Genomic DNA, 111,336 nt, shown 5'->3' with positions numbered 1-111,336 from the left:
ACGCGGTCCCCCGAGAAGCCCGCGCCATTGCCGACGAGAAAGCGGTCCATTGTCATCTCCCTGTGCCGCCAGTCTTCGCCGTGCCGCGTCACCCGGCAAGGGCCGCGCGCAGCAATTCGCCGAGACGCGGCGCATCCCGCTCATGCAGGCTGATGGGGTTGATGGTGAGGATGCCCTCGGCCAGGCGCGACGGGTTCACATGCACGGCGGGGCGGCCCGCGCGCAGCCGCGCCTCGACCGCGCGCGCATCGGGCAGGCGCAAGAGCAGCAGCGGCACCTCGCCGGCCGCGCCCGCCTCGAAATCCAAGCCCGAGGCGGCCCGCACGGCGTCGAGCCGCGCCTGCCAGCCCGCCCGCCGCGTGGCCGCATCCTCATTCACGAAGCGGCGCAGCGCCACCAGCAGCCCCATCACCTCTTCCCGCGCCACCTTGCAGGAGCGGCCGATGCCGGTGCGCGGGAAGAAGGCGAGCTGCGAGAGGGCCGGAAACTCGGCCGGCGCGCGGAATTGCGCGGCCGGCAGGTCGAGGTCCAGCATCTGCGCCAGCGCCGAGGCCACCAGCACCCCCTGCCCCGCCAGGATCCCCGAAGCCTGCGGCCCGCCGATCGCCTTGCCGCCCGAGAAGGCGACGAGGTCCGCGCCCTCCGCGATGAAGCGCCGTAGATTCCCGGCCGGCGGCAATTGCGCCGCCGCATCCACGATCACCGGAATCCCCGCCGCCCGCGCCACGGCCACGATCTCGGGCAGCGGCGGCTCGGCCTGCGGCTGCGCCACGAAGACGATCCCGGCCGTGCGCGGCGTGATGGCATCGGCGAACTCCGCCGCACTCGCATCGCGCACGCCCGCCCCCGAGACGCGGTCCGGAATGCCGACATCCACGAGCCGCCCGCCCGCCGTCTCGATCGCGCGGTCATACATGTTGCGCTGGCTGCGGGAGATCAGGAATTCGCAGCGCCCCTCGCGCACCGCCGGCAGCCGGTTCATGGCACCCGCATCGAGCCGCGCGAGGCAGGCCGCGGCCGCGAGCAGCAGCGCCGCCGAGGCGCCGGAGGTCACGAAGCCCGCCTCCGCCCCCGTCGCCCGCGTGATCTCCCGGCAGGCGGCGGCCTGGAGGTCGAGGATATCCACGCTCGCCGTCGCGGCCTCCCGCATGGCGTCGGCCACCTCATCGGCCAGCGGCCCGGCCGAGAGGCGCGTATTCGTGCCATAGGCGTTGATGATGGGCGTGATGCCGAAGCGCTCGAAGATCATGCGCTGCGGGTCCGCCGCACCGCATCCTGCCAGGCGGCCCGGCGCTCGGCCGCCTCGGCCCGGCTCATATTCGGCTGGAAGCGGCGCTCCAGCCGCCAATGCGTCGGCGCCTCGCTGGGCGAAGGCAGCAGCCCGGCCTGCAACCCCGCAAGATAAGCCGCCCCCAGCGCCGTGGTCTCGGTCACCATCGGGCGGTCCACCGGCGCGCCCAGCAGATCGGCCAGGAACTGCATGGTCCAGTCGCTCTTCGCCATGCCGCCATCCACACGCAGCACGGTCTGCTTCATGCCGGGCCAGTCGCGGCGCATCGCCTCCAGCAGGTCGCCCGTCTGCAGCGCCACCGCCTCCAGCGCCGCGCGGCAGATCTCCGCGCGGCCCGAGGCGCGGGTCAGGCCCAGGATGGCGCCGCGCGCCGCCGCATCCCACCAGGGCGCGCCGAGGCCCGTGAAGGCCGGCACCAGGTGCACGCGCTCGGCCGGGTTGGCGCGGGCGGCCCAGCCATCGGCCTCGCTCGCCTGCTGGATGATGCCGAGCCCGTCGCGCAGCCACTGCACCGTGGCACCGGCCATGAAGATCGAGCCCTCCAGCGCGTAGGCGCGCTTGCCGCCAAGCTGCCACGCCACCGTCGTCAGCAGCCGGTTGGAGGAGGACACCGCCTCCTCCCCCGTCACCAGCAGCGCAAAGCAGCCAGTGCCGTAGGTCGATTTCATCATGCCCGGCGCGAAGCAGGCCTGGCCGATGGTCGCCGCCTGCTGGTCCCCCGCCGCGCCGAGAATGGGGATGGCGCCCCCCAGCAGCCGCGTCTCGCCCAGCGGCGCCGCGCAATCCCGCACCTGCGGCAGGATGGCCATGGGCACGCGCAACAGGTCACAAAGCTCGGCATCCCAGGCGCCGCGGTGAATGTCGAAGAGCATGGTGCGGGAGGCGTTGGTCGCATCCGTCGCATGGACGCGGCCTTCCGTCAGGCGGAAGAGGAGAAAGCTCTCCACCGTGCCAAAGCAGAGCTCACCGCGCTCCGCCGCCGCGCGCGCGCCCGGCGTATGGTCCAGCAGCCAGGCGAGCTTGGTGGCCGAGAAATAGGGGTCGAGCAGCAGGCCGGTCCGCGCGCTGACCAGCGCCTCGTGCCCCGCCTCCCGCAGCGCCTCGCAGGTGGCGGCCGTGCGGCGGTCCTGCCAGACGATGGCACGGCCCACGGCGCGGCCCGTGGCGCGCTCCCACAATACGGTCGTCTCGCGCTGGTTGGTGATGCCGATGCCGGCCACATCCCGCGCCTCGCCGCCCGCCTTGGCCAGCGCGTCGCGCAGCACGGCGAGGCTGTGCGCCGCGATGTCCTCGGGCTCATGCTCCACCCAGCCCGGCGCGGGGAAATGCTGCGGCAGCTCCACCTGGGCGGTGGCCAGCGGCGTCAGCGTCGCGTCGAAGGCGATGGCGCGCGTCGAGGTCGTGCCTTGGTCGAGGGCTAGAAGGATCGGCCCGGGCATGGAATGTTTCTCCCTGCATGCTGGGATATGCGCCGTGGCGCTTCTTGGGTCCCGCATGGCAGCAGAAGAAGGATTGCATCATTGGTCAACAAGCTCATGGCCGGGTTCCTCGCACTCGGGGTCCTGGCGGGCCCGGTCGCGGCGCAGGATGTCAGCCTGCGCCCCACCTTCGGGACGCTGGACCTGCGCGAGAATTTCCAGCCCGATCCGCGCAGCATTGACGTGACCGCGGGCGGCACGCTGAACGCCGAGCGGCTGGGCAATGGCTGCACCGGTTCCATCGCGAATCCGCCCGATGTCCGGCTGAACTACGAGGCGGGCCGCCTGCCGCTCTACATCTCGGTCCAGTCGGGCTCGGACACCACGCTGGTCGTGAACCTCCCGGACGGGAGCTGGGTCTGCAATGACGACTTCATCGACCTGAACCCCGGGATCGTCCTGAACCGTCCCGCCTCGGGCCAGTACGACATCTGGATCGGCGTCTTCGGCGGCGGGGCCGGCCAGCCGGCCAAGCTGCTGATCTCCGAAGTGCCGCCGCGCCGTTGACCTGACGCGGTCCATTTGACCCGGGCGGGCGCGGCGGGGAGACTGCCGCGCCCGTCCCATCCAGGAGATCACCCATGCCGCTGAACAACCGTATCGCCGCCATGGCCCCCGAGATCGCCGAGTGGCGCCAGACCATCCATGCGAATCCGGAACTGGGCTTCGAGGAGCACGCGACCAGCGCCCTGGTGGCCGAGAAGCTCGCCTCCTGGGGGATCGAGGTGCATCGCGGCATTGCGGGCACCGGCATCGTGGGCGTGCTGCGGAACGGCAATTCCGGCCGCTCCATCGGCCTGCGCGCCGACATGGACTGCCTGCCGATGACGGAGGAAACCGGCCTGCCGCATGCCAGCAAGACGCCCGGCAAGATGCATGCCTGCGGCCATGACGGGCATACCGCCATGCTGCTGGGGGCGGCCAAGTATCTCGCCGAGACGCGCAATTTCGACGGCACGGTGAACTTCATCTTCCAGCCGGCCGAGGAAGGCCCGGGCGGCGGCCGCGTCATGGTCGAGGAAGGCCTCTTCGAGCGCTTCCCCTGCGACAGCGTCTACGGCATCCACAACGACCCCTCGCTGGCGCTGGGCGAGACGGCCATCGTCTCCGGCCCCATCCTCGCCTCGGCCGATACCGTCACCTTCAAGATCCGCGGCCTGGGTGGCCATGCGGCGCGGCCGCACATGGCGATCGACCCGGTGCTGATCGGTTCGCAGCTTGTCGTCGCGCTGCAGGGCATCGTCTCCCGCCGGGTGGACCCGCTGGACAGCGCGGTGCTCAGCCTCTGCATGTTCCACGCCGGGAGCGCGTCCAACGTCATCCCCGAGACGGCCGAGATCAAGGGCACGATCCGCACGCTGAAGAGGGAGACGCGGGCCGCGATGGAGCGCCACATCAAGCGCATCGCCGCCTCCGTCGCCGAGGCCTTCGAGGCGGAGATCGTGGTGGAGTGGAAGTCGGGCTACCCCGTGACCGTGAACCATGAGCGCGAGACGGACCTCGCCGCCCAGGCGGCGGCCAAGGTGTTTGCCCCCGAGGGCATCATCCGCAAGCGCCCGCCCATCATGGGCGCCGAGGATTTCTCCTACATGCTGGAGAAGCGGCCCGGCGCCTTCGTGAAGCTTGGCCAGAAGGCCCCCGACGGGAAGGGCGGCGTGCCCGTCCACCACCCGAAATACGACTTCAATGACGACGCCGCCCCCTATGGCGTGGGCTTCTTCAGCGCCCTCGTCGAGCAGGAATTGCCGCGCGGCTGAGGCGGCCCTGCCGGGGCCTCTCGCCTTGACGGCGCGGAGGCCCCGAAGCTACACGACCCCCTCTCATGACGACCCTGCCAGATCATGGCGCGCCTGGGCGCGACGGCGCGCCATGCGCGATGGCGGACGGTTGCGCGCGCGCCGCTCCGGCGCCCTGGCCATGTGACAGGAAGGCGTGCGCACGCCATGGCTGACCGCCTGCCCATCGTGGTGGACCTGGACCACACGCTGCTGCGCACCGATACGCTGGATGAGAGCTTCGTCCGCGCCTTGTTCCATCACCCCCGCGCCGCTGCGGCGGCGCTCCTGGCCCTGCCGCGCGGCCGGCTCGCCGTGAAATCCGCCCTGGCCGAGGGCGTGCCGCTGGAGCCGGCGGAGCTTCCCCTGCGCGAGGACCTGCTCGCCTGGCTGCGCGCCTGCGCCGAGGCCGGCCATGCGCTGCATCTCTGCACCGCCGCGCATCAATCCGTGGCCGATGCCGTGGCCGCAGAACTCGGCCTCTTCGAGAGCGTGATCGGCTCGCGCGACCACAATCTGAAGGGCGAGGCCAAGGCCGCCGCCCTGGTGGAACTCTTCCCCCAAGGCTTCATCTATGCCGGGGACAGCCGGGCCGACCTCGCTGTCTGGCGCCATGCGGCCGGGATCGTGCTGGCCGGGGCGGCGCCGGCCACCGCCGCCGCCGCACGCAGCCTCGGCCCGCCCGTGGTCGCCGAATTCGCGGGCGAGCGCGCCGGCTGGCGCGACTGGTTGCGCGCCGGACGGCTGCATCATGCCTCGAAGAACCTCGTGGTCTTCGTCCCCCTCATCCTCGGCCAGGGCTGGCGGGATTTCGGGCATGTGATGGAGGCGCTGCTGGCCTTCGCGCTGCTGCTGCTGCTCACCTCCTCCACCTACCTGCTGAACGACCTGGCCGACCTGCGGGCCGACCGCGCGCATTGGTCCAAGCGCCACCGCCCGATCCCGAGTGCGCGCATCCCCATCCGCGCGGCGCTGGCGGCGGGCGTTCTCGGCGTCATGGTGGCGCTGCTGGCGGGGCTGCTGGTCTCGGTGCCGCTCTTCGCGGGCCTCGCCGCCTATCTGGCGCTGACCCTGGCCTATTCCTTCGGCCTGAAGCGCGTGCCGCTGCTGGACACGCTGATCATCGCGCTGCTCTTCGGGCTGCGGATCCTGGTGGGCGTCGCGGCCCTCGGCCAGCCGGTCTCGGGCTACCTGATGACCTTCGCGCTGTTCTTCTTCTTCTCGCTCGCCACCGCCAAGCGCCACACCGAGATCCTGCGCGCCGGGCCCGAAGGCGCGGCATCGCTCGCCGCGCGCGGCTACCGCCCGGCCGATGCGGAGCTGACCCTGGTCGTGGGCGTCGCGGCGGCGCTGGGCTCGCTCATCGTCCTTGTGCTCTACCTGATGCAGGACGCCTTCCTGCGCGTGCCCTATGCCGATCCCTGGTGGCTCTGGGCGCCGCCGCTGCTGATCGCCATCTGGATGGGGCGGATCTGGCTGCTCTCCCATCGCGGCGAGATGCAGGATGACCCGGTGAGCTTCGCCATCCGCGACCGGACGAGCTGGGGCCTGGGGGCGGCCGTGGGTGTCGCCTACCTGCTGGCCCTATGAATGCCGCGCGCGGCATCGAGACCTCGGGCCTCGCCAGTTGGGGCCGGACCCTGCGCGCGCCTCAGCTCGCCTTCGCACCGAGCTGGCGGGATGAGCTGCCGGCCACGCTCCGCGCGGCGGTGGCGGCGCGGCCGGGCCATGGCGTGCTGGCGATGGGGCTTCGCCGTTCCTATGGCGATAGCGGGCTGAACCCGGGGGGCGCCGTGCTGCTGACGCCCGCGCTGGACCGCGCGATCAGCTTCGACCCCACGACGCGCCTGCTGCGGGCCGAGGCGGGCCTCAGCCTCGCCGCCATCCTCGCCTGGATGGTGCCGCAGGGCTTCTTCCTGCCCGTGACACCCGGCACGCGCCACGTCACGCTGGGCGGCGCCGTCGCCAATGACGTGCATGGCAAGAACCATCACGGGGCGGGCACCTTCGGGCGCTGGGTCCGCGCCATGGGCCTGCTGCGCTCGGACGGCGGCGAGCATGTGCTGCGCGCGGGTGATCCCCTCTTCGCGGCCACCATCGGCGGCCTCGGCCTGACCGGCCTGATCACCTGGGTCGAGCTGGAGCTGCTGCCCATCGCCAGCTCCGTCATGGAGGTCGAGGACGAGGTCTTCGAGGATCTGGACGGCTTCTTCCGCATCGCCGAGGCCTCCGCCGGCTGGGACTACACGGTGGCCTGGGTGGATTGCCTGGCCAAGGGCGCCGCTCTCGGGCGCGGCATCTTCTCCCGCGGGCGGCATGCGACGACGGGCGGCCTCAAGGCCGTCGAGCCGCCCAGGCTGCTGCGTATGCCGATGGATGCGCCGGGCTTCGCGCTGAACCGGCTGAGCATCGGCGCCTTCAACGCGCTCTACCTCGCCATGGGGCGGCGGCGTTCGGGCCGGCTGCGCCAGGTGCCCTATCTCCCCTTCTTCTACCCGCTGGACGGCATCGCCGACTGGAACCGCCTCTACGGCAAGCGCGGCTTCTTCCAGTACCAGAGCGTGGTGCCGCCCGCCGCCCAGCGCGAGGCGACGCGCGCCATGCTCACGGCGATCGCGGAAGCGGGCGAAGGCTCCTTCCTCGCCGTGCTCAAGACCTTCGGCGCCCTGCCCTCGCCGGGCCTGCTCTCCTTCCCGATGGAGGGCACGACGCTGGCGCTGGATTTCGCCAATCGCGGCGCGCCGACGCTGGCCCTTCTGGCGCGGCTCGACGCCATCCTGCGCGAGGCGGGCGGCCGTCTCTACCCCGCCAAGGATGGCCGCATGCCGGCCGCGATGTTCCAAGCCGGCTACCCCGCCTGGGAAGGATTCCGAGAGCATATGGACCCGCATTTCTCCTCCGCCTTCTGGCGCCGGGTGTCGCAGCCATGACGCGGCGCGTCCTGATCCTGGGCGGCACCTCCGGCATCGCGGTCGCGACCGCGCGGCTCTATGCGGCCGAGGGCGCCGTCATCGGCCTTGTCGGCCGAGACGCGGCGCGGCTCGCGGAGGTGGCGGCGGACCTGACGGCGCGCGGTGCCACCGCCGTGCCGGTCTTCACGCTCGACCTCGCTTCCGAGGCCGAGCCCGCCGCCCGCCTCGCCGAAATGCGCGACGCGATGGGCGGGCTGGACGATGTGCTGCTCGCCTATGGCCTGATGGTCCCGCAGGCCGAGGATGAGCGCGACCCCGCGACCGCGCGCCGCACGCTGGACGTGAACTTCACCTCCGCCGCCCTCTGGGCGCTGGCCGCCGCCGCGCTGATCGAGGCGCAGGGGCGCGGCAGCCTCATCGTGATCGGCTCCGTCGCCGGCGATCGCGGACGGCGCAAGAACTTCGTCTATGGCGCGGCCAAGGCCGGCATCGCCGCCCTGATGGAAGGCATCGCGCATCGCTTCGGCCGCCCGGGCGCGCCCCCCGGCATCCGCGCCGTGCTGGTGAAACCGGGCCCGACGCGCACCGCCATGACCGCCGGCATGGACCGCACGGGCGGCGGCTGGGCCGAGCCGGAGGAGGTGGCGCGCATCATCCGCCGCGCCGCCGACACCAATAGACGTTGGGGCGGCCCCATCGTCTACGCGCCCGGGCGCTGGCGGCTGATCATGCTCATCATCCGCCACCTGCCCGCCCGCATCTTCAACAGGCTCGACATCTGATGGCCAAGCGCATCGTCATCACCGGCGCGGCCGGCCTCGTCGGGCAGAACCTCGTGGCCCGGCTCGTCGAGACGCCGGGGCTCAGCCTTGTCGGCATCGACAAGCACCCGGCCAACACCGCCATCCTGCGCCGCCTGCATCCGGGGATCGAGGTGATCGAGGCCGATCTCTCGCGGCCCGGCCCCTGGGAGGCGGCCTTCGCCGGCGCCGATGCGGTGGTGGTGAACCAGGCGCAGATCGGCGGCCTCGACCGCGCCGAATACATCGCCAACAACGTGGCGGCGACCGAGCGCGTGCTGGAGGCGATGGTCCGCGCCGGCGTGCCCTATATGGTCGGCATCTCCTCCTCCGTCGTGAATTCCCGTGCGCAGGACCTCTATGTCGAGACCAAGACGCTGCAGGAGAAGCTCTATCTCGGCAGCGGCATTCCCTGTGCCATCCTGCGCCCGACCCTGATGTTCGGCTGGTTCGACCGCAAGCATCTGGGCTGGCTGCGCCGCTTCATGGACCGCACGCCGGTCTTCCCCATCCCGGGCCGCGGCGACTATCTGCGCCAGCCGCTCTACGCCGATGATTTCTGCGCGGTGATCGAAAGCTGCCTGATGCAGGGCCATGGCGGCACGCATGACATCTCGGGCCTCGAGACCATCACCTATGGCGACCTGATCCGCATGATCCACCGGATCGTGAAGCCGCGCGCGCGCATCGTGAACATCCCCTACTCCGCCTTCTGGGCGCTGCTCTGGCTCTACGCGAAGTTCGACCGCAACCCGCCCTTCACCGTGAAGCAGCTGGAAGCGCTGGTGATCCCCGAGACCTTCCCCGTCACCGACTGGCCGGCGCAGTTCCGCGTAACGCCGACGCGGCTCGAGGCCGCGCTGCGCCGCACCTTCACCGATCCGCGCTACCGCGACGTGGTCCTGGAGTTCTGAGCATGCCCCGCATCGTCATCCTCGGCGCCGGCGCCATGGGCCTTGCCGCGGCACAGCGCGCCGTGACCCTCGGCGCCGATGTCGAGCTGATCGAGGCCGATCGCGAGCCGGGGGGCATGGCGGCGCATCTCGACCTCGGCGGCGTCTCGATCGAGCGCTTCTACCACTTCGTCTGCAAGACCGACGAACCCACCTTCTCCCTGCTGCGGGAGCTCGGGCTCAGCGACGCCATGCGCTGGGTGCCCACCTCCATGGGCTATTTCATGAAGGGCGGGCTGCATCGCTGGGGCGATCCCTTCTCCCTGCTGCGCTTCCCGCATCTCTCCTGGGCGGCGAAGTTCCGCACCGGGCTGCAGATGTTCCTGACAACGAAGCAGAACGACTTCTCCGCCATCGAGCGGCTGACCGCGCGGCAATGGATCGAGGCCGGTTCGGGCCGTGAGGTCTATGACACGCTCTGGAAGCGCCTGATGGCGCTGAAATTCTATGAGCATGCCGATCACGTCTCCGCCTCCTGGATCGCGACGCGCGTGCGCCGCATCGGCCGCTCCCGCCGCTCCATCTTCCAGGAGGAGCTGGGCTATATCGAGGGCGGCTCGCAGAGGCTGGTGGATGCGCTGATGGCCGACATCACGGGCAAGGGCGGGCGCGTCGCGCTGGGCGAACCCGCCGCGCAGGTTCTCACCGAGGCGGGCCGCGTGATTGGCGTGCGCACCGCCGCGGGGCGCGAGGTGCCGGCGGACCACGTCATCTCCACCGTGCCCACGCCGCTCATCCCCCGCCTGGTGCCGGACCTGCCCGAGGCGCTCAGCGCGCAATATGCCGCGATCGAGAATATCGGCGTCTGCTGCGTGCTGCTGCGCCTGAAGCGCCGTGTCACCCCGCATTTCTGGGTGAACATCGTCGAGGACGACATCCCCATCCCCGGCATCATCGAGTTCAGCAACCTGCGGCCCGCCGCCGGCGAGGACGCCATCGTCTATGTCCCCTACTACATGCCGGTCACGCAGCCGCGCTGGGGCTGGAGCGACGAGCAACTCATCGCGGAATCGCTGGCCTGCATCAGCCGCGTGAACCCGGCCGTGACGCGCGCCGATCTGGTGGAGGCGCGCGTCGGCCGGCTGCGCCACGCGCAACCCGTCTGCGGCCCGAACTTCCTGGACACGCTGCCGCCCGTGCAGACGCCCATCGCCGGGCTGCAGATCGCCGATACCTGCTACTACTACCCCGAGGATCGCGGCATCGCCGAGAGCGTGCGCCTGGGCCGCCGCATGGCGGAAGACGCATGCGCCTGACGCCCGAGTTGCTGCGCTTCGTGCTTTCGGGCGGCGCGGCGGCGATGGCCAATGTGGTCTCGCGCATCGCCTTCAGCCAGGTGATGCCCTATTCGCCCGCCATCATCCTGGCCTACGGCGTGGGCATGCTGACCGCCTACCTTCTGATGCGCCGCTTCGTCTTCGAACGATCCGGCCGCAGCACACGGGACGAGGCCGGGCGCTTCGTCCTCGTGAACGCCGTCGCGGCGGCCCAGGTCTGGGCCGTGTCGATGCTGCTCGCGCGCTGGCTGCTGCCGGCCATCGGCTGGTCCTGGCAGGCCGAGACGCTGGCGCACATGGTGGGTGTGGGCAGCACGGTGCTGACCAGCTACGCGATGCACAAGGCCTTCACCTTCCGCCGGAGAACCGACGCATGACCCGGCCCCCCTGGCTGCAGGCCCGCCTTCTTCGCGACGGCTGGACGCTGCCGGCGCTGGCCCTCTCGGCCGTGGCACTCGCTGGCGCCCTGCTGATCATCGCCCATCTGCTGCGCGGGCTCTGGCTGTCGCACACCGCGATGCCCTTCATGGACCAGCTCGACTATGCGAGCGTGGAGGACATCTCCGGCATCCTGCTCGGCCGGCACAATGAGCACCTGATCCTGCTGCCCAAGCTCGGCTTCATGCTCGATCTGGTGCTGGGCGGCAGCAACGCGATCAACTTCGGCACGATCCTCGCGATCCAGCTGGCGCATGGGCTGCTGCTCGGCTGGTTGCTCACTGCGGGCAATGTCGAATGGCGGCGGCCGGATGTGGTGGCGCTCGGCGTGGCGCTCGCCATCACCTTCTCGGCGCTGCAATACGAGAACCTCTCCTGGGGATTTCAGACGCAGTTCGTGGGCGTCTATGCGCTCGCCACCGCCTGCTTCGCGGTGGTGTTCCTGGGCGGCACCGGCTGGCTTGCCACGCTCGGCGCCTGCCTGCTGGGCGCGGCCGCCGTGCTGACCATGGCCAATGGCGTGCTGGTCCTGCCGATCGCGGCCGTGATCGCGCTGCTGGCGGGCCGGCCCTGGCGGCAGGTGCTGGCCTATGCGGCGGCGGGCCTGCTGCTGTTGGCCGGCTTCATGGCGGGCCATGTCTCGCCAGAGGCGCACAGCTCGCCGCTCGATGCGCTGCGCATGCCGGGGAGCATCGCGGCCTATGTCGCCATCTTCTTCGGCCGCCCCATCGTCGAGATCCTGCGCCTGCCGGTCTCAGCCGATGGCACGGGCTGGCTCGCCTGCGTTCTCATCGGCGGCGCCGGGCTGGCGCTGGCCGCCGCATTCGGGCTGCGCGCCCTGCTGCGCCGCCGCATGCTGCGCCCGGTCGAGTGGGTGCTGCTGGCCGGGATCGCCTATATCGTCGCCTCCGCGCTCGTGACGGCCGCGGGGCGGCACAGCTTCGGCTGGATCCAGGCGACCAGCCCCCGCTACGGCACGCCCGCGCTGCTGCTCTGGTGCATGCTGCTGCTCTGGCTGCATCTGCTCGCCCATCGTGGTGGCCGGCTCCAGGCGGTGGGCGCCTCCACCATCGTCGTGCTGGCGGTGCTGGCCCTGCTGCAGCAGCAGCCGCGCTCGGTCGCCGTGCTCGAGCATTTCGTCGCCTCCCGCTACCCGGCGGAGACGGCGCTCATCGCCGGCGTCCGGGATGAGGCCGCCTTCCGCGAGGTCTTCCCCATCCCGGAGGTCGTCGAGTCCCGCGTGGCGGACCTGCGCGCCCATCGGCGCGGGATTTTCGCCGCCCCGCATGCCGAGTGGATGGGCCGGCCGCTCCAGGGCACGCTGCGCGTCCTGCCGGAGGGGCGCTGCCTCGGTTCGCTGGATGGCGCACGTCTGCTCGGCCCACCGCCGGGCCAGATCGCGGCGGCGACAGGCTGGGCTTGGGATCGACAGGAGCGCACGCGGATCAATCGCCTGCTTCTGGTCAACGAGGCGGGCGTGATCGTGGGCTATGCCCGCGGCCCGCTGCGCCGGGCGGATGTGCCGGCTGGCACCGGGCGCGCGGTGCCAGATACGCGCGTGGGCTGGGTCGGCCGCGCCGCCGCGGGCCCCGGGACGGTGCTGCGCGCCTACGGCATCCTGGGCGCGGATGCCGCCTGCGCCTTGGGCAGCGCCGTGACCGTCACGGAGTGACGCGCCGCCTCAATTCTACCCCGTCAGTTCTGAAGTGTGATGTTCTTGGCCCGCACCACCTCGCTCCAGCGCGCGAGGTCGCTTTCCATCACGCCGCGCAGCGCCGCACCGTCGCCCGCCACGGGCGTCGCACCCTGCTGCACGAAGCGGTCGCGCAGCTCCGGATGGTTCAGCACGCGGCCGACTTCCTCCTGGATGCGCGCGACCAGCCCAGCGTCCATCCCGCGTGGGCCCAGCAGGCCGTACCAGAAGGAATAGGTGAAGTTGATGCCAAGCTCGCGCGCCGTCGGCACATCGGGCAGCGCGGGAATGCGCCCGCCCTGCGTGCCGATGGCAATGGCCCGCGCCCGCCCGTCCCGGATCGCGCCCAGCACCGTCGGCGGGGCCGCGATGAGCAGGCCGATGCGCCCGGCCAGCAGGTCGGTGAAGGCCGGGCCCATGCCGCGATAGGGCACATGCGTCAGCCGGATGCCCGCGATGTCCTGCAGGTATTCCGTGTAGAGATGCGGCGAGGAACCAGCGCCCATCGAGCCGTAGAAATTCGCATCCGCCGGCTGGCCGCGCGCGGCCTCCACGAAATCGCGCAGGCTGCGCACGGGGGAATTGGCCGGCACGACGAAGACGGTCGGGTAGTCCACCAGCAGTGAGATCGGCGTGAAATCCGCCATGATGTCGAAGCCGAGATTGGCGTGCAGCGGCGGCGCGGTGGCCAGCGAATTGTCGGTCAGCAGCAGGGCCGTGCCGTCATTGGGCGAGCGCACCGCCGCCGTCCAGCCGACCACGCCGCCCCCGCCCGTGCGGTTCTCGACGACGATATTCGCTCCCGTCTGCTCGCCCAGGCGCTGCGCCACGACGCGCGCCACGAAGTCGGTCGTGCCGCCGGGCGGATAGGTGATGATGATGCGCACCTGCCGCCCGCCCGGCCAGGCGGAGGGCTGCGCAAGAGCGGGCGCGGCGAGGCCGGCGCCCGAGGCGATGAGCAGGTTGCGGCGCTTCATCTTGTGTCTCCTCCCGGTTGACGCCCCTGTTGCGGAGCAGATCCAGCACATGGGCTCACGCCCCGCCGAAGAGCCGGCCCGAGGCGATGCGCGCGCCCTCGGCCATGCTGCGGAGCTTCGCCCAGACCACATCGGTGGCGACGCGCCCGCGCCCCGCCGAGGTGTCGAAGCCGCAATCGGTCCCGGCCATCAGGCGCGAGGCGTCGCCGATGCTCTCGGCGATGCGCTCCAGGCGCTCGGCCACCACCTCCGGGTGCTCGACGAAATGGGTCAGCGTGTCGATCACGCCGGCGACCAGGATCTGGTCATCCGCCAGCGGCAGGCGGCGGAAGACGCGATGCTCATGCGCGTGGCGCGGATTGGCGAAGGGCAGCACGAACCCACCGACCTCAGCCTGACGAATGACGGGCCAGATGTCCTCGAAGGGCACGTCGCTGTCGTGCGGCGCCTCGTAATTGCCCCAGCACACATGCATGCGGATGCGCTCGCGCGGCAGGCCAGCGATGGCGCGGTTGATGGCGGCGACGACGCGTTCGGAGAAGTCGAGGAAGGCCGAGAGCGGCTTGTCCTGCCAGGCGCCATGGCGCTCCAGCGCGAGATCGGGGCAATCGATCTGCAGCGTGAAGCCGGCATCCAGGATGGCGCGGTACTCGGCGCCAAGGGCGGCTGCCAGCGCCGCCAGATAAGCGTCGTCGGTCGCGTAGTGCTGGTTCTGCACGATGGCGGCGAGGATGCCGGGCGAAGGGGCGGCCATGAAGCCTTCCCCCTCGCCGAGTGCTGCGCGGAACTGCGCGCATTCGGCCGCCATCGCGGCCTCTCCGATGTAGCTCACGGGGCCGATGGCGGCGGGCAGGTTGGTGGTGACGCTGGCCGTCTCCTTGCCCGCCATGCTGGCCTGCAGCTCCGCCTTGAATTCGGGATAGGCGTCGATGTCCTGGAAGCCGCCGCGCGTGCTGGAGCCGCCGAGGCCCGTCAGCCGATCGCGCAGGTAGAGGACGAAGGATTCCCGCCCCTGCTCGCCGTCATTGGGGATATCGATGCCGGCCTCGCGCTGCTTCGGCACGATGGCGGCGACGGCGGCGGCCGCGGCGGCCGCGACCTCGGCCGCATCCACCACCTCGCCGCGAGCGCGGCGCGCATGCAGCCGCGTCAGCGCACGCGGACGCGGCAGGCTGCCGGTGTGGGTCGTGCGGATGCGCGCGGTCTCAGGCGTGCGGATGCGCGCGGTCTCAGGCGTGCGGATGCGCGCGGTCTCAGGCGTGCGGATGCGCGCGGTCTCAGGCGTGCGGATGCTGCGCTCGCTGGGCGGCATGGGCGTCTCCCGGGATTGTTCTCATTGGGGCGGGGCCGAGACCCCGCCCGAAGCGTCAGTCAGTGAGAACCGGCGAAGGCCAGCATCATCGCATAGACCTCGCGCGTGACGCTGGAGAGGGTACGGCCCAGCTCCTCGAGATCGGCCACCTGGTCCACGCGCTTGGCGAACTTCTCCTGCTCGGGCGCGGTCAGGATGAAGGGGATGATGCCGGTGGAACGCGCGAGGCCGATCATCAGCGAATCATGCGGCTCGGGGATCTCGTTGCTCAGCAGCACGGCGCGCAGGCGGGCGCGCACCTCCATCACGTCCAGCTCACCCTCGGCGGCCTTGGGATAGCGGCGGTCGGGGAAGACCCAGAGGAAGCGCCCCTCCTCCTTGCGCAGCACGCCCTTGGCAACGAGGTTCTCCAGCAGCTGGCTGCGGAAGCGGTCCGTCTTGCGGCCGATCTCGACGATCCAGTGGCGGCTGTCGCGCTGGCCGGGCGTGGTCGCGATCATGGTCAGCGCCTCGTCCAGCACCGGGTCGCCCGAGGGCTTTGTGCTGGTGACCATCAGCTTCTCGAGGTCGGTATCGATGCTGCCGTTCAGCGAAAGCTGCATCAGGATCGAGGTGGCGATCGCATAGTCGCCGGCCGGGGCGGGCAGGCCGATCGGGCGGCCGGTCTTGTCGTCGAGGAGAAGGAGGATGATCTCCTCGGGCATGGTGAGCTGCATGGGCGGGGCCTCCAACGGGTTGGGCCGATGTTGTTCGCAGCGGCAGCGTCTGTCCAGGGCGGCGGCTGGCACATGAATTGCTGGCAATCTGGCAGGGCCGGGCATTCCGGCCCGCGGATTCCCCTGGCGAAAGGCATTCCCTGATGGATATCGGCGTCTTCATCCCCATCAACAACAATGGCTGGCTGATCTCGGAAAACGCGCCGCAATACATGCCGAGCTTCGAGCTCAACAAGACGGTGGTGCAGAAGGCCGAGGGCTACGGCCTCGATTTCGCGCTCTCGATGATCAAGCTGCACGGCTTCGGCGGCAAGACGCAGTTCTGGGATCACGGCCTCGAGAGCTTCACGCTCATGGCGGGCCTGGCCGCCGTGACCAGCAAGATCAAGCTTTTCGCCTCGACGGCCGTGCTGACCATCCCGCCCGCCATCGTGGCGCGCATGACGACGACGATCGACAGCATCTCGGGCGGCCGCTTCGGCATCAACATCGTCTCGGGCTGGCATAAGGTGGAATACAGCCAGATGGGGCTGTGGCCGGGCGATGCGCATTTCGGCAAGCGCTACGACTACAGCACCGAATATGTGCAGATCCTGAAGGAGCTCTGGGAGACCGGCGAGAGCGACTTCAAGGGCGAGTATTTCAAGATGGACAAGTGCAAGCTGAGCCCGCCGCCCAGCAAGCCCATCAAGATCGTCAGCGCCGGCCAGTCCGATCGCGGCATGGAGTTTGGCGCCACCTATTGCGACTATAATTTCTGCCTGGGCGAGGGCGTGAACGAGCCGACCAAATCCGCCTCCGTCCCCGCCCGCGTGCTGGAGCACGCGAAGAAGACGGGCCGCGACGTCGGCGCCTACATGCTCTTCATGGTGATCTCGGACGAGACGGACGAAGCCGCCATGGCCAAGTGGGACAGCTACGAGAAGGGCGCGGACCGTGCGGCCCTGGCCCATCTTCTGGGCCATGCGGCGCAGGACGTGAACACGCAGGACACCTCGATGGCGGCGGTGGTGCAGCGCAACCCCTCGCCCATCAACTTCAACATGGGCACGATCGTGGGCAGCCATGCCTCCTGCGCGCGCATGCTGGACGAGGTGGCGGCGATGCCGGGTGTCGCCGGCATCATGCTGTGCTTCGACGACTTCATCAAAGGCATGGATGACTTCGGGCAGAAGATCCAGCCGCTGATGAAGTGCCGCCAGGACCGGCTGCCGCTGGCGGCCTGAGGCGCGACGAAGAAGGGGCGGCCCCTCACAGGGCCGCCCCCTCAAGGCCTTCAAGGGCGGGGTGCCGAAGCGCCCCGCCCCTTTTCCTGTTCAGGCCGCGGCCTGGATGTTGTAGCGCTGCGCCACCTGGCGCGCCGCCGCCAGCTCGGTCGTGATGATGTTCACGAAATCCGAACCCGTGGGCAGCGTCGCGCGCGGCATGGTCTGCAGCTCCGTCGTGCGCGTCACGATGGCGGGCGAGCGCATGATGCCCGGCATCTCGCGGATGATCCGCTCGGCGATCGGCGCAGGCAGGTTCTTCGGGCCCGAAATGCCGACCCACTGGGTCTGCACCAGGGCGGGGAAGCCCAGTTCCACGAAGGTCGGCACGTTCGGGAAGGCCGTGAGGCGCTGCGGCGTCGAGATCGCGAGCGCGCGGAGCGTGCCGTTCTGCATCGCCTCCACATTGGTCGTGATCGGGTCGATCAGGCTCTCGATGTGGCCGCCCAGCAGGTCCCGCATGGCAGGGGCCGAGCCGGCATAGGGCGCGTGGTCGAGCTGCGTGAGGTTCGCCTGGCCGGCCAGCATGGCGCCCAGCATGTGCGGCGCCGAGCCGATGCCCGAGGAGCCATAGCGCGTGGGCCGCGTGCGGGCCGCCTGGAGGTAGTCCTGCATGGTGCGGATCGGGCTGTCGCCCTTCACCAGCAGCACGGAGGGCGCCTCGACCAGATGGGCCAGATGGGTGAAGTCGTTGATCGGATCGAAGGGCAGGCGCGGCAGGGTGGCGGCCGAATAGACCATCACCGAGGCATGCGTCATCAGGAAGGTGTAGCCATCGGCCGGCTGCTTCGCGACGTAATCCGTGCCGATGACGCCGCCCGCACCCGCGCGGTTCTCGACCAGCACGTTCTGGCCGATCGCGGCCGAGAGCTGCGGGGCGACGAGGCGCGTGATGGTGTCCACCAGGCCGCCCGGGGGGAACTGGGCGACCAGGCGCACCGGGGCGCGGGTCGGCCAGGCGCCGGACTGGGCGCTGGCGATGGCGGGGGCGGCCAGCAGGCCGGCCGTGGCGCCCAGGAGGTGGCGGCGATGCATCATGTGTAATCTCTCCGTCAGGCTCCCGCCGCGAGATTGCACAAAGAGCATGCAACCTGGCGGTGGCGAGCGGTTCCGCGGAGTGGTTACGCAAGCGCCATGCCGCGCCCCGGCGGCTCAGCCGACCTTCACGATCCCCGGCGGCTGCCAGGCCCCCTGGCCGATGGGAAGGAGCGAGGGCGCCTCGGTTTTCGGCCAGTAGAGGCGCATGACCATGTAGATCGGCCCGTCCGGCGCCGGCAGCCAGTTCGCCCGCAGCGCCTCGCCCGGATCATCCTTCTGGATGTGCAGCGTCACGCCCCCATCCGGGTTGCGCCGCATGCCCTGGAGCATGGGCGAATTGATCAGGTAGCGGTCGATCGGGTTCTGCACGAGCAGCTGGTTGCCGCCGTGATACATGGTGACGGACCAGAAGGCGTTGACCGGCGGGAGTTGGTTCGGCCCGAAGGTCAGCGTGTAGCGGCCCTTGCTGCCATCCAGCGTCTCGCCCGTGGCGGTGGTGCGCGTGAAGGGATAGGTCGCCTCCTCCGTGCTGTTGGCGTAGATGCCGGCCTTGGCGGCGACGGCGCGCAGCATCCAGTTGCCGTTATAGGCCTCCGGGCTGCCGGGGACGGCCGTGACATTCCAGCCGTTCATCTTCACGCCGGCGGCGGCAACCGCGGCCTCCACCTTGCGCTCGCCCGCGAAGGCGGCGCCGAGCAGCTCCATCCGGTCGAAGAAGGAATGCGGCAGGGCCGTGCCGCGGCCGTCAATGCCGATCGTCGCCATCTGGGCGCGGATCGCGGCCTCATTGGCCTGTGGCGCGCTGAATTGCAGCGCGAAGGCCAGGAAATCGAAGAAATGATGCTTCGCGAGGTCGGCATTTGCGCGCGGCCAGCGGATGTCGGGGGCGGGCGGCGGCGCCGCGGTACGGGTGAAGGTGGAGAGCGGCTCGGTCCGGTAGCCGCGCTGGACGGCCACCACATTGGGCATGTCGCTCACGCCGAAGAGCTGGGTGCGGAAGATGGTCAGCGCGAATTGGGTGGTGGAGCGGATCACGCCCTTGATGCCGGCCGGCATCGTGCCCTGCCAGCCCGGCCCCACCACCATCCAGGACCCCGCGCCCTGGCCGGTGGTGCGGCTGCCGATATAGCCGACATTGTAAGTGTTGCCGTCACAGACCTGGACCGAGAAATACCGGCCCGCGGGCACGTCGGGCACGCTGATCACCACCGGCTCCGCCCTGAGGTCGAGCCAGGACATGGAATAGGGCGTGTCGCTGTTCGGCGTCGGGATGGCGGTGTCGCGCCAGGTGAAGACCTGCGCGTCGTTCCACATGGTGTTGAACGGGGCCTTGAACTGGCCGCTGTTCCGGTTGATCGCGAACTCGTACATCACCGTGTAGTTCATCACGAGCGGCAGGCCGAAGATGAAGGCCTGCTCCGCCGCCTCGAAGCTGCCGATGATGCCCGGGCGCCCTTGCGCTGAGACAAGCGCAGGACGCGCGAGCAGGCCGGCGGCCGCGGTGGCCCCGAACAGGGTGCGCTTGGTGATCATGGTGATGCTTGCCTTTTTGCTTGCCTTCCCTGGCATCTTCCCCCCCGGGAAGGTCACGGTCAAGGCGAAGCTGAACGCAACCTGTACAGGTAGAGATCACCCACCGTCTCCGCGACCGAACGGTTCAGCGCCTCGATCCGGTTCAGAAGCTGGATCCGCTCCTGCCGCGCCGCGAGAAGCTCCGACGGCACCAGCAGGGGCAGCAGGGCGGTGGCGCGGGCGAGGCCGAGCAGCAGCGCCTCGCGCGGCTCAGGGATATCGTCCGTCTCGATGCTGCGCAGCAGGCGCGCGCGCACCTCGCGCGGCTCGGGCCGGTCCTCGGGCTTGAGGTAGCGCCGCTCGGGGAAGACCAGCAGCACCCGCCCCTCCACCTGCTTCAAGAGGCCGCGCGCCATCAGCGCCGAGAGCACCAGGGGGCGCAGCCCCGTCTCCTCCCGCGCCAGCAGCATCAGCGCGCCGCGCGAGTCCGGGGCGCCGCGCAGCAGCGGCAGGCCGGCATCGAGCACGGGATCCCCCGTCGGGCTGTCATCCAGCACCTCGAGGCGATGGCGATCCGTGTCCACGCGGCCGGCCAGCGCCAGCTCCATCATCACCGCCCCCGCCAGCGCGATGGAAGCGGCGATGCCCTGCCGCCCGATGGAACGGCCCGTCTCGTCATCAAAGGTGAGGAGGACGATCTCCTCGGGCAGCGAGAGCACCGTCATGCGCGGCCTACTCCGCGACCGCCGCCGACCAGGGGGACATGGTGTCGGTCACGCCCACGCGCATGCCGGCCTTCTGCTGGATCATGTTCGGGCAGGCGAAGTTCACCGGCATCACGGCATGTTCCACGACTTCGACCGGCGCATCGGCGCCGAGGGCCGCGATCACCGCCTCGCCCAGGCGGCGATCGGCGGTGACACCCTCGGGCCCGCTGACATCGAGGCGCGGGTGGTGCGAGGCGGCCTCGGGCTCCATCGCGAAATCGAGCGCATAGGAGAAGACCTGGAACACGGCCGCCATGATCCGCCGCCCGCCCGAGGCGCCGCCGGCGAATTCCGGCATGCCCTTCGCGTCCAGCGTGATGACCGGGCACATGTTGCAGAGCGGCCGCTTGCCCGGCGCGATGGCATTGGCACTCCCCGGCGTCGGGTCGAACCACATGACGCCGTTGTTCATCAGCACGCCCGTGCCCGGCAGGACCATCCGCGAGCCCATCGACGACAGAAGTGTCGTGGTCATCGCGATCATCATGCCGTCGCGGTCGGCGACGGTGAGATGCGTGGTGCAGCTGTCCGCGCCTTTCGGCTCGGCATCGCCCAGCCCCGCCAGCCGCTCGGCATAGGCAGCGCGGAGCGAGCGGGCGAGATGCGCATACCAGCCGGCATCGGGGATGGCGGCATAGGGCGCGCCCTCCATCAGCTCCATGAGGCGCGAGAGGGTGGGGGCGGCGGTCAGGCCATTGGCCAGCATCCAGGTGCGGCCACGGAACTTCCGCTCCAGCGCCGGGCGAACCACGGCGGCGCAGGCCGCAAGGTCCTCCGCCGTCACGAAGCCGCCCATGGCCTTCATGTCGGCCGCGATCGAGGCCGCGACGTCGCCATGGTAGAAATCCGCGAGGCCCGCATGCTGCAGCCGCTCCAGCGTGTCGGCCAGCTTGCCCTGGCGGAAGAAGCCCGGCGTGCCCTGGTAGGGCGGCACGGGCGGCAGGCCGTTCGGCAGGTAGATCCGCGCACTCTCGTCGTAGAGGCGCAGCACGGCGGCGCTGTTGGCCACCTTCAGCGTGGTGAACCAGTCCTGGCTCAGGCCGCGCTTGGCCAGCGCGACCGCGGGTGCCATCACATCCTTGATCGGCATGCGGCCATGCCGCTTGTGCAGCTCGGCATAGCCGGCGACGGCCGAGGGGATCAGCGCCGATTTGGGCCCATGGATGTTCACATCGCCCACCACCTCGGGCCAGGCGAAGAGGTCGTTCTTGAGCTTGCCGGTCAGCGGATAGGCGGAGGGGTCCAGGCCGCGCGGCGCGACGGGGCCGAAATCGAAGGTCTCGGCGGCGCCACCCGGCTTCATCACCTGGGTGAAGCCGATGCCGCCCAGGCCGCTGTTCCAGGGCTCCACCGTCGCCAGCGCGAAGGCCGCGCCCACCGCCGCATCCGCCGCCGTGCCGCCGGCGCGCAGGATCTCGGCCCCCGCCTCGGCCGCATCGCGCGACTGGCTGGCGACCATGCCGCCTTCGCCCCGGGCGGCAGGCTTGCGAACGATCCAATGCTGGGAGACATGCGGAGGGAGGGACATGGTCAATTCCTGCGGGTTTCCTGCCGCATGCTCCAATGCGGCGGGCTGCGCCGCAAGACGGCCCCCACTCCGGCCCACCCCTTCCGCATTGCACCATATCTGGCGTAAACCGCGCGCGACACTGTTCTACCTCGGAGCTTGGTGATGAGCCTTCATGTCGCGCCCGTCCTGAAAACCTTCATCGAGACCGAGGTGCTGCCCGGGACCGGCGTCGCTGCCGATGCCTTCTGGACCGGGCTTTCCGGCCTTCTGGCCGACCTCGCGCCGCGCAATGCGGCCCTCCTCGCCAAGCGCGACGCGCTGCAGGCCAAGATCGACGCCTGGCACCGCGACCACGCCCAGAAGCCGATCGATGCCGCGGCCTATGAGGCCTTCCTGCGCGAGATCGGCTACCTGCTGCCCGAGCCGGCCGATTTCGCCGTCACCACCCAGAATGTGGACCCCGAGATCGGCGCGGTCGCCGGCCCGCAGCTCGTCGTGCCCGTGAACAATGCCCGCTACGCGCTGAACGCCGCCAATGCGCGCTGGGGCAGCCTCTATGACGCGCTCTACGGCACGGATGCCATCCCCGAGACCGACGGGGCCGAGCGCGGCCGCGGCTACAACCCGACGCGCGGCGCCAAGGTCGTGGCTTTCGCCCGCAAGGTGCTGGACCAGGCCGTGCCGCTGATGGGGGCCGGCCATGCCGAGGCGCTGAAGTACCAGGTGAAGGACGGCGCGCTCTCCGTGGCGCTCCAGGGCGGCGGCGCCGTGCCGCTGCGCAACCCCGCGCAATTCGTGGGCTATACCGGCGAGGCCGCCTCCCCCACCGCGCTGCTCTTCGCGCATCACGGCCTGCATCTCGAGCTGCGCATCGACCGCACGACCGAGGTGGGCAAGGCCGATGCGGCCGGCGTCTCCGACCTCGTCATGGAAGCCGCCCTCTCCACCATCCAGGATTGCGAGGACAGCGTCGCCGCCGTGGACGCCGCGGACAAGGTGGATGTCTACCGCAACTGGCTCGGCCTGATGACGGGCAAGCTCTCGGCCGATCTCGAGAAGGGCGGCAAGGTGATCACCCGCCGCCTGAACGAGGACCGGACCTACACCGCGCCGAATGGCGGCACGCTGACCCTGCCCGGCCGCTCGGTCATGCTGGTGCGCAATGTCGGCCATCACATGATGACGGATTGCGTGACCTGGAACGGCGCGGAAGTGCCCGAGACCATCCTGGACGCGCTCATCACCTCGGCCATCGCGCTGCACGACCTGAACGGCAAGCGGCTGAACAGCCGCACCGGCAGCGTCTACATCGTGAAGCCCAAGATGCACGGGCCGGAGGAAGTGGCCTGGGCGGTCGAGCTCTTCGGCCGCGTCGAGAAGATCCTGGGCCTGCCGCATGCCACGCTGAAGATGGGCATCATGGACGAGGAGCGCCGCACCACGGTGAACCTCAAGGCCTGCATCAAGGAAGCGGCGGACCGCGTCGCCTTCATCAACACGGGCTTCCTGGACCGCACGGGCGACGAGATCCACACCTCGATGGAAGCCGGCGCCATGATCCGCAAGAACGACATGCGCGGCACGGCCTGGATCAAGGCCTATGAGGAGTGGAACGTGGATATCGGCCTGCTCTGCGGCCTGCGCGGCCGCGCGCAGATCGGCAAGGGCATGTGGGCCATGCCGGATGCCATGGCCGCGATGCTGGAGCAGAAGCTGGGCCACCCCAAGGCGGGTGCGAACACCGCCTGGGTCCCCTCGCCCACCGCCGCCACGCTGCACGCGCTGCACTACCATCAGGTGGATGTCGCCGCCCGCCAGGCCGAGATCGCCGCCGGCGGCCGCCGCGGCAAGCTCTCCGACCTGCTGGACATTCCCGTCGCCAGCAACACCAACTGGCCGGCCAATGATCTGCAGGCCGAGCTCGACAACAACGCCCAGGGCATCCTGGGCTATGTGGTGCGCTGGATTGATCAGGGCGTGGGCTGCTCCAAGGTGCCCGACATCCATGATGTGGGCCTGATGGAGGACCGCGCGACGCTGCGCATCTCCGCCCAGCACATCGCCAATTGGCTGCGCCACGGCATCGTGACCGAGGCGCAGGTGATGGAGACGATGAAGCGCATGGCCGCCATCGTGGACAAGCAGAATGCCGGCGATGCGGCCTATACGCCGATGGCGCCGGGCTTCGACGGCGTGGCCTTCAAGGCGGCCTGCGCGCTGGTCCTGGAAGGTGCGGCGCAGCCCAATGGCTACACCGAGTTCCTGCTGACCCAGTATCGCCGGATGGCCAAGGCGGCCTGACGGCTTCCTTCCCCGCGACGGGCCTTTCTTGTTAGCCTCCCCGACAAACGGGGAGGCTTTCATGATTTTCCGGCAGCTCTTCGACAGCACCTCCAGCACCTACACCTATCTGCTGGCCAGCCGGCCGGGGGGCGAGGCGCTGATCATCGACCCCGTGCTGGAGCGCGTGGAGCGCTACCTCAAGCTCATCGAGGAGCTGGACCTCAAGCTGGTGAAGGCGGTGGACACCCATGTCCATGCCGATCACATCACCGGCCTCGGCGCGCTGCGCGACCACACGAAATGCATCACGGTGATGGGCGAGCAGAGCGGCGTGGACGTGGTCTCCATGCGCGTCTCGGACGGCGACCGGCTTTCGATCGAGGGCATCAGCCTCGGCGTGATCTATACGCCCGGCCACACCGATGACAGCTACAGCTTCACCCTGCCCGACCGAGTCTTCACCGGCGACACGCTGCTGATCCGCGGCACCGGCCGCACCGATTTCCAGAACGGCGACGCGCGGGCGCAATATGACAGCATCTTCAACCGCCTGCTGAAGCTGCCGGATGAGACGCTGGTCTTCCCCGCGCATGACTACAAGGGCGACACGGTGAGCACGATCGGCGAGGAGCGGCGGCACAATCCGCGCCTGCAGGTGCGCTCAGTGGAGGAATATGCCCGGCTGATGAACGGGCTGAACCTGCCCAACCCGAAGATGATGGACGTGGCCGTTCCCGCGAACCTCCGCCAGGGCCTGCACCAGGAGGAGGTGGCCCGCCGCGGCTGGGCCGTGACGGCCGAAGAGGCGCGCGCCCTGGTCGGCCAGCCGGGCGCGGTGCTGATCGACCTCCGCGAGAAATCCGAGCGCGAGCGGCATGGCTGCATCCCCGGCGCGCTGCACGCCCCCTACCCCGACCTGGCCGAGAATATCGGCGCGGGCGGCGTGCTGCATGAGCTGGGCACGGCGACGGGCAAGCGCCTCGTCTTCTTCTGCGCCTTCGGCGAGCGCTCGGCCATGGCGGTGCAGGCGGCGCAGGATGCGGGGCTGGATCGCGCCATCCATATCGAGGGCGGCATGGCGGCCTGGAAGAAGGCGGGCAACCCTCTCGCCTGAGGCCCGGGTGCCTTTGCGCGCGCGGCGTGGCATAAGCCCGCCGCAACCAGCCAGGCCCCCGCATGATCCGCCTCGACAATATCAGCAAGCAGAACGGCAAGCAGCTCCTCTACATCGAGGCCTCGGCCAGCCTGCAGCGCGGCGAGAAGATCGGGCTCGTCGGCCCCAATGGCGCGGGCAAGTCCACGCTCTTCCGCATGATCACGGGCGAGGAGCCGCCCGATGAGGGGCTGGTGCTGGTGGATCGCGGTGTCACCATCGGCTTCTTCAGCCAGGATGTGGGCGAGATGGCCGGCCGCAGCGCCGTCGCCGAAGTCATGGACGGCGCGGGGGATGTCAGCACCGTCGCCGCCGAACTGGCCGAGTTGGAAGCGGCGCTGGCCGACCCCGACCAGGCCGATCGGATGGAGGAGATCCTGGAGCGCTTCGGCGAGGTCCAGGCCCGCTTCGAGGAGCTGGGCGGCTACGCGCTGGAGGGCAAGGCGCGGGAGGTGCTGGCCGGCCTCTCCTTCAGCCAGGAAATGATGGATGGCGATGTCGGCAAGCTCTCCGGCGGCTGGAAGATGCGCGTCGCACTCGCCCGCATCCTGCTGATGCGCCCCGATGTGATGCTGCTGGACGAGCCCTCCAACCACCTCGACCTCGAGAGCCTGATCTGGCTGGAGCAGTTCCTCCAGGGCTATGAGGGCGCGCTGCTGATGACCTCGCACGACCGCGAGTTCATGAACCGCATCATCAACAAGGTGATCGAAATCGATGGCGGCTCGCTCACCAGCTATTCCGGCGACTACGAATTCTACGAGCAGCAGCGCGCGCTGGCCGAGAAGCAGCAGCAGGCGCAGTTCGAGCGCCAGCAGGCGATGCTGGCCAAGGAGATCAAGTTCATCGAGCGCTTCAAGGCCCGCGCCTCGCACGCGGCGCAGGTGCAGAGCCGGGTGAAGAAGCTCGACAAGATCGAGCGCGTGGACCCGCCCAAGCGCCGCCAGGCGATGTCCTTCGAATTCCAGCCGGCGCCGCGTTCGGGCGAGGATGTGGTGAACCTCCGCGGCGTCTCCAAGCGCTATGGCAGCCGCGTGATCTATGACGGGCTGGACCTGCTGATCCGCCGGCGGGAGCGTTGCGCGGTGCTGGGCGTGAATGGCGCGGGCAAGTCCACCCTGCTGAAGCTCGTCACCGGCGCCACCGAGCCGGATGAGGGATCCGTTTCGCTCGGCGGCAGCGTGAAGATGGCCTATTTCGCGCAGCACGCGATGGAACTGCTGGATGGCGAGCACACGGTGCTGGAGGCGCTGGAGGCGGAGTTCCCGCGCGCGCCCCAGGCCTCGCTCCGCGCGCTGGCCGGCGGCTTCGGCTTCTCGGGCGACGATATCGACAAGCGCTGCCGCGTGCTCTCGGGCGGCGAGAAGGCGCGGCTGGTCATGGCGCGGATGCTCTATGACCCGCCCAACTTCCTGGTGCTGGACGAGCCGACCAACCATCTGGACATCGCCACCAAGGAGATGCTGATCGCGGCCCTGGCGCAATACGAAGGCACCATGCTCTTCGTCTCGCATGACCGGCATTTCCTGGCGGCCCTCTCCAACCGCGTGCTGGAGCTGACGCCCGAGGGCATCCACCAATATGGCGGCGGATATACGGAATATGTGGCGCGCAGCGGGCACGAGGCGCCGGGGCTGCGCGCGGCATGAAGCCAAGCATGCAAAGCTCCTGCCTGCGGCCCGCAGGGCCGAGCGCCCGAACGGGCGCCGCCGCTTGTGCGGCAAAGCCAAGGGCCGAGGAGGCGGCCCGCCCGGCGTCTGAGGGGCACGAAGGCGAAGCCTTCGTGCGATCAAATTGAGGTTCAACCACACGGCGCACCGGCTGGACGCGCGGCATTTCGAGACGGTGGTCGAGATGTTCACGGGGCAACTCGGCTTCGTGGTGCTTCGCCGGACGGAGCGCTCGATCTGGCTCCGCCAGCCGGGCGCCAATATCGACCTGCAGTTCAGCCGCAGCGAGACGGCGAACCGCGATGCCGACAAGCTGCGCTCGCAGGTCTCCTTCCTCAGCGACACGCCGGAAGCCGCGTTGCGCGCGCTGGCCGCCTGGGCAGAGGCGCGCGGCCTGGACGCCACGGTCGGCGCCTATTCTGACCGCGAATTCTACCTCGACCTGCCCGAGGCCTTCGTGGACTGGGTGCTGGAGGCGATGCGCCCCGAGCTCGCGGATTACGAGGTCAGGGCTTAGTTCACCGCCGCATTCCGGCCGTGCCACATGGAGAGGCTGAGCGGCGCGATCACATCGCCATCGCGGCCCGCATAGTCATGCTTCGCCGCATCCCGCAGCATCTTCGCCTGGGATTCAGCGAGGATGCCCGCCGCCTCCGTCACGTTCAGCCGCGTCGGCTTCCCATCCTTCCAGACCGTCTCGCCGGCCACGATGACGCGGCGCGTGGCGCGATCCGCCGCGTGGAAGACCAGGCTGCGCACCGGGTCCCGCGCCGGCTGCATCAGCGGGTGCGCCAGATCCACCAGCGTCACATCCGCCGTGGCGCCCGGCATGAGCCGCCCGAGATCCGGCCGCCCCACCGCATCCGCGCCGCCCGCCGTCGCCGCATGGAAGACGCTGCCCGCATCCGCCGCATGCAGGTTCCGCTCCGCATTGCGGGCCAGGATGATGGCGAGCCGCATCTCCTCGACCAGGTTGTGCGGCGCGCAATCCGTGCCGAAGCCCATATTGATCCCACGCGCCCGGTATTTCCCGAAATCCTGCAGATGCTCGCCGTACCGGGCGAAGGGCGAGGGACAATGCGCGACACTCGCCCCACTATCCGCGATCAGCCCGATATCGGTCCGCGTGTGCCAGCGGATGGAGGAGTGCTCATCCACGAAGATGGCATGCCCCAGGATGCTGCGCGGCGTGAGCAGCCCGATGCGCGACGCCCATTGGATGGGCGTCTCGCCATGGCGGCGGATCATCTCCTGGATCTCCACCACCGCCTGGGAGATATGCGTGGTGAAGGGCCGGCCGGTCTCGACGGCATAGGCGATGCTCTCGCGCAGCATCTCCTCCTCCACCGTGTCGATCTGCGCGGGGAAGACGATGCCGGTGAGGCGGCCGCATTCATGCGCCTCGGCCTCCTTCATCACCTGCTTGGCGGCGGCGAATTGCCTGACGGCATCCTCGCGGTTCCAGAGCCATGTCACGGTCTGCGGCGCCGTCATCCCCCAGCGCGCGGCGGCATAACCGGGGCCGGCCCAGACGCGCATGCCGCTCTCGGCCATGATGCCGAGCCATTCGGGAAAGGGGCGCGAAAGATCCACCACGCTGGTCACGCCGGCCGCCAGCATCTCGGCGTAAGCAAGCCGCATCGCCGCCGCCTGCCCCGCCTGGTCGAGCCGCATGCTCTGCGAGCGTTCGAAGAGGCCACTCATGAACTGCTCGGGCACGCCATGATCGTCGCGCACGCCGCGATAGGCGGGCTCCGTCGTCGGGTGGGTGTGGATGTTCATCAGGCCCGGCATGACCAGCATGCGCTGGGCTTCCACCACCTCCGCACCCTCGGGCGGCGGCGCATCGCCCGCATGGGGCGCGATGCGCGCGATCTTGCCGCCCTCGATCAGGATGTCGAGGTCACGGCCATAGGTCTGGCGCTTCTGGGCGGCATCCCACAGCGCCGCCCAGGCGACACCGCGGAGGAAGACAGGCTGGGCCATCAGACCTTCTCCAGGTTCCAGTAGAAGAGCGCGGGGCCGGGCAGCATGCCGCGGATGTTGCGGCGATGCGCGATCACGCCGCGATACTGGCCGAGCGGGATGTTCGTCACCGTCTCCACATGCAGCTTCTCCAGTTGCGTCAGGATCTCGCGCCGCTTCGCGGGGTCGGCCTCGAAGGTCCAGGCATCGTTCAGCGCGGGGATGCGCGCATCGCAGGGCCAGCCGAACCAGCCGCTGTCGCATTGGCCCACAAAGACGTTGAGCAACGGGTTCTGGATGCCGGTGATGGTCGCGTTGGTGCAGAAGATGTTCCAGCCGCCCTGGTTGGGCGGATTGCGCGAGGCGCGGCGCTGCACCACGCCGCTCCAGTCGCTCGCCACCACATCGGCATTCGCGCCGATGCGGCGCAAGGCTTCCGCCGTCATCAGCGCGAGCGGCGCGAGGGTCGCATTGTCGGCCGGGTTCATCACCACGATGGGCCGCCCGTCATAGCCCGCGGCACGGAAGGCGGCGGCAGCCTCGGCATCCGTCATGCGCGGCCAGCCCAAGGCTTCGAAGCCCGGGCCGTCGCCCGGCGCGCAGCCGAAATTGGCACCGCATTCGCGGGAGGGGATGTCCCGCCCGATGCTCGCCAACAGGAAATCGGGCTGGCGGATGATGGACATCAGCGCCCGCCGCGCCGCCACATTGTTGAAGGGCGGGTGCAGGTGGTTCAGCACCATGAAGAACTGGTAGCCCAGGGGATCATTGGGGGCGACCACCACATCCCGCGTGCGGGAGAGGCGCGGAACCAGATCCGGCGCGGGGCTTTCCAGCAGGTCGAACTCGCCGGTCGCGAGCCCGTTGGCAGCGGTCGCGACATCCGGCGTGTACAGGCTCTCCACGCGGTCGATCTTCGCGACCTTGCCGCCGGCGGCCTGGCTTGGCGGCTCGCTGCGGGGCACGTACTCCTGGAAGCGCTGATAGACCACGCGGGCGCCAGGATTCCATTGCTCGCGCAGGAAGCGGAAGGGACCGGAGCCGATGACCTCGGTGATGGCGGTGTTGGGATCGGTGCGGGCCAGTCGCTCCGGCATCATGAAGGGTACGTTGCTGTCGATCTTGCCCAGCGCCTCCAGCACGAAGCCCACGGGCCGCGAGAGCTTGAGGACGAAGACGCGGTCATCCCGCGCCTCCAGGCTCTCGGTCACGCGCATGAGCGCCCGGCCCATGCCGTCCCGCGCCCCCCAGCGGCGGATCGAGGCGACGCAATCGGCCGCGCGCACCGGCGCGCCATCATGCCAGAGCAGGCCCGGGCGCAGGCGGAAGGTCCATTCCTTCTGATCACCCGAGACGCCGAACTCCTCCACCATCTGCGGCTGTGGGCGGTTCTGCGCGTCCATCGCGAAGAGCGTGTCCCACACCAGATAGCCGTGGTTGCGCGTGAGGTAGGTGGTGGTCCAGATCGGGTCGAGCGCACGCAGATCGCCGATGGGGACGGAGCGGATGACGCGCCGCGGGTCCTGCGCCATGGCCTGGCGGCTCTCGAGCGAGAGGAGCGCGGGGGCGGCGACGAGCGGCAGATGGCGGCGGCGAACGGGCATGCGGGGGAACCCTTTCCAGCTTCGACGCCCCAGCGTGAATTCCCGCGGGCGCGGCATGCAAGAGGAATCGCACCCTTGCAGCCCAGCGCATCCGCCGCGATCCTGCGCCCGCATTTGCAAGGAGCCATGCCATGCCCCGCCGCGTCACCCTCGCCGCCGCCCAGTTGGGCCCGATCCAGAAGGCCGAAGGCCGCGACGTCGCGGTGGGCCGCATGGTGCGGCTGATGGAGCATGCGCATCGCCGCGGCGTCGAGGTCGTGGTCTTCCCCGAACTCGCGCTGACCACCTTCTTCCCGCGCTGGTACGAGGAGGACATCGCGAAGGCCGACCATTGGTATGAGCACGCGATGCCCTCCAACGAGACGGCGCCGCTCTTCGAGGCCGCGCGGAAATACGGCATCGGCTTCCACCTGGGCTATGCCGAGAAGACGCCGGACGGGCATCGCTACAACACCGCGATCTACGTGCACCCTTCGGGCGAGATTGTGCTGAAATACCGCAAGGTGCATCTGCCCGGGCACAAGGAATACGACCCGATCCGCAAGGTGCAGCACCTGGAGAAGCGCTATTTCGAGGTGGGCGATCTCGGCTTCCCCGTCATCCGCGCGCCCATCGGCGAACAGCAGGCCAATATCGGCATGATGATCTGCAATGACCGCCGCTGGCCCGAAGCCTGGCGCGTCATGGGGCTGCAGCAGGTCGAGATCGTCATGCTCGGCTACAACACGCCCTCGCTGAACATGGATAATCGCGGCTTCGAGGCGCACCATCTGCGCGTCGAGCACAGCCACCTCTCCATCCGCGCCGGCTGCTACCAGAATGCCTGCTTCGGCGTGGCGACAGCCAAGGGCGGCACGGAGGATGGGCATGAGCTCTTCGGCCATTCCATCATCGTGAACCCGCAGGGCGAGATCATGGCCCAGGCGACGAGCTGGGGCGACGAGCTGATCACCGCCGATTGCGACCTGGATGCCTGCACCCTCGGCCGCACCACCATCTTCAACTTCGCCGCCCATCGCCGGCCCGAGGCCTATGGCCGCATCACGGAGCAGGTGGGCTCGGTCGAGCCGCCGGTCTGGACGCCCGGCTGAGGCCGATGGTCCGCCGCGTGTCAGCTGCGGCGATAGGCGCGGCTGAACCGCACGATCGCATCCGGCGATTGGCGGCGCGGCGGCCGCGATGGCAGCCTGCATCCGACAGAGAAGGAACCCCTCCCATGCGCGCCATCCTCGCCACGACCTGCCTCGCCGCCGGGCTCGGCTTCGCGGCCCTCCCGGCCCAGGCCCAGGGCGTACACTGCGACGGGCGCCTGGCGGTGGAGCCGGTGGTGATGACGGAGGTCCCCGCCTCGCGCGAGTACAATGAGGCGCGGCGGACCTTCTCGGTGGGGCTGCGCAATCTCACGGGCCAGGCGATGCTGGTGTTCGTGCGGGTGGGCCAGCTGCCCGGCACGCCGCTCGCCGGCAGCCGCGAGATCGAGCTGGAAGGCAACGCATCGCGCCGCCAGACCGTGCTGAACCTGCCAGCGAACACCACCGTCACCGCGGCTCAGGTCCAGGGCGTGCTGCAATACATCTGCCGTTAAGCGCGAGCCCTCATTCGTAGGGATAGCCGCCGAGCCAGAGAACATCCCCGATCCGGCGCGCGCCGCTGGCCAGCATCGCCAATCGGTCGAAGCCGAGCGCGATGCCGCTTCCGGATGGCATGCCTTGGCGAAGTGCGGCCAGGAAATCCGCATCCACGGGCCAGGACGCGTCCGCGCCGTAGAGCCGCTCGCGCTCCGCCACGTCATGGGCGAAGCGGGTGGCCTGTTCCTCGGCGTCGGTCAGTTCGTCGAAGGCATTGGCGAGTTCGATGCCGCCAGCGAAAAGCTCGAAGCGAAGCGCGACGCGCGGATCCTTCGGATCGCGCCGTGCCAGCGCCGCCTGGGGGGTGGGCCAATGCGTCAGGAAGCTTGCGCGCGCTCGGCCCAGATGTGGTTCGACATGGTCCAGGAGAATGCGGAAGAAGGCCTCCTCCCAGCTTTCATCCGCGCGCGCACCGAGTGCCGCGCCATCGCCCGTGCCGTCGGGGCGGATGCTGGCCAGCAGGTCGAGCCCGGCATGGCGGGCGAAGGCCTCGGCGCAGGTGATCCGCTCGAAGGGCAGGCTGAGATCCGTCGTCACGCCCTCATGCGCGACGGTGGGGGGGCAGAGGGCGCGGACCAGCGCCTCGGTCTCGTCCATCAAGCCATCGAGCGTAAGGCCGGGGCGGTACCATTCCAGCATGGTGAATTCCGGCGCATGGCGCGTGCCGATCTCGCCATTGCGCCAGACGCGGGCGAGTTCAAACACGGCCCCCGCACCGCCCACCAGCAGGCGCTTCAGCGCCAGTTCCGGCGAGGTGCGCAGCCAGAGCGCGCGCCGCTCCCCCTGCCCCAGATGCGGTTCATACTGGCTCTGGAAGCCGCGCAGATGCACCTCCATGCCCGGCGCAGGCACGAGGCAGGGCGTCTCCACCTCGCGATAGCCGCGCTCGGTCAGCCAGGCGCGGGTGGCCGCGGTGATGCGCGCGCGGGCGTCGAGAAAGGGCAGGCGCGCGGCCAGGCTTTCGGGGTGCCAAACGGGATGGGGCATTGCGTGCCAGCCCTTACCAGGGCAGAGCCTCACCCGCCATGACCCGCACGCTGCGCACGCCCGAGGAACTCGCCGAAGCCGGCCTGATCGCGCCCGGCGCCGTGGCCACGCTGGAAGCGGTGGCCGAGCGCTATTCCATCGCGGTCACACCCGCCATGGCGGCGCTGATCCACGAGGCGGGCGCGCCCATCGCGGCGCAATACCTCCCCGAGCCGGAGGAGCTGGTCACCCTGCCGCATGAGCTGGAAGATCCGACGGCCGACGCGCCCTTCACCCCCATCAAGGGCGTGGTGCATCGCTACCCGGACCGCGCGCTGCTCAAGCCGCTGCTGGCCTGCCCGGTCTATTGCCGCTTCTGCTTCCGGCGCGAGGCGGTGGGCCCCGATGGCGGGCTGCTGACCGAGGCGGAGCTGGAGGCCGCGCTGGACTGGTTCGCCGCCACGCCGGCCGTGCGCGAGGTGATCCTGACCGGCGGCGACCCGCTCATGCTCTCGCCGCGACGGCTGGGGCGGATCCTGACGCGACTCTCGGCGATCCCCCACATCGAGACGCTGCGCATCCACAGCCGCGTGCCCGTGGCGGACCCTTCACGGATCACGCCCGGCATGCTGGCAGCCCTGAACCTGGAGCGGCCGCTCTACCTCTGCGTCCACGCGAATCACGCGGCGGAATTCACCGACGAGGCGGCGCGCGCGCTGCGCGGCCTGCACGCCACGGGCCTCGTTCTCCTCGGCCAATCGGTGCTGCTGCGCGGCGTGAATGACAGCGCAGCCGCGCTGGAGACCCTGTTCCGCGCCATGCTGCGCCACCGGGTGAAGCCTTACTATCTGCATCAGCTCGACCCCGCGCCCGGCACCGCGCGCTTCCATGTGCCGGTGGAGGAAGGGCTCGCCCTGCTGCGGGGTTTGCGCGGGCGCGTCACCGGCCTCGCCTGGCCCACCTATGTGCAGGAGCAGCCGGAGGGGGCGGGAAAAATCCCGCTCGGCATGGCCGGTATGCGCGGCGGGGCTGGACAAGCGCGCGAAGCTGTTTAGAAGGCCCCGCACGGCGGGCGATTAGCTCAGTTGGTAGAGCAGCTGACTCTTAATCAGCGGGTCGTAGGTTCGAGCCCTACATCGCCCACCACTCCCTCCGCCCCTCAGCATCGACAAAGCAGCGCCCGTGCCGCGGCAGCGGACGCCGCGATCTGTTCAGCGAGGCGTCGGTCCGGTTCGGCGGGCGCCAGGGAGCGGCTTCAGGGCTTTGCATATCTTGGAAATAATACGAAAGGCATTTAAAATGCCAGGTCGATCGTTACTTGCCGGCGCGTCATTTCCAGCCAAAAGGCGCCCCATGCGCGCGCCCTCGACACGCGACCAACATTCCAGGCATGAGACATCAGGGCCGCACTGGGCCAGTATCTTCGCCCATGGGCTGATGACCTCCCTTTTGCTGCTGGCGGTGACGCCCCTCGCTTCCATCCTGATCTGACCGCGCGCCCCCCCTTCACCGGCGGCTCCAGCCGCCGGATAGTCGCGCGCCGCACGCTGCCGCGGGCGGCACCCTCCCGTCCCGATCGGGCGGGGGCACAGCGCGAAGGAGCGGCCCGACAGCATGCAGCCCGGCTTTGAATGGATCGGCACGGCGGAGGTCGCGGTTGGCGCCCCCTTGGGCGTGGGCCGCGTGCCGGGCGGTGAGCGGCGCATCATCCCCATCCTGGGCGGCCGCATCGAAGGCCCGCGCCTGACCGGCGAGGTGCTGCCCGGCGGCGCCGATTTCCAGCTGATCCGCGATGACGGGGTGGCCGAGATCGAGGCGCGCTACACGCTGAAGCTCGCCGATGGCGCGCTGGTCTACATCGTCAATCGCGGGCTGCGCCACGCGGCGCCAGAGGATATGGCGCGCCTGCTGCGCGGCGAGCCGGTGCCGCCCGAGCGCGTCTATTTCCGCACCGCGCCGGTCTTCGAGACCGCCTCGCCCGCGCATCAATGGCTGCATCGCAGCCTCTTCCTCGGCCTGGGCGAGCGACGCCCGGATTCGGTGCGGGTCGCGATCCACGCGGTCTGAGCTACTCGATCGCGCGGAAGCCCGTGGCACGCACCACCTCGGCCCAGCGCGCTGTCTCGGTGCGGATCAGGGTCGCGAAGGGTGCGCGCTCGCCATCCCCGGGGCGGAAGCCCGCCTCCTGCAGCCGCGCGCGCAGGGCGGGGTTTGCCATGGCGCGGCGCAGCCCCGCCTCGAGCATGGCCTGCACCGGCTCGGGCGTCGCGGCCGGCGCCACCACGCCGAACCAGGAGACGAAGCCCAGCCCCTCGATCCCAGCCTGCGCCATGGTGGGCACGCCGGGCAGCGCCGCCACGGGCTCGGCCGTCGTCACCGCAAGCGCCTTCAGGCGGCCGCCCTGCACATGCGGCGCCACCAGCGCGACCGTGCCGAACATCCCCTGCACATTGCCGCCGAGGATCGCCGTCATCGCCTCGCCGGTGCTGCGGAAATGCACGGGCTCGCCCTTGCCACCCAGGCGCCCGGCCAGGATGGCCGCGCCGAAATGGCCCGGCGTGCCGGCGCCGAAAGTGCCCATGAACAGCTGCGACTGGCCGCGCGCCCAGGCGACGTAGCTCGCCATGTCGGTCACCGGCAGCGCGGCCGGCACCACGAAGGCGAAACCGATGGAGGCAACCTCGCCGATCGGCGCGAAATCCCGCGCCGGATCGAAACTCAGCCGCGCATAGGTCGAGGGCGCCATCGCCAGCGTGCCGAGTTCGCCGAGCAGCAGCGTGGTGCCGTCCGGCGCCGCGCGCGCCACCTCCTGCGCCGCGATATGGCCGCCCGCGCCGGCGCGGTTGTCCACCACCACACCGGCGGGCCAGACCTCGCGCAGCGCATCGGCCAGCAGGCGCGCCACCACATCGGGCGCGGTGCCGGGCGGGAAGCCCAGCACGAGGCGCACCGGGCGATCAGGGACCGCCTGCGCGCGCGCGCTGGGCGCCGCCGCCAGGAGCGCGGCACCGCCGAGCGCGGCCCGGCGGCCGATCAGGTGTTGCGACGAAGCCATGCGGTTCTCTCCCCTCGCGGCGGCGCCTTGCGGGCGCGGCTCAAGCTTTTGCGCGCGGAGCGATACCGTTTCACCCCCCGGCGAGGCAAGACGCCCGCCTGGGGATGCCGAGGGTGATCTCAGCCGTGCTTCAGCGCGGCGTCGAGCTGTTCCTCCTGCTCCTTCGTCAGGCTGGTCTGCAGCACCTTGCCGCCGAAATGCGCCATCTCCGGCACCACCTTATCCGCCGTCACCTTGCGCACGAGGATGCAGAGCGCGGCGCTCCCGGCCGGCAGCGCCGCCGCCGTGTCCTTCATGAACTGGTCGTTGATGCCGAGGTCAGTGAACTTGCCGCTGAGCGCGCCGGCGCCCGCGCCCACCGCCGCGCCCAGCAGCGGGTTGAGGAAGAGCAGCCCGATCAGGGCACCCCACATGCCACCCGAGGCGGCGCCGACGGCCGTGAGGTTCACCGGCTGGTGCAGCTTCACCTTGCCGTCCGCCTCGCGCTCGGCCACCACGGCGTCGCCCAGTTCGATCAGGTAGCGGCCCTGCAGCTCGATGAGCTTCGCGCGCGCCGCCTGCGCGGTGGCGAGGTTGTCATAGGCGATGATGATGAGATCGGCCATGCGGCTTGTCCTTCCTTGTTGTCAGCCTTGTTGCCCGGAGAGCCTAACACGACCCGCGGCGGGGAACATGGCGCGATGGTATACCCCGCGTCCCAGCCCCCCTGTGGAAGGAATGCGGATTTTCGTTGAGATTCAGTCCTGTCGTTGCCTAGCATGGAAGGAACTCCATCGGTCCGTCACGCGCATGAACCCTTCCCGCCGCCTGCTGCTCGCCGCGCCCTTCCTCTCGCTGGCCCCGCCCGCGCGCGCCATGCCCATCCCCGAAACCCTGCGCCGCGCGCTGGACGCGGAGGCGCATCCCCGCGCCACCCAGGCGCTGGAGCGCACGCTGGAGCGGCTTTCGGAGATGGATGTGGATTGGGGCGCGCCGCGCCTCATCCTGGTGAACATCGCCGGCGCGGAGATGGTGGCCTTCGAGGCGGGGCGCCCGGTGATGCGTTCGCGCGTCATCGTCGGCACGCCGCGCAACCGCACGCCGCAGCTGATGACCTTCACCACCTCGGTGCGCTGCAATCCGCCCTGGCATGTGCCCCCCAGCATCCTGGCCGAGGTCCGGGCCGGCGGCACGGCGGGCTTCCAGGCGGTGGGGAACCGGCTGATCCAGCCGCCGGGGCCGAACAATCCGCTGGGGCCGCTGCGCCTGGGTTTGCTGAACTCGGACGGCATCTTCCTGCATGGCACGAACCGCCCCGGCCTCTTCGCGCGGGATGCCCGCGCCCTCTCGCATGGCTGCGTGCGCGTGGAGGCGATCCGCGATCTCTGCGCCTGGGTGCTCGACATGCCGGTGGAGGAGTTGAACGAGCAGGTGGCGACGGGCCGCACCATCGAGCTGCATCCGCTGCAGGAGGCGCAGGTGGTGCTGGCCTATATGACCGCCTGGCCGGATGCCGAGGGCCGCATCCTCATCCATCCCGATCCCTATGGACATGATGGGCGCCGCGCGAGCTTCCGCCGCGTGCCGCGCAACACGCCGGATGATCCGCTGGAGGTGGAAGCCGCGGCGCGCGCCACGCTGGCCGCCGCCGGGCGCATCTAGAGCATGATCGCACATGGCTGGAATCAGCCATTGCGTGAATCTGCTCGCCATGGCGAGCCAGGGCGGTTTCCACTCTTCTGGAAACCGCTCTAGCAGGCTGCTGAAGAAGGCCAAAAGACGAAAGGGCTCCGCCCTCTCGTACTCTCCCGCCAAGAAACTCAGTTTCTTGGATCTTCAATTGTTAAATTAAATCAAATACTTATTGGAGATGCAAGAACCTGAGGTTCTTGCCGGGGTGCCCGAGGGGCTGGCCCCTCGGTCCCACAGCGGAGTTTCTCAGCAGCCTGCTAGAGCATGATCCGCTGAGGTGGAATCACCGAAGCGGTGAATCATTCGCTCAACAAGGCTGGATCGTGATCCAGCGATAGCGGATCACGATCCAGACACGAAAAAGGCCGCCGGGGTTTCCCCCGGCGGCCCATTGCGAGGCCGAAGCCTCAGCTCACGCCAGGTCGAAGCGGTCCAGGTTCATCACCTTGGTCCAGGCCGCCACGAAGTCATGCACGAAGGCCTGGTGGGAGCCATCCACCGCGAAGACCTCGGCCAGCGCGCGCAGCTGCGAGTTGGAGCCGAAGACCAGGTCCACCCGCGTCGCCGTCCACTTCACCTGGCCGCTCTTGCGGTCCCGCCCGATATAGAGGCCGTGCATGTCCGCCGAAGGCGACCAGGCCGTGCCCATGTCGAGCAGGTTGGTGAAGAAGTCGTTGGTCAGCGCACCCGGGCGCGTGGTGAAGACGCCATGCGGCGCGCTGCCGTGATTGGCGCCCAGCACGCGCAGGCCGCCCAGCAGCACCGTCATTTCCGGCGCCGTCAGCGTCAGCAGCTGCGCGCGGTCCACCAGCCGCTCCTCGGGAGAGAGGCCGTTCTCCTCGCCCACGAAGTTGCGGAAGCCATCCGCCTTCGGCTCCAGCACCGCGAAGGAGGCGACATCCGTGTGCTCGGGCAGCGCATCGCCGCGGCCCGGCATGAAGGGCACGTCCACCGTGACGCCAGCGGCCTTCGCCGCCTGCTCGACGGCGGCATTGCCGCCCAGCACGATCAGGTCCGCCATCGAGATCTTCCGCACGCCCTTGGCGTTGAAGCTCGTCTGGATCCCCTCCAGCACGCCCAGCACGCGGGCGAGCTTGGCGGGCTCATTCACCGCCCAGTCCTTCTGCGGCGCCAGCCGGATGCGCGCGCCATTGGCGCCGCCCCGCTTGTCCGAGCCGCGGAAGGTGGAGGCCGAACCCCAGGCGACCGAGACGAGATCCGCGATGGAAAGGCCCGAAGCCAGGATCTGCGCCTTCAGCGACGCGATGTCCGAGGCATCCACCAGCGGGTGCGTCACCTCCGGGATCGGGTCCTGCCAGACCAGCACCTCGGCGGGCACGAGCTTGCCGAGGTAGCGGGCGCGCGGCCCCATGTCGCGATGGGTCAGCTTGAACCAGGCCCGCGCGAAGGCGTCGGCGAACTGGTCCGGATTGGCGTGGAAGCGCTTGGAGATCTCGAGGTAGGCGGGGTCCGTGCGCAGCGCCATGTCCGCCGTGGTCATGATCGGCTTGTGGCGCAGGTTCGGGTCATGCGCGTCGGGCACCGTGCCCTCGGCCTTCGCGTCCTTCGGCGTCCACTGCCAGGCGCCGGCGGGGCTCTTGGTCAGCTCCCACTCATAGCCCAGCAGGTTGTCGAAGTAGCCATTGTCCCACTTGATGGGATTGTTGGTCCAGGCGCCCTCGATGCCGCTGGTGATGGTGTCCTTGCCCTTGCCGGTGCCGAAGCTGTTGGCCCAGCCCAAGCCCTGCTCCTCGATCGCGGCGCCTTCCGGCTCGCGACCGACATGGCTCTCGGGGCCCGCGCCATGGCACTTGCCGAAGGTGTGGCCGCCGGCGGCCAGGGCCACCGTCTCCTCGTCGTTCATCGCCATGCGCGCGAAGGTCTCGCGGATGTCGCGGGCCGAGGCCATCGGGTCCGGCTTGCCGTTGGGGCCCTGCGGGTTCACGTAGATCAGGCCCATCTGCACGGCGCCGAGCGGATCCTCCAGCTGGCGGTCGCCGACATAGCGCTCATCGCCGAGCCAAGTGGTCTCATTGCCCCAATAGACGTCCTCCTCCGGCTCCCACACGTCCTCGCGGCCGCCGGCGAAGCCGAAGGTCTTGAAGCCCATGGATTCGAGGGCGACGTTGCCGGTGAGGACCATGAGGTCCGCCCAGGACAGCGCATTGCCGTATTTCTGCTTGATCGGCCAGAGCAGGCGGCGCGCCTTGTCCAGGTTGCCGTTGTCGGGCCAGGAGTTCAGGGGGGCGAAGCGCAGCGTGCCCGCGCCCGCGCCACCGCGGCCATCGCCGATGCGGTAGGTGCCGGCGCTGTGCCAGGCCATGCGGATGAAGAAGGGCCCGTAATGCCCGTAATCGGCCGGCCACCAGTCCTGGCTGTCGGTCATCAGCGCGGTGAGGTCACGGCGCACGGCCTCGATGTCGAGCTTCTTGAAGGCCTCGGCATAGCTGAAGCCCTTGGGCATCGGATTCAGCTCGGGCGTGTTCTGGTGCAGGATCTTGAGGTTGAGTTGGTTGGGCCACCAATCCTTGTTCGACCGGCCGGCGAAGGCCGTGGGCTTGGGCGTGCCGTGCATCACCGGGCACTTGCCGCCGCTGGGCGCCGCATTTCCGTCCATGTTTCTCTCCGAGCTTGCTTGCGTGTGAGCACGGGAAAGGGATGGGAGACCCCGGCCCCCCTCCCGGCTGCGTCGCACCCTAGCGGCGGGAGTGGATTGACTTCCAGTCAATTCATTCAACATCTTCGATAGATGAAAACTATCACCCTGACGTCACACGCGCGATGAACCTGCGCGACCTCCGCTACCTGCTGGCGCTGGCCGAGCACGGGCATTTCGGGCTCGCGGCCGAGGCCTGCGGCATTTCCCAGCCCACCCTCTCGGTCCAGCTGCGCAAGCTGGAGGAGGAGCTCGGCGTCACCCTCTTCGAGCGAGGCAACAAGGGCGTGACCCCGACCGAGGCCTGTACCCGGCTGCTCGGCCATGTGCGGGGCGCGGTGGCCGAGGCGGACGCCATCCTCACCCTGGCGCGCGGCCTGCGGGACCCCTTGGCCGGGCGGCTGCGCCTGGGCGTCATCCCCACGCTCGCGCCCTATCTCCTGCCGCTGGTCTTCGGGCCGCTGCGCGAGGCGCTGCCCCGGCTGGAGCTGGAACCCTGGGAGGACCAGACCGCCCTGCTGCTGGAGCGGCTGCAGCGCCACGAGTTGGACGCCGCCCTGCTGGCGACCGAGCCGGAGGGGCCGGAATGGCAGAGCGAGGCCTTGTTCGAGGAGCCGTTCCTGGCGGCCCTGCCGCCCGAGCACCGGCTGGCGGCCGAGGCGCGGGTGAGCCAGGCGGAGTTGGCGCGTGACATCCTGGTGCTGGCCGATGGGCATTGCCTGCGCGAACAGGCGCTGGAGGCCTGCGGGCATCGCGGCGCGCTGGGCGGCACGCTGCGCGCGGCGAGCCTCTCCACGCTGCTGAACATGGTGGCGGCGGGCTACGGGACGACGCTGGTGCCGGGGCTCGCCGCCGGGGTGGCGCAGGATGCCGGGATCACGCTCCGCCCGCTGGCCGAGCCCGCCGGGCGCATCATCCGCATCGTCTGGCGCGCGCGCTTCCCGCGTCACGCGGCGGTGCAGGCGGTGGCGGAGGTGATCGCGACGCGGCTCAGGAGCTTCGCGGCGCAGCTTCCCTAACAGGCTGCTGAAAAAGGCCAAAAGACGAAAGGGCTCCGCCCTCTCGTACTCTCCCGCCAAGAAACTCAGTTTCTTGGATCTTCGATTGTTAAATTAAATCAAATACTTATCGGAGATGCAAGAACCTGAGGTTCTTGCCGGGGTGTCCGAGGGGCTGGCCCCTCGGTCCCACAGCGGAGTTTTTCAGCAGCCTGCTAAAGGAGCCCCTCGCGCCGGAAGGAGAGCTGCTGCTCGCGGCCGATGATCACATGGTCATGCAGCGTGATGCCGAGTGCCGCCGCGGCCTGCTTCACCTCGGCCGTCATCTCGATGTCCGCGCGGCTCGGCGTCGGATCGCCCGAGGGGTGGTTGTGCACCAGGATCAGTGCGGTGGCGTGCAGTTCCAGGGCGCGCTTCACCACCTCGCGCGGATAGACCGGGGTGTGGTTCACCGTGCCGCGCGCCTGGGCCTCGTCGGCCAGAAGGCGGTTCTTGGTGTCGAGGAAGAGGATGCGGAACTGCTCCACCCGCTCCCGCGCCATGGCGGCGGTGAGGTAGTCCATCAGGCGGTCCCAGTTGTTCAGCGTGTCCTGGCGGATGAGCGGGGCCTTGACCATGCGCAGCGCGGCCACCTGGACGGTGCGCAGCGCCGCGATGCCGGCATCACCCAGGCCTTCGATCTGGCGGAGTTCCTGCGTGGGCGCGCTCAGCGCATCGGCGAAGCTGCCAAAGCGGGCCAGCATGGCGCGGGCGATGGGCTTGGTGTCCCGCCGCGGCAGGGCCAGGAAGAGCAGCATCTCGATGAGTTCATGGTCGAGGATGCCCTCGGCACCACCCTCGAGCAGCTTCTGCCGCATCCGGCCACGATGGCCCTCCACGCCCGAGGGCGTGGCCGCGACCGGCGCGGGATCGAAGAGGCCGCCGGCCTCCGAGAGCCCACGCCGCCGCGTCACGGCGCACCCGAAGCGAAAGAGAGGGATCCTCCAAGAATCCGGCCGCAAGGCGGCCGGCGCGCCCAGACCGCGCTCACAGCCGGAATACCCGTCGCGGCGCGAAGCCAAGCCGGCGGAGCCGGCGCCCGGCGTCTGAGGGCGCCAAAAATCAACGCTCAGCCCGGCACGACATAAGGGGGTTTGTGCATCCCCCCAGGGCTGAGCGTAAAGATCTCGCAGCCGGTCTCGGTGATGCCGACCATGTGCTCGAACTGCGCGGAGAGGCTGCGGTCCCGCGTCACGGCGGTCCAGCCATCATCCAGGATCTTCACCTCGGGGCGGCCGGCATTCACCATGGGCTCGATGGTGAAGAACATGCCCGGCGCCAGCTTCGGGCCTTCGCCCGGTCGGCCGAAATGCAGCACGTTCGGCGGCTCATGGAACTTGCGGCCGATGCCATGGCCGCAGAAGTCCCGCACGATGGAGAAGCGGTGCTTCTCGGCATAGGTCTGGATGGCGTGGCCGATGTCGCCAAAGGTATTGCCCGGCTTGGCCATGGCGATGCCGCGCATCATCGCCTCATAGGTCACGTCCATCAGCAGCCGCGCCTTGGTGCTGATCTCGCCCGCCGCATACATGCGGCTGGTGTCGCCGTGCCAGCCATCGAGCAGCGCGGTCACGTCGATGTTGAGGATGTCGCCCTCGGCGATGGTCCGCTCGCCCGGAATGCCGTGGCAGACGACGTGGTTGATCGAGATGCAGGAGGATTTCGTGTAGCCGCGATAGCCGAGCGTGGCCGGCACCGCCCCATGCGCCACCATGAAGTCATGGCAGAGCTGGTCGAGATGCCCGGTGGTGACGCCAGGGCGCACATGCGGGGTGATCATGTCCAGGCATGCGGCCGCGAGCGCGCCGGCCCGGCGCGCGCCCGCGAAATCCTCTGGCGCATGGCGCGTGATGCGGCGGGATTCGCCGCCCGAATTTTCCATCTGGATAGGCTGACCGATCGGGTTTTGGAGAACCCCTAAGATGCGCGCGGCGCGCGCAAGGTTCAACCCGCTTTATCGCCGGTCTTGTATTCCGGGCTGCCCAGCGCCTCGGCCAGGCGGGCATTGGCGCTGCCGGGGCGGGCGGGCTTCTGCTGGCTCTCGTGCGGCGCCCAGCCTGTCATGACCAGGAGGCGCAGCTCCATCGCGAGGTCGAGACCCGAAAAAGCCAAGGGAAACAAGGCGCGTGGCGGCGTGCGGCGATCGGCGGCGCGGATCGCGTTGCCCTCGCCGGCGGCGCGCAGATCGGCCACGAGGCCCATGGCGGAGCGGTATTGCAGGGGCAGGCTGTCCTGGTCGGCCACGGGCAGGGCGAAACCAGCACGCTGCAGAAGGCCGGCCAGGTCCCGGAGCTCGGCGAAGGGGGCGATGCGGGGGGAGACACCGCCGCGCGTCTCGGCCTCGGCCGCCGCCAACGCCTCGCGCAGGCCCTGGAGCGTGCCGAAGCCGGGGAGTGCCGCGAGGAAGAGGCCATCGGGCCGCAGGGCGCGGCGGATCTGCACCAGGGCCCCGGGCAGGTCGTTCACACCATGCAGACTGAGATTGGCGACGACGAGATCGAAGCTCTCGGGCGCGAAGGGCAGCCACTCCTCGTCACCGGCGACGGCGATCCCCCCGGCGCGGGCCGCCATGCCTTCCGCCAGGTCCATCGAAACGATGAAGGGAATGCCGCGCGCCGCGAGCCGTGGCGCCACCACGCCGCGCCCGCCGAGGTCGAGCGCACGGGTGAAGCGGCGCGTCGTGTCATCCAGCCGGTCGAGCAGGAGATCGGCCGCGGCCTCCAGGATGGGGGCCACCTGGGCCACGCGCGGCGCCGCGCGCTCGCGGCGGAGGCGCATCAGGCGGCGGTCGAAGATCTCCGGATTGGCTTCCATGGAGTTCATCTGCGGCCTGTGGTGCTGGCGCGCAAGCAGGACTATCGTTTCCCGATCCGAGAGGGAGAACGCAGATGAACAGCATGGATGTAAAGGCGGCCCGCACCGCCGCCGTGGCCGCCGCCGTGGGCCGCGTGCGCGAGATCGAGGCCCGCATGGGCGTCACGCGCGAGGCGCTGGAGGCCATCAAGGCCGAGCTGATGAACCTCGCCGCGCAGGAGCACCTCTTCCCCAGCGCCGAATTCCCGCCGCCGCCCAATGGCGAGAAGGGCAGCAACCGCTACCTGCTGCGCGAGGAGGAGAACAACCGCTTCGCCCTCTATCTGAACGCGCTGAACCCGGGCAACGAGACCAAGCCGCATGACCACACCACCTGGGCCGTCGTCGTCGCCGTGGACGGGCAGGAGCTGAACAAGGTCTATGACCGCCTGGATGACGGCTCCAACCCCGAGCGCTGCGAGATGCGCGTGCGCGAGGAGATCATGGTGGAGCCCGGCCGCGGCATCTGCCTGATGCCGGAGGACATCCACTCGATCCACACGACGGGCACGCGCCCCACGCGCCACCTGCACATGTATGGCCTGGCGCTGGAGAAGCTCGATGGCCGCCGCGCCTTCGACGACAAGACGGGCGTCGTTTCCTATTACAACAAGAATTTCATGAAGCCGACGGCGGACGCGAAGTCCTGATGACGAGTGTCACGCCGGCCACGCTCAAGGCCTGGATTTCCGAAGGCACCGAGCTCGCCATCCTCGACGCGCGCGAGGAGGGGGAGTTCGGCCATGGGCACCTCTTCTGGGCGGTGCCCTGCCCGCTCTCCAAGAAGGAGCTGCGCGCCCGCGCGCTGCTGCCGCGACAGGCCACGCGCGTGGTCTGCGTGGATGGCGGCGAGGGGCATGCGGAGAAGCTCGCCACCTATCTGACCTCCATCGGCTTTAGCGATGTGCATGTCCTCGCCGGTGGCACGCCGGCCTGGGCGGCGGCGGGCTATGTCGTCTTCACCGGCGTGCATGTGCCCTCCAAGGCCTTCGGCGAATGGGTGGAGCACCATTACGGCACCGAGAGCCTCGACCCGCCGGAGCTGCAGGCGCTCAAGGATTCCGGGAAGCCCATGGTCATCCTGGACAGCCGCCCGATGGACGAGTTCGTGCGCATGACGATCCCCGGCGCGGTGAACGTGCCGGGCGGCGAGCTGGCCTATCGCATCGGCGACCTGGTGCCCGATGCCGAGACGACCATCGTGGTGAATTGCGCGGGCCGCACCCGCAGCATCATGGGCGCCGAGAGCCTGCGCCGTGCCGGGGTTCCCAACCGCATCGTGGCGCTGCGCAACGGCACCATGGGATGGGAGCTGGCGGGCTTTCAGTGCGAGCGCGGCGTGACGCGCAGCTACGCTCCCGGCACGCCGGCCAGCGCGGCGCTCGCGCTGCAACGTGCCTCTGCCTTCGCGGCGGAGAATGGGGTGAAGCTGATCAGCCGCGCCGCCGCCCTGGCGATGCTGGCCGATGAGAGCCGCAGCACCTATGCCCTCGATGTCCGGGCGGCCGAGGAATATGCCGCGGGCCACATCCCGGGCTTCCGCCACGCGCCGGGCGGTCAGCTGGTGCAGGCGACCGACCAGTGGGTCGCGGTGCGTGGCGCGCGCGTGATCCTGGCGGATGACGACACGGTGCGCGCCCGCATGTCCGCCGCCTGGCTGCGCCAGATGGGCGGCTGGGAGGTGTTCGTGGTCGAGGGGGCGCTTTCGGGCGAGCTCGCGACGGGGCCCTGGAAGCCGGTGGCGCCCGAGGTGCCGCAGATGCCGGTCGTCATGCCCCAGACGCTGGCCGCCGAGACGGGCGTGACGGTGGTGGACCTGGCCCGCAGCATCGACTTCCGGGCCGGGCATATCCCCGGCTCGGTCTGGGCGGTGCGGGGCCGCGTGCCCAAGATCGCGGGCCCGGTGGTGGTGACGGCGCCCGATCCCTGGCTTGCCCACCTCGCGGCGGCCGAGATTCCGGGCGCGCGCGTGCTGGAGGGTGGTGTGGCGGCCTGGAAGGCGGCCGGCCTGCCGCTGGCCGCCGACCGCACCAATCCGCCAGACGAGGCCTGCGTGGACTGGTATCTCCGCCCCTATGACCGGAATTCCGGCATCGAGGCGGCCATGCACGCCTATCTCTCCTGGGAGATTGATCTCGTGCATGAGGTGGCGCGCGACGGCGATGCGCGCTTCGGCGCCTGGTAGCGCCCCCGCCCGATGACCGGAGCGCCGCAGGGCGCGAAGGTCTGAATCGGGCGGGCATCACGCCCGATGACCGGAGCGCCGCAGGGCGCGAAGGTCTGAATCGGGCGGGCATCACTCCCGATGACCGGAGCGCCGCAGGGCGCGAAGGTCTGAATCGGGCGGGCAGCGCCTTCCGGCGACTGGGCGGCGGCATCCTGGATGCGCTGCTGCCGCCCACCTGCCTGACATGCGAGGAGCCCGTCGGCGTCCAGGGCGGGCAATGCCCGGCCTGCTTCGCCGGCCTCGCCTTCGTGACCGCACCGTTATGCGACCGCTGCGGCGTGCCCTTCCCGCATGGCGGTGCGGGCGTGCCGCATCTGGAGGCGCTGTGGTGCGAGGCCTGCGTGGCCGCCCCACCCGCCTTCACCCAGGCGCGCGCCGCGCTGCGCTATGATGCGGGCGCCAAGGCGCTGATCCTGCCCTTCAAGCATCGGGACCGGACCGAGTTGACGGCCCCCCTCGCCCGCCACATGGCGCGCGCCGGGGCCGAACTGCTGCGCCGCGCCGAATTGCTGGTGCCGGTGCCCCTGCACCGCTGGCGGCTGTTCCGCCGCCGCCACAACCAGGCGGCGCTGCTGGCCGCCCGGCTCTCGCGGATCAGCCATGTGCCCCACGCCCCCATGGTGCTGCGCCGCCTGCGCGCCACCCAGCCGCTCGGTGAGCTGGGCGCGCGCGCGCGCGCGGCGGTGCTGGAGGGCGCCTTCGGCCTGATTCCCGGCGCCGCGGCGCGCATTCACGGCAAGCGCCTGCTGCTGGTGGATGACGTGCTGACCAGCGGCGCCACCGCCGATGCCTGCGCCCGGACCCTGCTTGCGGCGGGCGCGGCGGAGGTGATGGTGCTGGCCGCCGCCCGCGTGCCCGACCCGCGGATCGAGCGCCCGGCGTGACCGGCCGCCCTTAAACCTTTCTCAACATCTCGCGCGCATGCTGTGGCCACCAACAGGATGGAGCCAGCGCCATGCCTTTCGATGGCCGCAACTTCCACAATCCGGGCGCCTCGCCCTTCGACAGCTTCGTGACGAGCCATCCGGAGCAGCGCTTCGACATGACCGCCACGCGCCCCACGACGCAGAACACTCCGCTTTTCGGCCTGGACGGTGCGGAATGGCGCGGCTTTTTCGTGGTGCTGACGGGGGCGCTGGGCCTTGGCCTTGGCCTGGCCGCGCTGCTGCTCTCCATCCTCGGCGACTGAACCGCTTGACGCCGGGGGCGGCCCTCGGCCTATTGCGGCCATGCCCAAGATCGAAATCTACACGACCGCCTTCTGCCCTTACTGCGACCGCGCCCGCGCGCTGCTGACCAAGCGTGGCGTGAGCTTCGAAGAATTCGACGCGCCGCATGGCAGCCAGGCGCGCAAGGATGCCATCGCGCGCTCCGGCGGGCGCACCACCGTCCCGCAGATCTTCATCAATGGGCAGGCCATCGGCGGGTCGGACGACCTTGTCGCTCTCGACCGTGCCGGCAAGCTCGAAGCACTCCTCGCGGGCTGAGACGCCCCCCCTCGCAATCGCCTCCGGCCCTCCCATGTGACAATCAGGTGACCGGCGCGAGCTTGGCCGGCCGATGAAGGTATGAAGGGATGATCCGCTTCTCGCTCCGCTGCGACAATGCGCATGAATTCGAAAGCTGGTTCAAGGATGGCGCCGCCTTTGATCGCATGGCCGCTGCCGGCCTGGTCGATTGCCCGGTCTGCGGCGACACGAAGGTGAGCAAGGCCCTGATGGCGCCCGCCATCCGAAAGACCCCGGGTGTGAAGGGGCGCGCAGCTGTCGCACCCGCCCCGGCCGAGGTGCCCAAGCCCGCCGCCGATGACCAGACGCCGCGCCTCGCCGCCGGGCCCATGCCGGCGCAGGTGGTCGCCCTCCTGCAGCGCATGCGGCAGGAGATCGAGGCGAATTGCGAGAACATGGGCAAGGATTTCGCGAAGGAAGCCCGCCGCATCCATGAGGGCGAGGCCGAGGCGCGCGGCATCTATGGCGAGGCGACCGAGGCCGAGGCGGAAGCGCTGCGCGAGGAAGGCATCGAGGTCGCGCGCCTGCCCTGGGTTCCCCGCGCGGACGGCTAATGCCATCGTAGGGGCAAGGAGAAATCCATGGCCGAAGACCCCTACAAGACCCTCGGCGTGCCGCGGGACGCCTCGCCCGAGGCGATCAAGTCGGCCTATCGGAAGCTCGCCCGGCAGCACCACCCGGATCTGAACCCGGGCAAGCCCGAGGCCGAGGCGCGCTTCAAGGCCATCTCCGCCGCCAATGACCTGCTGAGCGACCCGGAGAAGCGCGCCCGCTTCGACCGCGGCGAGATCGACGCCGAGGGCCAGGAGCAGCGCCCCCAGCACAGCTACCGCCATTACGCCGAACAGCCGACCGGCGAGAAATACGGCCCGCGCGGCGGCGCGCGGCCCGATGCGGAGGTGTTCGAGGACCTCTTCGCCGATCTCTTCGAGCAGCGGCGCCGCGCCGAGTCCGCACCGCGCCGCGGCATGGATGAGAGCTACCGCCTGGCCGTGCCCTTCCTGCACGCGGTGCAGGGTGCCACCGAGACGCTGACCCTGCCCGATGGACGCGGCCTGAGCGTGAAGATCCCGCCCGGCGTCGAGACCGGCCAGGTGCTGCGCCTGCGCGGCCAGGGTGGGCCCGGCCGCAATGGCGGGCCGGATGGCGACGCGCTGATCGAGCTGGAGGTCGCGCCCCACAAGCTCTATCGCCGCGAGGGCAACGACCTGCACATGGACTTGCCGGTGACGGTGAAGGAGGCGGTGCTGGGCGGCCCCGTCATCGTCCCGACCCCCGGCGGCCCGCTGCGCGTGACCCTGCCCGAGGGCAGCGATGCGGGGCGGCAGATCCGCCTGCGCGGGCGGGGCGTCGCGGCGCATGGGGAGCGCGCGGCGGGCGACCTCTTCCTCACATTGCGCATCGTGATCGGGACCGCGGATGAGGCGCTGAAATCCTTCCTGCGCGACTGGACGCCGGAGCACCCTGAAGACCCGCGCGCCGGGCTGGAGGCCGCGCCATGATCACGCTCGATATCCTCTGCGCCCGCTTCACCCGGCTGCGGATCGACGATCTGCAAGGCTGGATCGCCGAGGGACATGTGCGGCCGGAGCGCAATGAGGGCACGCTCGTCTTCACCGAGCTGGACGTGGAGCGTGTGCGCCTGATCCTCGAGCTGCGCGAGGACATGGCGGTGAACGAGGAGGCGCTGCCCGTGGTGCTCTCCCTGCTTGACCAGCTCTATGAGCTGCGCCGGCGCCTGCGCGCGATGGGTGTAGAGCCGGACGCTAGCTGAGGGGACCGAGGAAGCGGTCCACCGCCGCTTCGATCACCGGCGTCACATCCTCCGGCACCGGCAGGTGATAGATGTGCCGCCGGATACCGAGATAGACGATGCCGCCATGGAGGTTCCACAGATCCTCCATTCCCGGCGCCCAGCGCCCCTCGGCCGCCGCCGTGATTTCCTCGCGCATCGGCGCCAGCAGCAGCGCACTGACATGCTCGAGGTAGCGGCGGTTCAGCGCATCGCCATCGAGGCCCGCCCACATGAAGATGCGCATCCACTCATAGGTGAAGATGGCGCGCGTGTACTGGGCGTAGAAACGGCAGAGGCGCGCGCGGATCGGAACGGTGCGGTCGCGCAGTTCATCGAGCCAATGCGGCGCGATTCGGCCGAGATAGACGCGCTCGAACACCGCCTCGCGCAGCTCCGCCTTGCTGGCGAAGTACTTGTAGAGCAGCGCCTGGGTCACGCCCGCCCGCCGCGCCAGGTCGCGCGTCGGCCCACCGAATCCGACCTCGGCGAAATAGGCGGTGGCGGCGCGGATGATCTCCTCGCGCCGGGCCGCCGGCTCCAGCCGGCGACGCGTGATGCTGCCTTCCAAGCGGTCCTCCCCTGTGCCGCGCCATCTGAGACCGGGATGGCTTGACAGGAAAGGGGGCTCGGTGATCATTCGATCAACAAGAGTTTCAGGGGAAACAGTTCATGAAGTGGCCGGCCATGGGCTATGCCCGCGCCGCGAGCCTGCCCGACCTATGGTCGGTGCTGGCGCAGCACGGGTCTGCGGCGCAGATCATCGCGGGCGGGCAGACGCTGCTCGCCACCCTCGCCTTCCGCCTCTCCGAACCCGGCACGCTGGTGGACATCACGCGCATCCCCGAGCTGCGCGGCATTTCCGTTTCCAGCGGCGTGCTGCGCATCGGCGCGCTGACCCGCCATGCGGAGCTGGGGCGCGATGCGCTGGTGGCGCGGCACGCCCCGCTGCTCACCGCCGCCGTCCCGCTCATCGCCCACCCCGCCATCCGCAACCGCGGCACCATCGGCGGCAGCCTCGCCTATGCCGACCCGGCCGCCGAATTGCCGGCCTGCATCGTGGCGCTGGATGCGGTGGTGGTGACGGCCTCGGCCGCCGGCGAGCGCCGGATTCCCGCGCGCGACTTCTTCACCGACCTGCTGCAGACGGCGCTGAACCCGGGTGAGATCATCGCCGCCGTGGAGATCCCGCTGGCCGAGCGCCGCAGCGCCATCCAGGAGGTCGCGCGCCGCTCGGGCGATTATGCCATGGCGGGGCTGGCCGCCGCGCTGCGGATCGAGGGCGGGCGCGTGGTGGCGCCGCGCTTGGTCTATTTCGGCGTGGGCACCGGCCCGGTGCTGGCCGCCCGCGCTTCGGCCGCACTCGAAGGCCGGGCGCTGGACGCCGCCAGCATCGCCGCCGCCCAGGCCGCGCTCGGCGAGGATCTCGACCCGCCGCAGGATCTGCACGGCCCGCCCGAGATGAAGCGCCATCTCGCCCGCGTGCTGACGGGCCGCGTCCTCAACGGCTTCCTGAACCCCTCGGAGATCGCCGCATGACCGCGTCGGATCGTGAGCACCGCAGCGCCAGCGAGGAGCGGAGCGTGAATCCGCCGCAGCAGCGCATCTCGCTGACCGTGAATGGCGAGCGCGTGACCCGCCATGTCGAACCGCGCCGCCACCTGATCGACTTCCTCCGCCTCGACCTTGGCCTCACCGGCAGCCATGCGGGCTGCGAGCATGGCGTCTGCGGCGCCTGCACGGTGCGGGTGGATGGCGAGATCGTGCGTGGCTGCCTGGTGCTGGCGGCCTCGCTCGATGGCGCGGATGTCGTCACCATCGAGGGCCTGTCGGACAGCGGCGAGGTGGCCGACCTCCAGGCCAATTTCGTGGCCCGCAACGCGGCGCAATGCGGCTTCTGCACGCCGGGGATGATCATGACGGCGGCCGATATCCTGGCCCATGCCGAGGAAGCAGGGGGCGGCACGCCGTCGCGCGCCGAGATCCGCGAGCATCTCTCGGGCAATTACTGCCGCTGCACCGGCTACCAGGCCATCGTGGACGCCGTGGAAGACACGCTGAAGGCAAGGCATTTGGCCGCCGATTCAGACCTCCGCGCCGTACCGGCGCTCCAGTCATCGGAGGCAAGCCGATGAACGAGATCACCCCCGCCTCCATCGGCCTCTCGCGCGAGGATCTGCCGAATTCCTATATCGGCCGCTCCGTCCCGCGCCCGAACGCGCCCAAGCTGGTGCAGGGCCGCGCGACCTATACGGATGACGTGGTGCTGCCCCGCATGGTCCATGCGGCCTTCCTGCGCAGCCCGCACGCCCATGCGCGCATCGGCGCCATCGACACCAGCGCGGCGCTGGCCGTGCCGGGCGTGATCCGCGTCTTCACCGGCGCGGACCTCGCCAAGGTCTGCGACCCCTGGGTCGCGACGCTTGATCACCTGAAGGGGATGAAGTCGGCGCCGCAGCACCCGCTGCCGCTGAGCCGCGCCACCTGGCAGGGCGAGCCCGTCGTCGCCGTCGTCGCCGAAAGCCGCGCGGCGGCCGAGGATGGCGTGGCCGCACTCCGCGTCGAATTCGAGCCCCTGCCCGCGCAGACCGACATGGAGACGGCGCTGGCCCCGGACGCCGTCGTCATCCACCCCGAGCTCGGCGACAACCTGGTCTTCACCCGCACCGCCGAGACGGGCGATGTCGCCGGCGCCTTCGCCAGCGCCCACAAGGTGGTCGAGGCCCGCTTCGTCACCGGCCGCCACACCGGTGTCACGCTGGAGCCGCGCTCCATCATCGCCGACTACAACCGCGCCGATGGCACGCTGACGGTGCATCACTCGACGCAAGCGCCGCACATGATGCAGGGCGTCTTCGCCAAGCATCTCCGCATGGAGGAGGGCGATGTCCGCGTCATCTGCAAGGATGTCGGCGGCAGCTTCGGCATCAAGGTGCATGTCTATCCGGACGAGGTCGCCGTCGCGGCCATGGCGCGCATCCTGGGCCGCCCGGTGAAGTTCATCGCCGATCGCTTTGAGGCCTTCGCCAGCGACATTCATGCGCGCGACCACCGCATCAAGGCGCGCCTCGCCGTGGACGGGCAGGGCAAGGTCCTGGCCTTCGACGTGGATGACCTGACGGGCATCGGCCCCTATTCGGTCTATCCCCGCACCAGCGCCATCGAGGGCAACCAGGTGGTGAACCTCTGCGGCGGGCCCTACGACTTCAAGAATTACCGCTGCACCACCACGGTGGTTCTGCAGAACAAGGCGCCCACCTGCCAGTATCGCGCGGTCGGCCACCCTATCGCCACAGCCGTGACCGAGGGACTGATGGACTTGGCCGCCGAGGCGCTGGGCATGGACCCGATCGAGATCCGGCGCCGCAACCTGATCGCCGATGACGCCTATCCTTATACCTCGCCGCCCGGCATGCGCTTCGAAGGGCTGTCGCACCACGCCTCGCTCGACAAGCTGCTCGAGATGGTGCCGGTCGCGAAGATCCGCGCTGACCAGGAGGAAGCGCGCAAGCGCGGCGTCCATCGCGGCCTGGGCTTCGCGGCCTTCATCGAGCTGACCAACCCCTCGCCCTTCATGTACGGCATCGGCGGGGCGCGCATCTCGGCGCAGGATGGCTGCACGGTGCGGATGGACCCGGATGGCTCCATCGTCGCCTCCTCCGGCGTCACCGAGCAGGGCCAGGGGACGGAGGCCATCCTGGCGCAGATCGTCGCACACGGCGTGGGCGTGCCGGTCAGCCGCGTAAAGATCATCACGGGCGACACCCAGACCACGCCCTATGGCGGCGGCACCTGGGCCTGCCGCGGCGCCGGCATCGGCGGCGAGGCCGCGCTGCAATCGGCGATCGCGCTGAAGCAGCAGATCCTGGAGGTGGCCGGCGCCATGCTCCAGGCCGCGCCCGAGAGCCTCGACATCAGCATGGGCAACGTCACCGACAAGGCGACGGGGGCCGAGCGGATGACGCTGCACGAACTGGGCCGCATCGTCTATTTCCGCGGCGACACGCTGCCGAAGGACCTCCAGCGTGAGCTGGTGCAGACGCGCCACTTCATCACCAAGGAATACCCCTTCGCCTTCACCAACGGCATCCAGGCGAGCTGGGTGGAGGTGGACCCCATGACGGGCATGGTGAAGCTGCTGGAGCATTGGTGCGTCGAGGATTGCGGGCGCGTCGTGAACCCGATGCTGGTGGATGAGCAGGTCCGCGGCGGCATCGTCCAGGGCATCGGCGGCGCGCTCTATGAGAACTGCGTCTATGACAGCGAGGGCAATCTGCTGACGACGACGCTGGCCGACTACCTGGTGCCCATGTCGGCCGAAATGCCGGAGATGCATGTGGGCCACGTCGAGACGCCCACGCGCGAATCCCTGCTCGGCGCCAAGGGCGCGGGCGAGGCCGGGACGGCCGGCGCGCCGGGGGCCATCATGAACGCGATCAACGATGCCTTGCGCCCGCTGAACGCCCGCGTGCATGAACAACCTTTCACGCCCGAGCGCATTCTCCGCGCGCTCGGCGCCATCGCATAAGCTTCACCACACAGCGCCGCCAAGGCGTGACGACAAAGGGAGTTTCAGGAATGTCCACTGCTCGCCGCAGCCTGCTCATGGGCGCTTCCGCCCTGCCGCTGTTTTCCATCCACGCCAAGGCGCAGACCGCGCTCAACGTCACCATCGCCTCCAGCCATCCCGTCGCCAATTTCTGGGTGGCGATGATGAAGAACGTCTTCCAGCCGGAGGTGGACAAGCAGCTGCGTGACAATGGCAACACGCACCGCATCAACTGGCGCGAATCCTATGGCGGCACGCTCTACCGCTTCCAGGACACGATGGAGGCGGTGCGCGACAACATCACCGACATCGGCTATGTCGGCACGCTCTGGGAGGGCAGCACCATGCCGCTCCAGAACGTCACCTATTTCACGCCCTTCGCGACGGGCGACCACGGCGTCATCGCCAATGCCTTCGAGGGCATGAACGCGACCGTGCCGGCGATCCGCGCGAACTGGAACGGGCTGAACATGGTCCCGCTCAGCTCCTACATCACCGACACCTACCACATCTGGTCCAACTTCCCGATCCGCACGCTGGATGATCTGCGCAACCGCAAGATCTCGGCCCCCGGCACGAGCGCCAATTGGCTGACGGGCACGGGTGCGACGCCGGTGGATGGCGCGCTGACCACCTACTACACCGACATCCAGACCGGCGTGTCCGAGGGCGCGCTCTCCTTCTTCGTGGGCATCCTGCCGACGCGCGTGCATGAGGTCGCGCGCTTCATCACGAAGTGCGACGTGGGTGCCATGTATGTGGGCGGCATCGCCGCCAACCGGCAGCGCTTCGAACGCTGGCCCGAGCCCGTGCGCCGCGCCATGACCGAGGCCGGCAAGGCCACGACCCAGGCGCATATCCGCGACGTCTCGGCGCGCATCGCGACCGCCGAGGCCGAGATGGTGCGCCAGGGTGCGGTCATCTCCACCCTGCCCGAGGCCGAGCGCACGCGCTGGATCCGCGGCCTGCCCAACCTGGCCCGCACCTGGGCGGACAGCTCGGGCCCTGCCTCGCGCGATGTGCTCACCGCCTATTTCGCGGCGATCCGCGCGGCCGGCCAGACGCCGGGCCGCGACTGGGATCGCGAACTGACCGCGTAAGCGAAGAAGGGCGCCGCCATGGCTGATGATATCGACATGGCGGCGCTCGACGCCGCCGCCGCGCCGCAACCCTTCGATCCGGTCCGGATGATCCTCGATGGCCTCGCCGCCATCGGCACCATCTGGACCTTCGGCCTGATGCTGCTGATCTGCGCCGATGTCATCGGCCGCTCCTTCCTCAACGCGCCCATCACCGGCGTGGCCGAGATCGCGGCCCACTCCGTGGTGGGCATCGTCTTTTTGCAGATCGGCTCCACCATCTATCACCGCCGCATGACGCGGGCCGATTTCCTGATCGAGCGCATCCTGCGCTGGGCGCCGGGCCTCGGCCGCGCCATGGAGGCGCTGTTCTACCTGATCGGCGCCGCCGTCATGTTCTTCGTGGCCCAGGCCGCCTGGCCGGGGATGTGGAATTCCCTGAACCTCCGCGAATTCTTCGGCGTGCAGGGCCTCTTCACCGTGCCGACCTGGCCCTTCCGCGCGCTGATCGTGCTGGGCGGCGGCGCGGGTGCCCTCGCCTATCTCGTCCTCTTCCTCCACGAAATGCGCCGGATGCTGCCCCGCCATGGATGATGTGACCCTCGGCTTCACGCTGATCGGCGTGATGGTGGCGCTGATCGTGGTGGGCCTGCCCATCGGCATTACGCTGATCTCGACCGGCGCCGTCGGCGTCTGGCTGATCCGCGAGAACCCGGACCTGGCTTTCCGCTTCACCGCACTCGCCACCTATTCCGGCATCCAGGACTACCTCTTCGCCACCATCCCGCTCTTCGTGCTGATGGGGCTGCTCGTCAGCATCTCGGATGTGGGCAAGGACACATTCGACGTCGCGCAGAACCTGCTGCGACGCGTGAAGGGCGGCCTCGGGATTGCCACCGTCGGCGCGAACGCCGTCTTCGCAGCCGTCACCGGCGTCTCCATCGCCTCGGCCGCCGTCTTCACCAAGGTGGCCGTGCCCGAGATGGTGCGCCATGGCTATTCCATGCGCTTCGCGGCCGGCACGGTGGCGGGCAGCAGCATCCTCGGCATGCTGATCCCACCCTCGCTGCTCATGATCGTCTATGGCGTGCTGGCCGAGGTCTCGATCGGCGCCATGTTCATCGCGGGCGTCATCCCGGGCATCATCATCGCGCTCGGCTTCGTGGTGATGATCTGGTCCTATGCGCGCTTCGCGCCGCACCGCATCATGACCCACGCCGAAAGCCCCGCCTTGAAGGACGAACCCGTGATGGGCACGGCCGAGATGCTGGGCAAGTCCGTCCCCATCCTGGCGTTGGTCGTCCTCATCCTGGGCGGGCTCTACACCGGCTTCTTCACGCCGACCGAGGCGGGCGCGGTGGGTGCCGCCGGCGCGCTCATCATCGCGCTGGTGCGCCGCCGGCTCGACGCGAAAAAATTCTGGCGCGTGCTGCGCGAGACGGGCCTGGTTTCCGCCGCCATCCTCTTCCTGCTGATCGCGGCCGGGCTCTATTCCCGCATGCTCTCCATGGCGGGCGTGCCCAATGCCATCGGCGATTTCGTGGAGCATCTGGGCCTCGGCCCCTATGGCTTCCTCGCCGCCTTCGTCATCGTCATCCTGCTGATGGGCATGATCCTCGACAGCACCTCGATCCTGCTGATCATGGTGCCGATCGGCGCGCCCATCGCCCAGGCCATGGGGTTCGACCTGATCCACTTCGGCATCATCACCATCATCGCCGTCGAGATGGGACTGCTGACGCCGCCCTTCGGCATCTCGGTCTTCACCGTGAAGGCGACCCTGGCTGACCCCAAGGTGGGCATCGAGACGATCTTCGCGGGGGCCATGCCCTTCATCGCGGTGATGGGGGCGGCGCTGGTCGTGATCGCGCTCTTCCCGGTGCTGTCCACCGCGCTGGTGCGGTAGGAAAAACAGGGCCTCCGGCGGCTGGGGCCGAAAGGCCCCAGACCCCAATCATCAGGGCTTCGCCTTCAGGGCGAAGTCGTATCGCAGGACGCGGTGGCCTTCGGGGGCCTTCGGGAAGTCGGCGATCAGCTCCTGCTTCACGCCGAACACCGCGTCGCTGTCCAGGTATTCATCGCCCGCGACAAACACATGCGTCACCAGCGTCTCGTGGCCGGGCGCGGCGATCATGAAATGCACATGGGCGGGGCGCATCGGGTGGCGGCCGGTCGCGCGCAGCAGATCCCCCACCGGCCCGTCATCCGGCACGGGATAGGAGGTCGGCAGCAGCGTCCAGAAGTGGAAGCGCCCCTCCGCATCCGTGCGGAAACGGGCGCGCAGGCTCGCCTCCTCCTCGGCCGGGCGCTGCACGTCGTAGAAGCCATCCTCATCCGAATGCCAGATGTCCACGATGGCGCCGGCGATCGGCCCGCCGCCCGCAGACTTCACCTGGCCCGAGACATGCAGCCGCTCGCCCTTCATCGCCTGCGCCACCTCGGCCCCCAGCGGCAGCTCCGGCGCGTTCTCGACATAGAAGGGCCCGAGCACGGTGGTGGGCGTCGCCCCCTCCGGCAGGCGGTGGTTGATCGCGTCCACCAGCATCGAGACGCCCAGCGTGTCGGAAAGCAGGATGAACTCCTGCCGCTTGTCGTCGCACATCTGGCCCACGCGGGTCAGGAAGCCGATGGCCGTCTGCCATTCCTCGAAGCTCGGCTCCACGTCGCGCACGAAGGCGTGCAGGTGGCGCACCAGGCTCTGCGCCACCTGGCGCATACGCGGATCGGGTGTTGCGGAAAGCCGCTCCAGCACGGCGTCGGTGATGCTGGTCTCATCGAAATCGCGCATGGCGTGGCCTCCCGTCTTTCGCGGGCTATTCTGGCACCGCAGGGGAAGAGGGGGAACGGGGATGCAGCCCAGCACGGAAGCGATGGAGGCGGTGGGCGAGTGGTATCACGCCTGGTTCACCGGGATCATCCTCATGACCGTTTCCCGCCGCGGCGCGCCCGAGGCGGCGGAGCTGGTCTTCCGCGTCTTCCGTCAGCAGCAGCAGGCGCGCTTCCTCCCGGGGTTGGAGAAGCTCGGCCTCTCTGGCCTGCCGCCCGCCATCGCGGCCGCGCGCTATCACTACCTGTCGAATGCCATCGGCGGCGTCGGCGTCGAATACCATGAGGAGAGCCCGAAAAAGGCCTGGATCCGCTATCCGCCGCCGCGCTGGATCTGGCAGGGCACGGCCATTTGCGGCATCCCGCCCGAGGTGAACATCGCCATGCTGCGCGGCTGGCACGCACAGAACGGCGTCTCGCTGAACTGCCCGCGCTTGGGCTTCGTCTGCACGGGCCAGACGGTGGAAGGATATCCGGGCCTCGAGGGCTACTACCTCGAACATGACCATGAGCTGACCGAGGCAGAGCGCCTGCGCTTCACCCAGGCCGAGCGCATGCCGCGCTTCGACCCCGCCGCCGCCCCGGCCCTGCCGCCGAGCTGGCCGGCCGAGCGGCTCGCCAAGGCCAAGCGCGGCTATGCGATGGAGTATGTGCGCAGCGTGATGCAGGCGGCTGCGGCCCAATGGGGCGCGGAGGAGGCCGGCGCGCTGCTCGGCCTCGCGGCCCGGCTCACCGCCATGCAGCACGCGCACCAGGTGGCGCGTGCGCTGGGCGCCACGGATGGGCTTGGCCTGCTGCTGGCCCTCGCCGCCGCCCAGGGCGATGCGGCGCAGCACGAGGGCGATGTCACCCACCAACCGGCAGCGGCGCTGTTCCGCGGCCTGGATCTGCCCGCGCCGTTGCTCCGGGCCTGGGCTGAGCTGCATCGCGGCGCGCTGCTCGCCTTCGATCCCCTCGCCACGCTGGAGTTCCAGGCCAGCGCGGAGGGCTTCGCCTGGCGGATTACGCCATCTCGCGGATGAGCTTGGCGCGCAGCGCGCGCGTCAAATCGCGCCGGCTCTCGGCGGTGATGACGAAGGCGCCCGGGCCGCCCATCACGTCGCGGCGGTAATGCTCCTCCAGCGTCTCGCCGCCGCGCGTCACCTGGCCGGCGACCGCGATGGCCAGCGCATTCACCACCATGCCCCGCCGCACCACGATGTCCCGCGCGATGGGTGCCGGGCGGAAGCTGCGCAGGTCCGGCCCATCGCCCGAGACATCAATCACCAGTTGCTCCGCCGTGAAGGGCCCCTCGCGCAGCAGATGGCTCGCGTGATGGATGGCGTCGCCGATCGCGTTGTAGGTCTGGGGCGTGCGGGGGGCGGCCAGCAGCGCATCGGCCAGCGCCTGGGCGGAGGCGAGGTCGCTGACGCGCTTCCAGTCCACGATGGTCTGCGAGCCACCAGGGCTGCCCCATTCGATCATGGCGATGCCCATCGCACCCCGCCGCTTGCTGCGGATGGCGGCCACCACCTGCGGGTGGGTGAGCGCCTCGGCATAGCCTTCGCGCTGCAGGCGGAACTCCTCCTCGCCGATGGAGCCCGAAGCGTCCATCGCCAACACCAGCAGCATGTCGAGCGTTTCCTGCGCGGCAACGGGCGTGGCCGCGACCATGGCGGGGGCGACGAGGACGCCGCGGCGGGAGATGGCCATCGGGGGATGCCTCCAAGAGCGGGAAGCCCGATTCGTCGCGCGAAGCGGGGCCGTCTGACAAGAAAAATGCATGGGCTTGCGCGCGGGGCTTGGCGGCGGGAGGCTCGGCCCCAACCAGGAGAACACGCCGATGTCCGAACCGCCCGTCCTGATGAGCCGCGATGCCCGCGGCATCGTCACCGCCACGCTGAACCGCCCCGCGCTGGGCAATGCCTATAATGGCGAGATGCTGGAGATGCTGATCGACGGCCTGCCGCAGCTGGCCGAAGACCCGCTGGTACGCGGCCTGGTCATCCGCGGCGCGGGGAAGCATTTCCAGGCCGGCGCCGACATCAACTGGCTGAGCGAGGCCGCGGCCGCGCCGCCCGAGCAGGCCTTCGCGTCCTCGATGATGACGACGCGCGCCATGCAGCGGCTGAACGAGTTTCCGAAGCCGAGCTTCGCCGTGATCCACGGCGCCTGCTTCGGCGGCGGCACCGGCATCGCCTGCTGCGTGGATGTGGCGCTGGCCACCACCCAGGCGAGCTTCGGCATTTCCGAGGTGCGGGTCGGCGTCGCCCCCACGCCGATCTCGACGCACATGGTCCACGCCATGGGCCTGCGCCACGCCCGCCGCTACGCCATCACCGGCGAGCGCTTCGGGCCGGAGGAAGCCATGCGCATCGGCCTCGTGCATGAGGTGCATGCGCCGGAGGCCATCGAGGCGCGGCTGGAGGAGATCATCGGCGCCATGCTGCTCTCCTCGCCCGCCGGCATCGCGGTCACCAAGACGAGCCTGCTGGAGTCCAATGGCCTGATGCTGAGCGAGCACCAGATGGCCGCACTCGCCAATGAGAGCTGGATGCAGCGCGCGGGTGCCGAGGGCCGCGAGGGTCTCGCCGCCTTCCGCGAGAAGCGCAAGCCGCGCTGGGCGCCGTAGCGCCTGATCGTCTTTGGTCGAAGACCAAAGGCGTGAAGCAGCCGCTCGGCAACGCGCCTGATCGTCTTTGGTCGAAGACCAAAGACGTGAATCAGCCGCTCGGCAACGCGTCTGATCGTCTTTGGTCAAAGACCAAAGGCGTGAATCAGCCGCGCAGCGAGGCCCTTAATCGGCCTGGATGTTCCCCTCGCGCACCACCCGGGCCCAGCGCTCGCGCTCGCTGCGGATCAGGGCGCCGTAGCGCTCCGGCCCGCCGCCGGCCGGCGTCGTGCCGCGCTCGGCGAGCTGGCGGCGGAGATTCGGATCGGCCATCGCGCCCTCGGCCGCCGCGACGAGGCGCGCGAGATTCGCGTCGCTGATCGTCGGATGCGCCGAGAGGCCGAACCAGGCCACCGCCTCGAACCCAGCCAGGCCGAATTCCGCCCCCAGCTCGCTCACCGTCGGCACGTCCGGCAGCTCCGGCAGCCGCTCGGCCGAGGTGACGGCGAGCGGCACGACCAGCCCGCCGCGGATGGCGGGCAGCGCGGTGGGCAGGTTGTCGAGGAAGACGTCGATGTCGCCCGCGATCAGCGCCGTCATCGCCGGCGCCGCGCCGCGGAAGGGGATATGCTGCATGCGCAAGCCGGCGAGCTGGCTGATCAGCTCGCCCGTCAGATGCGTGGAGGTGCCATTGCCCGCGCTGCCGAAGGGCCGGCCCGGGCGGTCGGCGCGGACGCGGCGCATGTAGTCGCGCGCATCGCGCGTGCCCATGCGCGTGGCATTGCCGATCCAGACATTGGGCACGGTCACCAGCAGCGTGATCGGGCGGAAATCGCGCTCCGGGTCATAGCCCGCGTTGCGCTGCAAGGCGGGGACGATGGCGTTGGAGGCGATCTGGCTCAGGAACATCGTGTGGTCATTGCCGTCCCGCACGAAGCGCTGCGCGCCGACCATGCCGCCCGCGCCGGCCAGGTTCTCCACGATGATGGTGCGGCCCAGGCGCTGCCCCATCTCCTGCGCCAGCAGGCGGGCCATGACGTCGGTGGTGCCGCCGGCGGGGAAGGGCACGATCAGGCGCAGGTCGCGCGTCGGCCAGGCCTCCTGCGCGGATGCGGCAACGGGCAGCGCGGCGGCGCCAAGCAGGGTGGTGCGACGGGTCAGCAGGGTCACGCGACGTCTCCGGCAGGTTTGCCTTGCATCGTCGTAATGCCCGCGCCGGAAGGCAAGCCCCGTTCAGGCCCGCGCCACCGCGCCCCCCTTGGCCCGTTCCGAGAAGAGCCCGACGGTCCAGAGGGCGGCGATGCCGGGCAGGATCAGCAGCAGCCCGATGAGCTGCGCCTGCTCCGGCGCCGCCTCCATGGCGCGCGAGATCATCCAGGCGAGGAACAGCCCCGTGCAGAAGACGCGCAGCGAGTGCCGCCCGATGGTGGCCAGCGCGCGGCCCGCCAGGCCTTCCATCCAATCCGCCCGGCGCGGCACCAGCATGGCGACGAGCCAGGCGAGCGCCAGCGCATGCAGCAGGCGCGGCGGCGCCAGCACATCCTTGTGCTCGAAGAGCATGATCACCCAATCGGGCCCCGCCACGAAATCATGCTGCACGAGGCGCACGCCGAAGCCCAGCACCACCACGGCGGCGGCGAGGCCGGTCAGCACGGGCGAATGCGGAAGGGGCATGCCATGCAGCGCGCGCCAGCCGAGCCAGCCGCCCAGCAGATAGAGGAACTGCCAGGCCAGCGGATCGAAGGCGATCAGCGTGTCCCCCAACCCCGGCGTCGCGATCCAGCCGAGATTGACCGCGGCATAGACCGCGAAGCTCGGCACCAGCGCCCAGATGCCCCAGCGTGCCACCAGCATCAGGAAGGGCCCCAGCAGCAGCATGCCGACCACGAAGACCGGCAGCGTGCCCATGAAATCCGGCTGGAACAGGCCGGTGAAGGCGAGGCCCACGGCGCGGAAGGGGTGCTCCACCAGGTAATGCCAACCGAAGCGCTCCACGGCATCGGGCACCTGGAACAGGATCTCGGCCAGCAGCACCATCGCGGCGAACATGAAGAAGACCAGCAGATGCGTCCGGTAGAGCCGGAGCGCACGGCCCAGCAGGTCCTTCTGCGCCACCATGGGCCCCGCCTTCGCCGCCTTGAGCGCGAAGACCGAGCCCAGCGTCATGCCCGAGAGCAGGATGAACATCTCAGAGGAATCCGAGAGGCCCCAGGCGGCATGAATGCCCCAGGCCAGCCAGGTGCCCACCACGTGGGAGACGAAGATCGAGACCTGCATCCAGCCGCGCAGCACATCGAGGCGCAGGTCGCGCGGCGGGCGCGAAGGGACAGCGGCGGGCGTCACGGGTCAGGCCGCAACGGCCGCGCGGCGTGGCAACAGCGCCAGCAGCTGGTCGCGTCGCAGCCAGGCCAAGAGCAATCCCATGGAGAAGGTGAAGCAGGCCTCCTTGAAGAGCTTGCCGCCATCCTCGTAGGGGTCCACGCCCAGCGGCGTGAAGAGGTGGAAGAAGATGGCGCCGCCCATGATGCCGGCGGCGAAAAGCCCACCGAAGCCCTGCGTGCGCGGGATCAGCACGAGGATGGCGGCGACGATCTCCATCCCCGCCACGAAGAGGCGGAAGGGCTTCTCCGGAATGCCCGACCAGTCGGAAAGGCGGTCGAAGATCAGCGTCGGGCCGGTCAGCTTGAACTGCTCGTAGTAGAGCAGCTCATAGGCGATCCAGATCGCGGCGGCCCAGGCCAGCAGATTGACCAGGAGCGTGGTGTGGCGGGCTTGCGGCATCGGGACCCTCGGCATGTGCCTGCCCCCGTGGATCGGGGGCTTGCCTGGGTTTCGCCATCATGCGGGGCCGGGTTACCCAGGCCAGGGATTACAATTCGCCCACGAGCTTCCGGCGGACCGCGACCACGCAATCCTCAAAGAGTGCGAGATCCTGCCAGCCGAGCCCATCCTCCGCACGCAGCATCACCCCGCCCGAGGCCGCGATGGCGCCTTCCAGCATGAGGTTCTCGGCCAGGCCGAAATCCTCGATCTCGAGGCCGTGCGCGTCGCGCCAGGCTTGGCCGTCATGCCGCGCGCCGGCCACCCGCGCGCGGTAGTCATGCGGCACATGGGTGTAGCCGAAGACCGGCCGTCCGAGCCCGCGCATATAGCCCAGTTCGAACACCGTGCCCGGATCGGCGGCGAGGCCGCGAAAGGGCGTGAGGTTGGCCACCAGCACATCGCAGCCCTGGATATGCGCCTCATTCGCCGCATGGATGCGCCGCCAGTCGGGCGGGCCGGAGGGCATGGGGGCCGGTGCGTCGAGCGGGAAGACGCCCTCCATGCCATACTTCGCGCAGATGGCCTTCTTGGCCGCCCCCGCCGCGAGGGGGTCGGGCAGGAAGACCTCCGGGCCGGCGAGATAGATGCGCATCGGGCCATTCTGCCAGGAAACCGGTTTCCGGCCTATGATGATCGGATGGATCTGGAAGCCGAATACAACAACCGTGCCCGCGTGCCCGGCCACCCCGCGATCATCGCGGGCTGGATGCGGGATTCCGCGGCCTTCCGTGCGGCCCATCCGCCCGAGACGCTGGCCTATGGAGCCGGCGCGCGGGAGGTGATGGACCTGTTCCTCCCGCCCGAGATCCAGGGCGTCGTGATCTTTTTCCATGGCGGCTATTGGCAGGCGCTGGACCGCTCGGCCGTCAGCCATTGCGCGGCGGGGCTGGTCGCCCAGGGCGTGGCGGTGGCCTGCCCCTCCTACGACCTCTGCCCCAGCGTGCCGCTCGCCACCATCGCATCCCAGGCCGAGGCGGCGGCGCGGGCGCTGCATGCGCGGCTGGGCCGGCCCATGGTGGCGTCCGGGCATTCGGCGGGCGGGCATCTCGCCGCCCATCTGCTGGCGCATCTGCCGGCGGAGGTGGTGGCGGCCGCCGTGCCCATTTCCGGCCTGTTCTGGCTGGAGCCGCTGATCCCGACCAGCATCAACACCGCCCTGGGGCTGGATGCCGCAACCGCGCGCGCTCTCTCGCCCGCCCTGCTCCCCTCGCCTGGCCGGCCGATCCATGCCGTCGTGGGCGGCGCCGAAAGCCCGGAATTCCTCCGGCAAAGCGCCGAATTCGCCCCCCTCTGGGCCGGCACGAGCGAGGCGCTGCCGGGCCTCGATCATTTCACCGTGCTGGACCCATTGCCCGAGGCGCGGCATCCGTTGACCATGAGAATCGCGAGGCTTGCATGGCAGGTCTGCGATCACCTATGAAATGGTTTAAGCTTAAAGCATTGGGAGAGCAGCTGATGGCGTTCCAGATTCCGGCGTTCCGCCGCCGCACCCTTCTCGCCACCAGCACCGGGCTGCTGGCCGCCCCCGCCGTGCTCCAGGCCCAGGGGGCGCCCATCAAGGTCGGCCTCGTCGCGGTGCAGACCGGCCCGCAGGCGGCCCTCGGCACCCAGCTGCGCGACGGCTGGATGCTCGGCATGCGCCAGCTCAACAACCAGCTCGGCGGCCGCCCGGTCGAGACCATCGTCATCGATGACGAACTGCGCCCCGACGTCGCCGTCACCAAGGTGCGCGCAGCCCTTGAGCGGGACCGCGTGGATTTCATCGTGGGCGTCGTCTTCTCCAACATCCTGCAGGCGATCATCCGGCCGGTGACGGAGGCGGGCACCTTCCTGATCTCAACCAATGCCGGGCCTTCCACCTTCGCCGGCCGCGGCTGCAATCCGTATTTCTTCACCACCTCCTACAACAACGACCAGGTGCATTCGGTGATGGGCCAGGCGGCGCAGGATGCGGGTTACCGCCGCGTCTTCCTGATGACGCCGAACTACCAGGCCGGGCGCGACGCCATGGCGGGCTTCAAGTCCCGCTTCCAGGGCACCGTCGTGGATGAGGTCTATGTGCCGCTGACGCAGCTCGACTTCTCGGCCGAGCTGGCGCGCATCGCCTCGCTCAGGCCGGATGCGATCTTCACCTTCATGCCGGGCGGCCTCGGCGTGAATCTGGTGCGGCAATATCGCCAGGCGGGCCTCGCCAATATCCCCTTCCTCTCCACCTTCACCGTGGATGAGGCGACGCTGCCGGCGCAGGGCGAGGCCGCACTCGGCTTCTACAGCGCGGCCAGCTGGGCGCCCAACATGGACAACCCGGTGAACCGCCGCTTCGTCTCGGAATTCGAGGCCGCCTTCAACTACGTGCCCGCCACCTATGCGGCGCAGAGCTATGATGCGGCAAACCTGCTGAACTCCGCCGTGCGGCGCGTGGGCGGCAACCTCTCGGACAAGAACGCGCTGCGCGCGGCGATCGCGGCGGCCGATTTCCAGAGCGTGCGCGGCCCCTTCCGCTTCGGCGTCAACCAATACCCCGTGCAGGATTTCTGGCTGCTGCAGGTGGCGCGCCGCGCCGATGGCAAGTTCCAGACCGAGACGGTCCGCCGCGTGCTCGAGGCCAATGTGGACCCCTGGGCCGGCGAGTGCCGCATGCCCGGGCGCATCTAGCGCTCCCCACGAAATCGCTTCGCAATTTCGCGGGGGCCCCGGATTGGTTCTGCATTCTGACAACTGGGCTCATCCTCCCGTGGCAAAGCCACGGGAGGGCACCGGGGGGCGGCGGCTGTGAACACCACGCTGCTGCTGGTGCAGGCGCTGAACGGGTTGCAGTTCGGGATCCTGCTGTTCCTTGTGGCCGCGGGGCTCACGCTCGTCTTCGGCGTGATGGACTTCATCAACCTGGCGCATGGCGTGCAGTACATGCTGGGCGCCTATCTGGGGGCGACGCTCGCAGCCCTCACGGGCAGCTTCTGGTGGGGGCTGCTGCTCACGCTGCCCGCCACCCTCGCCTTCGGGCTGCTGCTGGAATTCCTGGTCTTCCGCCACCTTTATGAGCGCGATCACCTCTCCCAGGTGCTGGCCACCTTCGGCGTCATCCTCTTCCTCAACCAGGGCGTGAAGGCCGTCTTCGGCACCGCACCCATGCAGATGCCAGTGCCGGAGCTGCTCAGCGGCGGCGTGCGGATCATGGATGGGCTGCTCTACCCCACCTATCGCATCGCCATCCTGGTGGCCGGCCTCGCGACGGCCGGGCTGCTCTGGTTCCTGGTCGAGCGCACGCGCGTCGGCATGCTGGTGCGCGCCGGCGCCACCAATGCGCCGATGGTCTCGGCGTTGGGGGTGGATATCCGCCGCCTCTTCATGCTGGTCTTCGGCTTCGGCGCCATGCTGGCGGGCTTCGCGGGCGCCATGGCCGCGCCCATCCTCTCGGTCGAGCCCGGGATGGGCGACAACCTGCTCATCCTGGCCTTCGTGGTGATCGTGATCGGCGGCATCGGCTCGGTGCGGGGCGCCTTCATCGCGGCCCTGCTGGTGGGCCTGGTCGAGACCATCGGGCGCAGCATGATGCCGGATCTGATGCGCCTGTTTCTCGACCCCTCGGCCGCGCGGCAGGCGGGGGCGGCCATGGCCTCCATGCTCATCTATGTCGTGATGGCCGCGATCCTCGCCTTCCGCCCCGCCGGCCTGTTTCCGGTGCGGCGTTGAAGCGGCCCGATGTCCTGATCGCGCTGGCGATCTTCGCGGCCCTGGCGGCGGCGCCCTTCATCGGCTTCGGGCAGGGCTATTCGCTGACGCTGCTGGCCCGCGCCATGATCTTCGGCATGGCCGCCATCTCGCTCTCGCTGCTCGTGGGCGGCGGCGGGCTGGTGAGCCTCGGCCACGCCGCCATGCTGGGGGTGGGCGCCTATGCCGTGGTGGTGCTCGACCATGCCCGCATCACCGAGGCCTGGATGGTGGTGCCGGTGGGCATCGGCGCGGCCGCGCTGTTTGCGCTGGTGACCGGCGCCATCGCCATCCGCACCTCCGGCGTGCATTTCATCATGATCACGCTGGCCTTCGGGCAGATGGCCTTCTTCACCACCTCCTCCCTCGCCCTCTATGGCGGGGATGACGGCTACACCCTCTATAACCGGCTCGAGGTCTTCGGCTCCCGCGCGCTGGAGCGCGGCATCGTCTTCCACTTCACCTGCCTCGGGCTGCTCATCGCCGTCTGGGCGCTGGTGCGCGCGCTTTTGCACAGCCGCTTCGGGCGCGTTCTCCAGGCCGCGCGCGACAATGAGACGCGCGCCCGCGCCGTGGGCTTCGAGCCCTATCCCTATCGCCTTGCGGCCTATGTCATCGCGGGCGCCATCGGCGGGCTCTCGGGCGTGCTGCTGGCCAATGCGGCGGAGTTCGTGGCGCCGGCCTATCTCGCCTGGCAGCGCAGCGGCGATTTGCTGTTCATGGTGATCCTGGGCGGGCTGTCCGGGCCGCATGGCGCGCTGATGGGGGCGCTGGCCTTCGTGCTGATCGAGGAATGGCTCGCCAAGCTCACCGAGCATTGGCGGCTGATCTTCGGGCCGCTGCTGATCTTCTGCGTCTTCTTCATGCGCGGCGGCATTGCGGGGTTGCTGCGCCGTGGCTGACCTTCTCCTCGAGCTTCGGAACCTGCGCAAGCGCTTCGGTGGGCTGACCGTGACGGATGACGTCTCGCTCGACCTGAAGCGCGGCGAGATCCATGCGCTGATCGGCCCCAATGGCGCGGGCAAGACCACGCTGATCCACCAGATCAGCGGCACCCTCGCGCCCGATTCCGGCCAGATCCTCTTCGCCGGAACCGACGTCACGCATCTGCGCATGGCCAAGCGCGCGCGCATGGGACTGGCGCGCAGCTTCCAGATCACCAGCATCATCCCCTCCTTCACCGCGCGCGAGAATGCGGCGCTGGCCGTGCAGGCGCGCCACGGTTCCTCCTTCCGCTTCTTCCGCCCCGCCAACAGCGAGGCCGCGCTGAACGAGGAAGCCATGGCGGCGCTGACCGAAGTCGGCCTGGAACGCCGCGCCGAAACGCCCGCCGCGGCGCTGAGCCATGGCGAGAAGCGGCAGCTCGAACTCGCCATCGCGCTCGCCATGCAGCCGCGCGTGCTGCTGCTGGACGAGCCTCTCGCCGGCACTGGCGCGGAGGAAGCAGAGCGCCTGATGCGCATCCTGGGCGGGTTGCGCGCGCGCTATGCCATCCTGCTCATCGAGCATGACATGCCCGCCGTCTTCGCCCTCGCCGACCGCATTTCCGTGCTCGCCCAAGGCCGCGTCATCGCGCATGGCACGCCCGAGGTGATCCGCGCCGACCCGGCGGTGCGGGACGCCTATCTCGGCGAAGACGAGGTGGCGTGATGCTCTGGATCGAAAGCCTCGCCGCCGCCTACGGCCAGAGCCAGGCGCTGCAGGACGTCTCGTTGGCCGTCGAAACCGGCGAGGTGGTGACGCTGCTTGGCCGCAACGGCATGGGCAAGACCACGACCGTGCGCGCCATCATGGGGCTGCTCGGCTCGGTCGGCGGGCGCGTCACCGGCGGGCGCATCGCCTTCGACCAGGCCGAGCTGGTGGGCCTCCCCTCCCATGTCATCGCGCGGCGCGGCATCGGCCTGGTGCCCGAGGGGCGGCAGGTGTTTCCCACGCTCAGCGTGGAGGAAAACCTGGTCGCCACCGCACGCCCGGGCCGCTGGGACCTCGCCGCCATCTACGCCCTCTTCCCCCGCCTGCAGGAGCGCCGGACCAATGCGGGGCGCAACCTTTCGGGCGGCGAGCAGCAGATGCTCGCCATCGGCCGCGCGCTGATGACCAATCCGCGCCTGCTCATCCTCGACGAGGCGACCGAGGGCCTGGCGCCGCTCATCCGCGCCGAGATCTGGGCCGTGCTGGACCAGCTCAAGGGCGAGGGCCAGGCGATCCTGCTGATCGACAAGAATCTCGGCGCCGTGATGCGCCTGGCCGACCGCCACGTGATCATCGAGCGCGGCCGCACGGTCTGGACGGGGGACAGCGCGGCCCTGGCCGCCGCGCCGCATCTGCGCGAACAGTATCTACACGTTTGATGGCCCTCAGGCGCCGGGCGCCGCCTCCGGCGGCTTGGCTTCGCCGCGCCACTGTTGCGCCGGGCCACGCACCCGGTTGCGCGGCGCCGGCCGCCTTGCGGCCGGAATGGTTTTCTGACGCCCTCAAGCGCCGGGCGCCGCCTCCGGCGGCTTGGCTTCGCCGCGCCACTGTTGCGCCGGGCCACGCACCCGGTTGGGCGGCGCCAGCCGCCTTGCGGCCGGAATGGTTTTCTGACGCCCTCAAGCGCCGGGCGCCGCCTCCGCCGGCTTGGCTTCGCGCCGCCGCGGGAGCGCGGGCGGCTAAGTCGGTTTGGGCGCGCCGCGTGCTTCGCACGCGGGTTCCCGGTGCGCGGTGAATGTCGTGATGGGACAGCTCTTGCTGCCCTCCCTTCCGCCTTGCGCCCCGTTTCCGTTGGTGCAGACTGCCCGCAACACCCGCCACCACCGAGGGAGCAAGGCAGCATGACCGAGATCGCAGGCATCACCCGGGCCGGAACCGGCTTCGAGGACGTCACCTGGAATATCCTGGGGCAGGTCTATCACCCGAAGCAGTCCACCGAGGAATGCTTCTCCTTCGTCGCCAATTCGCCGCCCGGCACCTTCGTGCCGCCGCATATCCACCCGACGCAGGATGAGTACATCCTGATGCTGGAAGGCGAGTGGAAGCTGATCCTCGACGGCCAGACGCATTTCGCGAAGCCGGGCGACCTGGTGCGCATGCCGCGCGGCATCATGCATGGCTATTTCAACGAGAGCGGCGCCCCCGCCCGCGCCTTCTTCTGGGTGACGCCCGCCCGCAAGCTGCATGACCTGTTCAAGGCCATCCACAACGTGCCCGACCCGGCCGAGGTCGTCCGTCTCTCCGCGCTGCATGAGGTGGATTTCCTGCCGCCCCCGGGCTAATCCCATGCCATGACATCCCCGGGCCGGTTGGCGGCACTCCTCGGTCTGCTCGCCGCCTTCGGCCCGCTTTCCATCGACATGTACCTGCCGGCCTTCCCCGAGATCGGGGCGAGCCTCGGCGGTGGCGTGGAAGGCGTGCAGCTCACCCTCGCCGCCTATTTCGTCGGCATGGCGGCGGGCCAGCTCCTGCACGGCCCGCTTTCCGACCGGCTGGGGCGGCGACGACCGCTCTTCGCCGGCCTCATCGTCTATACCGCCGCCTCCATCCTCTGCGCGCTCGCCACCAGCATGGAGGCGCTGATCGCGCTCCGCCTGCTCCAGGCGCTGGCCGGCTGCGCGGGCATGGTCATCTCCCGCGCCGTGGTGCGTGACGTGTCGGACCGGCTGGACCCGGTGCGCCTCATGGGGCGCCTCATGCTCGTCATGGGTGTCGCGCCCATCCTGGCGCCGCTCATCGGCGGCTATGTGGCGTCCTGGTTCGGCTGGCGCGCCATCTTCTGGCTGCTGGCCGCGATCGGCCTCACCGCACTCCTCCTCTGCGCCACGATGCTGCACGAGACCCTGCCGGAGGAACGGCGCCGCCGCGTCCCCCTCCTCGCCGTTCTGCGCAGCTATGGCGGGCTGCTGCTCGATCGCCGCTTCATGGGCGCGGCCCTGGCCTCGGGCTTCGCCATCTCCGGCATGTTCGCCTATATCGCGGGATCGCCCTTCGTCTTCATCACGCTGAACGGCGTGCTTCCCGCGCATTACGGCTGGCTCTTCGGCAGCGCGGCGGCGGGCTTCGTCCTGCTTTCGCAATTCTCCGCGCGCCTGGCCACCCGCTTCGGCCGCGAGCGCCTGTTCAACGCCACCATCGCCGCCATCGCCGCCTGCGGCCTCAGCCTCGCGGCCCTCACCGCGCTGCACGCCCCCTTCGCCGCGCAATACGCGATGGTCTTCCTCTACGTCTCACTCCTCGGCATCGCCCTGCCGCTCGGCACCATCATCACCATCACCCCCTTCCCCCACATGGCCGGCACCGCCTCCGCCCTCGTCGGCACACTCCAATTCGGCATGGGCGCCCTGGCCGGCGCCACCCTCTCCGCCCTGCATGACGGCACCGCCCTGCCGATGAGCCTCACCATCGCCCTCGCCGGCAGCGCAGCACTCGCCGCGCGGACCCTGCTGCGGGGGTAGGGGCGCGCCCCGGGAGGGACGCTGTCCCTCCCGGACCCTCCCTGCCAGGGGCCACAGGCCCCGTGGACCCCTTCAAGATATGGGCTTGTTGAGGGAGGGGGCGTCGAGGGCGCGCGTGGGATCGAGGGCGCTCCCGCCCCCTCCCTCAACAAGCCAACTCCTGGGTTCCAAGGGCCTCTCGGCCCTTGGCGAGAGGGGTCTGGGGAGAGCAGCGCTCTCCCCAGGACGCCCCCTACCCCGCCGCGTGGATCGCGCGCCAGAGCTTCTCGGGCGTCACCGGCATGTCGAGGTGGTTGACGCCGAGCGGACGGAGTGCGTCCACCAGGGCGTTCATCACGGCCGGCAGGCTGCCGGCGCAGCCCGCTTCGCCGCAGCCCTTGGCGCCGAGCGGGTTGGTGGTGCAGGGCACCGGGTGGCTGAGCAGCGAGAAGCTCGGCAGGTCATCGGCGCGGGGCAGGCCGTAATCCATGAAAGTGCCGGTCAGCAGCTGGCCGTCCTCGGAATAGGCGACCTGTTCGTGCAGGATCTGCCCGATGCCCTGGACGATGCCGCCATGCGCCTGGCCCGCGACGAGCAGCGGGTTCACCACCACGCCGAAATCGTTGACCGAGGTGTAGTTCACGATCTTCACATGGCCGGTGTCGGGCTCGATCTCGAGTTCGCAGACGTGGCAGCCATTGGGATAGGCCATGGGCGCCTGGTCGAAGACATGCTGCACGTCGAGCGTGCTGGGCACTTCGCTGGGCAGCGAGTGGCTTTCGCGGAGCTTCGCCGCCAGCTCCATGATGCCGATGCCGCGATCCGTGCCGGCGATGGTGAAGCGGCCGGCGTCGAACTCGATATCGGCGACCGCGCTTTCCAGGATGTAGGAGGCGGCGAGCTTGCCCTTCTCGATCACCTGGGCCGAGGCTTCGATGATCGCCGCGCCCGAGGCCATGAGGGATTTTGAGCCGCCCGTGCCACCGCCGGCGACCAGCTCGTCGGAATCGCCCTGCAGCAGGCGCACGCTCTCGAAGGGCACGCCGAGATACTGGTGCAGCACCTGGGCGAAGGCCGACCAATGGCCCTGCCCGTAATCGAGCGTGCCGGTGATGATGGTGACGGTGCCATCCTTCTCGAAGCGGATGCCGCCCTGCTCCTTGGCGGGTGGGGCGGTGCATTCGAGGAAGTTGCCGATGCCGATGCCACGCAGCTTGCCGCGGGCCTTGGCCTCGGCGCGGCGGGCCTCGAAGCCCGCGTAATCCGAGGCTTTCAGCGCCTCGTCCAGGATCGCGGAGAAGTCGCCGCCGTCATAGACGCTGCCGGAGGGGGCCGCGTAGGGGAATTGGTCGGGCTTGATGTGGTTCAGCTTGCGAATGGCGATGGAGGATTTGCCCATGGCCTGGGCCGCTTCCTCGATCAGCCGCTCCATGAAGTAGTTGCCCTCCGGCCGCCCGGCGCCGCGATAGGCCGAGACGGGGGTCGTGTTGGTCAGCATGCAGCGCGTGCGGACCTCGATCAGCGGCAGGGTGTAGTTGGACTGGATGTTCTTGACGAAATTGCCCGTGCCCATGAGCGGCGCGACCGTCGAGAGATAGGCGCCCATGTTCGCGAAGCTGGTGAGGCGGACGGCGAGGAATTTTCCGTCCGCGTCGAGTGCGAGTTCCGCCTCCACCTCATGGTCGCGGCCATGCTGGTCGGAGAGGAAGGAGCCGCTGCGCTCATCCGTCCATTTCACCGGGCGGCCGAGGATCTTCGCGGCATGGAGCAGGGGCAGGTATTCCGGATAGGCATTGGCCTTCATGCCGAAGCTGCCGCCGACATTGCCGGTGCGCACGCGCACCTTGTCCTTCGGCACCTTCAGCACGTCATCGGCCAGCTGGTTGCGCAGACCGAAGACGCCCTGGCAGCCGACATGCAGCACGTAGCGGCCATCCACATATTCGCCGATGGCGCTGCGCGGCTCCATCGCCGCCACCACGATGCGGCTGTTGCGGATGGAGAGTTTCTGCACATGCGCGGCCGAGGCGAAGGCGGCGCTGACCTTGGCGCTGTCACCGAAGGCGAAGTCCAACACGCAGTTTTCGGCGATGTCGTCATAGAGCAGCGGCGCGCTGGCCGCGGCGGAAGCCTCGGTGACGGCGTCCAGCACCTCCACGTCGAGCTCGACCAGCTCGCCCGCATCCTTCGCCTGGGCCTTGCTCTCGGCGACGATGAGGGCGACCGGGTCGCCCACGAAGCGCAGCTTGTCGCCGGCCAGCGCCGGGCGGCGCGTGGTGCGCAGCGGGCTGCCATCGGCGTTCTTCAGCGGCATGGCGCAGGTCATGTCGCCATATTCCGCGAGGTCGGCCGCCGTGATCACGGCATGCACGCCGGGGGCGGCACGGGCGGCGCTCACATCCACGGCGTTCAGCACCGCATGCGCATAGGGGCTGCGGACCACGAAGGCATAGAGCTGGCCGGGCAGCGCCAGGTCATCCGTGTAGCGCCCCTGCCCTTGCAGCAGCTTCGGGTCCTCCTGGCGGGGCACCGGCTGGCCCACGCCGAATTTCAGGCGCGTGGGATCGAAGGGCAGGTTCGTATCGGGCATGCGGGGCTCTCCGGGGTTGCATGGATGGTAAGCGCGGAGAGGGCTTCCGCAAGGGGCCGGGGAGGCTCAGGCTGTCCGCATGGTGCTGCCCCGCCTCAATCCCACCCCTGCCGGCATGGCGCTGGCCGCGATGGCGGGCCTCACCTTCTGCGTGCTGAATGTGCTGCTGCGCATCCTGGCGACCGAGCTGCCGCCCTTCCAAGTGCAGTTCCTGCGCTACGCCTCCGGCCTCGTCGTGCTGCTGCCCTGGATCCTGCGCCAGGGCATCGCCGCCTATCGGCCGCGCGGGCTGCGCGGGCAGCTCTGGCGCGGCCTGGTGCATTCGACGGCGCTCTATCTCTGGTTCGCGGCCCTGCCCAACATTCCCTTCGCGGATCTGACGGCCATCGGCTTCACCAGCCCGCTCTTCGTCATGGTGGGTGCGGTGATCTTCCTGCGCGAGAAGATGTTCTGGCAGCGCTGGGTGGCGGGCTTGCTCGGCTTCACCGGTGTGCTGGTGGTGGTGGGGCCGCAGCTCACCGGCGCGGGCGGGCATTATTCGCTGATGATGCTGGCCTCGGCGCCGCTGTTTGCCGCCTCCTTCCTCATCACCAAGGCGCTGACGAAGCGCGACGCGCCGGAGGTGATCGTCGCCTGGCAGTCCATCACGGTGGCGCTGTTCACGCTGCCGGCGGCGCTGCTGGTCTGGGAATGGCCGGATGCGCGGCAATGGGGGCTGGTGCTGCTCTGCGGGATGCTGGGCAGCTTCGGCCACTGGATGCTGACCCACGCCTTCAAGCTGGCCGACATCTCCAGCGCGCAGCCGGTGAAGTTCCTGGACCTGATCTGGGCGGCGAGCCTGGGTTACCTGGTCTTCGCCGAGACGCCCACCTCCTCGACGTTTCTGGGCGCGCTTGTCATCTTCCTCTCCACCACCTGGATCGCGCGGGTCGAGGCCCGCCGCACGCGGAGCGCCTCAGCATGAGTCCCGAGATCGCTGCTTTGGAAGCCACGGCCCAACGCCATGTCACGGCGGGCAACGTGGTCTGGCGTGAGTGGGGCGAAGGGACGCCGCTGGTGCTGCTGCATGGCGGCTCGGGCTCCTGGCGGCATTGGCTGCGCAATATCGACGCGCTCTCGCGCCATTACCGGCTGCTGGTGCCGGACATGCCGGGCCTCGGCGAATCCGCCCTGCCGGAGGAGGAGACGCCGGCCGGCGCCGCGCTCGTCCTGCGCTGGGGGCTGGAGGCGCTGCTGGGGCCTGAGCGGCGCTATCATCTCACGGGCTTTTCCTTCGGCGCCAATGTCGGCGGGCAGTTGGCCGCGATGGAGGGCACGCATGTGGCGAGCTACACCGCCGTCGGCGCCGCCTCGCTCGGCCTGCCGCGCCCGCCGCTGGACCTGCTCAAGGTGCGCGACAAGACCGGCGAAGCGCGGCGCGAGGCGCATCGCGAGAACCTGGCGCGGCTGATGTTCCATGACCGCGCGCTGATCGACGACGTGGCGCTCGAGATCCAGGAGCACAACACGCAGCACGCCCGGTTGCGCTCACGCGGCTTTGCCAGTTCCTCGATGCTGCGCGACGCGCTGGCCCAGGCCAAGGCGCCGCTGGGTGGCATCTGGGGCGAGCGCGACGCGGTGGCCTGGCCCGAGGTGCGGGCGCGGCTCGATGTGCTGCGCAGCCTGGACGCCAACCTGCTGGAGGCGGTGATCCCCGCCGCCGGCCACTGGGTCGCCTATGAGGCGCCGGAGGCCTTCAACGCCGCGCTTCTGGAGATTCTGGCGCAACGCGCAGCATGAACAACGCCGCGAAGGCCAGCAGCGAGAGGCCTGCGGTGAACCAGAGCGCATGGACGCCGAAGGCCGCGACCACGAAGCCGAAGAGCGCGGGCGCCACGGCTCCCAGGAAGCGCGCGGGTGCCACGATCAGCCCCTGCCGCGCGCCATAGCCGGCCGCGCCGAAGACGGCCAGCGGCAGCGTGCCGCGCACGATGGTGTTGATGCCGTTCCCCGCGCCATGCAGCAGCACGAAGAGCGGCGCGAAGGGGGCGCCCAGCAGCAGCAGCACGCCGGCGCCGATCGGGTGCGTCACCTGCGCGATCTTGGCCGAGAGCAGCGGATGCGCGCGGCGCAGCAGGGTGAATTCCAGCACGCGGGCAGCCACCTGGGCCGGGCCCATCAGCGCGCCGGCGGCAATCGCGGCGGCGGGCGTCGCTCCGGCCGAGACCAGCAGCGCGGGCAGATGCGCGGCCAGCGCGGCGGCCGCGAAGCCGCCCGAGGCGAAGACGAAAGCCATGAGGATGGCGGTGCGCCGTGTCTCTTTCGCCGCTTCCGCCGTGGGCGGTGCCGCGGGCTTGGCGGCCGGCGCGGCGCGCTGGGTGGGGCGTGGCAGCATCAGGTTGATCGGCATGGCCAGCGCCAGATGCACCAGCGCCCAGCCCCAGCACGCCCCGCGCCAGCCGAATTCGCTCAGCATCAGCCCGCTGATCGGCCAGCCGATGGTGCTGGCGAAGCCCGCGATCAGCGTGATGCCGGTGATGGCACTCCGCGCATCCTTGCCATAGAGCCCGGCGAGCGTGGCAAAGCCCGCATCATAGAGGCCCATGGCCATGCCGAGGCCCAGCACCAGCCAGGCGGCAAACAGCATCACCGGGCCGTTCGCCATGGCGAGCATGGCGAGACCCAGGATGAAGATGAGGTTGGAAGCTAGCAGCACCACCCGCCCGCCATATTGGTCGATGGCGCGGCCCACGCGCGGGCCGAGGAAGGCCGTGAACAGCATGGCGCAGGAGAAGGCGACGAAGACGGTGGACGGCTCGACGCCCAGATCCCGCGCCATGGCGCCGGCCAGGATGGCGGGGATGTAGTAGCTGCTGGCCCAGGCCAGGGTCTGGGACGTGCCCAGCAGGACGACGACCCAGCTCTTGCTCATGTCCGGTCCCGCAACAGCGGTTGCGCCGCCGCCAGCACGCGTTCGTAGCGCGCGCGCTCCTCCGCCGCGCGCTCGGGCGGCCAGTCGCGATAACCACGCCCGGTCTTGGGGCCGAGGCGGTTTTCGGCGACAAGCTTGGCGAGCCCCGGCGAGGGATCCGGGCTGGTGTTCAGGCTCGGATAGATGGTGGCGGCGGCGGCGAGCTGCGTCTCCAGCCCCGCCAGCTCCTTCTGCAGGATCGGGCCGGCCGCGAGATACCGGAAGCCGAAGCAATAGCGCACGGCGCGGTCCACATCCTCGGCGGTGGCCAGGCCGGAATCGATGCAGGAAAACGCCTCGCGCATCAGCGCGTGCTGGATGCGGTTGGCGAGGAAACCCGGCTCGTCCCGCGCCACGCGGATGGGCATGCGGCCGAGGGACTCCATGATGGCGAAGAAGCGGTCCACCACCCCATCTTCCGTCGCCTCGCCCTTCACCACCTCGACACCGGGGACGAGATGGGCGGGGAGGAAGAAGTGCAGGTTGCACATGCGCGCCTTGGTGGCGCAGTCGCGCGAGATCTCGGTGATGCGATAGCCCGAGGCGTTGGAGCCGATGGGGATGTGCGCCGGCACCAGCCGGTCCAGTTCGGCGAAGACGGCGCGCTTCAGCTCAATCCGCTCGGGTGCCGCTTCCACCACGCAGGCGCAGGGGGCGAAGGGCATCTCGGCCAGGGTGGCATGGAGCGTCAGCCCCGCCTCCAGCGCCGGATCGGCGCCAAGCTGCGTCAGCGCCGTGCGGACGCGGGCGCGCTTCTCGGGCCAGGCCGCCTCCGCCGGCTCCTGCGCGGCCACGCGCCAGCCGCCGGCCAGGAAGATCGCCGCGATGTCGCAACCCATCAGCCCCATGCCGATGATGCCGGCCTGTTCGCTCATGCCTCACGCTCCGGATAGGAAATGCGCACCACTTCGATGTCCTCGACCCCCGCGGGCGTGCGCAACTTCACGAGATCGCCCACGCGCTTGCCGAGCAGCGCCCGCGCCACGGGCGAGACCCAGGAGATCCGCCCTTCTTCGGCCACGGCCTCATCCATGCCGACGATGGTGACGGTGACTTCCGTGTCGTCCTCACGCGCATAGGTCACCGTCGCGCCGAAAAACACCTGATCGCGGCGCTTCTGCTCGCGCGCATCCACCACCTCGGCGCGGTCCAGCCGGCGGCGCAGGAAGCGCACGCGGCTGTCGATCTGGCGCAGACGGCGCTTGCCATATTGATAATCGGCATTCTCGCTGCGATCGCCCAGCGAGGCCGCCCAGGAGACGATTTCCGTGACCTTGGGCCGTTCCACATGCCACAGCTCATGCAGCTCGGCCTGGAGCGCGGCATGGCCCGCGGGCGTCATGTAGAAGGGCGTGCCGGGAGGGACGCCCGGGGGGCCGTCCTCCTCTTCATCCTCATCCGTGGTGCTCACGGCATCCAGAGCCCGCCATTGATGTGGTGCACCTGGCCGGTGATCCAGCTCGATTGCTCGGAGGCCAGGAAGCAGGCCAGTTCCGCGATGTCCGAAGGCTGGCCGAGGCGCGCGATGGGGATGGTCTTCACCCGCTCGGCCAATTCTTCCTCGGTATTGCCGTAGCGCGGCTGGGCCGTGTCGGTCAGGCCTGGGGCGATGGCGTTGACCCGGATGCCATGCGGCGCCAGCGCCAGCGCCATGGCGCGGGTCAGGCCCAGCAGCCCGGCCTTGCTCGCCGAATAATGCGCGCCCCGGGGGTCGCCCCGCACGGCGGAGGAGGACATGGTGATGGCGACACCGGGCTTGCCGGCGGCCACCAGCGCGCGGGCGAAAAGCTGCGTCTGAAAGGCGGTGGCCTTGATGTTCACATCCTGCACCGCATCCCAGGTCTCCTCCGTCAGTTCCAGGAAATCGGCGCGGGGGAAGATGCCGGCATTGCAGACCAGGATGTCCGGCAGGCCCAGCAGCCGCTCCGTCTCGGCCTGAAGATGGGCGCGGCCGGCGCTGGTCGCGATGTCGGCCTGGATGGCGACACCGCCACAGGCGGCGGCGACGCGCGCACCAGCTTCGGCGTCATCCAGCCAATTGACCGCGACCTTGGCGCCCTCGCGGCCGAAGGCCTCGCAGATGGCGGCGCCGATCCCCTGCTGCGCGCCGGTGACAAGGGCGATGCGGTTCTTCAGGCGCATGGTGGTGTCTCCCTTGAGGGGCTCTGCCCCTCAAACTCCCCGGCAGGGAACTCGTTCCCTGCACCCTTGACTGATCGGAGATGCAAGAACCTGAGGTTCTTGCTGGGGGGCTCGGGGGGCAAAGCCCCTCGACTTCTCACTCCGCCGCCATCTTCATCGCGACCGGATCGCGCCGCGCGAGGCGCGCCAGCATCGCATCCACCTCCGCCCGCGTGGCGTCCGAGAGCTTCGGCCCCGGCGCGCGGATGGTCGGGTGGGCGATGATGCCGCGCCGCGTCAGAACATATTTGCGAACGGCGAGGCCGAGGCCCGGCTGATGCTCGGTGCGGATGAGCGGCAGATGCGGCTCAAAGGCGTCCATCGCCGCCTCCATCTGTCCGGCCTTCACCAGGTTGACGACGCGCACCAGCAGCTCGGGGAAGGCATAGCCGGTCATCACGCCGTCATTGCCGCGGGCGATCTCCTCCGGCAGGAACAGCCCGCCATTGCCGCCGAACATCGCGATGCGCCGCATCTCGCCCTTGGCCATCATGGCCTTCAGCGTGCTGATCTTGTCGAGGCCCGGCCAATCCTCGGCCTTCAGCATCACGCAGCGCGGATCGGCGGCGAGTGCGGCGATCACGCGGGGCGAGAGGTGCACGCCATTGGCCTGCGGGAAATCCTGCAGCACCCAGGGGGCGGGCGAGACGGCCTCGGCCGCGCCCTGCAGCCAGGAAAGGGTCGCGTCATCGCCGCGCAGGCCGGTGGGGGGCGCGATCATGACGCCGGCCGCCCCGGCTTCCATGGCGCGGGCGGCCAGCGCCTTCATCGGCGCATAGCCGGGGGCCGAGACGCCCACGATCACGGGCAGGTTGTTCGCATGCTTGAGGACGATGCGGGTCAGGCGCATCGCCTCCTCCGCGTCGAGCTTGGGCGCCTCGCCCATGATGCCGAGGATGGTGAGCGCGCTGGCGCCGGCGGCCACATAGGCCTCGGTCATCGTGGCCGCACTGCGCTCATCCAGCGCGCCATCGGGCGTGAAGGGGGTGGGGCAGATGACGCAGACGCCGGTGGCTTCAGCCGTGAGCATGGGGACTTCTCCTGGGTTCCCTGCGAAACTAAACCCGTTCCGCCACGCTGCGAAGGATGGACCATGGCCCTGCCCGGAGGAATGCCGCCGACAAACCGCGATCTTGTCGGCTATGGGCGCAACCCGCCCGATCCGCGCTGGCCGGGCGGCGCCAAGCTCGCCCTCTCCTTCGTCGTGAATGTCGAGGAAGGGGCCGAGCTTTCGCTCGCCAGCGGCGATCAGCGCAATGAGAGCGTGCATGAGATCCGCGAGGAGGTGACGGGCCAGCCCGACCCCTGCATGGAAACGCATTACGCCTATGGTGCGCGCGTGGGCATCTGGCGGATCCTGGACGCCTTCGACAAGCACGGGATGCGCGCCACCTTCTCCTCCTGCGGGCGGGCTGTGGCCCATTCGCCGCACCTGGCCAGGGCGCCGCACGAGGCCGGGCATGAAATCAGCGCGCATGGCTGGCGCTGGGAGAGCCACGCCAACATGCCGGAGGCGACGGAGCGCGAGGTCATCGCCGCCACGATCGCCGCGATCCGCGAGGCGACGGGCGAGCGGCCGGTGGGCTGGCACACGCGCTCGGCCTCCTCGATGAACACGCGGCGGCTGCTGCTGGAGGAGGGCGGCTTCCTCTATGACAGCGACGTCTATGACGATGATTTGCCGCGCCTGCACTCACCCAGCCACGTCATCCTGCCCTATGGCTTCGACGTGAACGACATGCGCTTCTCGCCCGGCGGCGGCTTCGTTCAGGCCGAGGATTTCTCCCGCTATGCCATCGGCGCCATTGACTGGCTGATGCAGGAACCAGGGGCGAAGATGCTCTCCATCGGGCTGCATCTGCGCATCATCGGCCGGCCGGGGCGGATGCGGGCGCTGGCCGACATCCTGGCCCATGTGGCGGCCACGCCCGGCATCTGGGTGGCGCCGCGGCGGGAGATTGCGGCGCATTGGCTGAAACGCGCCCAGGAAACGCCATGATGTTCCGGGAATAGGCCGAGCATGTCCCCAGCGCTGTCCATCGTCGTCCCCTGCTACAATGAGCAGGAGGTGCTGCCCGAATTCCACCAGCGGCTCGCGGCCGCGCTGGAGGGCATCGGCGTGGATTGGGAGGTCGTCTATGTGAATGACGGCTCGCGCGATGCCACGCTCACCGTGATGACGAGCCTGGCCACCGCCGATGCGCGAGTGGCGCTGGTCAATCTCTCGCGCAATTTCGGCAAGGAAATCGCACTCACCGCCGGCCTTGATCATGCGCGGGGGCATGAGGGCGTGGTGGTCATCGACGCCGACCTGCAGGACCCGCCGGAGGTGATCCCCGAGCTGCTGGCCGCGGCCCGCCAGGGCTATGACATCGCCTATGCCCAGCGCAGCGTCCGCCATGGCGAGGGGTTTCTCAAGCGCACCACGGCCGCCGCCTTCTACCGCGTGATGCAGCGCCTGGGCGGCAAGGTGCAACTGCCGCCGGACACGGGCGATTTCCGCTACATGTCCCGCCGCTCGCTCGATGCGCTGCTGCAGCTGCGCGAGCAGCACCGCTTCATGAAGGGCCTCTTCGCCTGGGTGGGCTTCCCGGCCATCGCCGTGCCCTATGAGCGCGCGCCGCGCGCCGCCGGCGAGACCAAGTGGAACTACTGGAAGCTGTGGAATCTCAGCCTCGAGGGCATCACCAGCTTCACCGTGGGTCCGCTGAAGATCGCGAGCTATCTCGGCCTCGCCACCGCCTTCTTCGCCGGCATCTACATCCTGCAGCTCGTGGTGCGCACGGTGTTCTTCGGGAACCCGACGCCGGGCTATCCGAGCCTGATGGCGGTCGTGCTCTTCCTGGGCGGCGTGCAGCTCATGACGCTCGGCATCATCGGCGAATATCTCGGGCGCATCTTCAACGAGACCAAGGGGCGGCCGCTCTACATCGTCGAGCGGCACCTGCCCTCATCGGCACACGCTGAGATTCCCCAGCGCGACGCAGCCTGAGCCCGAGAGCCCGGGGCCGATCCGCACCTCGCCGGGGGCGAGCGGGCGGGCCAGGGTTTCGGCATCGGTGCAGCGGGGCGGCGTGCGCCAGCGCGCGGCATACATGGTGTTGACCGGGCGCGGCGTCTCGCTCGCCAGCAGCAGGATTTCCAGCGAAAGAATGCGCGAGGCCGCGTCCTCCTGCGCGATGCAGGGCCAGGATGGAATGAGGGTGATCTGCCCGGCGTCGCGCAGAATCGGGCGCAGCGCCTCCGCCTCGATGGTCCAGGGGGCACGCTCATGCGCCCAGGCGGAGAGCGCCGCGCGCATCGGCGCCGCATCCACGAATTGCACCAGGGCGCAGGCCGCGAAGATCACCGGGCGCTGTTGCAGCAGCACGGCCGCGCCGATCATCAGCGCATAGCCGACCGGCCAGAAGAAGCGCCCCGAGGCGCGGAACTGCTCGAGGAAGCCGGGGGCCGCGCCGAGGTCGACCACGACCACGCCGCCCAGGCCGACGCGGAAGGAGATGGCGATGGCCGTCAGACCCAGCAGCGCCAGCACCAGGCCCAGATGCGCGCGCAGCCCCGGCGCGATTCGCGCACGGCCCACAACGGCGCCGGCCAGCAGCGCCGCCCAGAGGCCGAGGCCGAGCCAGTTATAGCCCTCCCACCCGCCATGGCCGGTCGCGTCCACCTCGCGCGCCACGAGCCAGCCAAGGGTGGCCGAACGGAAGGGCCAAAGGGGCGAGAGCAGGTTCAGCGCGTATTGACCGTAGCCACCATCGCCCGCCGCGCCGAAATAGCCGAACAGCGCCATGGTGCCGAACATGGCGCCGGCCGCAGCCGCGACTCCGAGTCCGGCCTTCACAAAGGCCTCGCCCCGCAGCGCGAGCGAAAGCGGGACGGCCGCCAGCACCGCCAGCGACATGAGCGCGAGGTAGGGGTGGATCAGCAGCGCCAGCACCTGGAAGGGCACCGCCGCGCGCCACCAGCGCGCATCGGCGCAGGCTCGGAAATAGAGGCCGAGCGCCACCAGGATCACGAAATGCCCGCAAAGTGCCGCATGCCCGAAGCGCATGATGAAGGCGGGCATGGCGCTCGCCATCACCGCCACCGCGATTCCCGGCAGCAGGCCGCGCAGGCCCGCGCCACGCAAGGCGAAGACGGCGGCCACCGGCTGCAGCACCCAGGCCAGGGCATAGAAGAGCCCGATTCCGTGGAAGCCCTCGGGCAGGAGCGGCGCGAGCAGCTTGAGCGGCAGGGCGAGCGCCGGAATTCCGTCCAGAAACGCAAGGTTCACATTCTGGAGCGTGCCCACATCGAGCGGCGGCCAGCGCCAAAGATCGGCCAGGAAGTGCCGCTGGGCGATGGCATGCTGCGCCGCATCACCGACCGGCCGCCAATCCAGCCCCGCACGCGGAAAGATGAAATCCAGCCCGAACAACTGCATGGCGAGCAAGGCTCCCAGCAAGGCTGAAGCGGGATAGGCGAGACGGGACAAGGGCGCGCTCCTGGGCAGGCCCCGGACCTGCCATCCCAGGGAAAACCCCGCAAGGCCGGGATTTGTTGCGCTGCCACATTCTTGCCCCAACCGGGTCCAAATGCCGCCTGGGATCAGGGGGATAGAGGCAGCGTGGCCAGGAGCGGATGACCCGTCTCCCCGCCATACCAGATCGGTTCTGCCGGAGACCCCGGATGGACCGTGAATGAGGCAAAGATGCCGGGCCTGGACGCTTTTACGTCCCTGCAACGTGAGACCGCGATCCGCGAGAGCCGGATTGGCGGCGGTTATGCGGCCCCCGAGGCCGTGCTGGTCCCCACCCGCCTGCCTGCCCTGCAACCCGCGCTGAAGCGCGCGATGGACGTGCTGGGCGCTGGCCTGATGCTGCTGGTCCTCTCGCCCATCTTCCTGATCCTGACCCTGATCGTGCGCGCCGATGGCGGGCCGGCCTTCTTCGCGCATCGCCGCATCGGCCGCGATGGCGAGGGCTTCGGCTGCCTCAAGTTCCGCTCGATGGTGATCGACAGCCAGGCGCGCCTCGAGGCCCTGCTGGCGAGCGACCCCGCCGCCCGCGCCGAGTGGGAGGCCACGCGCAAGCTGAAGAACGACCCGCGCGTGACGAAGATCGGCCGCTTCCTGCGCGCCACCTCGCTGGACGAGCTGCCGCAGCTCATCAACGTGCTGCGCGGCGAGATGAGCCTGGTGGGCCCCCGCCCGGTCATCCAGGCCGAGCTCGACCGCTACTACGGCGCGGCCGCGCTGCACTACATGAGCGTGCGCCCCGGCATCACCGGCCTCTGGCAGGTCTCGGGCCGCTCGGACACCAGCTACGCCCAGCGCGTGGCGCTCGACATGGCCTATGTCTCCGGCCTCTCGGTCTGGCAGGACATCCGCATCCTGCTCCGCACGCCGGTCGCCGTCCTGTCGCGCCGCGGCGCGCACTGAGCTAGGTTGCGGGCCGTGCAGGCCCGCAGGACCCTCCCATGAGCGATACCGCCGCCGCCCGGGCGGGCGCCGGGCGCCTCGTCTCCGGGATGTTCTGGAACGCGATGGGGCGGGGCCTGCCCCTCCTCCTCGCCCTGGCCCTGACCCCGCTTCTCGTCAGCCAGATGGGGTTGGAGCGCTGGGGCCTCTTCACCCTCGCCCTCGCGCTGGTCGGCGTCTTTGGCATCTTCGATCTCGGCATCGGCCCGGCACTGACGCGGGGTCTTTCCGAGCGCATGACGCAGGGCGCCGAGGACACCGAGGCCGGCAAGCTCGTCGGCACCGCGATGCTGGTACTCGGCGGCTTCGCAAGCCTGGGCGCGGCGGCGCTCTGGTTCACGCTGCCCTGGCTGATGCAGAGCGCGCTGAACGTGCCGGCCGAATTGCAGGGCGAGGCGCTGGTCGCCTTCCGCATCCTGGCCTGTGCCGCGCCGCTGATCGTGCTGAACGCGGCACTCTGGGGCGTGCTGGCGGCGCATCAGAAATTCGCCGCCGCCAACCTCGTCACCATCCCCGTGGCCGTCATGTATTATGTGGGTCCGGTGATCCTGCTGGTCTTCTGGCAGAGCCTGGTGGGCGTGATGCTGGTGCTGGTGGCCTGCCGCCTGGCGAACACCCTCTCCTATCTCTGGCTGGCGCGGCCGGTGCTGCCGCGGCTTTCGGTGGGCAGCCCCCTGATGGTGCTGCCGCTGCTCAGGATCGGCGGCTGGATGACGGTCGCCTCCGTGCTGAACCAGGCGCTGCTCTATGCCGACCGCTTCCTGATCGGCGCCCTGCTGACGCTGGCCGCCGTCGCCTGGTACGCGACGCCGCTCGACCTCGTGATGCGGATGTGGATCCTGCCGGTCGCCATCGCCCAGGCGCTGCTGCCGGCCATGGCTTCCGCCTTTCGGCTGCTGCCGGAGGTGACGGCGGGGCTGCTGCGGCGCGGCGCGCTGCTCATGCTCCTGATGACACTGCCGCCCTGCCTGGTGCTGGCGGGCGTGGGCGACTGGGTGCTGGCGCTCTGGCTGGGCCGCGATTTCGCGGCGGGCGGCGGCATGGTTCTGCGCATCCTGGCCGCGGGAATCTTCTTCTCCTGCCTCGCCTATGCGCCCAATGCGCTGCTGGATGCGATCGGCCGGCCGGATGCGACGGCGAAGTTCATCGGGCTCCAGGTGGTGACCTTCCTGCCGCTCTCGGCGCTCTTCCTCTGGCTCTGGGGGATCGAGGGCGCGGCGCTGGCCTGGGCGATCCGCGCCGCGGCGGATTGCGCGGGCAAGTTCTGGCTCGCCGGGCGGCTTTATCCGGCGGCGGCGATGAGCGCGCGGCAATTCGCGCTGCCGCTCGGCCTCTCGGCGCTGGCGCTGGCCGCGATGGTGCTGGCGCCCGATTGGCGCTGGGCGGCCGGGCTGGCGCTGGCCGGCTTCGCCGTCGTGCTCGCCGCCATGCTCCGCATCCTGACGGCGGAGGAGCGTGCCACGCTGAAGCCCCTGCTGCGCCGGCCTTGGCAGGCCCGGGCCCTGCTGCGATCAGGTGCGGCATGATCGCGATCAACGGCCGATTCCTGACACAGGGCCTGACCGGCGTGCAGCGCTATGCGCGGGAGATGACGCGCGCGCTGGATGCGCTCGCCGCGCGCGGCGAGGCGCCGCCGATGCGCCTGATCGCACCGCCGGGTGCCGAGGGGCTCGACGACTTCCCCCATCTCGCACCCAGCCTCACGGGCACGCGGGGCGGGCAGCTCTGGGAGCAGCTCGATCTGCCGCGCGCCGCGCGGGGCGATTTCCTGCTGAACCTCGGCAACACCGCGCCCGTGGGCCAAGGCCGCAATCAGGCGGTCGTGATCCATGATGCCGGCGTCTTCGACACGCCGGAGAGCTATTCCTGGAAGTTCCGCAACTGGTATCGCGGGCTCCAGCGCATGCTGGTCTTCCGCGGGACCCGCATCCTCTCCGTCTCCGAGTTTTCGGCCGGGCGGATCGCGGCACATCTCGGCCTCGATGCGACAAGGATCGGCGTCACGCTGGAAGGCGGCGAACACATCCTGCGCGAGGCCGCCGATGCCGCGATCCTGAGCAGGCACGGCCTCGCGCCGCAGGGCTATGCGCTGGTCATCGGCACGGGGGCCGCACACAAAAACCTGGCCGCACTGCATCACGCGATCGGCGCGCTGGGGCAGCGCGGGCTGAGCCTCGCCGTCGCCGGGGCGCAGGATGCGGCGGTGTTCCGCCAGGCGGGCGCTCCGCCCGCGCCCAATCTGCGGCCGCTCGGCCGCGTCAGCGATGCGGAGCTGCGGGCGCTTTACGAATCCGCGCTCTGCCTCGTCTTCCCCTCGCGCTACGAGGGCTTCGGCCTGCCGCCGGTCGAGGCGATGTGGTGCGGCTGCCCGGTGATCGCGTCCCGCGCCGGCGCCGTGCCCGAGGTCTGCGGCGAGGCCGCGCTGTGGTTCGACGCCACCCAGCCGGAAAGCCTCGGCAACGCCGTGGCCGCACTCGCCGATGACGCGGGCCGCCGCGCCGCGCTGGTCGAAGCGGGCCGCGCCCGCGTTCAACAATTCTCCTGGGAGCAGGCGGCGCGCCGCCTGTTGGGGTTCCTGCCGCGATGAAGATCGCCATCATCCACGAATGGCTCGACAGCTATGCCGGCTCGGAGCGCGTGGTGGAGCAGATGCTCCATTGCTTCCCCGAGGCCGATCTCTTCGCGCTGTGCGACTTCCTGCCCGAGAACCAGCGTGGCTTCCTGCAAGGCAAGGTGCCGACCACCAGCTTCATCCAGCGCCTGCCCTTCGCGCGGCGGATGTTCCGCAACTACCTCCAGCTCATGCCGCTCGCCGTCGAGCAGTTCGACCTGCAGGGCTATGACGTGGTTCTCTCCTCCTCGCATGCCGTGGCCAAGGGCGTGATCACGGGGCCGGGCACGCGGCACATCAGCTATGTCCACAGCCCGATGCGCTATGCCTGGGACCTGCAGCACCAGTATCTGCGCCAGGCCGGGCTGACGCGGGGGCTCAAGGGCCTCTACACGCGCTGGCTGCTCGCCCGCATGCGCGCCTGGGACCAGATGAGCGCCTCCCGCCCTGACATCATCCTCGGCAATTCGCGCTACATCGCCGAGCGCATCCGCAAGGTCTGGCGCCGCGAGGCGGCGGTGCTGCACCCGCCGGTGGATCTGGACGGCTTCCCGCTTTCGACCGCGCCGCGCACGCATTTCCTCGTGGCCTCGCGCCAGGTGCCCTACAAGCGGATCGAGCTGGTGGCGGAAGCCTTCGCCCGCATGCCCGACCTGCCGCTGACCATCGTGGGCGATGGGCCGGCGGCGCCGCTCGTCGCCAAGGCGGCGGCAGGGGCGCCCAACATCACCATCCGCGGCCGGGTGCCGCAGGCTGAACTCGTCTCGCTGTTGCAGACCGCCCGCGCCTTCGTCTTCGGCGCGGAGGAGGATTTCGGCATCGCGATGGTGGAGGCGCAATCCTGCGGCACGCCCCTCCTCGTCTATGGCAGGGGCGGCTCCAAGGACATCGTGCGCGAGGGCGAGACCGGCCTCTTCTTCGAGCAGCAGACGCCCGAGGCCATCATCGAAACCGTGCGCGCCTTCGTGGCGCGCGAGGCGGATTTCACGCCCGAAGCCTGCGCAGCCCAGGCGCGCCAGTTCAGCATTCCCGAGTTCCGGCGCAAGCTGACGGGGATCGTCGAAAGCGCCATGGCATGATCTCGCTCGTCGTCTCCACCATGGGGCGCGTCACGGAGATCGGCGCACTCTTCGACAGCCTGCTGGCGGATCAAGGCACGCCTTTCGAGGTGATCCTGGTGGACCAGAATGCCGACCGGCGGCTGGATGGGCTGGTGGCGCAATACGCGCCCCGTCTCGCATTGCGCCACCTGCGGAGCGCGGAGCATGGCGCCGGCAACGGGGCCAATGCGGGGCGCAACCTCGGCCTGCGCCATGCGCTGGGCGACATCGTGGGCTTTCCCGATGACGACTGCGTCTTTCCGGCCGGCGTGCTCGCCAAGGTCCGTGCGACCTTCGACGCCGATCCGCGGCTTGCGATCCTGACCGGCCCGGCGGCCGCGCCAGAGGGCGGGCTCGGCTCCGGTCGCTGGAACCCGGAGAGCGGCGTGATCACGCTCGGCAATGTCTGGACCAGCGTGATCGAGTTCAACCTCTGGCTCGGACGGCCGCTGGCGCTGGCGCTCGGTGGCTTCGACGAGGCGATGGGCCCCGGGGCACGCTTCGGCTCGGCCGAGGGGAATGACCTGGTCTGCCGCGCCATGGCCCGCGGGCATGTCGCGCGCTACGACGTCAACCTGCGCATCATCCACCCCGACAAGCGGCTGACGCCGGAAGCCGTGGCGCGGGCCGGGCGCTACGGGCTTGGCCTTGGCTTCGCGCTGCGGCGCCATCATGCGCCCATCGGCACCTGGGCGCCGCTGCTCTATCGCCCGCTGGCGGGCATCGGCGTCTCGCTGCTGCGCGGGCGGATGCTGCATGCGCGCTACTACGCGGCCACCTTCCAGGGGCGGCTCGCGGGCTTCCTGGCGCCCGAGGCGCGCAGCCTGCCGGAGCCCACCGCGCTGGATTGCGCGGCATGAGGATCGCGGTCGGCATCGCCACGCGCGGAAGGCCGGCGATCCTCGCCGAGACGCTGCGCGAGCTGGACCGGCAGACCCGCGCGCCGGACCGCATCCTGGTCTGCCATGTGACGCCCTCGGATGTGGACGACCTGCCGCGGCACTTCCCCGGCGTGGAGTTCCTCACCGCCCAGGCCGGGCTGCCGCGCCAGCGCAACCGCATCCTGGACGCCATCGCCGATTGCGACGTGGTGCTCTTTCTCGACGATGATTTCATCGCCGCCCCCCAGTGGCTCGCGGCGCTGGAGGCCGTGATGCGCGCCGAGCCCGGCTGCGCCGTGGCGACGGGCACCGTCATCGCCGATGGCGCCAAGGGCCCGGGCATCACGCCCGAAGAGGCGCGCGCGCTGATCGCCGCCGACACGCCGCCCGCCGACCTCACCGCGCGGCATGAGCACTTCAACGGCTATGGCTGCAACATGGCGCTGCGCCTGGCCCCCGTGCAGGCGCATGGGCTGCGCTTCGACGAACGCCTGCCGCTCTATGCCTGGTATGAGGATATCGACCTCACCCGCCGCCTGCTGCCCTACGGCACGATCCTCCGCCTGGAGGGCGCGCGTGGCGTGCATCTGGGCGTGAAGCAGGGGCGCGTGCCTGGGCTGCGCCTCGGTTATTCGCAGGTGGTGAACCCGATCTACCTGGCGCGGAAGGGCAGCTTTCCCTGGTCCCATGCGCTGCCCTCGGCCGGGCGGCATTGCCTGATCAACCTGCTGCGCTCCCTGAAGCCGGAGCCTGAAGTGGATCGCTGGGGACGCTTCAAGGGAAACATGCTGGGGCTGTGGGACCTTTTGCGCGGCAAGGGCGATCCGGAACGGATCCTCCGGCTGTGACCCACGCCCCCGGGGGCGGCCCCATCTGGCGCATCGTCACGCTGCGCGAGCGGCCCGACCTGATCAACCTCGTCGCCCATTGGCTCTGGGACGCCTTCTGGCAGCCCAATGGCCACCCGCTGGAGGAGGTGCGCGAGATCCTCTCGGGCTGCGTGGCCGAGACGGGCACGCCGCAGAGCTTCGTGTTGCTGGCGGGCAATGTGCCCTGCGGCACGGCGAGCTTCGTCTCGGCGGACCTCGAACTCCGCCAGGATATCGGCCCCTGGCTCGCCGGGGTCTATGTCGTGCCGGAGGCGCGCGGCCAGGGCTGCGCGCAGCGCCTGATCGCGGCGGTGGAAGCAGCGGCGCGCGAGGCGGGCGAGACGGCGCTGTTTCTCTACACGCATGATGCGCAGGCGCTTTACGAAAAGCTCGGCTGGCAGGTGCTGGAGGAGACGGAGGATGGCCGCCGCCCCGTCACGATCATGTGGCGGGACCTGCGCGCGGCTCAAGGCGCCGGAAACAAGGCGCTGGTGCGGCCCAGCAGCCGGTAGGCGATGAGGCCGACATACTCGCGGATCGCCCATTCCGCCTGGCCCAGCCGGAAGGAGAAGGGCGGGTCGAACCAGCCCTGCCCGCCCGGCGAGGTCGAGTAGTTCACAGGCCAGGCGGTGATCTCCCAGCCCGCGCGCCGGAAGCAGCCGATCGAGCGCGGCATGTGGCTGGCCGAGGTGACCAGCAGCCAACGCTCGCCCGCCTTGGGCTGGATGAGCGCATGGGTGAGCGTCGCATTCTCCCAGGTGTTGCGCGCCTCGCTCTCCAGGATGACGCGCGGGCCGTCGAGGCCCATGCCCGCCCAGATCTGCCGCGCCACATCGGCCTCGGTCATCTGGCCGGGGGCAAGCGTGCCCTGGCCGCCGGTGAAGACGATGCGCGCCTCGGGGTGCAGGCGGGCGAGCGTCACCGCCTCGGTCATGCGTTCGGCCGCGCCGTTCAGTGCCGGGATGCCGCGCCGCTCGGTGAGCAGCTGCTCGACCGCGCCGCCCAGGATGATGACGCCATCCACGCGGCCGGCCTCCGCCGGGCGGGGGAAGCGATCCTCCAGCGGCAGGGTGATCCAGGCGGGCAGCGGCGTGAGCAGCACGGCGACGAACCAGCCGAGCCCGAGCAGCAGCGGCCAGCGCCCCCAGCGGCGGCGCGCGATGAGCGCGATACCGCCCAGGCAGGCCAGGAAGAGCGCGAAGGTGTTGGGCCGCGCGAAGAGCCAGAAGATCTTGGAAGCGGCGAAGAGCGTATCCTCGATCATTCGGCCTCCACGCGGCGCCAGAGTTCGACCGAGCCGCGCTCCTCGGCGAAGCTCGCGGCGAGTTCATACCCCTCTTCCAGCGCCTCCGTCAGCATGGACATGGCCGAAGGCCGCATGCCGAACCATTCCGTGCGGTCCAGCACGATGAAGCGCGGGCGGGAGGCGAGGATGCGCGCGACCTCGGCATCGGTGTCCACGCCGGCGAGGTTGGCGAAGCCGCCGGTCAGGTGCACCGGGAAGGGGAAGCGCGTGGGCAGCCGCGCCTGGGTGAGGAAATAGACCACGGGCTGGTAGTTGGGGACGAAGATGGTGTCGCCCGGCTGCAATTCGTCATTCATCAGGGCCGCCATGCGGCGGGGCGTGTCGGGCGTGCCCATGGCGAAGCCACGGCTGAGCCGAGGCGCCAGGTCGGTCGCCACCATGTCCACCGCCGCGAAGCCGAGCAGGGCCGCCAGGGCGAGGCGGGCCCGCAGCCCGCCCACGTAATGCGCGAAGGAATAGGCGCCGATGGCCGCCAGCAGCGCGAGCGGCGGGACCAAGATCAGGAAGTAGTGCGGGAAGAAGAAACCCGGCCCGGCCACGGCCAGGCACGCCACGGCGAACCAGAGCAGCGCGAAGCCCATCAGCCGGCGCAGCACCGGCTCGCGCGGGGCGAAGACCAGCGCGGGAAGGCTCAGCGCCAGCAGCCAGCGCAGCGCCAGTGCGGCGAGCGAGATGCGCCAGAACATCTGCTCCAGCGGAATGCGGCCCGAGGCATATTCGAGCGGCGCGAGGATGGTGCTCTCGTACCAGATGTGGAACTCGCCGCGGATCGCGTAGATGCCCGCCACCAGCGCGGTCGGCGTCAGGCAGAGCGCCGCATAGGCGGCGGCCATGGCGAAGAGCAGGCCCCAGCGCCGCGCGCGCAGCAGCGGCCAGGCGAGGATGGCGAAGGCCAGGCACCCCTCGGGCGTCACCACCTGCTTCACCAGGAGCGCGCAGCCCATCAGCAGACCCATGCCGATCAGGCGCGGCCAGAGCGGGCCCGGCGCCAGGGCGAGGGCCAGCGTCGAGACGACGAAGGGCGCGAAGAGGATCTCGGTGTTCGAGGCGAGGCCGCCCATCTGCAGCGTATGCGCGGCGTAGAGGACGGCCGCCGCATAGCCGAGCGCGCGCGGCGCCCCCACCACGCGGGCCAGCGCGATCAGCGCATAGCCCGTGGCCGTGACGCAAAAGGCGCCGAGGAAGCGCACCGTCTCCAGGCTCTCGCCGAAGATCAGGAAAAACAGCGCAATGATGGCCGGCGCGCCCAGCGGGTGCATGTCCCAAACGCCGGAGAAGGGCCAGTTGCCGCGCAGCCATTCCCGCGCCTGCAGCAGGTAGAGGCTCTCATCCCAGTCGATGACCGAGGGCAGGAAGGAGGCCCAGCGGATCATCACCACCAGCACCGGCAGCAGCGCCAGCGCGATGGGCCAGCGTTGGCGCAGCAGCCAGGCGGGGAGACCAGCGGACATCAGCCCCACTTGGCCCAGAGGCCGGCCGGCCGCAAGCGGCGCGCCCTCACCGCTTCAGCCCCAGTTGGACCTCGCGCCACCAGATATAGAGGCCGGAGGCGACGAGGATGGCGATGCCGAGGCCGTCCCACCCGTCCGGCGCCTCGGCCCAGATCACGGCACCGAGCAGCGTGGTCCAGATGATGCCGGAATACTCGAAGGGGGCGACCAGCGTGGGCTCGCCCGCGCGATAGGCGTCCGTCATCAGGAGCTGCGCGAGCGCCGAGATGACGCCGATGCCCAGAAGCAGAAGCCATTGCCAGGGCGTCGGCCAGACCCAGCCGGGCAGGCTCGCCAGCAAGGCAACCGCGGAGGAGCCGATGGCGAACCAAAGCACGATGGTGACCCCGCTCTCCCCCGCCTCTCCCATCCGGCGGATGGTGATCATCGCCATGGCCCAGGCGAGGGCGGCCACGAGCACCACGAGACTCGGGAAGAGCCCCGCCGCATCGGCGCCGGTGGGGCGCACCATGATGAGCACGCCCAGAAAGCCCACGATGACGGCACTGCCGCGCCGCCAGCCTACCCGCTCGCCCAGCAGCGGGACGGCGAGCAGGGTCAGGAACAGCGGCATGGTGAAGCCCAGCGCCGTGACGGTGGCGAGCGGCATGGTGGCATAGCCATAGAAGGCGCCGGCCATGCCGATCAATCCGAACAGGGTGCGCCAGGCATGGCCCATGGGGTGCGCCGTCCGGATGGCGCTCCAGCCCCCGGCCTGGCTCAGCAGCGGCAGCAGCACGGGCAAGGCGAAGACGCTGCGGAACAGCACCACCTGCGCAAGCGGCACGCCGCCATCCAGGGCCTTCACGCAGCAGGCCGCGAGGGCGAAGAGCAGGGCCGCCATGAGGATGAAGAGAATGGCGCGACGGCGGCTGGCGCGGGTCGCGGCCGGGGGTGTGATTTGCAACTCGGGGCTCATGGACGGGCGTGAGTGGCCAAGTTACGGTCGCCGCGACATGAGCGCCAGTGACCCCGAGGAACGGCCCGCCAAGGCCCCCCGCATCAAGCCCTATCCCGGCCTCGAGATCCGCGCCGACGAGGTTGTGTGGTCCGGCCGCTTTCCCCTGCAGCGTGTACGCTTCACCTATGAACGCTTCGACGGCACCCGCTCGGCCGAGCTGACCTGGGAGCTGTGGCGCCGCGCAGGCGGCGTGGCCATGCTGCCCTTCGACCCCTGGTCGGACCGCGTCGCGCTGATCGAGCAGTTCCGCCTGCCGGTGCACGCGGCCGGCCTGCCGCCGATCCACACCGAATGCATCGCGGGCCTGCTGGAGCCCGGTGAGGCGCCCGAGGCCGCGGCGCGGCGCGAGGCGGTCGAGGAAGGCGGCGTGACACCCGACTTCGTCGAGCATATCGGCCAATACATGCTGCTGCAGGGGGGCTGCGATGAACTGATGCAGCTCTATTGCGGCCGCGCCCGCCTGCCGGAGCCCGAAGCCGCGGGCACGCACGGCCTGCTGCATGAGGGCGAGGATATCCGGCTGCTGATCATGCCGGCCGCCGAAGCCTTCGCGATGCTGGACCGCAACGCCATCCAGAACGCCACCTGCGCGCTCTGCCTCTTCTGGCTGCGCCAGAACCACGCGCGACTTCGCGCCGAATGGACCCAAGCCAAAGGGGCACCAGAGTGACCGAGACCCTGTTCCGCGACGATGCCTATCTGCGCGAGGCGACCGCCCGCATCGTTTCCGCCGATGAGAGCGGCGTGGTCACCGATCGCAGCAATTTCTACCCCCGCGCCGGCGGCCAGCCCGGCGATTCCGGCGTGCTCCGCTGGGCGGGCGGCGAGGCCGCGATCACCGAGGCGGTGAAGGGCGAGGGCGACGCCATCATCCACAAGCTGGCCGAGGGCAGCCCCCTCCCCGCCCCCGGCACGGAAGTCACGCTGGTGCTCGATTGGGCGCGCCGCCACCGGCACATGCGGATGCACACCTCCATGCACCTTCTGTGCAGCCTGATCCCCGGCGCGGGTGTCACCGGCGGGCAGATCGGTGCGGACAAGTCGCGCCTCGATTTCGACCTGGCCGAGCCGCCCACGAAGGAATCGCTGACCGAAAAGCTGAACGCGCTGATCGCCGCCGACCATCCGATCAGCGAGACCTGGATCACGGAAGCCGAGCTGGACGCCAATCCGGGCCTGGTACGGACGCTCTCGGTGCAGCCGCCGCGCGGCGCGGGGCGGGTGCGGCTGGTGCGCATCGGGGCGCTCGACGCGCCGGTCGATCTGCAGCCCTGCGGCGGGACGCATGTGCGGAGCACGCGCGAGATCGGCCGCGTGGAAGTGCTCAAGCTCGAGAACAAGGGGCGGCAGAATCGCCGCATCAGCATCGCATTGGTGGAGGAATAAGGTGGACAACCTCGTCAGCACGGAATGGCTCGCCGAACATCTCGGCGCGCCCGACCTCCTGGTGTTCGACACCACGAAATACCTGCCGAACGAGCCCTTCGACGGCGCCACGAAATTCGCGGAAGCCCATATCCCGGGTGCACATTTCTTCGACGTGGACGTGGTGGCCGACCCCGACGCCACGCTGCCGCACATGATCCCGAGTGCCGCACGCTTCGAGAAGCTGATGGGCGCCATGGGCGTCTCCAACGCCAGCCGCGTGGTGTTCTACGATCAGAAGGGCCTGCAATCCTCGGCGCGCGGCTGGTGGCTGATGCGCCTGTTTGGCCATGAGAAGGCCGCCGTGCTGGATGGCGGCCTGCCCAAGTGGCAGCGCGAGGGAAGGCCGCTCGCCTCCGGCGCGCCCGCCGCGCCGAAGCCCACCACCTATGTGGCGGATTTCGTGGCGGGCCGCGTCATGGGCATCGGCGATGTGAAACGCGTGCTGGCCGACAAATCCGCCCTGGTGCTCGATGCGCGCGCCGCCGGGCGCTTCAGGGGCACCGCACCCGAGCCGCGGCCCGGCCTGCCCTCCGGCCATATGCCGGGGGCGGCGAACATCCCCTTCCCCGAGCTCTTCGCCGCGGACGGCACCATGCTGCCGCCCCACGCACTCCGCGCCCGCTTCGCCGCCGCCGGCGCCGAGGGCGCGCCCGCTTTGGTGACGAGCTGCGGCACGGGGGTCACCGCCTGCATCCTCACCCTCGGCGCCGTCCGCGCCGGGCTGCCTGAACCCGCCGTCTATGACGGCTCCTGGACCGAATGGGCGAGCCGCCCAGAGACAGAAAAACTAACCGTAAAGGCCACCGACTGATGACCGATTCCCACGACCATTCCTTCTCCACCCGCATGAGCCATGCGGGGCGTGCGGGCGTGCGCATCCATGGCTTCGTGAACCCGGGCGTGCATCGCGGCTCCACCGTGCTCTTCCCCAATTGCGAGGCGCGGCGCGACAGCGCGGCCAAGCGCTACGAGCAGTACATGACCTATGGCACGCAGGGGGGGCCGACCCACTACGCGCTGGAGGATGTGATCTGCGAGATCGAGGGCGGCACGCGCTGCACCATCGTGGGCACCGGCCTCGCCGCCGTCACCCTGCCGCTGATGGCCTATCTGAAGTCCGGCGATCATTGCCTGATGCCGGACAGCGTCTATGGCCCGGGCCGCAACGTCGCCAACACGCTGCTCAAGGGCTGGGGGATCGAGACCACCTTCTACGACCCCTGCGTGGATGAGGCCGGCATGGCCGCGCTGATCCGGCCCAATACCAAGGTGGTCTATACCGAGAGCCCGGGGAGCCACACCTTCGAGATCCAGGACATCCCGGCCATCGCCCGTGCGGCGCACGCGCGCGGCTGCAAGGTGCTGATGGACAACACCTGGGGCATCCACACTTTCCAGCCCTTCCAGCATGGCGTGGATGTCTCCATCCAGGCGCTGACCAAATATGTCGGCGGGCATTCGGACATCCTGCTCGGCAGCGTCACCGTGAACAGCGAGGAGGATCACCTGATCGTCCGCGCCGCGGCCTCCACCATCGGCCACTACGCCTCGCCGGATGACGTGTGGTTGGCGCTGCGCGGCGTGCGCACCATGGCGGTGCGGCTGAAGACGCAGGAGGCGGCGAGCATCGAGGTCGCCCAATGGCTGGAAGCCCAGCCGCAGGTCGCGAAGGTGATGCACCCGGCGCTGCCCTCCCACCCGCAGCACGCGCTGTTCAAGCGCGACTTCAATGGCGGGTGCAGCCTCTTCGGCGTGGTGCTGGATGCGAAGTACAGCCAGGAGGACATGTTCCGCTTCATCAACGCGCTGAAGCTCTACGGCATCGGCGCGAGCTGGGGCGGGTATGAGAGCCTGGCCCTGCCCACCACGGGCTTCATCACCCGCACGGCCGGCACGGGCGATTTCGGCGGGCAGATGCTGCGCATCCACATTGGCCTTGAGGATGTGAAGGATCTGATCGCGGATCTGGAGCAGGGGCTGCAGACCCTGGGCTGAAACCAGAGGGCTTTGCCCTCCGGACCACCCACCAAAGGCCCCAAGTCTTAAGCATGGCGGCCTTTGGGAACCGCTACTATGGGCCAGGCGTCGCCCTGTCGTGGGCACTGACCCGGATCGGGCCGTTCGGCCCCATTCGCGTGTAGGCGCGGACATGGGCGATGCCGTCATCGTCTGCATCATCCGGCGCCGAGGCCGCTTCATCCCGGCCAGATGCGCGTTCCTCGAAATACTGGCGCACGCGCTCCCGCCACAGCGCGTGGTCCGCCGCCGCGGAATTGCGGTAGGCGGGGGAGGCAATGACGCCACGAACGTCAGCCTCGGACCATTCCGCCGTCGGCGTTGCGTCCAAGCGCTCGAACAGCGCCGCCTGCCGCTCGCGCGGCGTCCCGGAGCGGAACGAGCGATCCGCGCCGAAGCGCTCATCGCCAAAGCGGTAGTCGGCGGCGGAGGGGATTGCGTCCGACCATTCGACGGGCAGAGCGCGTTCGGCTGGCTGTCGGCCGGAGACTTCTTTCCATTGCTCTTGCGACAGCCACAGAGGTGTTTGCCCTCGGCCTGAGCCGGTATTCTCAATGCCAGCATCGTTCGCCGCTCGGGCGCGGCGAACGACCTCCTCATAACTCGTCGCATCGGCCCCGATCGAGAGGCCGATCGCGTTGTTGTGATCATCCATCCGGCGGAGTTCAGGCGTATGTCCCCTTGCGTGGGTACCTCTGGCTTCGTTTCCTGTGACGATGGCATAGGCGATCGCCCAGCCGAACCGCCGCCGGAGTTCCGCCGCGCCAACGATATGCCGGTAAGCATCGGCTGGCCCCTCCAGGTATCCAGGCAAGGACGATTCGATAGCCTCGCTCGATGCGGCGCTCTGAACGGATCCCCAAAACTCCCATGCGCTCATCGACAACTCTCCCTGCATGTTTGAAGAAAAGCCTCAACGAAAATGACAATCCCACCAGAATGGTGGGGGGGAACCAGTTGGTTCGAGCGGAACCGGATTGCCCGCCGTATCCAGCCGCAGCACGTAGAGACAGAGCCTGCCGGCATCGTTTTGACGCATGACCTGGGACACGGAGCGCTCCGCGGTCTGGGTCTTCCAGGTCACCTCCAGAATGGTCTCGTAACTTCGCGTCCGCATCGCGGGGAAAAGCGCGTAGCCGATATGGCTTCCCGGAACCCAGCCGGGCCTTGGCGCGATCTCTCGCCCGCCATAGCGGACCCGCACGTCGAGGAGCGGCGCTTCGGAGGTTACGATCAACTGGGCCTCAGGAGGCCCGATGATGTCATCGAGAGCTTGGCGCACCACGCCGAAGACGTAGGCCATCGCAAGACCGGCAAGGACACCGCAGAACCAGGTGCGGACGCGGCTGTGCCTTGGCTTCGCTTCTTCTGGCATGGATCGGCTCCAAGGTCGCGAAAAAATACCTGGACGATCTCTCTCACTTCGGCCGGAACGGATCATCCGCCGGCAATATATCCCGGATATAGTCGCGCTGCTTCCATTCGGGGGCGGGCGGGACATGGCCTTCGCGCGGCACATGCGGCGAAGGCGTGCCGGACGCGAGGTCGGGGATGTAGCGCGGGCAATTGGGGTAGATCTCGAGGCATTCCACGCGCACCACGCGGCTCTTCACCCCATGGATGCTGGCGCGGCCGCTGATCCTCAGGCGGCGGCTCTGCCCGTCGAAGCGCAGGAAGAGCAGCCCGACATTCGGGTTGCGCGCGATGTTGCCGAGCGTGCGGAACATCGAATTGCCGTCATATTCGGGCCATTCCAGGGTGCGGTCGTCGAGGATCGTGACGAAGCCCGGATCGCCCGCGCGGATGCTGCAATCCATGTGCTCGCCATGGCCGGTGGCGATGAAGAAGAAGGGCGCGCTCTCGATGAGCGCCCGGTCCTCCTCCCAGAATGCGCGGTGCAGCCGTCGTTCTTCGAGCGCATCGGCGACGCGCCGCCCATCCGTTGCGTCCTGCCATTCCCGCATGCCGTCATGGTAGAAGGGGCGGTCCATTCGCGTGGCTCCATGTCTGGGGTCTGGGGCCTTTCGGCCCCAGCCGCCGGAGGCCCCTTTTCTACTCCGCGGGCTGCGGCGCCGTCTTCGGCCGGAATCGCCGTGCGATCCAGCTCTCGAAGCGGTCCACATAGAGGTAGCAGACCGGCACGAAGATCAGGCTGAGCAGCGTCGAGGTGATGAGCCCGCCGATGACGACGAGGGCCATGGGCGCCCGGAACTCGTTGTCGGCGCCGATGCCGGCCGCGATATGCGCCATGCCGGCGACCATGGCGATGGTGGTCATCACGATGGGGCGGGCGCGTTTGCGCGCGGCTTCCATGATCGCGGCCTCACGCCCCAGGCCATCGTCGCGGCGGATCATGATGGCGTATTCGACGAGCAGGATGGAGTTCTTGGCGACGATCCCCATCAGCATCAGCACGCCGATCACGGCCGAGACGCCGAGGGATTTCTGCGCGATGAGCAGCGCCATCAGCGCGCCACCCAACGAGAGGGGCAGCGCGCTCATGATGGTCAGCGGCTGGAGGAAGCCGCCGAAGAGCAGCACCAGCACCAGGTAGACCAGCAGCACGCCAGTGCCGAGCGCGATGGCGAAGCCGCCGAAGAGCTCGGCCATGACTTCCTTGTCGCCGGTGGCCTGCTCGCGCACGCCGGCCGGGAGGTTGTGCATGATGGGCAGGGCGTTCACGAGCTTCACCGCCTCACCCAGGGGCATGCCGTTCAGCTCGGCCTCGACGGTCGCCTTGCGCTGGCGGCCCAGGCGATCGATCTGCGCGGGGCCGGCGCCATGCCCGATCTCGGCCACGCTTTCGATGGGCACCATGATCCCGCCCCGGCCTTCCACGCGCAGGCCGCGCAGCGCCTCGGGGTCGGCGCGGGCGCGCTCATCCAGCATGACGCGGATGGGGATCTGCCGGTCGGTCAAAGTGAAGCGGGGCAGGAGCTGGTCCACATCGCCGATGGTGGCGATGCGGGCCGTGGCGCCGATGCTGGCGGGCGAGACGCCGAGTTCGGCCGCGCGGTCCTCCATCGGCTTGATCTGCAGTTCGGGCCGCGCGAGCGAGGCGGTGGAGCGGGCGCCGGCGAGTTGCGGCAGGCCGCGCATCTCGGTCTCCAGCGTGCGGGCGGCTTCGGCGAGTGCCGCGCCATCGGCGCCCACCAGCGTGATCTGCAGGCGGGAGCCGCTCTGCCCATCGGCGCCGAAGCGCACGCGGGCGCCGGGAATCACGTCCAGCAGCGGGCGCACCGCCGCCTCGAACTGGTTCTGGGTGACGCTGCGCTGGTTGCGCGGCACGAGGGTCACGGTCAGGTTCGCCGTGCGCGGATCGCCCGCGCGGGTGGTGCTGCCGAGGCCCGGGCCGCCCACGCCGGTGTTGGAGGTGCCCATGCTGGCGAAGACCGAGACCACCTCGGGCCGCGTCTTCAGGATGCGCGTCGCCTGCTGCACCACCTGCTCGGTATCGGCCAGCGTGGCACCGGGGGCGAGCTCGATCGCGATGGCGGAGCGGCCGCGATCCGCGCCGGGCACGAAATCCTGCGGGATATAGGGGACGAGGGCGATGGAGAGGGCGAAGAAGCCGATGCCGCCGGCCAGCGTCGTCAGCCGATGGCGGAGGCACCAGGCGAGCAGACCGTAGTAGCGCTTGGCGAGCCAGGAATCGGGTGGCTCGGGCGCGTGGTGCGGCTTCAGGAAATAGGCGCCCAGCAGGGGCGTCAGCAACCGCGCCACGATGAGCGAGAAGGCGACGGCGGCGGCGACCGTGAGCCCGAATTGCCGGAAGAACTGGCCCGGAATGCCCGGCATGAAGGCGACGGGCACGAAGACCGCCAGGATCGCCGCCGTGGTCGCGATCACGGCGAGGCCGATCTCGGAGGAAGCATCCAGCGCCGCGCGATAGACGCTGACGCCCGGATTCTGCCGGATATGGCGGACGATGTTCTCGATCTCGACGATCGCATCATCCACCAGCACGCCCACCACCAGCGTCAGGCCGAGCAGCGTCACGTTGTTGAGCGAGAAGCCCAGCAGGAACATGACGAAGAAGGTGGGGATCAGCGAGAGCGGCATCGCGATGCTCGCCATCACCGTCGCCCGCCAGTCGCGCAGGAAGAGATAGACCACGAGCATGGCGAGCAGCGCGCCGATGATCAGCGCCTCGACCGCCGCGTGGAAGCCGGCCAGCACGAAGGTGACGGTGGTGGTGACGACGTTGATCGTCACCTCGGGATGCTCGGCCATGATGGTCTGGGCGCGGGCCATGACGCCCTCGGCGACGCGCACTTCCGAGCTGTCGCGCGTGCGCAGGATCTCGAAGGCGACGACGGGGCGGCCATCCAGGCGCGCCGCGGTGCGCACCTCGGCCGTCGCGTCCTCGACATCGGCGATGTCGCCCAGCCGCGCGAAGCGGCCATTGCTGAGGATGATCCGCCGCTCGCGCAGGTCCGCCACGGTGACCGCGGCGCCGAGGGTGCGGATGGATTGCTCGCCCGTGCCGATATTGCCGCGCCCGCCGGCCAGGTTGATGTTCTGGTCGCGCAGCTGGGCGTTCACCTGGTTGGCGGTGATGCCGAGCGCGACCAGCCGCTCGGGCCGGAGTGCCACGCGGATCTCACGCTCGACGCCGCCCACGCGATTCACCTGCGCGACGCCGGGCACGGACAGCATGGCGCGGGCCACCACGTCATCCACGAACCAGCTCAGCTCCGAGACGGTCATGCTGGGCGAGGCGATGGTGAAGGTGACGATGGCCCCACCCGTGGCCTCGACGCGCGTGATGACGGGGTCGCGGATGCCGGCCGGAAGGTCGGCGCGGATCTGCGCGATCTTGTCCCGCACGTCGTTCGTCGCGCGGTCGATATTCTTGCCGAGGACGAATTCGATGATGGTGGTGGAGCTGCCATCCACCACGGTGGAGGAGATGCGCTTCACATCGCCGAGGCCCGCCACCGCATCCTCGACGCGGCGCGTCACCTGGGTTTCCAGCTCGGAAGGCGCCGCGCCCTGCTGGACGACGGAGACGACGACGGCCGGCAGGTCAATGTCGGGCGAGTTGTTGATGCGCAGATAGGGGTAGGAGAAGATCCCGGCCACCGTCAGCAGCAGAAAGATGACGATGGTGGCCACCGGGTTGTGGATGGCCCAGCCCGAGATGTTGCGATGCTTCTCCTCGATCACGGCGGCGCCCTCAGGGTGCCACGCGCACGAGGTCGCCATTCACGAGGAAGCCGGCGCCGGCGGTGACCACGCGCTCGCCCGGTTGCAGCCCCTCGGTGATCTCGACCATGCCGTCCTGGCGCACACCGGTGACGAGGCGGCGCATCTGCACGCGCGTGCCGCCCTCGGGCAGGATGAAGGCCTGGGGCGCGCCGTCCCGGAAGACGATGGCGGATGCGGGGACCATCACCGCCTCGCGCGCGGCGCCATGGATCTCGGCGCGGGCGAACATGCCGGGGCGCAGGCCGGAATCGGCGGGCAGCGCGATGCGGACGAGGCCGAGCCGGGTCTCGGCGGCGACGACGGGTGCGACGAGCCGCACCTCCGCCGCGATCTCGCGGTTGCCGTGGCGCACGGTGGCAGGCTGGCCGGCGCGCACATCCGCCAGTTCCAGCTCGGGCACACGGGCCTCCAGCTCCAGGCGGCTGTCGCGGAGGATGCGGAACAGCTCCTGCCCCTGCCCCGGCACGGCGCCGATGCGCACCGCGACGCGGGAGACGAGGCCATCGGTGGGTGCGAGGATGCGCGTCTGCGCGAGGCGGGTCTGCACCTCGGCCAGCCGGGCACGGGCGGAGACGAGGCGCGCCTCGGCCTGGCGCGTCGCGGATTGGCGCTGCTCCAGCACCTGGCGGGAGCCGGTCTGGCTGCGGACCAGCGTTTCGGAGCGCGCCTCCTCCTGCCGGGCGAATTCCAGGAAGGCCTCCGCCTCGCCGATCGCGGCCTGGGCCTGGGCGGCCTGCGCGCTGAGCACGCTGTCATCCAGGCGCGCCAGCAACTCGCCGGCCCGGACCGGCATGCCCTCATCCAGCGGGGCTTCGACGATGCGCAAGCCCCCCACCTCGGTGCCGATCACCAGCTCCTGCCAGGCGACGATGGAACCATCGCCCACCACGGTGCCGGCGAGGCGGCGCGTCACCACGGGGCCCAGGCTGATTGTCAGCGCGGGCACGGCGGCGGGGGTGGCAGCCGCGGGCGGCGGCGGCGGGTTGGCCTGGCGCCACATCACGGCGGCCACGCCGGCGCCGGCCAGGCCCAGGACCCAGAGAACGGGCCAGAGCCAGCGGCGCCGGGCCGGTGGAGGGGGCGATGGGGGTGCTGTGGCCTCCTGCGGCGCCTCGATCGGGATCGGGCGGTCCAGCATGTTCATCTCCGACGGCGCGCGTCGGGCAGGATTGCACGGAGGCTCATGCGGCCAATCTGATCCTGCACCGGGGGGCGGTCAACGCGAAAGCGCGGGACGCAACAAGCTGTCACAGAGCCTTGCCGAAGCGTCATGTTTCGCGAAGCGCATCGGTGATGCGCCGCACGCTTCCATCGGCGGCCACGAGCATCACGTCGAAGCGGATTCCGCAGGCGCCATGGCCCGGGTTCTGCGCCAGCCAGATCTCGGCCGCCGCCGTGAGGCGGGATTGCTGGCGGGGGGTGAGGGCGAAGGCGGCCTCGCGCCAGCTGGGCCGCGCCTTCACCTCGATGAAGGCGAGCAGGCCGTCCTTCTCGGCGACGAGATCCAGCTCGCCCTCGGGCGTGCGGTGGCGCTCGGCCAGCATCTGCCATCCCTCGGCCTGCAGCGCGGCGCGTGCGATGGCCTCGGCCTCGCGGCCGCTGCGGTCGGCCCGGGCGCCGCGGCGCTGGCGGGCGAAGTCAGGCAGCCAGCGCCTCGCGGATCGCGGTCACGGCGTCCGGGATCATCTCGGCCGTCACGTCGAGATGGGTGCAGGCGCGCACACGGCCGCCGAGGCCGCTCACCATGATGCCCTGCGCCATCAGGCGGCTTTGCAGCTGCTCGACCGTGACGCCGGTCGCCTTGATGTCGAAGAAGACGAGATTGGTGTCGGGCTCCTCCACCACCACGCCCTCGATCTGCCGCAGGCCGCGGGCGAGCGCCTTGGCATTGGCGTGGTCCTCGGCGAGACGCTCGATATGGTGGTCGAGCGAATAGATGCAGCCAGCGGCGACGAAGCCCGCCTGGCGCATGGAGCCGCCGAGCCGCTGCTTCCAGCGCCAGGCCTGGCCGATGAACTCGGCGGAGCCGCAGAGCACGGCGCCGAGCGGCGCGCCCAGGCCCTTGGTGAAGTCGAGCCAGACGCTGTCGAAATCCGCCACCATCTCGGCGGGGGCGATGCCGGCGGCGACGCAGGCATTCATCAGCCGGGCACCGTCCATATGGGTGTTCCAGCCCTGCTCCCGCGCGACGGCGGTCACGGCCTTGAGCTGCTCCAGCGGCCAGACGACGCCGCCGCCGATATTGGCGGTCTGCTCGACCTCCAGCAGCTTCTGCGGCGGCGCGTAGCGGGTGCGCGGGCGGATGGCGGCGCGGACGTCATCGGCGGTGAAGAGGCCGCGATCGCCGCGCAGCGGCAGGATCTGCACGCCGGTCAGGGCCGCATGCGTGCCGCCCTCGCTGTGGAGGATGTGGCTCGTCTCATGCGCCAGGACCTCATCGCCCTTCTGGCAATGGGTGAGGATGGCGATGACGTTGCACATGGTCCCGCTGGGCAGGAACATGGCAGCTTCCTTGCCCATCAGCGCGGCCATGCGGTCGCAGAGCACATGCACGGTCGGGTCGTCGCCATGCTGCTCGTCGCCCATCTCGGCGCGCATCATGGCGTCCTTCATGGCGGGCGTGGGGCGCGTCTGCGTATCGGAATAGAGGTTGATGCGCACGGGCGGTGCGCCCTTCGGCGGCCGTGCCGGCGCGAAGGAGGTGGAGCGGGCGAAGGTGGGAGCTTGGACCATGCCGCTACGGTAGCGCGGCGTGCGCGAGTGTGGCATCCCCCCGCCCGCAGATCGCAGGAGGGATTTCATGGCTGGCGGACATGGCGGGCATCACGGTGGCGAGAACAAGGGCATCGCGCTGCTGATCGCGATCCTGGCGCTGTTCCTGGCGCTGGCCGAGGTGGGCGCGAAGTCGGCGCAGACCGAAGCGCTGAACGCCAATATCGAGGCGGCGAATCTCTGGTCCTTCTTCCAGGCGCGGACCATCCGCCAGACCCAGGTGCGCACCGCGGCCGAACACGCCGAACTGACCCGCACCGAGGCGAATTCGGCCGCCACCACCGCGCAGCGCGAGCGCTGGAACAGCACCGCTGCCCGCTGGGAGAGCGAGCCCGAGACCGGCGAAGGCCGGCGCGAACTCATGGCCCGCGCCCGCACGGCCGAAGCACGGCGGGACAAGAACATGGAGAAGTATCACATGTTCGAATACTCGAGCGCGGGCTTCCAGGTGGCGATCGTCGTCGCCTCGGCGGCCATCATCACGGGCGTGATGCTGCTGGTCTGGCTGGCCGGCGCGCTGGGGGCTGTGGGGTTTGGGCTGATGATGCTGGGGTTTTTCGCGCCGGGGCTGATTCACTTCTGAGCGCGTCGCGGGGGATACGAGAGGGCTTTGCCCTCTCGTGCTCTCCCACCAGGAAACGCGTTTCCTGGACCTTCCCTTCAGGCGGGCCTCACCGCCCCGGCGGCCGGCACGCGGCCATGCATCGCCATGGCGCGGCGTTCAAAAGCGCGGACCATGACGCGCACCGCCTCGTTGAAGACGGTGCCGATCACCGCCTGCAACACGCGCGAGCGGAATTCGAAATCCACGAAGAAATCCACCTCCGTGCCCTGCGGCACGGGGCTGAGCCGCCAGGTGTTGTTGAGGTAGCGGAAGGGGCCATCCAGGTATTTCACCTGCACCAGGCCCGGGCGGTCCAGCGTCACCTCGCTGCGGAAGGTCTCGCGGAACATCTTGAAGCCGATGGTGAGGTCCGCCACGAGTTGCGTTTCGTCGCGGCTCAGCACGCGGGCGGCGGCGCACCAGGGCAGGAATTCCGGATAGCGGTGCACATCGGCCACGATCTGGAAGATCTGGTCCGGCGATTGCCGCAGGATGCGCTTCTCGGCGTGGGTGGGCATCAGGCGGCCAGCATCTTCTCGCGCGCGGCGCGCAGTTCCGCGAAATCGCGGTCGGCATGGTAGGAGCTGCGGGTCAGCGGCGTGGCGGAGACGAGCAGGAAGCCCTTGGCGCGGGCCAGGCTCGCGTAATCCTCGAACTCCGCGGGCTCGACGAAGCGGGCCACGGCGGCGTGCTTCACGCTGGGCTGGAGGTATTGGCCGATGGTGAGGAAATCCACCTCGGCGCTGCGCAGATCATCCATCACCTGCTGCACCTCGATCTTCTCCTCGCCGAGGCCGACCATGATGCCGGATTTGGTGAAGATGGAGGGGTCAAGCTGCTTCACGCGATCCAGCAGGCGCAGCGAGTGGTAGTAGCGGGCACCCGGCCGGATCGTGGGATAGAGGCGCGGGACGGTTTCGAGGTTGTGGTTGAACACATCCGGCCGGGCCGCGACGACGACTTCCAGCGCGCCCTCCTTGCGGAGGAAGTCGGGCGTCAGGATCTCGATGGTGGTTTCAGGGGCGGCGGCGCGGATGGCGCGGATGGTTTGCGCGAAGTGTTCGGCGCCGCCATCGGCCAGATCGTCGCGATCCACGCTGGTGATGACGACGTGGCGCAGGCCGAGCTTGGCGACCGCATCGGCCACGCGGCGCGGCTCGTCATGATCCAGCGGGTTGGGCATGCCGGTGGCGACATTGCAGAAGGCGCAGGCACGGGTGCAGGTCTCGCCCATGATCATCATGGTGGCGTGGCGCTGGGACCAGCACTCGCCGATATTGGGGCAGGCCGCTTCCTCGCAGACCGTCACCAGCTTGTTGTCGCGCATCAGGGCGCGCGTCTCGTGGTAGATCGGGTGGGTGGGCGCCTTCACCCGGATCCAGGATGGTTTGCGCTGGATGGGGTTATCCGGGCGCGCGGCCTTTTCCGGGTGGCGCTCGGCGCCCCGCTTGGCGGTCTTGTCCTGGCGATGGTCGATTTCGATACGGGCCATGATGCCTCCCCATATAGCGCGCCGGGCTGCATTCACAGCCCCGGGCGCGACGACGCGCCCGGGTGTTTTTGGCCGGTCAGCAGGCCACGGCGAATTCGATATTGCTGCCCGAGACGGTCTGGTTGGCCCGGACCATGCGGTAGTTCACGCCATTGAAGGCGACGGTCACATCACCGGCCGACCAGGTGCGGCCGCCCGACTCGGCGAAGAAATAGAGCGGCAGCCCGGTGATATGCGTGATGTTGTCGCCGCGCTGCGTGAGCGTGGTCGAGGTATTGGGGCGGATCGTGTAGAAGCCGGTGGTCGTATAGGATCGGGGGTCTTCCGCGTGCCGCACCAGGAGGCGGAGCGGGGTGCTGCAATTGTTGCGGAAGACCAGGCTGCGGTTCTGCCCCTGCTGGGCCTCAGCCGCGACACCGCCCAGAAGCGTGGCGAGAAACAGGCTGGCGACCGCGAGGCGGCGGATCAGGGACGGCATGGGCTTCCTCCAGGTTTTTTAGAATTCATCCAACATCCTGGGGCATTTTCCATGCCGGAAACAAGGTCGGCATAGCAAAAAATGAAACTGTCCGAATCGCGATTCGCGAGAGATGGCACCGGGGTCTGAGCGCCTTCCCAAACCCATCCGGCCGCAACGCGGCCGGCACCGCCCAACCGCCCTTCGGCCCAGCGCGACCGCCGCGCGGCGAAGCCAAGCGCGCGGAGCGCGCGCCCGGCGTCTGAGCGCCTTCCCAAACCCATCCGGCCGCAACGCGGCCGGCGCCGCCCGACCGGCCTATTGGCCCGGCGCGGCCGGGGCGCAGCGAAGCCAAGGCGGCGGAGCCGCCGCCCGGCGTTTGAGGGCATCAACTAAATGTGAATCACCCGGCCATAGGCGTCGAGCACGCTCTCATGCATCGCCTCGCTCACCGTGGGGTGCGGGAAGACGGTGTGCATGAGGTCGGCCTCGGTCGTCTCCAGCGTGCGGGCGATGCCGTAGCCCTGGATCATCTCCGTCACCTCGGGGCCGACCATATGGGCGCCGAGAAGCTCACCCGTCTTGGCGTCGAAGACGGTCTTCACGAAGCCCTCGGGCTCGCCCATCGCGATGGCCTTGCCATTGCCGATGAAGGGGAAGCGGCCGACGCGCACCTCATGCCCGCGGGCCTTGGCCGCGGCTTCCGTCAGGCCGACGGAGGCCACCTGCGGGCGGCAATAGGTGCAGCCCGGGATGTTCAGAACATCCATCGCGTGCGGGTGCAGGCCCGCGATGTTCTCCACGCAGATGATGCCCTCATGGCTCGCCTTGTGCGCGAGCCAGGGGGCGCCGGTGATGTCGCCGAAGGCATAGACGCCGGGCTCGCCGGTGCGGCCCATGGCGTCGGTCACGATATGGGTGCGGTCCACCACGACCTTCGTGCCCTCGAGGCCGAGGTTTTCGGTGTTGCCGACGATGCCGACGGCGGAGATCAGGCGGTCGGCCTTCAATTCCGTCACCTTGCCATCGGCCTCGATCACGGCGGTCACGTCATCGGCGCCCTTGCGCACGCCCTGGACGCGCGCATTGGTGATGATCTTCATGCCCTGCTTCTCAAAGGCCTTGCGGACGAAGGCGCTGACCTCGGCATCCTCGACGGGCAGGATGCGGTCCATCACCTCGACCAGCGTCACCTCGGCGCCCATGTTCAGGTAGAAGCTCGCGAATTCGCTGCCGATGGCCCCCGAGCCGACGACGATCAGCTTCTTGGGCAGGGCCGTCGGCGTCATCGCCTCGCGGTAGGACCAGATGAGCTTGCCATCCGGCTCCATGCCCGGGATGACGCGGGCGCGCGCGCCGGTCGCGAGCAGGATGTGCTTGGCGGCGAGTTCGGCCACCGGCTTGCCGTCCTTGGTGACGGAGAGCTTGCCGGGGCCGGCCAGCGCGCCATGGCCGTCGAAGACCGTGACCTTGTTCTTCTTCAAGAGGTGCTTCACGCCGCCCGAGAGCTGGGCTGCCACGCCGCGCGAGCGCTTGATCACCTTGGCGAAATCGAAGCGGACGTTGTCCGCCGCGAAGCCGAAGGAATCCAGGCTGTGCAGCAGATGGTTGATCTCGCTGGCGCGCAGCAGCGCCTTGGTCGGGATGCAGCCCCAGTTGAGGCAGATGCCGCCCAGGTTCTCGCGCTCGACCAGCGCGACCTTCATCTTGAGCTGCGAGGCGCGGATGGCGGCGACATAGCCGCCCGGCCCGCCGCCCACCACCACCACGTCGAAAGTCTCGGCCATTTCCTCAGCCCTTTCCTGCAAGCCGGATGAGGGCCTGGCCGCTCACCCGCTGATCCGTCCATTCTTCCCGCGGCACGGCCCCCATCGCGCGATAGGCGGCGATGGCGGGCGCGTTCCAGTCCAGCACATTCCACTCCAGCGCGGCGCAACCTTCTTCGACCGCGCGCGCAGCGAGCAGACGGAAGACGGCGGTGCCGAGCCCCTGCCGGCGATGGGCCGGCTCGATGAAGACATCCTCGATCCAGATCGCCGGCCGCCCGAGGAAGCTCGCGAAGGTGCGGTACCAGAGGCAGACGCCGACCACGCGGCCCTCGACCTCCGCGAGCATCGCGTGGGCCACCGGGTGGGGGCCGAACAGCGCCGCCCGGAAATCCTCGACCGTCGCGTGGAACTCGTGGAGCAGCTTCTCGTATTCGGCCAAGCCGCGCACGAGGCGGAAGACCGCGTCCACATCCTCCCGCGCTGCGTCACGCCAAGCCAAGCGACACCTCCGAACTCGCCCCCTGCGGAGCCCCGGCGCGGCTTTGCCGTGGCGGGAGGAACAACATCAAAGAGTCAGAGCCCAACCGGGGCCCCCGCGGAGGCTTCGGTGGCGCGGCGACGCCAAGGGCGTCGTTGAGCCGGCGAAGACTTCGTGGGGATCGCCTAGAGCATCAAGGACAGCGGATTTTCGATCAGCCCCTTCAGCGTCGCCATGAATTCGGCGGCCAGCGCGCCATCGATCACCCGATGGTCCACGCTGAGATTGCAAGTCATGACCGTCGCGATGGCCAGCGCGCCATTCTTCACCACCGCGCGCTGCGTGCCCGCGCCCACCGCGAGGATGCCGGCCTGGGGCGGGTTGATGATGGCCGCGAAATGGCTGACGCCATACATCCCCATGTTGGAGATGGAGAAGCCGCCGCCCTGGAACTCCTCGGGCTTCAGCTTGCCGGCCTTGGCGCGGGAAGCGAGGTCCTTCATCTCATTGCTGATGGTGGCCAGGCCCTTGCGGTCCGCGCCCTTCACGATGGGCGTGATCAGGCCGTCCGGAATGGCGACCGCCACGCTGATATCCACATCGTTGAACTGCAGGATCGCCTCGTCGGTCCAGGAGGCATTCACGCCCGGATGGCGGCGCAGCGCCACGCCGCAGGCCTTGATGATGAGGTCGTTCACGGAGAGCTTGAAGGCGCCCGGGCCATCCTTGGGAGATTGCGCGTTGAGGTCGGCGCGCAGCTTCATCAGCGCGTCGAGCTCGATGTCCATCGCCACGTAGAAATGCGGGATGGTGGCTTTGCTCTCGGAGAGGCGGCGGGCGATCACCTTGCGCATGCTGCTGTTGGGCACGGCGGTGGTGGCGCCGATGACCGGCGCGGGCGCGGCGGCCGGGCGCGGCGCGGGCGCCGGTGCGGCGGCAGCCG

109 protein-coding genes and 1 tRNA gene (1 of these 110 only partly in view) are annotated in these 111,336 nt (G+C 69.7%); 61 read left to right on the top strand and 49 right to left on the bottom strand.

Going from position 1 to position 111,336, the window contains the following annotated elements; all coding sequences use genetic code 11:
• The 3 genes in view from KTR66_RS00550 to glpK are tightly spaced (at most 38 nt apart) and all read right to left on the bottom strand, a layout consistent with a single transcriptional unit that may run on beyond the window.
• Positions 1 to 50 carry the start of an acyclic terpene utilization AtuA family protein gene (locus tag KTR66_RS00550; protein ID WP_213609297.1) on the bottom strand. 1,330 nt of this gene lie to the left of the window's left edge, so only the first 50 of its 1,380 coding nucleotides appear in the window; the start codon lies at positions 48 to 50; the stop codon falls past the left edge of the window.
• Positions 51 to 88: 38 nt separating this feature from the next.
• Positions 89 to 1,249 (bottom strand): hypothetical protein, encoded by a 1,161-nt coding sequence (locus tag KTR66_RS00545; RefSeq protein ID WP_213609295.1) that lies wholly within the window; start codon positions 1,247 to 1,249, stop codon positions 89 to 91.
• Complete coding sequence (gene glpK / locus KTR66_RS00540; protein WP_213609293.1) at positions 1,246 to 2,730, bottom strand: glycerol kinase GlpK; 1,485 nt, start codon at positions 2,728 to 2,730, stop codon at positions 1,246 to 1,248. The genes KTR66_RS00545 and glpK overlap by 4 nt, the downstream gene beginning before the upstream one ends.
• A gap of 81 nt (positions 2,731 to 2,811) precedes the next feature.
• Here glpK and KTR66_RS00535 point away from each other — a divergent pair, with 81 nt between their 5' ends.
• The 9 genes from KTR66_RS00535 to KTR66_RS00495 all read left to right on the top strand — a co-directional run bounded on the left by KTR66_RS00535 (position 2,812) and on the right by KTR66_RS00495 (position 12,596).
• Positions 2,812 to 3,276, top strand: a complete 465-nt coding sequence (locus KTR66_RS00535) for a peptidase S1 (RefSeq protein ID WP_213609291.1) — start codon at positions 2,812 to 2,814, stop codon at positions 3,274 to 3,276.
• 74 nt (positions 3,277 to 3,350) lie between these two features.
• Positions 3,351 to 4,526, top strand: coding sequence for a M20 aminoacylase family protein (locus KTR66_RS00530; RefSeq protein ID WP_213609289.1), 1,176 nt, complete (start codon positions 3,351 to 3,353; stop codon positions 4,524 to 4,526).
• Between the two features lie 186 nt (positions 4,527 to 4,712).
• The gene (locus tag KTR66_RS00525; RefSeq protein ID WP_213609287.1) at positions 4,713 to 6,134 is read left to right on the top strand and encodes a UbiA family prenyltransferase; all 1,422 of its coding nucleotides are present in this window, start codon (positions 4,713 to 4,715) and stop codon (positions 6,132 to 6,134) included.
• Positions 6,131 to 7,474, top strand: a complete 1,344-nt coding sequence (locus KTR66_RS00520; RefSeq protein ID WP_213609285.1) for an FAD-binding oxidoreductase — start codon at positions 6,131 to 6,133, stop codon at positions 7,472 to 7,474. Before KTR66_RS00525 ends, KTR66_RS00520 begins: the two co-directional genes overlap by 4 nt.
• Positions 7,471 to 8,238 (top strand): SDR family NAD(P)-dependent oxidoreductase, encoded by a 768-nt coding sequence (locus KTR66_RS00515; RefSeq protein ID WP_213609283.1) that lies wholly within the window; start codon positions 7,471 to 7,473, stop codon positions 8,236 to 8,238. The genes KTR66_RS00520 and KTR66_RS00515 overlap by 4 nt, the downstream gene beginning before the upstream one ends.
• The gene (locus KTR66_RS00510; RefSeq protein WP_213609281.1) at positions 8,238 to 9,170 is read left to right on the top strand and encodes an NAD(P)-dependent oxidoreductase; all 933 of its coding nucleotides are present in this window, start codon (positions 8,238 to 8,240) and stop codon (positions 9,168 to 9,170) included. Before KTR66_RS00515 ends, KTR66_RS00510 begins: the two co-directional genes overlap by 1 nt.
• A gap of 2 nt (positions 9,171 to 9,172) precedes the next feature.
• A complete protein-coding gene (locus KTR66_RS00505) occupies positions 9,173 to 10,465 on the top strand; it encodes an NAD(P)/FAD-dependent oxidoreductase (protein ID WP_213609279.1) in 1,293 nt (430 codons plus the stop codon).
• Positions 10,456 to 10,863 (top strand): GtrA family protein, encoded by a 408-nt coding sequence (locus KTR66_RS00500; protein ID WP_213609277.1) that lies wholly within the window; start codon positions 10,456 to 10,458, stop codon positions 10,861 to 10,863. The genes KTR66_RS00505 and KTR66_RS00500 overlap by 10 nt, the downstream gene beginning before the upstream one ends.
• Positions 10,860 to 12,596, top strand: a complete 1,737-nt coding sequence (locus KTR66_RS00495; protein WP_213609275.1) for a hypothetical protein — start codon at positions 10,860 to 10,862, stop codon at positions 12,594 to 12,596. The genes KTR66_RS00500 and KTR66_RS00495 overlap by 4 nt, the downstream gene beginning before the upstream one ends.
• Before the next feature lie 23 nt (positions 12,597 to 12,619).
• Here the strand turns inward: KTR66_RS00495 and KTR66_RS00490 are convergent, their stop codons facing one another.
• Genes KTR66_RS00490 through KTR66_RS00480 form a run of 3 tightly spaced genes read right to left on the bottom strand, consistent with a single transcriptional unit; the run spans position 12,620 to position 15,622 of the window.
• Entirely contained in the window at positions 12,620 to 13,594 is a 975-nt protein-coding gene (locus KTR66_RS00490; RefSeq protein WP_213609273.1) for a tripartite tricarboxylate transporter substrate binding protein, read from the bottom strand.
• A gap of 55 nt (positions 13,595 to 13,649) precedes the next feature.
• Entirely contained in the window at positions 13,650 to 14,906 is a 1,257-nt protein-coding gene (locus KTR66_RS00485) for an epoxyalkane--coenzyme M transferase (RefSeq protein WP_213609271.1), read from the bottom strand.
• Positions 14,907 to 14,965: 59 nt separating this feature from the next.
• Positions 14,966 to 15,622: a GPP34 family phosphoprotein gene (locus KTR66_RS00480; RefSeq protein ID WP_213609269.1), complete on the bottom strand. Its 657-nt coding sequence runs from the start codon at positions 15,620 to 15,622 to the stop codon at positions 14,966 to 14,968.
• Between the two features lie 143 nt (positions 15,623 to 15,765).
• Here KTR66_RS00480 and rutA point away from each other — a divergent pair, with 143 nt between their 5' ends.
• Entirely contained in the window at positions 15,766 to 16,848 is a 1,083-nt protein-coding gene (gene rutA / locus KTR66_RS00475) for a pyrimidine utilization protein A (RefSeq protein ID WP_213609267.1), read from the top strand.
• Between the two features lie 90 nt (positions 16,849 to 16,938).
• On the opposite strand, the gene KTR66_RS00470 is transcribed toward rutA, so the two are convergent.
• The 4 genes from KTR66_RS00470 to KTR66_RS00455 form a co-directional block, all read right to left on the bottom strand.
• Positions 16,939 to 17,925, bottom strand: a complete 987-nt coding sequence (locus KTR66_RS00470; RefSeq protein WP_213609265.1) for a tripartite tricarboxylate transporter substrate binding protein — start codon at positions 17,923 to 17,925, stop codon at positions 16,939 to 16,941.
• 114 nt (positions 17,926 to 18,039) lie between these two features.
• Entirely contained in the window at positions 18,040 to 19,458 is a 1,419-nt protein-coding gene (locus KTR66_RS00465; protein ID WP_213609263.1) for a DUF1254 domain-containing protein, read from the bottom strand.
• Between the two features lie 59 nt (positions 19,459 to 19,517).
• On the bottom strand, positions 19,518 to 20,162 hold the full coding sequence (locus KTR66_RS00460) for a GPP34 family phosphoprotein (protein WP_213609261.1): 645 nt from the start codon (positions 20,160 to 20,162) through the stop codon (positions 19,518 to 19,520).
• Between the two features lie 7 nt (positions 20,163 to 20,169).
• Positions 20,170 to 21,732, bottom strand: coding sequence for a gamma-glutamyltransferase (locus KTR66_RS00455; RefSeq protein ID WP_213609259.1), 1,563 nt, complete (start codon positions 21,730 to 21,732; stop codon positions 20,170 to 20,172).
• A gap of 144 nt (positions 21,733 to 21,876) precedes the next feature.
• Between KTR66_RS00455 and KTR66_RS00450 the strand changes: the two genes are divergently transcribed.
• The 4 genes from KTR66_RS00450 (at position 21,877) to KTR66_RS00435 (ending at position 27,337) form a co-directional block, all read left to right on the top strand.
• Entirely contained in the window at positions 21,877 to 24,015 is a 2,139-nt protein-coding gene (locus KTR66_RS00450; RefSeq protein WP_213609257.1) for a malate synthase G, read from the top strand.
• A 61-nt stretch (positions 24,016 to 24,076) separates the two neighbouring features.
• A complete protein-coding gene (locus KTR66_RS00445; protein ID WP_213609255.1) occupies positions 24,077 to 25,111 on the top strand; it encodes an MBL fold metallo-hydrolase in 1,035 nt (344 codons plus the stop codon).
• A 62-nt stretch (positions 25,112 to 25,173) separates the two neighbouring features.
• Positions 25,174 to 26,799 (top strand): ABC-F family ATP-binding cassette domain-containing protein, encoded by a 1,626-nt coding sequence (locus KTR66_RS00440; RefSeq protein WP_213609253.1) that lies wholly within the window; start codon positions 25,174 to 25,176, stop codon positions 26,797 to 26,799.
• Between the two features lie 145 nt (positions 26,800 to 26,944).
• On the top strand, positions 26,945 to 27,337 hold the full coding sequence (locus KTR66_RS00435) for a hypothetical protein (RefSeq protein ID WP_213609251.1): 393 nt from the start codon (positions 26,945 to 26,947) through the stop codon (positions 27,335 to 27,337).
• Here KTR66_RS00435 and KTR66_RS00430 read toward each other — a convergent pair.
• Positions 27,334 to 28,806 carry an amidohydrolase family protein gene (locus tag KTR66_RS00430; RefSeq protein WP_213609249.1) on the bottom strand — a complete coding sequence of 491 codons (1,473 nt, stop codon included), beginning with the start codon at positions 28,804 to 28,806 and terminating at the stop codon, positions 27,334 to 27,336. The genes KTR66_RS00435 and KTR66_RS00430 overlap by 4 nt on opposite strands.
• Positions 28,806 to 30,389: an ABC transporter substrate-binding protein gene (locus KTR66_RS00425; protein ID WP_213609247.1), complete on the bottom strand. Its 1,584-nt coding sequence runs from the start codon at positions 30,387 to 30,389 to the stop codon at positions 28,806 to 28,808. Before KTR66_RS00425 ends, KTR66_RS00430 begins: the two co-directional genes overlap by 1 nt.
• Before the next feature lie 131 nt (positions 30,390 to 30,520).
• On the opposite strand from KTR66_RS00425, the gene KTR66_RS00420 reads away from it, so the two are divergent.
• Both KTR66_RS00420 and KTR66_RS00415 read left to right on the top strand, forming a co-directional pair.
• Positions 30,521 to 31,480, top strand: coding sequence for an N-carbamoyl-D-amino-acid hydrolase (locus tag KTR66_RS00420; protein ID WP_213609245.1), 960 nt, complete (start codon positions 30,521 to 30,523; stop codon positions 31,478 to 31,480).
• A 125-nt stretch (positions 31,481 to 31,605) separates the two neighbouring features.
• Entirely contained in the window at positions 31,606 to 31,974 is a 369-nt protein-coding gene (locus tag KTR66_RS00415) for a hypothetical protein (RefSeq protein ID WP_213609243.1), read from the top strand.
• 10 nt (positions 31,975 to 31,984) lie between these two features.
• On the opposite strand, the gene epmA is transcribed toward KTR66_RS00415, so the two are convergent.
• Entirely contained in the window at positions 31,985 to 33,004 is a 1,020-nt protein-coding gene (gene epmA, locus KTR66_RS00410; protein WP_213609241.1) for an EF-P lysine aminoacylase EpmA, read from the bottom strand.
• Between the two features lie 38 nt (positions 33,005 to 33,042).
• Here epmA and KTR66_RS00405 point away from each other — a divergent pair, with 38 nt between their 5' ends.
• The 3 genes from KTR66_RS00405 (at position 33,043) to KTR66_RS00395 (ending at position 35,050) form a co-directional block, all read left to right on the top strand.
• Entirely contained in the window at positions 33,043 to 34,038 is a 996-nt protein-coding gene (locus KTR66_RS00405) for a lysine-2,3-aminomutase-like protein (RefSeq protein WP_213609239.1), read from the top strand.
• Positions 34,039 to 34,053: 15 nt separating this feature from the next.
• Positions 34,054 to 34,129, top strand: a tRNA-Lys gene (locus KTR66_RS00400).
• 468 nt (positions 34,130 to 34,597) lie between these two features.
• The gene (locus KTR66_RS00395) at positions 34,598 to 35,050 is read left to right on the top strand and encodes a DUF3237 domain-containing protein (protein ID WP_213609236.1); all 453 of its coding nucleotides are present in this window, start codon (positions 34,598 to 34,600) and stop codon (positions 35,048 to 35,050) included.
• Position 35,051: 1 nt separating this feature from the next.
• Here the strand turns inward: KTR66_RS00395 and KTR66_RS00390 are convergent, their stop codons facing one another.
• Together KTR66_RS00390 and KTR66_RS00385 are read right to left on the bottom strand one after the other, a co-directional pair.
• The gene (locus tag KTR66_RS00390) at positions 35,052 to 36,038 is read right to left on the bottom strand and encodes a tripartite tricarboxylate transporter substrate binding protein (RefSeq protein ID WP_213609234.1); all 987 of its coding nucleotides are present in this window, start codon (positions 36,036 to 36,038) and stop codon (positions 35,052 to 35,054) included.
• Positions 36,039 to 36,157: 119 nt separating this feature from the next.
• Positions 36,158 to 36,643: a DUF1269 domain-containing protein gene (locus tag KTR66_RS00385; protein ID WP_213609232.1), complete on the bottom strand. Its 486-nt coding sequence runs from the start codon at positions 36,641 to 36,643 to the stop codon at positions 36,158 to 36,160.
• 184 nt (positions 36,644 to 36,827) lie between these two features.
• On the opposite strand from KTR66_RS00385, the gene KTR66_RS00380 reads away from it, so the two are divergent.
• A complete protein-coding gene (locus KTR66_RS00380) occupies positions 36,828 to 37,679 on the top strand; it encodes a L,D-transpeptidase family protein (protein WP_213609230.1) in 852 nt (283 codons plus the stop codon).
• Between the two features lie 442 nt (positions 37,680 to 38,121).
• Here KTR66_RS00380 and katG read toward each other — a convergent pair whose 3' ends face one another.
• Positions 38,122 to 40,326 carry a catalase/peroxidase HPI gene (gene katG / locus KTR66_RS00375; protein ID WP_213609228.1) on the bottom strand — a complete coding sequence of 735 codons (2,205 nt, stop codon included), beginning with the start codon at positions 40,324 to 40,326 and terminating at the stop codon, positions 38,122 to 38,124.
• A 164-nt stretch (positions 40,327 to 40,490) separates the two neighbouring features.
• On the opposite strand from katG, the gene KTR66_RS00370 reads away from it, so the two are divergent.
• Complete coding sequence (locus KTR66_RS00370) at positions 40,491 to 41,384, top strand: LysR substrate-binding domain-containing protein (protein WP_213609226.1); 894 nt, start codon at positions 40,491 to 40,493, stop codon at positions 41,382 to 41,384.
• Positions 41,385 to 41,578: 194 nt separating this feature from the next.
• On the opposite strand, the gene radC is transcribed toward KTR66_RS00370, so the two are convergent.
• From radC to KTR66_RS00355, 3 genes are all read right to left on the bottom strand, one after another.
• Positions 41,579 to 42,316: a RadC family protein gene (radC, locus tag KTR66_RS00365; protein ID WP_371818960.1), complete on the bottom strand. Its 738-nt coding sequence runs from the start codon at positions 42,314 to 42,316 to the stop codon at positions 41,579 to 41,581.
• Positions 42,317 to 42,471: 155 nt separating this feature from the next.
• Positions 42,472 to 43,284, bottom strand: a complete 813-nt coding sequence (gene map / locus KTR66_RS00360; RefSeq protein ID WP_213609224.1) for a type I methionyl aminopeptidase — start codon at positions 43,282 to 43,284, stop codon at positions 42,472 to 42,474.
• Positions 43,285 to 43,346: 62 nt separating this feature from the next.
• Entirely contained in the window at positions 43,347 to 44,216 is an 870-nt protein-coding gene (locus KTR66_RS00355; RefSeq protein WP_213609884.1) for a class I SAM-dependent methyltransferase, read from the bottom strand.
• A gap of 74 nt (positions 44,217 to 44,290) precedes the next feature.
• Between KTR66_RS00355 and KTR66_RS00350 the strand changes: the two genes are divergently transcribed.
• From KTR66_RS00350 to KTR66_RS00315, 8 genes are all read left to right on the top strand, one after another.
• Positions 44,291 to 44,905: a cysteine dioxygenase family protein gene (locus KTR66_RS00350; protein ID WP_213609222.1), complete on the top strand. Its 615-nt coding sequence runs from the start codon at positions 44,291 to 44,293 to the stop codon at positions 44,903 to 44,905.
• Positions 44,905 to 46,440, top strand: a complete 1,536-nt coding sequence (locus KTR66_RS00345) for a rhodanese-like domain-containing protein (protein ID WP_249731745.1) — start codon at positions 44,905 to 44,907, stop codon at positions 46,438 to 46,440. The genes KTR66_RS00350 and KTR66_RS00345 overlap by 1 nt, the downstream gene beginning before the upstream one ends.
• 95 nt (positions 46,441 to 46,535) lie before the next feature.
• A complete protein-coding gene (locus KTR66_RS00340; RefSeq protein WP_371818981.1) occupies positions 46,536 to 47,366 on the top strand; it encodes a ComF family protein in 831 nt (276 codons plus the stop codon).
• 71 nt (positions 47,367 to 47,437) lie between these two features.
• Entirely contained in the window at positions 47,438 to 47,671 is a 234-nt protein-coding gene (locus tag KTR66_RS00335; RefSeq protein ID WP_213609220.1) for a hypothetical protein, read from the top strand.
• Between the two features lie 40 nt (positions 47,672 to 47,711).
• On the top strand, positions 47,712 to 47,969 hold the full coding sequence (gene grxC / locus KTR66_RS00330) for a glutaredoxin 3 (RefSeq protein ID WP_213609217.1): 258 nt from the start codon (positions 47,712 to 47,714) through the stop codon (positions 47,967 to 47,969).
• Between the two features lie 89 nt (positions 47,970 to 48,058).
• Positions 48,059 to 48,544 carry a DUF1178 family protein gene (locus KTR66_RS00325; RefSeq protein WP_213609215.1) on the top strand — a complete coding sequence of 162 codons (486 nt, stop codon included), beginning with the start codon at positions 48,059 to 48,061 and terminating at the stop codon, positions 48,542 to 48,544.
• Positions 48,545 to 48,571: 27 nt separating this feature from the next.
• Positions 48,572 to 49,492 (top strand): DnaJ C-terminal domain-containing protein, encoded by a 921-nt coding sequence (locus KTR66_RS00320; protein WP_213609213.1) that lies wholly within the window; start codon positions 48,572 to 48,574, stop codon positions 49,490 to 49,492.
• Positions 49,489 to 49,764, top strand: a complete 276-nt coding sequence (locus KTR66_RS00315) for a chaperone modulator CbpM (RefSeq protein WP_213609211.1) — start codon at positions 49,489 to 49,491, stop codon at positions 49,762 to 49,764. The genes KTR66_RS00320 and KTR66_RS00315 overlap by 4 nt, the downstream gene beginning before the upstream one ends.
• Here the strand turns inward: KTR66_RS00315 and KTR66_RS00310 are convergent.
• Positions 49,757 to 50,353: a TetR/AcrR family transcriptional regulator gene (locus tag KTR66_RS00310; RefSeq protein WP_213609209.1), complete on the bottom strand. Its 597-nt coding sequence runs from the start codon at positions 50,351 to 50,353 to the stop codon at positions 49,757 to 49,759. The genes KTR66_RS00315 and KTR66_RS00310 overlap by 8 nt on opposite strands.
• A gap of 101 nt (positions 50,354 to 50,454) precedes the next feature.
• On the opposite strand from KTR66_RS00310, the gene KTR66_RS00305 reads away from it, so the two are divergent.
• Genes KTR66_RS00305 through KTR66_RS00280 form a run of 6 tightly spaced genes read left to right on the top strand, consistent with a single transcriptional unit; the run spans position 50,455 to position 57,316 of the window.
• Positions 50,455 to 51,321, top strand: coding sequence for a xanthine dehydrogenase family protein subunit M (locus KTR66_RS00305; protein ID WP_213609207.1), 867 nt, complete (start codon positions 50,455 to 50,457; stop codon positions 51,319 to 51,321).
• The gene (locus KTR66_RS00300; protein WP_213609205.1) at positions 51,318 to 51,917 is read left to right on the top strand and encodes a (2Fe-2S)-binding protein; all 600 of its coding nucleotides are present in this window, start codon (positions 51,318 to 51,320) and stop codon (positions 51,915 to 51,917) included. Before KTR66_RS00305 ends, KTR66_RS00300 begins: the two co-directional genes overlap by 4 nt.
• Positions 51,914 to 54,310: a xanthine dehydrogenase family protein molybdopterin-binding subunit gene (locus KTR66_RS00295; protein WP_213609203.1), complete on the top strand. Its 2,397-nt coding sequence runs from the start codon at positions 51,914 to 51,916 to the stop codon at positions 54,308 to 54,310. The genes KTR66_RS00300 and KTR66_RS00295 overlap by 4 nt, the downstream gene beginning before the upstream one ends.
• Positions 54,311 to 54,360: 50 nt before the next feature.
• Positions 54,361 to 55,431: a C4-dicarboxylate TRAP transporter substrate-binding protein gene (locus KTR66_RS00290; RefSeq protein WP_213609201.1), complete on the top strand. Its 1,071-nt coding sequence runs from the start codon at positions 54,361 to 54,363 to the stop codon at positions 55,429 to 55,431.
• An 18-nt stretch (positions 55,432 to 55,449) separates the two neighbouring features.
• Complete coding sequence (locus KTR66_RS00285) at positions 55,450 to 56,004, top strand: TRAP transporter small permease subunit (protein ID WP_213609199.1); 555 nt, start codon at positions 55,450 to 55,452, stop codon at positions 56,002 to 56,004.
• Positions 55,997 to 57,316: a TRAP transporter large permease gene (locus tag KTR66_RS00280; RefSeq protein WP_213609197.1), complete on the top strand. Its 1,320-nt coding sequence runs from the start codon at positions 55,997 to 55,999 to the stop codon at positions 57,314 to 57,316. The genes KTR66_RS00285 and KTR66_RS00280 overlap by 8 nt, the downstream gene beginning before the upstream one ends.
• A gap of 51 nt (positions 57,317 to 57,367) precedes the next feature.
• On the opposite strand, the gene KTR66_RS00275 is transcribed toward KTR66_RS00280, so the two are convergent.
• Positions 57,368 to 58,198, bottom strand: a complete 831-nt coding sequence (locus KTR66_RS00275; RefSeq protein WP_213609195.1) for an intradiol ring-cleavage dioxygenase — start codon at positions 58,196 to 58,198, stop codon at positions 57,368 to 57,370.
• Between the two features lie 61 nt (positions 58,199 to 58,259).
• On the opposite strand from KTR66_RS00275, the gene KTR66_RS00270 reads away from it, so the two are divergent.
• Positions 58,260 to 59,258, top strand: a complete 999-nt coding sequence (locus tag KTR66_RS00270; RefSeq protein ID WP_213609193.1) for a hypothetical protein — start codon at positions 58,260 to 58,262, stop codon at positions 59,256 to 59,258.
• Here KTR66_RS00270 and KTR66_RS00265 read toward each other — a convergent pair.
• Positions 59,239 to 59,928 carry a DUF1194 domain-containing protein gene (locus KTR66_RS00265; protein ID WP_213609191.1) on the bottom strand — a complete coding sequence of 230 codons (690 nt, stop codon included), beginning with the start codon at positions 59,926 to 59,928 and terminating at the stop codon, positions 59,239 to 59,241. The genes KTR66_RS00270 and KTR66_RS00265 overlap by 20 nt on opposite strands.
• Before the next feature lie 130 nt (positions 59,929 to 60,058).
• On the opposite strand from KTR66_RS00265, the gene KTR66_RS00260 reads away from it, so the two are divergent.
• Positions 60,059 to 60,847, top strand: a complete 789-nt coding sequence (locus KTR66_RS00260) for an enoyl-CoA hydratase-related protein (protein ID WP_213609189.1) — start codon at positions 60,059 to 60,061, stop codon at positions 60,845 to 60,847.
• A 165-nt stretch (positions 60,848 to 61,012) separates the two neighbouring features.
• Here KTR66_RS00260 and KTR66_RS00255 read toward each other — a convergent pair whose 3' ends face one another.
• From KTR66_RS00255 to KTR66_RS00240, 4 genes are all read right to left on the bottom strand, one after another.
• Positions 61,013 to 61,996, bottom strand: coding sequence for a tripartite tricarboxylate transporter substrate-binding protein (locus KTR66_RS00255; protein ID WP_213609187.1), 984 nt, complete (start codon positions 61,994 to 61,996; stop codon positions 61,013 to 61,015).
• Positions 61,997 to 62,059: 63 nt separating this feature from the next.
• Positions 62,060 to 63,169 (bottom strand): OpgC domain-containing protein, encoded by a 1,110-nt coding sequence (locus KTR66_RS00250; protein ID WP_213609185.1) that lies wholly within the window; start codon positions 63,167 to 63,169, stop codon positions 62,060 to 62,062.
• Positions 63,170 to 63,172: 3 nt separating this feature from the next.
• A complete protein-coding gene (locus KTR66_RS00245) occupies positions 63,173 to 63,607 on the bottom strand; it encodes a DoxX family protein (protein WP_213609183.1) in 435 nt (144 codons plus the stop codon).
• A gap of 88 nt (positions 63,608 to 63,695) precedes the next feature.
• Positions 63,696 to 64,241 carry a nucleoside 2-deoxyribosyltransferase gene (locus tag KTR66_RS00240; RefSeq protein WP_213609181.1) on the bottom strand — a complete coding sequence of 182 codons (546 nt, stop codon included), beginning with the start codon at positions 64,239 to 64,241 and terminating at the stop codon, positions 63,696 to 63,698.
• 45 nt (positions 64,242 to 64,286) lie between these two features.
• Here KTR66_RS00240 and KTR66_RS00235 point away from each other — a divergent pair, with 45 nt between their 5' ends.
• The 8 genes from KTR66_RS00235 to KTR66_RS00200 all read left to right on the top strand — a co-directional run bounded on the left by KTR66_RS00235 (position 64,287) and on the right by KTR66_RS00200 (position 71,790).
• The gene (locus tag KTR66_RS00235; RefSeq protein ID WP_213609179.1) at positions 64,287 to 65,069 is read left to right on the top strand and encodes an alpha/beta hydrolase fold domain-containing protein; all 783 of its coding nucleotides are present in this window, start codon (positions 64,287 to 64,289) and stop codon (positions 65,067 to 65,069) included.
• Between the two features lie 35 nt (positions 65,070 to 65,104).
• Positions 65,105 to 66,304 carry an ABC transporter substrate-binding protein gene (locus tag KTR66_RS00230; protein WP_213609177.1) on the top strand — a complete coding sequence of 400 codons (1,200 nt, stop codon included), beginning with the start codon at positions 65,105 to 65,107 and terminating at the stop codon, positions 66,302 to 66,304.
• Positions 66,305 to 66,421: 117 nt separating this feature from the next.
• Positions 66,422 to 67,342: a branched-chain amino acid ABC transporter permease gene (locus KTR66_RS00225; protein ID WP_213609175.1), complete on the top strand. Its 921-nt coding sequence runs from the start codon at positions 66,422 to 66,424 to the stop codon at positions 67,340 to 67,342.
• Complete coding sequence (locus tag KTR66_RS00220) at positions 67,339 to 68,262, top strand: branched-chain amino acid ABC transporter permease (RefSeq protein ID WP_249731744.1); 924 nt, start codon at positions 67,339 to 67,341, stop codon at positions 68,260 to 68,262. The genes KTR66_RS00225 and KTR66_RS00220 overlap by 4 nt, the downstream gene beginning before the upstream one ends.
• Positions 68,255 to 69,010, top strand: coding sequence for an ABC transporter ATP-binding protein (locus KTR66_RS00215; RefSeq protein ID WP_213609173.1), 756 nt, complete (start codon positions 68,255 to 68,257; stop codon positions 69,008 to 69,010). The genes KTR66_RS00220 and KTR66_RS00215 overlap by 8 nt, the downstream gene beginning before the upstream one ends.
• Positions 69,010 to 69,711, top strand: coding sequence for an ABC transporter ATP-binding protein (locus KTR66_RS00210; RefSeq protein WP_213609171.1), 702 nt, complete (start codon positions 69,010 to 69,012; stop codon positions 69,709 to 69,711). The genes KTR66_RS00215 and KTR66_RS00210 overlap by 1 nt, the downstream gene beginning before the upstream one ends.
• Before the next feature lie 462 nt (positions 69,712 to 70,173).
• The gene (locus KTR66_RS00205) at positions 70,174 to 70,614 is read left to right on the top strand and encodes a cupin domain-containing protein (protein ID WP_213609169.1); all 441 of its coding nucleotides are present in this window, start codon (positions 70,174 to 70,176) and stop codon (positions 70,612 to 70,614) included.
• Between the two features lie 9 nt (positions 70,615 to 70,623).
• Positions 70,624 to 71,790 carry a Bcr/CflA family multidrug efflux MFS transporter gene (locus KTR66_RS00200; RefSeq protein WP_213609167.1) on the top strand — a complete coding sequence of 389 codons (1,167 nt, stop codon included), beginning with the start codon at positions 70,624 to 70,626 and terminating at the stop codon, positions 71,788 to 71,790.
• A 232-nt stretch (positions 71,791 to 72,022) separates the two neighbouring features.
• Here KTR66_RS00200 and KTR66_RS00195 read toward each other — a convergent pair whose 3' ends face one another.
• Entirely contained in the window at positions 72,023 to 74,359 is a 2,337-nt protein-coding gene (locus KTR66_RS00195) for a xanthine dehydrogenase family protein molybdopterin-binding subunit (protein ID WP_213609165.1), read from the bottom strand.
• 79 nt (positions 74,360 to 74,438) lie between these two features.
• Between KTR66_RS00195 and KTR66_RS00190 the strand changes: the two genes are divergently transcribed.
• Positions 74,439 to 75,323, top strand: a complete 885-nt coding sequence (locus KTR66_RS00190; RefSeq protein ID WP_213609163.1) for a DMT family transporter — start codon at positions 74,439 to 74,441, stop codon at positions 75,321 to 75,323.
• Positions 75,320 to 76,138 carry an alpha/beta fold hydrolase gene (locus KTR66_RS00185; protein ID WP_213609161.1) on the top strand — a complete coding sequence of 273 codons (819 nt, stop codon included), beginning with the start codon at positions 75,320 to 75,322 and terminating at the stop codon, positions 76,136 to 76,138. The genes KTR66_RS00190 and KTR66_RS00185 overlap by 4 nt, the downstream gene beginning before the upstream one ends.
• Here the strand turns inward: KTR66_RS00185 and KTR66_RS00180 are convergent.
• From KTR66_RS00180 to KTR66_RS00160, 5 genes are all read right to left on the bottom strand, one after another.
• Positions 76,095 to 77,270 carry an MFS transporter gene (locus KTR66_RS00180; protein ID WP_213609159.1) on the bottom strand — a complete coding sequence of 392 codons (1,176 nt, stop codon included), beginning with the start codon at positions 77,268 to 77,270 and terminating at the stop codon, positions 76,095 to 76,097. The genes KTR66_RS00185 and KTR66_RS00180 overlap by 44 nt on opposite strands.
• The gene (locus KTR66_RS00175) at positions 77,267 to 78,184 is read right to left on the bottom strand and encodes a 3-hydroxyacyl-CoA dehydrogenase family protein (RefSeq protein WP_213609157.1); all 918 of its coding nucleotides are present in this window, start codon (positions 78,182 to 78,184) and stop codon (positions 77,267 to 77,269) included. Before KTR66_RS00175 ends, KTR66_RS00180 begins: the two co-directional genes overlap by 4 nt.
• Complete coding sequence (greB, locus tag KTR66_RS00170) at positions 78,181 to 78,720, bottom strand: transcription elongation factor GreB (protein WP_371818959.1); 540 nt, start codon at positions 78,718 to 78,720, stop codon at positions 78,181 to 78,183. Before greB ends, KTR66_RS00175 begins: the two co-directional genes overlap by 4 nt.
• Entirely contained in the window at positions 78,717 to 79,451 is a 735-nt protein-coding gene (locus KTR66_RS00165; protein ID WP_213609155.1) for an SDR family NAD(P)-dependent oxidoreductase, read from the bottom strand. Before KTR66_RS00165 ends, greB begins: the two co-directional genes overlap by 4 nt.
• 136 nt (positions 79,452 to 79,587) lie before the next feature.
• A complete protein-coding gene (locus KTR66_RS00160; protein WP_213609153.1) occupies positions 79,588 to 80,520 on the bottom strand; it encodes a dihydrodipicolinate synthase family protein in 933 nt (310 codons plus the stop codon).
• A 63-nt stretch (positions 80,521 to 80,583) separates the two neighbouring features.
• Between KTR66_RS00160 and KTR66_RS00155 the strand changes: the two genes are divergently transcribed.
• Positions 80,584 to 81,489 (top strand): polysaccharide deacetylase family protein, encoded by a 906-nt coding sequence (locus KTR66_RS00155; RefSeq protein ID WP_213609151.1) that lies wholly within the window; start codon positions 80,584 to 80,586, stop codon positions 81,487 to 81,489.
• A gap of 21 nt (positions 81,490 to 81,510) precedes the next feature.
• The gene (locus KTR66_RS00150) at positions 81,511 to 82,482 is read left to right on the top strand and encodes a glycosyltransferase family 2 protein (RefSeq protein ID WP_213609149.1); all 972 of its coding nucleotides are present in this window, start codon (positions 81,511 to 81,513) and stop codon (positions 82,480 to 82,482) included.
• Here the strand turns inward: KTR66_RS00150 and KTR66_RS00145 are convergent.
• Positions 82,441 to 83,964 (bottom strand): DUF6311 domain-containing protein, encoded by a 1,524-nt coding sequence (locus KTR66_RS00145; RefSeq protein WP_213609147.1) that lies wholly within the window; start codon positions 83,962 to 83,964, stop codon positions 82,441 to 82,443. The two genes, KTR66_RS00150 and KTR66_RS00145, sit on opposite strands and share 42 nt — an antisense overlap.
• Before the next feature lie 216 nt (positions 83,965 to 84,180).
• On the opposite strand from KTR66_RS00145, the gene KTR66_RS00140 reads away from it, so the two are divergent.
• The 7 genes from KTR66_RS00140 to KTR66_RS00110 are packed head-to-tail and all read left to right on the top strand — an operon-like array spanning position 84,181 to position 90,921.
• Positions 84,181 to 84,909 carry a sugar transferase gene (locus KTR66_RS00140; protein WP_213609145.1) on the top strand — a complete coding sequence of 243 codons (729 nt, stop codon included), beginning with the start codon at positions 84,181 to 84,183 and terminating at the stop codon, positions 84,907 to 84,909.
• Positions 84,910 to 84,947: 38 nt separating this feature from the next.
• Positions 84,948 to 86,474 (top strand): flippase, encoded by a 1,527-nt coding sequence (locus tag KTR66_RS00135; protein WP_213609143.1) that lies wholly within the window; start codon positions 84,948 to 84,950, stop codon positions 86,472 to 86,474.
• Positions 86,471 to 87,535, top strand: coding sequence for a glycosyltransferase family 1 protein (locus KTR66_RS00130; RefSeq protein WP_213609141.1), 1,065 nt, complete (start codon positions 86,471 to 86,473; stop codon positions 87,533 to 87,535). The genes KTR66_RS00135 and KTR66_RS00130 overlap by 4 nt, the downstream gene beginning before the upstream one ends.
• A complete protein-coding gene (locus KTR66_RS00125) occupies positions 87,532 to 88,638 on the top strand; it encodes a glycosyltransferase (protein ID WP_213609139.1) in 1,107 nt (368 codons plus the stop codon). The genes KTR66_RS00130 and KTR66_RS00125 overlap by 4 nt, the downstream gene beginning before the upstream one ends.
• On the top strand, positions 88,635 to 89,519 hold the full coding sequence (locus KTR66_RS00120) for a glycosyltransferase family 2 protein (RefSeq protein WP_213609137.1): 885 nt from the start codon (positions 88,635 to 88,637) through the stop codon (positions 89,517 to 89,519). Before KTR66_RS00125 ends, KTR66_RS00120 begins: the two co-directional genes overlap by 4 nt.
• Complete coding sequence (locus KTR66_RS00115; protein ID WP_213609135.1) at positions 89,516 to 90,388, top strand: glycosyltransferase family 2 protein; 873 nt, start codon at positions 89,516 to 89,518, stop codon at positions 90,386 to 90,388. The genes KTR66_RS00120 and KTR66_RS00115 overlap by 4 nt, the downstream gene beginning before the upstream one ends.
• Positions 90,385 to 90,921, top strand: coding sequence for a GNAT family N-acetyltransferase (locus KTR66_RS00110; protein WP_213609133.1), 537 nt, complete (start codon positions 90,385 to 90,387; stop codon positions 90,919 to 90,921). Before KTR66_RS00115 ends, KTR66_RS00110 begins: the two co-directional genes overlap by 4 nt.
• On the opposite strand, the gene KTR66_RS00105 is transcribed toward KTR66_RS00110, so the two are convergent.
• Genes KTR66_RS00105 through KTR66_RS00095 form a run of 3 tightly spaced genes read right to left on the bottom strand, consistent with a single transcriptional unit; the run spans position 90,876 to position 94,112 of the window.
• Entirely contained in the window at positions 90,876 to 91,673 is a 798-nt protein-coding gene (locus KTR66_RS00105; protein WP_213609131.1) for a YdcF family protein, read from the bottom strand. The genes KTR66_RS00110 and KTR66_RS00105 overlap by 46 nt on opposite strands.
• Entirely contained in the window at positions 91,670 to 93,166 is a 1,497-nt protein-coding gene (locus KTR66_RS00100; protein ID WP_213609129.1) for a glycosyltransferase family 39 protein, read from the bottom strand. The genes KTR66_RS00105 and KTR66_RS00100 overlap by 4 nt, the downstream gene beginning before the upstream one ends.
• A gap of 46 nt (positions 93,167 to 93,212) precedes the next feature.
• Positions 93,213 to 94,112, bottom strand: a complete 900-nt coding sequence (locus KTR66_RS00095) for a DMT family transporter (RefSeq protein WP_249731743.1) — start codon at positions 94,110 to 94,112, stop codon at positions 93,213 to 93,215.
• A 49-nt stretch (positions 94,113 to 94,161) separates the two neighbouring features.
• On the opposite strand from KTR66_RS00095, the gene KTR66_RS00090 reads away from it, so the two are divergent.
• Genes KTR66_RS00090 through metC form a run of 4 tightly spaced genes read left to right on the top strand, consistent with a single transcriptional unit; the run spans position 94,162 to position 97,589 of the window.
• On the top strand, positions 94,162 to 94,836 hold the full coding sequence (locus tag KTR66_RS00090; RefSeq protein WP_213609125.1) for an NUDIX domain-containing protein: 675 nt from the start codon (positions 94,162 to 94,164) through the stop codon (positions 94,834 to 94,836).
• Positions 94,833 to 95,552 carry an alanyl-tRNA editing protein gene (locus KTR66_RS00085; RefSeq protein WP_371818958.1) on the top strand — a complete coding sequence of 240 codons (720 nt, stop codon included), beginning with the start codon at positions 94,833 to 94,835 and terminating at the stop codon, positions 95,550 to 95,552. The genes KTR66_RS00090 and KTR66_RS00085 overlap by 4 nt, the downstream gene beginning before the upstream one ends.
• Before the next feature lies 1 nt (position 95,553).
• Positions 95,554 to 96,405 (top strand): rhodanese-like domain-containing protein, encoded by an 852-nt coding sequence (locus KTR66_RS00080; RefSeq protein WP_213609121.1) that lies wholly within the window; start codon positions 95,554 to 95,556, stop codon positions 96,403 to 96,405.
• Positions 96,405 to 97,589 carry a cystathionine beta-lyase gene (gene metC / locus KTR66_RS00075; protein WP_213609119.1) on the top strand — a complete coding sequence of 395 codons (1,185 nt, stop codon included), beginning with the start codon at positions 96,405 to 96,407 and terminating at the stop codon, positions 97,587 to 97,589. The genes KTR66_RS00080 and metC overlap by 1 nt, the downstream gene beginning before the upstream one ends.
• Before the next feature lie 76 nt (positions 97,590 to 97,665).
• Here metC and KTR66_RS00070 read toward each other — a convergent pair whose 3' ends face one another.
• The 7 genes from KTR66_RS00070 to KTR66_RS00040 all read right to left on the bottom strand — a co-directional run bounded on the left by KTR66_RS00070 (position 97,666) and on the right by KTR66_RS00040 (position 105,554).
• On the bottom strand, positions 97,666 to 98,490 hold the full coding sequence (locus KTR66_RS00070; protein WP_213609117.1) for a hypothetical protein: 825 nt from the start codon (positions 98,488 to 98,490) through the stop codon (positions 97,666 to 97,668).
• A gap of 33 nt (positions 98,491 to 98,523) precedes the next feature.
• The gene (locus tag KTR66_RS00065) at positions 98,524 to 98,985 is read right to left on the bottom strand and encodes a hypothetical protein (protein WP_213609115.1); all 462 of its coding nucleotides are present in this window, start codon (positions 98,983 to 98,985) and stop codon (positions 98,524 to 98,526) included.
• Positions 98,986 to 99,028: 43 nt separating this feature from the next.
• Positions 99,029 to 99,601, bottom strand: a complete 573-nt coding sequence (locus tag KTR66_RS00060) for a pyridoxamine 5'-phosphate oxidase family protein (protein ID WP_213609113.1) — start codon at positions 99,599 to 99,601, stop codon at positions 99,029 to 99,031.
• Positions 99,602 to 99,662: 61 nt separating this feature from the next.
• The gene (locus KTR66_RS00055) at positions 99,663 to 102,779 is read right to left on the bottom strand and encodes an efflux RND transporter permease subunit (protein WP_213609111.1); all 3,117 of its coding nucleotides are present in this window, start codon (positions 102,777 to 102,779) and stop codon (positions 99,663 to 99,665) included.
• A 10-nt stretch (positions 102,780 to 102,789) separates the two neighbouring features.
• Positions 102,790 to 103,959, bottom strand: coding sequence for an efflux RND transporter periplasmic adaptor subunit (locus KTR66_RS00050; protein ID WP_213609109.1), 1,170 nt, complete (start codon positions 103,957 to 103,959; stop codon positions 102,790 to 102,792).
• A gap of 130 nt (positions 103,960 to 104,089) precedes the next feature.
• Complete coding sequence (locus tag KTR66_RS00045) at positions 104,090 to 104,401, bottom strand: YraN family protein (protein WP_371818980.1); 312 nt, start codon at positions 104,399 to 104,401, stop codon at positions 104,090 to 104,092.
• A gap of 58 nt (positions 104,402 to 104,459) precedes the next feature.
• On the bottom strand, positions 104,460 to 105,554 hold the full coding sequence (locus KTR66_RS00040) for a threonine aldolase family protein (protein WP_213609874.1): 1,095 nt from the start codon (positions 105,552 to 105,554) through the stop codon (positions 104,460 to 104,462).
• A gap of 67 nt (positions 105,555 to 105,621) precedes the next feature.
• On the opposite strand from KTR66_RS00040, the gene KTR66_RS00035 reads away from it, so the two are divergent.
• Complete coding sequence (locus KTR66_RS00035; RefSeq protein ID WP_213609105.1) at positions 105,622 to 106,176, top strand: DUF4337 domain-containing protein; 555 nt, start codon at positions 105,622 to 105,624, stop codon at positions 106,174 to 106,176.
• 77 nt (positions 106,177 to 106,253) lie between these two features.
• On the opposite strand, the gene KTR66_RS00030 is transcribed toward KTR66_RS00035, so the two are convergent.
• From KTR66_RS00030 to KTR66_RS00005, 6 genes are all read right to left on the bottom strand, one after another.
• Positions 106,254 to 106,715, bottom strand: a complete 462-nt coding sequence (locus KTR66_RS00030) for a type II toxin-antitoxin system RatA family toxin (protein ID WP_213609103.1) — start codon at positions 106,713 to 106,715, stop codon at positions 106,254 to 106,256.
• Entirely contained in the window at positions 106,715 to 107,689 is a 975-nt protein-coding gene (lipA, locus tag KTR66_RS00025) for a lipoyl synthase (RefSeq protein WP_213609101.1), read from the bottom strand. Before lipA ends, KTR66_RS00030 begins: the two co-directional genes overlap by 1 nt.
• 76 nt (positions 107,690 to 107,765) lie before the next feature.
• Positions 107,766 to 108,167 (bottom strand): hypothetical protein, encoded by a 402-nt coding sequence (locus tag KTR66_RS00020; protein ID WP_213609099.1) that lies wholly within the window; start codon positions 108,165 to 108,167, stop codon positions 107,766 to 107,768.
• 371 nt (positions 108,168 to 108,538) lie between these two features.
• Positions 108,539 to 109,933 carry a dihydrolipoyl dehydrogenase gene (gene lpdA, locus KTR66_RS00015; RefSeq protein WP_213609097.1) on the bottom strand — a complete coding sequence of 465 codons (1,395 nt, stop codon included), beginning with the start codon at positions 109,931 to 109,933 and terminating at the stop codon, positions 108,539 to 108,541.
• Between the two features lie 4 nt (positions 109,934 to 109,937).
• Positions 109,938 to 110,414 carry a GNAT family N-acetyltransferase gene (locus KTR66_RS00010; RefSeq protein ID WP_213609095.1) on the bottom strand — a complete coding sequence of 159 codons (477 nt, stop codon included), beginning with the start codon at positions 110,412 to 110,414 and terminating at the stop codon, positions 109,938 to 109,940.
• Between the two features lie 164 nt (positions 110,415 to 110,578).
• Positions 110,579 to 111,336: 2-oxo acid dehydrogenase subunit E2 (locus tag KTR66_RS00005; RefSeq protein ID WP_249731740.1), on the bottom strand; the 758-nt coding region annotated here is incomplete at its 5' end.

It is taken from the genome of Roseococcus sp. SDR, assembly GCF_019083995.1.
Taxonomy (GTDB): domain Bacteria; phylum Pseudomonadota; class Alphaproteobacteria; order Acetobacterales; family Acetobacteraceae; genus Roseococcus.
This window is presented reverse-complemented; position numbering and strand designations above follow the sequence as displayed.

Coding starts and splice junctions, on each gene's coding strand:
- KTR66_RS00545 (WP_213609295.1), bottom strand. CDS start 1,249: ATGATCTTCGAGCGCTTCGGCATCACGCCCATCATCAACGCCTATGGC.
- glpK (WP_213609293.1), bottom strand. CDS start 2,730: ATGCCCGGGCCGATCCTTCTAGCCCTCGACCAAGGCACGACCTCGACG.
- KTR66_RS00530 (WP_213609289.1), top strand. CDS start 3,351: ATGCCGCTGAACAACCGTATCGCCGCCATGGCCCCCGAGATCGCCGAG.
- KTR66_RS00525 (WP_213609287.1), top strand. CDS start 4,713: ATGGCTGACCGCCTGCCCATCGTGGTGGACCTGGACCACACGCTGCTG.
- KTR66_RS00520 (WP_213609285.1), top strand. CDS start 6,131: ATGAATGCCGCGCGCGGCATCGAGACCTCGGGCCTCGCCAGTTGGGGC.
- KTR66_RS00515 (WP_213609283.1), top strand. CDS start 7,471: ATGACGCGGCGCGTCCTGATCCTGGGCGGCACCTCCGGCATCGCGGTC.
- KTR66_RS00510 (WP_213609281.1), top strand. CDS start 8,238: ATGGCCAAGCGCATCGTCATCACCGGCGCGGCCGGCCTCGTCGGGCAG.
- KTR66_RS00505 (WP_213609279.1), top strand. CDS start 9,173: ATGCCCCGCATCGTCATCCTCGGCGCCGGCGCCATGGGCCTTGCCGCG.
- KTR66_RS00500 (WP_213609277.1), top strand. CDS start 10,456: ATGCGCCTGACGCCCGAGTTGCTGCGCTTCGTGCTTTCGGGCGGCGCG.
- KTR66_RS00495 (WP_213609275.1), top strand. CDS start 10,860: ATGACCCGGCCCCCCTGGCTGCAGGCCCGCCTTCTTCGCGACGGCTGG.
- KTR66_RS00490 (WP_213609273.1), bottom strand. CDS start 13,594: ATGAAGCGCCGCAACCTGCTCATCGCCTCGGGCGCCGGCCTCGCCGCG.
- KTR66_RS00485 (WP_213609271.1), bottom strand. CDS start 14,906: ATGCCGCCCAGCGAGCGCAGCATCCGCACGCCTGAGACCGCGCGCATC.
- KTR66_RS00480 (WP_213609269.1), bottom strand. CDS start 15,622: ATGCAGCTCACCATGCCCGAGGAGATCATCCTCCTTCTCCTCGACGAC.
- rutA (WP_213609267.1), top strand. CDS start 15,766: ATGGATATCGGCGTCTTCATCCCCATCAACAACAATGGCTGGCTGATC.
- KTR66_RS00470 (WP_213609265.1), bottom strand. CDS start 17,925: ATGATGCATCGCCGCCACCTCCTGGGCGCCACGGCCGGCCTGCTGGCC.
- KTR66_RS00465 (WP_213609263.1), bottom strand. CDS start 19,458: ATGATCACCAAGCGCACCCTGTTCGGGGCCACCGCGGCCGCCGGCCTG.
- KTR66_RS00460 (WP_213609261.1), bottom strand. CDS start 20,162: ATGACGGTGCTCTCGCTGCCCGAGGAGATCGTCCTCCTCACCTTTGAT.
- KTR66_RS00455 (WP_213609259.1), bottom strand. CDS start 21,732: ATGTCCCTCCCTCCGCATGTCTCCCAGCATTGGATCGTTCGCAAGCCT.
- KTR66_RS00450 (WP_213609257.1), top strand. CDS start 21,877: ATGAGCCTTCATGTCGCGCCCGTCCTGAAAACCTTCATCGAGACCGAG.
- KTR66_RS00445 (WP_213609255.1), top strand. CDS start 24,077: ATGATTTTCCGGCAGCTCTTCGACAGCACCTCCAGCACCTACACCTAT.
- KTR66_RS00440 (WP_213609253.1), top strand. CDS start 25,174: ATGATCCGCCTCGACAATATCAGCAAGCAGAACGGCAAGCAGCTCCTC.
- KTR66_RS00430 (WP_213609249.1), bottom strand. CDS start 28,806: ATGGCCCAGCCTGTCTTCCTCCGCGGTGTCGCCTGGGCGGCGCTGTGG.
- KTR66_RS00425 (WP_213609247.1), bottom strand. CDS start 30,389: ATGCCCGTTCGCCGCCGCCATCTGCCGCTCGTCGCCGCCCCCGCGCTC.
- KTR66_RS00420 (WP_213609245.1), top strand. CDS start 30,521: ATGCCCCGCCGCGTCACCCTCGCCGCCGCCCAGTTGGGCCCGATCCAG.
- KTR66_RS00415 (WP_213609243.1), top strand. CDS start 31,606: ATGCGCGCCATCCTCGCCACGACCTGCCTCGCCGCCGGGCTCGGCTTC.
- epmA (WP_213609241.1), bottom strand. CDS start 33,004: ATGCCCCATCCCGTTTGGCACCCCGAAAGCCTGGCCGCGCGCCTGCCC.
- KTR66_RS00405 (WP_213609239.1), top strand. CDS start 33,043: ATGACCCGCACGCTGCGCACGCCCGAGGAACTCGCCGAAGCCGGCCTG.
- KTR66_RS00395 (WP_213609236.1), top strand. CDS start 34,598: ATGCAGCCCGGCTTTGAATGGATCGGCACGGCGGAGGTCGCGGTTGGC.
- KTR66_RS00390 (WP_213609234.1), bottom strand. CDS start 36,038: ATGGCTTCGTCGCAACACCTGATCGGCCGCCGGGCCGCGCTCGGCGGT.
- KTR66_RS00385 (WP_213609232.1), bottom strand. CDS start 36,643: ATGGCCGATCTCATCATCATCGCCTATGACAACCTCGCCACCGCGCAG.
- KTR66_RS00380 (WP_213609230.1), top strand. CDS start 36,828: ATGAACCCTTCCCGCCGCCTGCTGCTCGCCGCGCCCTTCCTCTCGCTG.
- katG (WP_213609228.1), bottom strand. CDS start 40,326: ATGGACGGAAATGCGGCGCCCAGCGGCGGCAAGTGCCCGGTGATGCAC.
- KTR66_RS00370 (WP_213609226.1), top strand. CDS start 40,491: ATGAACCTGCGCGACCTCCGCTACCTGCTGGCGCTGGCCGAGCACGGG.
- map (WP_213609224.1), bottom strand. CDS start 43,284: ATGGAAAATTCGGGCGGCGAATCCCGCCGCATCACGCGCCATGCGCCA.
- KTR66_RS00355 (WP_213609884.1), bottom strand. CDS start 44,216: ATGGAAGCCAATCCGGAGATCTTCGACCGCCGCCTGATGCGCCTCCGC.
- KTR66_RS00350 (WP_213609222.1), top strand. CDS start 44,291: ATGAACAGCATGGATGTAAAGGCGGCCCGCACCGCCGCCGTGGCCGCC.
- KTR66_RS00345 (WP_249731745.1), top strand. CDS start 44,905: ATGACGAGTGTCACGCCGGCCACGCTCAAGGCCTGGATTTCCGAAGGC.
- KTR66_RS00335 (WP_213609220.1), top strand. CDS start 47,438: ATGCCTTTCGATGGCCGCAACTTCCACAATCCGGGCGCCTCGCCCTTC.
- grxC (WP_213609217.1), top strand. CDS start 47,712: ATGCCCAAGATCGAAATCTACACGACCGCCTTCTGCCCTTACTGCGAC.
- KTR66_RS00325 (WP_213609215.1), top strand. CDS start 48,059: ATGATCCGCTTCTCGCTCCGCTGCGACAATGCGCATGAATTCGAAAGC.
- KTR66_RS00320 (WP_213609213.1), top strand. CDS start 48,572: ATGGCCGAAGACCCCTACAAGACCCTCGGCGTGCCGCGGGACGCCTCG.
- KTR66_RS00315 (WP_213609211.1), top strand. CDS start 49,489: ATGATCACGCTCGATATCCTCTGCGCCCGCTTCACCCGGCTGCGGATC.
- KTR66_RS00305 (WP_213609207.1), top strand. CDS start 50,455: ATGAAGTGGCCGGCCATGGGCTATGCCCGCGCCGCGAGCCTGCCCGAC.
- KTR66_RS00300 (WP_213609205.1), top strand. CDS start 51,318: ATGACCGCGTCGGATCGTGAGCACCGCAGCGCCAGCGAGGAGCGGAGC.
- KTR66_RS00295 (WP_213609203.1), top strand. CDS start 51,914: ATGAACGAGATCACCCCCGCCTCCATCGGCCTCTCGCGCGAGGATCTG.
- KTR66_RS00290 (WP_213609201.1), top strand. CDS start 54,361: ATGTCCACTGCTCGCCGCAGCCTGCTCATGGGCGCTTCCGCCCTGCCG.
- KTR66_RS00285 (WP_213609199.1), top strand. CDS start 55,450: ATGGCTGATGATATCGACATGGCGGCGCTCGACGCCGCCGCCGCGCCG.
- KTR66_RS00280 (WP_213609197.1), top strand. CDS start 55,997: ATGGATGATGTGACCCTCGGCTTCACGCTGATCGGCGTGATGGTGGCG.
- KTR66_RS00275 (WP_213609195.1), bottom strand. CDS start 58,198: ATGCGCGATTTCGATGAGACCAGCATCACCGACGCCGTGCTGGAGCGG.
- KTR66_RS00270 (WP_213609193.1), top strand. CDS start 58,260: ATGCAGCCCAGCACGGAAGCGATGGAGGCGGTGGGCGAGTGGTATCAC.
- KTR66_RS00265 (WP_213609191.1), bottom strand. CDS start 59,928: ATGGCCATCTCCCGCCGCGGCGTCCTCGTCGCCCCCGCCATGGTCGCG.
- KTR66_RS00260 (WP_213609189.1), top strand. CDS start 60,059: ATGTCCGAACCGCCCGTCCTGATGAGCCGCGATGCCCGCGGCATCGTC.
- KTR66_RS00245 (WP_213609183.1), bottom strand. CDS start 63,607: ATGCCGCAAGCCCGCCACACCACGCTCCTGGTCAATCTGCTGGCCTGG.
- KTR66_RS00240 (WP_213609181.1), bottom strand. CDS start 64,241: ATGCGCATCTATCTCGCCGGCCCGGAGGTCTTCCTGCCCGACCCCCTC.
- KTR66_RS00235 (WP_213609179.1), top strand. CDS start 64,287: ATGGATCTGGAAGCCGAATACAACAACCGTGCCCGCGTGCCCGGCCAC.
- KTR66_RS00230 (WP_213609177.1), top strand. CDS start 65,105: ATGGCGTTCCAGATTCCGGCGTTCCGCCGCCGCACCCTTCTCGCCACC.
- KTR66_RS00210 (WP_213609171.1), top strand. CDS start 69,010: ATGCTCTGGATCGAAAGCCTCGCCGCCGCCTACGGCCAGAGCCAGGCG.
- KTR66_RS00205 (WP_213609169.1), top strand. CDS start 70,174: ATGACCGAGATCGCAGGCATCACCCGGGCCGGAACCGGCTTCGAGGAC.
- KTR66_RS00200 (WP_213609167.1), top strand. CDS start 70,624: ATGACATCCCCGGGCCGGTTGGCGGCACTCCTCGGTCTGCTCGCCGCC.
- KTR66_RS00195 (WP_213609165.1), bottom strand. CDS start 74,359: ATGCCCGATACGAACCTGCCCTTCGATCCCACGCGCCTGAAATTCGGC.
- KTR66_RS00190 (WP_213609163.1), top strand. CDS start 74,439: ATGGTGCTGCCCCGCCTCAATCCCACCCCTGCCGGCATGGCGCTGGCC.
- KTR66_RS00185 (WP_213609161.1), top strand. CDS start 75,320: ATGAGTCCCGAGATCGCTGCTTTGGAAGCCACGGCCCAACGCCATGTC.
- KTR66_RS00180 (WP_213609159.1), bottom strand. CDS start 77,270: ATGAGCAAGAGCTGGGTCGTCGTCCTGCTGGGCACGTCCCAGACCCTG.
- KTR66_RS00175 (WP_213609157.1), bottom strand. CDS start 78,184: ATGAGCGAACAGGCCGGCATCATCGGCATGGGGCTGATGGGTTGCGAC.
- KTR66_RS00165 (WP_213609155.1), bottom strand. CDS start 79,451: ATGCGCCTGAAGAACCGCATCGCCCTTGTCACCGGCGCGCAGCAGGGG.
- KTR66_RS00160 (WP_213609153.1), bottom strand. CDS start 80,520: ATGCTCACGGCTGAAGCCACCGGCGTCTGCGTCATCTGCCCCACCCCC.
- KTR66_RS00155 (WP_213609151.1), top strand. CDS start 80,584: ATGGCCCTGCCCGGAGGAATGCCGCCGACAAACCGCGATCTTGTCGGC.
- KTR66_RS00150 (WP_213609149.1), top strand. CDS start 81,511: ATGTCCCCAGCGCTGTCCATCGTCGTCCCCTGCTACAATGAGCAGGAG.
- KTR66_RS00140 (WP_213609145.1), top strand. CDS start 84,181: ATGCCGGGCCTGGACGCTTTTACGTCCCTGCAACGTGAGACCGCGATC.
- KTR66_RS00135 (WP_213609143.1), top strand. CDS start 84,948: ATGAGCGATACCGCCGCCGCCCGGGCGGGCGCCGGGCGCCTCGTCTCC.
- KTR66_RS00130 (WP_213609141.1), top strand. CDS start 86,471: ATGATCGCGATCAACGGCCGATTCCTGACACAGGGCCTGACCGGCGTG.
- KTR66_RS00125 (WP_213609139.1), top strand. CDS start 87,532: ATGAAGATCGCCATCATCCACGAATGGCTCGACAGCTATGCCGGCTCG.
- KTR66_RS00120 (WP_213609137.1), top strand. CDS start 88,635: ATGATCTCGCTCGTCGTCTCCACCATGGGGCGCGTCACGGAGATCGGC.
- KTR66_RS00115 (WP_213609135.1), top strand. CDS start 89,516: ATGAGGATCGCGGTCGGCATCGCCACGCGCGGAAGGCCGGCGATCCTC.
- KTR66_RS00105 (WP_213609131.1), bottom strand. CDS start 91,673: ATGATCGAGGATACGCTCTTCGCCGCTTCCAAGATCTTCTGGCTCTTC.
- KTR66_RS00100 (WP_213609129.1), bottom strand. CDS start 93,166: ATGTCCGCTGGTCTCCCCGCCTGGCTGCTGCGCCAACGCTGGCCCATC.
- KTR66_RS00090 (WP_213609125.1), top strand. CDS start 94,162: ATGAGCGCCAGTGACCCCGAGGAACGGCCCGCCAAGGCCCCCCGCATC.
- metC (WP_213609119.1), top strand. CDS start 96,405: ATGACCGATTCCCACGACCATTCCTTCTCCACCCGCATGAGCCATGCG.
- KTR66_RS00070 (WP_213609117.1), bottom strand. CDS start 98,490: ATGAGCGCATGGGAGTTTTGGGGATCCGTTCAGAGCGCCGCATCGAGC.
- KTR66_RS00065 (WP_213609115.1), bottom strand. CDS start 98,985: ATGCCAGAAGAAGCGAAGCCAAGGCACAGCCGCGTCCGCACCTGGTTC.
- KTR66_RS00060 (WP_213609113.1), bottom strand. CDS start 99,601: ATGGACCGCCCCTTCTACCATGACGGCATGCGGGAATGGCAGGACGCA.
- KTR66_RS00050 (WP_213609109.1), bottom strand. CDS start 103,959: ATGCTGGACCGCCCGATCCCGATCGAGGCGCCGCAGGAGGCCACAGCA.
- KTR66_RS00040 (WP_213609874.1), bottom strand. CDS start 105,554: ATGGTCCAAGCTCCCACCTTCGCCCGCTCCACCTCCTTCGCGCCGGCA.
- KTR66_RS00035 (WP_213609105.1), top strand. CDS start 105,622: ATGGCTGGCGGACATGGCGGGCATCACGGTGGCGAGAACAAGGGCATC.
- KTR66_RS00030 (WP_213609103.1), bottom strand. CDS start 106,715: ATGCCCACCCACGCCGAGAAGCGCATCCTGCGGCAATCGCCGGACCAG.
- lipA (WP_213609101.1), bottom strand. CDS start 107,689: ATGGCCCGTATCGAAATCGACCATCGCCAGGACAAGACCGCCAAGCGG.
- KTR66_RS00020 (WP_213609099.1), bottom strand. CDS start 108,167: ATGCCGTCCCTGATCCGCCGCCTCGCGGTCGCCAGCCTGTTTCTCGCC.
- lpdA (WP_213609097.1), bottom strand. CDS start 109,933: ATGGCCGAGACTTTCGACGTGGTGGTGGTGGGCGGCGGGCCGGGCGGC.